The organism is Chloroflexota bacterium (assembly GCA_026710945.1).
Lineage (GTDB): Bacteria > Chloroflexota > UBA11872 > VXOZ01 > VXOZ01 > VXOZ01.
This window is the reverse complement of record JAPOQA010000040.1, coordinates 1-91,670: the sequence shown is the minus strand read 5'-3', so window position 1 is coordinate 91,670 and position 91,670 is coordinate 1. Positions and strand designations below refer to the sequence as shown.

The following is a 91,670-nucleotide window of genomic DNA, read 5'->3' as shown; positions in this document are numbered from 1 at the left end:
TGGCACAGTGCCAGGCGCTTCCTGCTCAGAGGCCGCAGCCACGTGGCGTCCGAATGGCACCTGCTGGCCACCGCGTTCAATCTCAAGAGCCTCCACGCCCTGTGGCGGTCTGGGTCTAGTCCAGCGTCGCCCCGGGGACGGGTCTCTCACTGGCACCGTCTTGTTCATCCCACCCGCCATCTGTCTGTCCTTCTCACCCCATTCACCGTGCCCCGCACCAGAATATTGAGACAGCCTCCCCAGGAGAGGGAGTGCTCTCGCTTCCGCTTTGGTTTCGCAAAGGTCTCCTACAAGAGAGACAGACTGGTAAGCCGTCTATTCCTATAGCAAGGTTGAACGGGTTTCCAGTGACAGCCAAGAATTGGTTGATTGAGATTCAACTCACTTTGGATGAGTCTGCTACTGCCGTTGTGCCCATGATACAAGCACAGCCTGCGCCTCAGTGCGACTAATCCGTGTCTGAATGTCCAGCCGCTTCCGCGCGTCCAGTCGCTTGAACATGAGAGCAGACGTGGCAAAGGCGGACTCACCATCTTGCTGGGTAACGGCCTCACCCATTGCGTCAACCGGATTGAGGATACTGGCGGCACGGGGAGCCAGCGTACCTATCAAGCTCGGCAAGTCGTAGTGGAGGAGCACACCGGGCAGGAAGCTACTCGCCGGAACCGTATATTGGCCTGCCCGTGTAATGTGGCGATAGGAGGCGAGCGTCTCATATGTCGCAACCGCTTGAATACGCTCATCTAGCGCGGCGGCATGCAGCGCCACGAGACCTCCGCCGCGTTGGCCGAGCATCGCGATTCTCTCACTAACGACATCTTCTCTCTCAGCGATCTGATCGACGCAACGAATGGCATCGGCAACGCGCTGCGTCAGCGGCCATTCACCCAGGAAGTACCCCATGAATGCAAGTCGGGAGTCCGTGCCGAGCAAAGCGACGTCGCTGGCAGTATAGGACACCTGCGCATTCCACCGAGTCTCTCCCCACCCACGCAGATCCATGGCAAAGACCATGCTGCCGGCCCGCGCCAGCGTGGCGGGAATGCCGAATTCATGCGCTTCGGCATCTTTGCCAAGGTCATGTGCATAGACAATCGCAGGATGCGGACCTTCTCCAGGTGGATGAAAGACCAGGCCGGGTATGGGAAGGTCGACCTCACTCTCGAAGTACACCTCTTCGACATGAAGTCCGCCGACATTGCGGGAGCCTACCGTCTGCATGGCGCCCGCGGCAGGCTGCTCTCGATAGTCGAGGATCGCACGTGCCGCTGTGCGAATGGTGTCCTGGAATCGTTCAGCATGCTTCTGCTTATTCAACTCAGGAATTGCAGGCGCGAGATCTTGCACGCGCTGCTCGTTCAGTGTAACGACCGTCTCGTTCCGGTCGGTTAGAAGCACCTGACCCGAAGGCGTGCACCAGAGAGTTTCAGGTGTTTCAACCGTGAATGGGTCTTCCGTTACCGGCCCCGGTTCGTCCTTCAGCCAGCGATTGAACCACGTGTACATGGCCTCGCGCATTGGCTGGTTATAGTCGTGATGGGCCGGCGCTTCTACCATGTTTGCCCGCTCGGTAACTCCCAGCGCGGTATAGCAGTCGAGGACGTCGGCGTATACATCTCGCGCGCCGATGAGGGGGAAGAAATCGTAGATGGTCGACGTGATCTGCATCGGCAGCGGCGCGCGGCACATCAGCAAGTCCGCCATGTCCATGTCGTTTGGATAGCTGCCGACCGGGTCTTGGCACGGATCGCCGATTTGCCCTTTTGAGTGCATCCGCTCGTACGAGGCGGTCGAGCACACGGGTACCGCCGCCTTGATACGGTCGTCGAACGCCGTGAGGAACATGGTGTACGTACCGCCGCCGGACGCGCCGGTACAGCCGATGCGGCTAGAGTCCACATCCGTGCGCATCTCCAAGTAATCAAGCATCCGCACACCGTCCCAAACCATGTGCGTGATCACCGATTGGCCGACTAGCCAGCAAGGGAGGCAAGCTCCCGCATGTTGTTCCGTACTGCTCTCCATTGGGTTGGTATTCGTGGCCGTATCCCAGTGCTGGCTGCGCTCGCCCTGTCCGATTGGATCGTAGACGAGTGCTACGTAGCCGTGCCGGGCGAGTCCGATTCCTCTCGCCTGCACAACATTCTCACCTTTGCCGTCGGCCCAGTGTCCCAGAGGATTGAGCACAGCCGGCAGTGGCTCGGTGATCTCCGGCGGCCGGTAGAGGTTAACCGTAACCGGAAAGCCGGGCTGGCTCTCAATTAGCAGTTTTTCCACCACGTAGCCGTCACGCTCGAGGACGCCTACCAGTTGTGGATTCAGCGGTGTGCGCTCGGGAAACTCACCTAACGAAAGACGGAAATTCTCGCGAACGGAGCGCATGTGCCCTTGCCAATCCTCTGCCGTCTTGAAGGAGCGCAGCTTGCGCTTGCGCCGCCAGTAGTGTTCGCGCGCTTGCCGCAAGAGATAGCCGAAATAGGCCTCATCGGCCCCACTGACGCGTCCACTCAATACTGTCATCAGATTACTCCTTCGAAGTCCTGCGACCGGGACTTCCACTAACGAGTGCAGCGCTACTCCGGCCAACCGGGTACGCACAATGATAGAGACACGCGATCTCCACACCATGTCGTGCACTGAGAATACAACGGCTTGGTCACACAGAGCAATGTGTGATAGTATTCGTCCCGTCATGACGAGACCACTCCCCGCCGACATACGCGCCTTTCTTGAGCAAGAGTCCACCGCAATTGCGGACTGGCTCTTTTCCCTCTGTGCCCTTGAGAGCAAACTCGGCAACGAAGCTGCAACGCGCGCCGAGGTGATGAAGGCCTTTCAAGGCCTAGGTCTGACCATTGAGGAAGTGGCTTATCCGCAGGATATTACCGCGAATCCCCATCATGTCCCGGTGCCGGAACTCGATCAGTTCCCGGACCACGTGCGCGCTAACATACTCGCCACGCGAGCCGGCAGCGGCGGCGGGCGCAGCCTCATTCTGCAGACCCATCTCGACGTCGTACCGGAAAGCGAAGGCCAGCGTTACGAGCGCATCCTAGACCCGGAGCGCGGAGAGATAATCTACGCCCGTGGCAGCAACGACGCCAAAGGACAAGCAGCAGCATTGTTGCTTGTCATGCGCGCTCTAGCGCACTTCGATGTCCCGCTTGCCGGCGATCTGGCTCTGCAATTGGTCACAGAGGAAGAAGTAGGCGGCAACGGCGCGCTGGCCTTCATTCATGCGGGACACCGCGCTGATGGCGTGGTAGTCATGGAACCTTCTCTTGCGCAAATCCATCCCGCGAATCGCGGTGCGCTCTGGTTCCAAATTGGGATAGAGGGCGTCAGCATGCACATGGGGCGCATGCACGAAGGAGTCAGTGCCATTGATAAGGGCATCGCTCTTATCGCCAGCTTCAAAGAGTACGAAAAAGAGTTGGTTGCAATGAGTAAAGGGTATCGTGGATTCGAGCGCTACGATCACCCTGTGCAATTGAATGTCGGCATGTTCCAAGGCGGTCATTGGCCCAGTGCAGTCGCTGGTGAAGCCTTGATCGAAGGCGGCGTGGGGTTCTTGCCAAATAAGGCCATGGATGACGTGCGGGCAGACTTGGAGCGCATAGTTGCCACACATCCTGATGAATGGATCCGGAATCACACATCCATATCGTTTGACAAACTGCGCAATGATTCATTTGAGATTGCCTACGATCATCCCTTACCCACCACGCTTCACGCCTCGACGCGGCAAGCCGGGATGGAAAGTGAAGTCTTTGGCTGGAACGTCTCCTGCGATGCGCGGCTCTACGCTCGGGTCGGAGGCCTTCCCGTAGTCGTATTCGGCCCTGGCGACCTGGCAACCGCCCACGGTCCCCACGAACACTTCGCCGTAGCGGACATGGTTGATGCCGCCTGCGCTCTCACGCAATTCGTGCAAGAGTGGTGCGGCGTGCGCTAGGGAGCGCTCTTCCCAGCCGGTGATGCTGAGTTTCTTCCAGTGAGAGAGTGATGTCCGCCATGCAGCAAAGTAGCGATGACAGCCGCAGGATCTGGGAGGCCCTGGCCTTCATCCTCCATCGTGTGTACGAACCGCTGGAAGACGAAGCGGCGGATTGGGCCATTATTGGCAGCGCAGCCTCGGCACTGCAGGATGTCGCGGTCAGTCCGGGCGAATTGCGCATACTCACCGAGCCCAATGCACTCGAGATCTGGTCGGGTCACCTATGGGATTGGCTGGACGATGAACCGGATAACGAAGGCCCAGGCCATGCCAAGCTCACCCTCACAGTTGAGCAGGCGCCAGTGACCGTCTTCGTGCGTGAGCCTCGCGAAAACGAACAAGGTATACTGCTAGAGGGCGTGGGCGGAGCAATATGGGGCGTGGTGGGCCGAGTACGCTTTCAAAATTGGCTCGTGCCGGTCGCGCCGCTTGAAGTGCAGTTTGCCACAGCGGTTGGTCGGATGTTACGTAACCCTTCTCAGCCCTCGTGGCAGCAACTGGCCGGCAAGATGGCGCAGGTGCTCTATGCCAATGGGTACTACCGCGAACTCATTGAAGAAGCGCTCAGCCCCTTTGGCCCGCAGGCGGGCAACGTAGCAATCGACCTGATCCGGGCGCATGCGGCGCCGCGTTCCAGCAAGACTATTCACTGAGGACGAGGCTGCAGGAGTATTGGACACAACGCTCGCAGTGAAGTCTTGCTGAGCAGTAGAACCCTGCAGCGCACGAGCGCAATGTAATCTATTGACAGTTTTCGGGCCGTTAAGGAGTAGGAGGAAGCAATCTCATGGCAGATGCTATTCGCATTGGCGTTATTGGCACCGGTGTTTTCGGAATCAGTCACCTGCGAGTCTTCAAGCAGGCGCAAAACGAGGGCCGCACTGTGCTGGTGGCGGCCTGCTCGTCCGGGCGGGATCCGGCGCGGGACCAGGAGCGCAAAGATGAATTCGGCATCCCCATCTACACCGACTGGCGAGAGATGCTCGACAAGGAATCTCTCGACGCCGTTACCATCGTCACGCCGGACCACCTCCACCGCGAAATGACCATCGAAGCAGCCAATCGAGGGCTGCACGTCCTGGTTGAGAAACCGCTGGACGTGACCAGCGCCGGCTGCCAAGCAATTGTGGATGCCTGCAAAGACAACAATGTCTTCCTCCAGGTTGACTTCCATAAACGCTACGATCCCTATCATTTAGCGCTTGAGCGGCAGTGCAACGACGGTACACTGGGCGAGGTACTCTACGGCTACGTGCATATGGAAGACAAGATCGTCGTGCCGCGCGATTGGTTTCCCCATTGGGCCGGCTCAACCAGTCCCGCGTGGTTTCTCGGCGTGCACTTTTACGACCTTGTGCGCTGGTGCATCAAGAAGGAAGCAACAAGAGTCTATGCAACCGGCCAGAAGAGGAAACTCGCGGCAGCCAACATCGATACCTACGATGCTATTCAGGCAAAGGTTGAATTCGAGGGCGGCACAAGTGTTTTCTTCGATAACGGGTGGGTGCTCCCTGACACATTTGAAGCCATTGTAAATCAGTCCATCCGCCTGGTTGGCACGGAAGGCTTTGCCGAAGTCGACAGCCAGAACCGCGGCATGGAAGCCGCAAGCTACAAGGACGGCATGCGCACGTACAACGAGGCGTTCATGCGCGAAGAGGAAGATAAGCACGGGCAGATCATATACCGTGGCTATGGGTATGAGAGCATTCTGGACTTCGTCGACAATCTCGATTTCTTGCGAGAAGGCGGCACGATCGACCAGTTGGAAGGACGCTATCCAAGTGGCGAGGATGCACTCGAAGTCACGCGGATCGCCGAGGCAGTCCACCAGAGCATCGATAGCGGATCGATCGTCACGCTGAGGTGAGAGTAGCGGACTATGGAGCAGCTCTTCCCCGGCTTCTACTGTTGGCAGACGCAGTATCGTCCCGGTCGGGAGGCCTACAGTGCTTGGGTGGAAGGCGAGAACGAAAACGTGCTCATTGACCCTTTCACGCCGGAAGAGGGTCTCAGCCGGTTCAGTCATCCGAGCAAAGCTATAATTGTGCTGCTGACGACCGCCAACCACGAGCGCGACGCCTACTCAATCAAACTCGGCCTGCGTGCTGAGATATGGGCGCCGGAAGCGGCACTGAACGAGATGGACATGGTGCCCGATCGGGTCTACAGCGGCGACGAGGATCTCCCATGCGGCATCCAGGCGTACCGGCTCGAGGGCTCCCATTCGGAAGGCGAAACTGCCCTGCTCGTCCCAAACGGCCCGGGCGTACTCGTGATCGGAGATGGGTTAGTTGCGCACCCCAATGACGCATGGCGCGCATTCGTGCCCCACGAGCGCGCCGCCCTGCAGCCACTCAAGGACCTGGCGTTCGATGCAATCGTCACGTCCCATGGCGCGCCGGTGCTGTCCGGCGCGAAAGCGGGCTTGTGCACATTCTTGGAGGCGTAGCACGAATGGCGGAGCTGCGTTTGGGTAGGAACGCGTTACTAGACCTAGCTAAACTAGGTTAACTTCGCTAATTTTGCTATAATTCGATGACAAAGCTCTTGACACCATGACGCCACAGACGAATGGTTACCCAAGCGGAGCGTTGCCGGCTTTGCTTGCGAACAGCAGACGAAACCGTAAACCGGAGGAGAATGATGAAGACTAGCACCCGTCTACGCGGCCCGGTGATCAACACGGAGCTACCCGGCCCGCGGTCGCGCGCAATCAAGGAAATTTCCGAACAATATGAGCCCAACGCGTCCAGCGAGCAGGTGCCAATTGTTTGGAAAAACGCTGAGGGCGTCTGGGCCACAGACATGGACGACAACACGTTTCTGGACTTTACCAGCGGCGTACTTGTCGCGAATGCAGGGCACAGCCACCCGCGCCTCGTGCGAGCGATGCAAGAACAGGCGGAGAAGGCCGTAAACACGTACGACTTTCTTAACGAGTGGCGCCCACAACTTGCCAAGAAACTGGTAGAGATCACGCCACCAAACCTCTCTCGCGCGATTGTGCTCTCCACGGGTGCCGAAACCATCGAGACAGCCATGAAAATCGCGCGCCTCTACACCGGCAAGCACGAGATCGTGGCGTTCCATGGCGCGTTCCACGGACGTACTTATGGCGCGATGTCGGTAAACGGCAAGCGCTCCAGCCCCGGTATCAAGGGGTTTGGACCCTTCTTGCCCGGCGTCGTCTTTGCGCCGTTCCCCTATCCCTACCGCAGCATTCTCTGCCGCGGCCATGAAGACGAGTGCAGCGAACGCTGCTTCGAGTACTTCAAGTGGATCATCGAGACGGAGTCCGAGAAAGACATCGCGGCGGTGCTGGTCGAGACCTACCAGGGCGCAGCCGGCTCGATCATCGCTCCCAAAGACTGGCTGCAGATGATCGCGCAGTGGTGCAAAGAGAACGGCGCGGTGCTCATCATCGATGAGGTGCAAGCCTCATTCGGACGAACCGGCAGGCTCTTTGGGTTCGAGCACTACGACATCGAACCGAATCTCCTTTGCCTCGGCAAAGGCATCTCGTCCACCGTGCCGGTGTCGGCTGTGGTGGGCGAAGAAGACATCATGAGCGTTCTGACACCCGGATCCGTTTCCAGCACCCACGGCGGCAACGCCTTTTCGAGCCGCGTCGCCCTGGAAAACATCAACATAATCTTGGAAGAGAATCTCTCCGAGAATGCGGCCCGCATTGGCGAAATTCTCGATGCCCGTTTCCGCGACATGCAGGCCAAGTACCCCGCCATCGGTGACGTGCGCGGGCTCGGGTTGGTATTTGGCATTGAGTTTGTCAAGGACCGCGAGACCCGAGAACCAGCCCCCGAAGTCACGCAGGCCATCATTGACGAAGCCTTCAAACGCGGTCTTGTAATGATCGCGCCGATTGGATTTTACGGCAATGCAATCCGCGTCGCGCCTCCGCTCGTCATTACGGAGGATGAGGCGCTGCTCGGCGCGGATATACTTGAAGAAGCGATTGCGGCCGTAGTTGGCTGATAGTCTCAGAAAGTTGTCTCGTAACAAAACGCCTCTGCGGCAGAATTGGACGATCAACCACAAGGAGGAGTTGACGATATGTCCGACCTATTTGTTACCGAATTGAATTACCTGGCAATCCTGGTAGCAGGTATCTCCAACATGGTGATCGGGTTCTTGTGGTACGGACCGATCTTTGGCAAAGCGTGGATGGCGTTGCGTGGCATTAGTCTAGAGGATACGAACCCAAATCCTCTCATCTACGTTGTTTCGTTCTTGCTCTCGCTGCTCATGGCCCTTGTCCTTTCAGTATTCATCCACCACGTAGACGCCAGTATCCAGTCAATGAGCCTTGTACTCGGCCTATTGGTGGCCCTCTTGGTTTGGGTCGGCTTCATCGGACCGGCGACCTTTCAAAACAACATGTATTCAGGTATCTCGAAGAAGCTTTTTGTTATTGACTATGGGTACGTGTTGGTCGCCTTGTTGATTCAAGGCGCAATCATTGGCGTGTGGCGTTGAAGCAGATTTGGTTCGTAGTTCTACCACTTTTGCCAAGAAGCACGTGTGCTAACTCATAGGAGCTCTAAAGCGAACAACGACGGCAGCAGCCGACGCCTCGTCGCTTCACTTACGTGGATTGCCGAGCGGACTTGCTCATTTGGGAACGCACAAGGAACGGGGATCCAAGGCGATGACTTAGTGCCGGCTCATTTGTAGATTGCAATTCTGGGGATCTGATAGAGCCGGATAGGAAGGTCAAACCATGGCCAGGATGAGCGGAGGCGAAGCCCTCGTCAAGTCACTTGTCCAAGAGGGTGTCGATGTAATATTCGGGATTCCCGGCATACACATGTCAGGGATCATCGCCGCCATGCGAGACGAGCCGTCCATCCGCATGATCACCACGCGCCACGAAGCCGGCGCAGCCCACATGGCCGACGGTTATGCCCGTGCATCGGGAAGACCGGGGGTAGCCCTGGTGGTTCCCGGCGCGGGACTTTACAACGCTGCCTCCGGCCTCGCCACGGCATACGCCCGTTCTTCGCCTGTCCTTGCCATTGCCGGCCAGATTCCGCGCGGCCAGATTGGCAAAGACCTTGAGGTCTATCATGAAGTCTCAGACCAGGCCTCTGTAGTCCGCCCTGTCACCAAGTGGCAGCGGCAGGCGTTGACACCGCGGGAAATCCCGGACGCCGTGTGCGAAGCGTTCAGACAGATGCGTACCGGCCGTCCCCGCCCCGTCCTCCTTGAGATTCCTCCCGAGGCCGGGGTGGAGCGCGATGTCATCCAATTGCGGAACCCGGCAAAGTTTTCGCGCATTGTGCCAAGCCAGGAAAACCTGCGGGAGGCCGCCCAACTCATCGCCCAATCTCGTCTGCCTCTGATTGTTGCCGGCGGTGGAGTGGCGATTTCAGGTGCGGAAGAGTCTCTCACTGCCTTGGTCGAGGCCACGAACATACCTGTGATCACCTCCAGTGGCGGCAAGGGCGCCATTCCCGACCGCCATCCGCTGTGCTACGGCGCGTGTCTCAGTCCCGCCGGGGAGAGACCCGAGATGAATCAACTCTTTGAGGTGATGCAGTCTGCGGACGTGGTTATCGGCATTGGCACACGCTTTTCGCTGGGCAATCCGGCCGGCGAGGCGTCCACGTTGGTCAACATCAACATTGACGACTCCGAGCTCACGAAAGTCCAATCCAATACTATTCCCTTGCATGGCGATGCCAAGGCAACCGTGGAAGCGCTGCTCCCGCTCCTCATCGAGGCCGGAGCGGGAAATCGCTCTTCACCCGCCGAAGCGGTAAGCGCGGCACGCCGCCTGATCGCCTATCACGACATCAGACAAAAGGAGCCGCAGTATCCAATTCTGGATACAATGCGAAACAGCATCCCGGAAGACACTTTTGTCGTTTGGGACAGCACAAAATTTGGCTATTACGCCCGCACTCATTATCCGGTGAACCAGCCTAAGACTTTCATCGATTCCGGCTACTCATTCAACGTCGGTTTTGCCTTTCCGGCGGCGCTGGGCGTAAAAGTAGCTGCACCCGGCCGTCCCGTGGTGAGTGTCATTGGAGACGGCGGGTTCATGTTCAACTCCCCTGAACTTTCCACGGCGGTTAGCTATGGGATCAACACCATTACCATCGTCTTTCGAGACGACTCTTACGGCAACGTTGCCTATGACCTGGACGAATTCTTTGCTGGAACATACGAAACCGACCTGCTAAACCCGGACCTCGTCACATTCGCCGAGTCATTCGGCGCAATTGGCATGCGGGCGGAGGACCCAATGGAACTCGAAACGCTGCTACCAGAAGCACTAGCGCGCCGAGCGCCGGTAGTCATTGACGTGCCGGTCGGCGACATGCCGTTGCCCCGTGCCAAGCTGCAAGCCCATCTCCCCTCCGTGCCCTGGGTCGTACCCCAGGAGGGGTTAATACAGCCGTGAGGGGTTGCCCACAGTCATGGCTGAAGCACTCTTTTGATTAAGATTGTAGGGTGGCATTGACCGGTAAGGGAGCGCGGCTTGGGTATCGATTGATTTGCCGCTCGAACACAGGTGTTGGGGCCGTCGCACAGCGTAGTAGCTCACCCGCTCGAGGCCTGTTCCGACTTGGTGAATTGCGTCAGCGGTATGCCGGCACAGAAGTGAGGTCCGTGGCTGGCGGTTTGGTGCTATTCACGGAGACTCTTCGTCACGAGTGGAATCTCGTCGAGCAAGTCTGAGGCGAGCAGCCCACTATCACCTAAGCGAGACCGCACCCTTGCGCCAGCCTCACCGTGGATGAAAGCGCCCGCCACCGCAGAGTCCCGCGGCGCAGCGCCCTGTGCCAGCAGGCCGACCGTGATCCCTGCCAACACATCGCCCGTACCAGCGGTTGCAAGGGCCGGATTGCGGTGAGGATTGATATAGGTTGTGCCATCCGGTGCGGCTGAAATGCTCGGAGCGCCCTTGGCCATCACGACAACGCCCCAGTCGGCAGCACACTGCTGCGCCAGTTGCAGCCGATTCCCATCTATTTCTGCGGCCGACTGGCCAAGTAATCGACCAAACTCCCCAGCGTGAGGAGTAAGGATTGTCTGCGGCGGCAAGAAACTGTCCAGTCTCTGGCCGACAATCGCATTGATGCCGTCAGCGTCGAGCACCAAGGGCGGGGCGTCCGCAGAATTGCGGAGCTCGTGCACAAGCGCCCGCACGAAAGCATACGTCTCCGGGTCGCTTCCCAGTCCGCAGCCTACAAGCAGCGAACGGTATTGTGGCAGTAACTCCATGATTGTGCCCAAGTCATCGGAGGTGACGTGACCGGCTTGATTGGAAAGCGGCAGGAACGTGCATTCAGATACTCTTGCCGCCACTGCGGTGTGAATAGAGGCAGGCAGAGCCACAGTTACTAAGCCGGCGCCCGCGCGCGCGGCTGCGGCGGCACTCAAAGACGCTGCCCCAATGTACCGCGAAGAGCCTGCGACTATGAGCGAGCGGCCAAACGTGCCCTTGTGCGCCCCGGCGGTACGTTTCGGTAAGAAGCCTTGCACCAGGGAAGCACTTGTGCGCTGAAGCGTCAGAGGGTCTGCCCACTCTTCCGGTAGGCCTATGTCAGCAATGGAGACTTCACCAGCACAATCGGCCCCCTTGCCCACAAAGCAGCCCGGCTTAGCAAAGCCCGTGGCCAATGTAAAGTGGGCTTGAAACGCCTGCGGATCTGCTTCGCCGCTGTCCGCAATGATGCCGCTGGGGATATCCACTGCCACACATAGCGTCTCTGCGCGCATGTTCTCGTGCAGCGCCCTCAGTATCTCCAGAACGCTGCCCCGCAGAGGTGGTGTCGCGCCGGTGCCAAGTAAAGCGTCCAACACACAGTCCGCACTTGCCAACCACTCATCGAGCCGCCCCGCACTGTCGCCCTCTCCGTGGATAGCCACTGGAATCCCAACGGACTGCACCCGCTTGAGGTTGGCGTCATCAGTGCGGCCGCGAGTCAGGTAGACGTAAGGCTCTACTCCAAAGCGGTATAGGTGGTAAGCGGCCACCAACCCGTCACCGCCGTTATTGCCCACACCTGCGAGAATGAGCACCCGCTTACCGGACGTGAGCTGCCCTTTCGTCCTGAGAAGAGTCGCGATATTGTAGCCCGCCAACTCCATGAGGGTGCGCTCATCCATTCCTATGGCTACGGCATCAGACTCGAGTTGGCGCATTTCCTCAGTCCGCGCTATTTTCACCCTCACAGCTCCTCGCGACTACCACTCGGAATAGTAATCTCATTTTCAGATTTGCGTGACTACGATGAGCATCAAGTTCGCTCAAAAGCCGTAGAATTCTCCATTAGCATCGATGGGAGTTCTCTCCTGGCGTGCGGAGAACTTGCCAAGCAGCTTCGTGTCACTTTCGCTCAGTCTTCAATGCCACCTGCAGCGGAAAAGGCTCCACCTACCGTCCAGTTGCTCTATTCAGACATTCTGGCCCCGCCATTTCCTGCCGCTCGGGACTTAGCATGCCCTATACTAAGTCGCTACAACTACTGCCATCGCGAATTCACGGCTATGGCTTAGACTGACAGCGAAGTGCCGTAGATTGAGGACCCGCGCCCGTGCAGCAGCCGCCCCATGAAGATAGACCAGCGGCTTGCCGCGCATGTCGGGCAAGACCTCCATTTCCCGCCAGCGAATGCCCCAAATGCCTGTGCCCAGCGCTTTTGAAGTAGCCTCTTTGGCCGCAAACCGCGCTGCGAGTTCCGGTACTCTGCCACGATACAGCGCCTGCTCCGCTTCGGTATAGACCCGGTGGAGAAAGCGCTCACCGTAGCGCTCGACAACTCGCGCAATCCGCGGAATCTCAATTATGTCCACTCCGGTACTTGGTCCTCCTGCGGCAGGCAAGATGCTGTCGACTCCCGTCCCTGCAGGCGCGGGACGAATCAGACCCCTTCCCTGGGCGACACATGCAAGGATTTCTCTAGCCATGGTTGCAGAGTCTACACCGTCGGTATCGATGAGCCTTGCACGCCGGAAGACACCCTGAAGTCGCGTGGGCTTGCGCAAAAGAAAGAGAAAGAGCGGGCTCGTGTTTTGATCGAATGCGCCCAAGAGTGAGGACACGCTCTCCAAGTGAGGGAGAACGAGAACGCACGTCCCGCCGTGGGCGGTAATCCTCTCCGCACTCGCCGCCAGAGTCCCGGCAAGCCACGGTACGCTAGGTGTGGGCTGACCTTGCCCTGTGGCAACGGATGTTTGGTTCTCAACGGGGACAAAGTAGCCCTGCTCTAACACGGTAGTCTGCACCAAATGGCCTGCAAGCGCATGACCGACCTGCACTCCCACCGAGGCATTTCCAGCGAAGACGATGATCATTCTCCAACCAGGCTAACGTACTGGATCACACCTTCGTAGGAGTGGCCGGAAGCCACAACTTCGACATCCCGGATAAAGATAGGACGTTGCGCGAGTTGAAGAATGTTTCGCTCATACGTAAACCACGTATCTTGAGAGACTTGTGTTGCATTCTCAGTCAAAAAGCCCTCCTCACTCGGTACGTGGTAATAGAACCCATGAAACCACACACTCTCTTCTCCATTTATGTCCCGGTAGCGAATGCGTACTATGACAGGGTATTCGGATCCTCTCCAGCCGCCTCCGGGCAGGCTCTGGTGGACCGCCTTAATCCGCGCCCTTAGATACAGCTCTTCGAAGTCCCATACGTCGCGGTCGATCTGCTGTACGAGAACGGTCTGACCGTGTCCTTCTCCATCACGCTTTAGGTGCACACCGCCTAGTTGAAAGGTAGCTGAGCCGGAAGGTGCTGCTATGGAGCGGTCCTCTTCGGTCCAGTATGCGCGCAAGTCCTGTTCGGGCAGTGTGAAGTCGCCCAGTTGCACAAGGTCCTGCACGGCCGGCAACGGCGCGAGCGGCAACTGACCCTCTTCTGTGGTCACTCGTTCCCCGGCGGCAATTTTCAAAACTGCTGGGCCATTGGACACGATCGCGCCGCCTATCCGCACGGCGAGCGAGCTGCGATGCTCATCAATGACTTCCACAGCATAGCTTCCCTCCTGCAAGGAAGCTGTAAACGTTGGCACGCGCACACGAAAGTCACGCTCTTCCGGAGACCTGGCCACCGCCACCCCTATGCGGCTCTTGCCTTTGACTTTCTCAATGACGACTTGCATCTTTTCAGGTTGATACCGTACAAGGTTGGATGCAATCAGCGTAACGCCGCTGTTCGGGTACAAGATGACAGTACTGCCATCCGGCAGCGCCAAGAACGCGCGAGAATTCTCATTGGTCGTAATGCTGTCACCGGGATTCAGCAGTGTACTTTCAAATCGTACGACCCAACTTGGCGAACCCGCCGTAAGCACGTACACTTCTTGGCCGCTAATCACGCGCACCGGTACCGATACATCCCGGCGGATACTCTCGATGACCCAACTCAATGCATGCGGAAGGGAAAAGACAATACCCAAGAAAATGAGAAAGCCAACAACAAGAGTTGCCCATGCCAGACGCTGCAAGCCGGCATACGTGCGGCTTGGTGTCACTGGAGGGGCCGTGTATTGTTGCATGTCATTGCCTGATCTGAAACTCGGTATAAGCTCCAGAAAGCGGTTCCCAGGTAGTCTCGACGAGCTCCACACGGCTCAACAGGGGCCCGCTCTTGAGCCGCGCCAAGAGCGTACCTAGTTCGTCAACCGGACCTTCAGCGAGAACTTCCACACTGCCATCGCTGTCTACGTTGCGCACGAAACCCGCCAGCCCAAGACGCGTCGCGGTCCGTTGTATGAAATCACGGTATCCAACGCCTTGCACTCGTCCGTACACGCGTACACGTAGCTGTCGCAGACCAGGGGGCTTTCGCATGATTCTCTCCAGCGAACGTCCCGCAGCTCCGTTAGCCCTGTGCGTTCTCCAGCCCAAGCTCCTGGCGAACTTCGCCCACTGCTTCCACGATAACGGCAAGTTTGGCTTGCGCCTCGTCTACCGAGCGGGTCTTCAGGCCGCAATCCGGGTCGATATAGAGTCGGTCGGCGGGCACTACATCTAGCCCCTTGTAGATGCCTGCCTTCACCTGCTCTTTATTCTCGACAATGTGGCTGTGCACATCCACGACGCCCATTGCCAGATTTTTGGTAAAGGGTGCGCGCGAACTGAAGAGATCGAGGAGGCTAAAGTCGCTATTTGCCATTTCCAAGTCAATGACGTCTACCGGAATATCGAGCATCTTGGGATAAATGGCTTCAAAGTCGCCGTAGCAGATGTGTGTGCCTGTAGTTGCCTCAATTCCATCGACAACCACTGCCATCGCGCGTATTGCCAGCGGGAGGTCTTCCGGCCGCGTGGACACTGCCGGCTCGTCAATCTGTATGTACTTTGCGCCAGCTTTCTCTAAGTCCACTACTTCCTCGTGCAGCACCTCAGCCATCGCCAGCACGAATTCTTCCTGAGTGTCGTAGTAGTTGTTGTACGACCACTCTGCCATCGTGTAGGGCCCGGTGATCATGCCCTTAACGGGCTTATTCGTCAGGCTCTGGGCATAGTGCCACCAGTCAAGTGTGAACGACTTGACCCGCTTCAGCGGACCGACAGCAATTGGCTTCCGGTAGTACCGGTTACCGTACGACCGCACGAGGCCGCTAATTTCCATACCTTCCATCATCTCAGCGAAGTACGTTGCCATATCGCCGCGGTACATTTCGGAGTCTACGACGATGTCGAGCCCGAGTTCATTCTGGAAATCCATCCAGAACTTCGTATATTCTCGTTCCATCGCCTCCAAGTCTTCTTGGGGCAACTTGCCACGCGCAAACTCAGTTCGCGCTTTGGCGAGCGCCGGTGGCTTTGGCAAACTTCCAACTTGCGTAGTCCATAGACCTTCCATCGTTATGCGACAGCCTCCTGAGCTTTCTTGACAGCATGAACCATGTTCTGCAGCTTGTCGTACGCGGTTTCTCTGGGCAAGAACTCCAAGCCGGTGTTTGGGCTGATGGCTAAGCGCTCTCTACATACGTGCTCTGTTGCGTACCGCACACTCTCTAGCACCGCTTCTTCGGTCTCCATGCGCACATTGCGCGCGTCGATAATCCCAAGCATGAGATCTCTATCGTCAGGAAACTCAGGTACAAGCGCAAGGTTGCCCTTGCCATGCACCATGTCAAGTCCAAATCCCTGAAACGGCAGCGCGAAGAAGTCAGGCAACCCTACGGCATCACCAAAGTCGGTTCGCAATAGCGTCGTGGCACCCACGCCATCCATGAGCACGTCCATCGCCTCCTTGAAGATGGCCCAGTCACCCTTATAGCGGTGCCAGACAATCGCAGGCTCATCTACTTGGATCAGCGGGGGATCAGTCGCCGCCAGCGCTTTCATCTCCTGGTTCAGAGCCCGTGCCGTATCCAATACAAGGGTCTGCAGGTCAACGACTTCATCAGAGACGGCGTAAGACCCAAGCAGTGAGAGTTTTGCGATGGTATAGGGTCCGGTGACCACAGGCTTTACAGGCCCGGAAGCATGGTCACGGGCAAACTCATAGTCGTGTACGAGAATTGGCCCTTGCCACGCGATGCGCCCGGTTGCCTCCGGCTGGCGGTAGAAGGTGTTGGTGTCAAAGTAGCGGATGAGACCGCCTATCTCGTAGCCATCGAGTTTGCCCGCGATATACGTCACCGGATCTTGCCAGCGAATCTGGCCGTCAGCAATCACGTCGATGCCGGCACGCTCCTGCTCGCCGATCACTTCGATCGTCACTTCATCCGCCGCGGCGGCGAGCTCGTCTGCTGATATGCGCCCCCTATCAAAGGAGGCGATGGCGCGGCGCAACGTCTGACCACCGCGTCTATTGGCAATTTTCGGATAGTTCCCTGGGACCGTACTGATCATATATAACTCCTGTTATGTGGCCCTGCTACTTCCACACACTATGGTATGGCAGACAGTACCAAATTTCAAAACGGGAGAAGACGTAGGTCATTTTCTCTGGACTCAAGAATTGAGCGGAGAGGTGACAGCGCTCTTTTGAGGGACTGTTGAATCTTCTTCAATCAATTCAAGACCAACGCCAAGCAGGCACAGCCGGCAGTCTCTCATACGCAGAAAACATCCAACCGCAGGATCGCCGATTCCCTCATTGTGTGACAGTAGCTGCTCCCTCGGCTATGCTAGATACACACTGATTCTGCCAGGTTCCGAGGTCTTGCCGCAGCAGGTACTTGATTAGCTACCATTTGGCACAAAGACTGAATCACACCCGTCCTGCGGGATATCGGCCGGACCCGCCCTCTGCAAGTCGCTGGGCTCCAAAGCATCAAGCTAGCGAAAGGATGTTACACCGTGCGGATAAGCGATGTTGAGACGCACGTCTTAGGTGACAATTGGCGCAACATTGTCTTCGTGCGTGTGCTCACGGACGAAGGGCTTTACGGAATTGGCGAAGCAACCATCCAGAATCGTGATGAAGCTGTCGTGGCATACATTCAGGCCGCCAAGAACCGCCACATTGTCGGCAGCGACCCCTTTAACATTGAAGACCTCTGGATGCGCATGTATCGCGACGATTTCTGGCGAGGAGGTCCCGTCGCCAATACTGCCCTCAGTGCTGTTGAGATTGCCTGCTGGGACATAGTGGGCAAAGCGCTCGATACGCCGGTTTATCGACTGCTCGGGGGCCAATGCCACGAGCGGCTGAAAGCGTACGCCAACGGCTGGTACACCGGCGACCGCACACCTGAAGACTTTGCCAGGCGAGCGAAGACAGTGGTTGCAAAAGGCTACCGCGCCCTGAAGGTGGACCCCTTCGGGGCAGGCACCTACGAGATGGAGGCGGAGGAGAAGCGCAAGTCGATTGCGCTGGTCGAAGCCATCCGCGACGCCGTCGGCCCCGATGTCGAAATCTTCATCGAAATGCACGGGAGATTCAGTCCGGCAACCGCAATCGAGATCGCCCGCGAACTTGAACCCTTCAATCCCGGCTGGGTTGAGGAGCCGGTTCCCCCGGAAGACCAAGATGCATTGGAGCGCGCGGCGCGCGACATTCACGTCCCCGTGGCCACGGGTGAGAGAATCTTCACGCGCTATGAATACGCCCGTTTCTTCGCCCGCAACGTCGTGGACATCGTCCAACCGGACATCATTCATGCCGGCGGTATCATGGAGCTCAAGAAAATCGCAGCTATGGCCGACGCCCACTACGTCATGGTGGCGCCACACTGTTCCAATGGCCCTGTTTGCACGGCTGCCAGCGTACACTTCGATTTCTGCACGACCAACGTAAAGGTCCAAGAGTGCTTCGACGACTTTGCGCCGGACTTCGTGCGCGAAGCAGTTATCGGCTTTCCCAGAGTAAAGGATGGGTATTTCTCCCCGCCTGAGGCGCCCGGCTTGGGCATTGACCTCAATCTGGACGTAATCAAGGAACACCCCTACCGATTCGGCCACTTTAACCTCTTTGCGGACGATTGGCAGCGCCGCGCGTATTAGAATCTACCCCAATACTTGGTGGGTTTTCCCAATTAGTGCTCAGCACTTCTCCTAAGCGCTGAAGTACGAGAGTTACTTGCGGTTGAGACGGATTGGTTTGCAAGTAGGTTGAGCCATGCCTAAAGTGCGGGACGCCATTCGACTGGTGGAGGGTGACGGCTGGAAACACGTGCGGACTCGAGGCAGCCATCGCCACTACCGTCACTCCACTAAGACTGTAATAGTTACTATAGCGGGTAAGCTGAGCAAGGAACTTGCACCCAAAACATGGAACAGCATCCTGAAGCAGGCTGGCATTCACGAAGGGGGTCAATCGTGAAATACACCATCGTCATTGAAAGAACTGGTAACGGTTACTCGGCATATGTACCCGACCTACCGGGATGTGTCGCAGCCGCGGACACGCAGGAAGAAGCTGGCACTCTGATTCGAGAGGCCGTCACTCACCATGTTGCAATGCTCCGTGAAATCGGCGAACCGGTGCCGGAACCTCAAGCCACCACTGGCTTGGTCGAGGTGTAGGCACATCCTACCAGCCAAGTTATCCATGCGCTCGCCAGTTGGCGCGTCGAGAGGGGAGAGAGCATGAACATCAACACGGACTTCCTCGCTCGCTGTATCCAGACCTTGGAGAGTGCGTCTGCGCAGTTGCAGCAGCATGAAGCGGACAGCATTGCCTACGACATCATGCGCGCCGCGTGCGTTAAGGAGTTCGAATTGGTCTTGGAGCAGAGCGGCAATCTACTAGGGAAGCGGCTCAGGCCCTACTTCGTCAGCAATCTGCAGGCCGATCGGCTTACCTTCAAGGATCGCTTTCGCCATGCCGCGAAGCACGGGTTGATCTCCGTCGAGAGTTGCGAACGCTGGCTCGCGTACCGGGATGCCCGCAACGATACGACGCACCGTTACGGCGCGGGCTTTGCAGAGACAACGCTTAAGCTGCTGCCCACCTTCATAAGCGACGCCAAGGTACTGGCGCGCGTCATTACGGAGGGCTCCGATGACTGAACGGCTGGACCTGCCCGGCCGCTACCGCCGGCAAATCGAAGCGCTGCTGCGCGCGTGCTTGCCCGGGGTAGAGGCGTGGGCCTACGGCAGCCGCGTCAACGGGAGAAGTCACCCGGGCAGCGATCTCGACCTGGCGCTGCGCACGCCCACCCTGGAACCGATACCGGACGCCTTGCTCCGGGAGTTTACCGCGGCGTTGGAGCGGTCGAATGTCCCCATCCTGGTCCAAGCTCACGACTGGGCGCGCTTGCCGGAGAGCTTCCATCGCGAAATCGAACGCAACCACGTGGTCCTCGACGTAGAGCACAGTGTCTCTGGCGGTTGAACTGGCAGCGACCTTGACGAAATCAGAAGCTGCAGAAAGTCCCAAAGTTGTCCCTATCGTCCAAGACCCGCCACGAACAGGGGTGTCCCGGCGCGGTCGTTTCATGCCTAAGAGTTGGGCATGCTATCAAGCTGATAGAATGGCACGCAGTGGTGTTGCCCTAGAGCATTTAGAGTTCTGTTAGAGAAGACCCTTCCGTTGGAGAAGACCCAAATGAAATACGACCTAATCCTGCGAAACGGCGATATCATCGATCCCGGAGAGGGCAGGCGCTTCACCGGCGACATTGGCATCGCTGACGGCAATTTCGCTGCCATTACGGAGGGCACACTCGTGGGCTCTGGCGGACAAGAGATTGACGTCGCCGGGCAGCTTGTTACCCCCGGGCTGGTGGACTTGCACGGGCACTGCTACTGGGGCGTGGGCGGCACCGGCCTCGATCCGGACTTGGTCGGCGCTCGGCATGGCGTAACCACCTGGATAGATCCCGGCAGCAGCGGCGCCGCGACGTTCCCCGCATTCAAGCGTTTCATCATCGAACCGTCGCAGGTTCGGGTTATTCCCTTGCTCAATCTCAGCGCCAAGGGCCTCGTGCATTGCCAGGAGGTCGGCGAACTAAACAACATGACGTATGTCGATACGGAACTTAACGCAGCCACCCTGGAGATGCACCGCGGCCTCATCGCCGGTATTAAGATTCGTGCCGGTCGCTCCAGCACCGGGCACACCGGAATGATGGCTTTGTGGGCGGGGCGCGAGCTCTGCGACCAGTATTCAGTGCCGCTCATGGTGCATATTTCCATGCCGACGCCAACATTGCAGGAGTTGCTTCCCATGCTGCGCGCGGGCGATATCGTTACGCACTGCTTTCATGGCAAGCCCGGCGGCATCTTGATGCGTGGCCGCGTCCGAGATGAGGCCTGGGCAGCCCGCGAGCGCGGCGTGCTCTTCGACGTGGGTCACGGCAATAGCAGCTTTTCGTTTCCCATTACCGCCGCTGCCATGGAACAAGGATTTCCACCCGATTCCATCAGCACCGACTTGCATCAGAGGAGCATTCGCACCTCGGCAAAGAGCTTTCCCTACGTGATGTCAAAGTTCCTTGCCCTCGGCATGGACATGGAGACCGTTGTCCGGCTCAGCACGCTGACTCCCGCGCAGTCAGTAGGGTACGACCACGTTTGCGGCCGGCTTAGCGTCGGCGCGCCGGCGGACATTGCTGTTTTCCGCGTCGACGAAGGCAATTTCACCTTCTTGGATCCGCAGGGCGAGGAGCGAGACGGCAGGCAGCAGTTAGAAAATACCCACACCATTGCGAACGGTGTGCCGCTGGATCGGAGCCGCGATCCGCTCGCTGACGATCCGTTTCCGCTGTCGACAATTTGATGCGTCGCGCGCACCTTCGCGGGCAGGACTTTTGCCGCCCCGCAATGGGATAGATGCTATGCAGTTCAAGTTTCTCCACACTGCAGACATTCATCTCGGCTACCAGCAATATGGCCTGCACGAGCGTTACGACGATTTTGTCGATGCATTCCAGTGGGTCATCGACACTGCGTTAGAAGAGCGCGTTGACTTTCTCTTGATTGCCGGTGACCTCTTTGAGAAACGCACTCTCGACCCGCGCACACTCCTCATCGCCGTCACGGAGTTTGAACGACTGAAAGAAGCGGGAATCCCTGTAGTTGCCATCGAGGGAAATCACGAGCGTTCCTACGGCGATAGTCTTTCCTGGATGGAGTACCTCAATCAGAGGGGCCTTCTCTGTCTGTTAAATTGTGCGCGCCACGACCAGGGCTGGACGCCGCAGCCCTGGGACGAAGAGGAGCGCACCGGCGGCTACGTGGACCTGGCGGGAGCACGCATCTACGGCCTCAGATACCAAGGCGCTCAGACCGGCGCGGCGCTAAGTGAAATTGGGACCGCCATAGGTGCTGCTGCGTACTCTGACGCTGAATTCTCTATCTTTCTCTCGCACACTTCTGTCGAGGGATACTACGACCAAGGTCATCCGTTTGCACGCCAACAAGACCTGGGCACTCTCAGACACTGTGTGAACTATTTCGCCTTAGGCCACATTCACGCCCCATATCGTGGAACACTTGACGGGAAGGAATGGCTTTTCAATCCCGGGTGTCCGGAAACCTGGAGCAGTGAAGAGTGGCAATATCGTGAAAAGGGCGCAATCCTCGTGGCGGTAGACACAGACCAGACACCGTCCTTTCATGCAACCACGTGCAACTACCCAATGCGCCGCTCTTTCATGCATATCCGGCAAGAGCTGGATGCCTGCCCGACTCCAAGCGCACTGCTACAACTCCTCGAGGAGAAGATAGAGCGTGAACCGGCACCACGCGGGGACGTAGAGCCATTGCTGCAGGGTGAAGTAGCGCATACCGTTCACGGCCGGACCTCCCAAGCGCAAAAGTCCCCAGTGGTTGAAATCTTGCTTACGGGCGTCGCCCGGTTCTCGCGCACGGAAATCGATACTGAAGCCATCGAGCACCTGGCGAATAAACATATTGATCCCCTGATCGTGCGTGTACGATCATCGCTGCAGGAGGCTCCCACGAGCCTGGTAGACGGCAATGACACGCTTGACCGTAACGAGCTGGAGCGCATGGTTTTTGAAAACCTCGTGCGGGCCGACGATCGCTTTGCGGCGACTGCGGCTGAGGTGGGCCAGATCGCAGTCATACTAAAGCAGATGGTCCTCGACGGGGTCACGGCCACAGAGATCGCAGAGGAGGTGGGGCGCCGCCTGCGCGAGCAGACGCAGGTCACACGGGACAAGGCGACTGCACTTGTACCGACAGGCAACCAGAGCGAAGATGCCGCTGATGAGGAGTGGCGTGATGAAGATGCTCCCTCGTCACAGAGCGGTGAGGATCCAGGGGAAAGCGGTCGCCTATCGCGCTACGTTCAGCAAGACAATCTTTTCGGTTCGATTCCGCCGGGCGACGGACCGGCTCAGTACTCAGACTGACTCCTGATGCGCATTACCGAAGTGTATCTGAAGAACGTCAAGAGCTACCAGGAAGCTACCATCCGGTTTCCGGTAGGCACCATTGCCATCTTCGGGCCAAATGGTGCTGGCAAGACCACAATCTTGGAAGCTATCGGCTTTGCGCTTTTCGACTTCCTGCCGTACCGCAACCAGCGGGAATTCATGCGGCACAACGCGTTAGAGACGGACGTGCGTGTGACGTTTCTTTCACGTCTCGATGAGTGTGAATACCAAGCTGTACGCACGCTGAAGCGTTCCGCCGGCAGTGCAGATTCGGTGACGTCCACTTATTACGTTTACAGCTTCGATACGGAAGGGCGTGTCGCCCAACAGAAACAGGACGTGCAGGCGTTTCTTCGCCAACACATTGGTCTGGATGAGTATGAAGACCTGGCACGAGTATTCGCCGACGTGCTTGGCGTGCCGCAGGGGCGGCTAACAGCCGACTTCTTGCTCACTCCCTCCCAGCGCAGGGACACCTTCGATCCTTTGCTGCGCGTTGATGCGTACCGTCAGGTGTACGAAAGGCTCCGCGATGTCCTGGATGCACTCCGAGGCAACGTCTCGGACCAAGAGCGGCGCGTCTCTGCCTTGGAACCGGAAGCCGAGCGCTTGCCCAACGAAGTAGCGGCGCTCGCCGTATTCGTGAAACAGCATGCAGAGACTACAAATGAGACTCGCATCTTGGCCGCGGACCAAGCACGCCTGCACGCAGAACAGCAGCGTCTGGAAACCCAGCGCCAGACACTGGAGCAGCAACGTGAACTGGTGAGGCGCCTCACACAACAGCAGCAAGATATTCAGAATCGTCTTGAGGCGGAGCAAGCCCAGGCCGCTGCAGCCGCGCTCGCGGAAGCTCGTACCAATGAGGCCGCGGCGGGGTACGCCGCCTACCGCAAGGCACAAGGTGAACTAACTGCACTGGAAGAGGATCGCAAGTCTGCCGATGAGCTTCGCCAGAACGGATTTTCAGTGGAAAGAAAGCTCGTGGCCTTGCGGACGAGACAGACCGCGCTTGCAAAGGGCGTGCAGGAGTCAAGCGAAGCAACAGCAAAGCGCACGGCCTTGGAGCCCCAGGTTGCGCGGCAGGAGCGCCTGGAAGGGCAATTGCTGCAATTCGGCCGCGATCTCGACTACGCTCGCCAACATGGCGAGCAGGTGACGCAAGTCCTGCGGCGGGCTGCTGCCGGCCGGAGCAACGGTCTGAGAGAACAGGTGTCTGCAGACTTGCCCGCGGCGCCAAGCGAGGCTGCTGGGTACGCGCGCTCCCGCCTTAGCGAACAGCACGAAGACCTGCGGGAGATCGGGTTGTGGCTTGAACGGCGAGACGATCTGCGTAAACGATACATTCAGACCCTACCCAAGCGCGATGAAACGGCAAGAGCCATTGCGCATTGTGAGTCATTCGTCGCGATCGCGGCGCAGCTTGAAGACCTTGAACGACAGTTGCAAACGGTAAGAGACCAGCTTAGCGCCTACGAAGCACAAAGACGCTTCAATCAAGACTCCCAAGAAATGGCCGCCGATGGCCTCTGTCCCTTTTACAAGGATTTCTGTCCAAAGGTGGAAGAGGGCCAAAGCCTAATTCCGATTATTGCCGGCCTCGTGCGCGACCAAGTGGACCAGGCCGACAAACTGCAGGCAGAGAGAGTAAGGATCGAGCAGGAAGTGGGCAGGGCAAGGGCAGCTCAGAAAGAGGTTGATCGTCTGGGTGACCTGGCGCCGCGCTTACAACATCTCGAGAGCGATCTCCACGACTTTGACCAGCAGCAGCAAGACCTGACACGGCGCATCGATGATCGCCTGCAAGGAGCATGGCCGGCACCGGTCATCGCCAAGCTACTCAGAGAGCTTGAAGAAAAAGAGGAGACCCTCCGGCAAGAGTTAAAAAGCTTAGGAAATCCGCGTCAGATTGCGGAACGACTGTACGACGCCTCCAGCGAGTATGAGCAGCGCGCTGAATCCCTTGCCGCGGTCACACGCGAACTCCGAACGTTTGAAGAGAAGTTGGCGAGAGTAACCGAGCAACTTAAGCCTTACGCCGACCTCGACCGCCGTGTAGCCCAGCAGCGCCGAATTGCAGATGCTCACCGTAATGACTTTGAAGTTTACCTGCAGCATGAGCAAATAGCAGCCGACCTACCACGCAGAAAAGAGCTAGTGGCGGCTCTCGCCGGCGACAAGGAAAAGAACGCGCAAGCCGTCACGGAGTCGCAGCAACTACTCACAGCGTGCGAGGAGTCCTGGAATCCGGCCGCACTCAGTGAGATTCAAAATAACCTGAATGAGGCCCAGGGCCTGTTAGGCGCCGCGAACGAACGGTCCCGCTATTTGAGTAAGCAGATTATTCTCACGAAGCAAGAGATCGCCGCCCTCGAGGAGTCTGCACGGGAATTGGAAGACGCCAAACAGGCGCTGGCGGCTGCGCAAGAGGTGTTTACGGTAACCGGCTTCTTGCGCAACGTCATTCGCGATGCAGGTCCCCACATCGCCCGCCACCTCATTCAACAGATTTCGGCGGAAGCCAATACACTTTTTAGCGAGATTATGGGAGATGCTTCCGCAGAACTCTCACTCACTGAAGACTACGACATACTTCTTGAGCAACACGGACACCGGCGCGCGTTCCTGCAACTGTCCGGCGGCGAGCAGATGAGCGCTGCCGTGGCCGTGCGCTTAGGACTCTTGCGCCAACTCTCCGACATCAATATTGCCTTCTTTGACGAACCGACCCAGAATATGGATGCGGAGCGTCGCCACAACCTGGCCGAACAGCTTGAACGAGTAACGGGCTTCCAACAGCTTTTCGTCATAAGCCACGACGATACCTTCGAACCAATGGTCTCTTCGGTAGTTCGCGTGCGCAAAGAGAATGGCGTAAGTTCTGTGGAAGTGGAATAGCGCAGGTTCTTAAACTCTGATGAATCCGTCAGGTTGTCACGCAGCACCACAATGAGCAATGCCATAGACGCACGGTCTCGCGGCAAACGTGGGACTGCCCCCTTCCGCGGGCAAGTGCGGAGGACTTCATGTTCTACCGAGATAAAATAATCAAGGCGCTCGACGACAAACGCGAGGCGCTGACACAGCTCGATCAAGAGCAACGGTTACGACTGCAGGGGCTATTTGCGGCATGTGATTCTCTCTCGGGGATGAGCGCCGCTGAACTCCGCGAGCGGCTCGCCCCGGAAGCTGCGCCGGGCGCACTACCTACCGACGAATTTGACAGAGCCCCGGGAATTCACATGCCGTTTTCGGAGGCTTGGGACAATGTCGCCGCGATGCGCCACTGGGCGGCAGAGATTCTCGCGGATGTATCCGTATGCGCGGTCGACGGCAGCCAGTTGCCGGCCACCAAGGACTTTCCCTTGCCGGTAGCCGCCGTACAGATTGCCTGGTTCATCAACCCGCACTCGTCCCGAGACTCGTATGTGAAGGATGCGCACGTGGAAGTGCTGACGCCCCGCGATCTTGGGGACGACGAGAGCGATGCGAACACTTGGATCTCCCTGCGCCGCTACGAGCTTGAGGTTGCTCGCATCAACACCTTCATGCGTGAGCACCGCGGGCACGGAGAACGGGCTGTAGCCCTCTTCGACGGCTCACTCACGGTCTCATTCGCCGGCCCCAAACCTGAGGTGCGCGACCGCTACCGGGCCGCGGCTGTGAGTATGCTGCGAACTTCGGAAGAGTGCCGGGTGCCGCTGATCGCCTACATTGATCGGTCGCGCGCCCGCGACTTTGCGCGGATGCTGTGTTATGTCCAAGGCAGCAGCCTCTTGAGCGCTTCACTTATCAGCGATGCGGCGCTCTTGGATGGACCGAGGAGTGACGACCGGCCATGGCGGCTGCCCGCGTTCTTTTGCCAGCGACAGGATGTCGTGCAGGAAGGCAACTACGCGGACCCTGAGACCGGCCGGAGCTACAGCAACGAAATTTGCTTTACGTACCTCAAGATTAATAGCGGACCACCGGCGCGGCTCGAATTTCCCGCCTGGCTGCTTCGCGCCGGTATGCTCGACTGCGTGATAGACTGGGTGCGAGCGGAGGCAATTGGCGGCGGCGGCTATCCCTATGCGATCCAAGCCGCTGACGCAGCCGCAGTAATTACGTTTGCAGACCGGCAACGGTACTTGCGTGCGCTTGAAGAATTCGGACGCCACCATGACATTCGCACGATGCTCGCGTCCGCAAAACAGGCGAGCAAAGAGCGGCGAAGGGCATAAGGGGTTTCAGCCATGCCAGTGATTGGACGTATCGTTAAGTCCAACTCCCATACCGACTACGTCTGCCAGGTCTTCGCCCCCCACGAAACGGATTACGATCCCGTACCTGAGGCCTTCGCTTTCGGTCGATTTGTGGTAACGCCAATTGATCCTGCGGGCGAACGAACGGCAGTGGGAATTGTGTACGACACCATTCTCCTCAATCCTGACTACGGCAGTGTCGGCCCCCGCCTGAATCCTCCCTCAGACCAAGTAATGCTTGCCCCCGATTACTTGGTGGAAAAGGCCACCGCCGTCGGCATCATCATCGTAGGCTATCGGGACGAAGAGGCTAACGAACACGGCGTCATTCCGTACTCATTGCCCGTGGATGCAGAAGTTGCCAGCATGAGTGATGAAGACACAAGGCGATTCCACAGAGTAGACGGACACCTTTCCCTCGGCTACCTTCCTCATCTCATCTCGCACCAGAGTCCTCTCGTCACAGAACTCGGCCTTGCCGTCATTCGCCAATTGCTCTCGCTTTTCCCCGAACCCGGCGACCAGCGCCTGCTGCGCACACTTGCCGCCCACTTCTCCTGGCAGGCAAGAGTTACACCGCTCGGGTAGCAGCATCTTGACGGATACCGACACTACCCTGAAAACAGGCCATTTAACTCCGGTAGCGCAGATTTAGAATCTGCGGCTCCGGTAGCGAATGTTTCAAACCTGCGGCCACCGCCGCTATGCCAGCGCAAAGCCTGTCCGGGGACATTGAAATAGGGGAAGCGGGGGCGCTGGACAAGCCCCGGCGCACGCTTGCGGGAGTGATGACTTTGCCGGCAGTCCCTATGCATAGAGGGCGTATCGAGCAGGAATGCCTGGGACGGTTCATACATTCCTTTTGCAGTACGCTAGCTCTGGTACACTTAGGTAGAATTTTTGTTCCCTTCCTTCAGAGAACATAAGGTGATTGGCGCATGCGCGAAAACCCGGTCAAGCAGCTTCTTAGCGCGGGGAAACCCGCAATCGGCACCTGGCTCACCCTAGGCGACCCGCTGGCGACGGAATCTCTGGCGCACATGGCATTTGACTGGCTCAACGTCGATATGGAGCACGGTTCCATTGACGTGCGTGAAACCCGCGCCCTGTTTCAGGTCATCAATACAACTGATGTCGTGCCAACCGCTCGCGTGCCCTGGAACGACCACGTGTGGATTAAGCGTGTGCTCGATGCCGGCGCATACGGCGTCGTAGTGCCGATGGTGCGCACGCGCGATGAGGCTGAGCGAGCCGTTGCGGCATGCCACTATCCTCCTGCCGGCATGCGCAGCATCGGCAGCGGGCGCAATCACTATGCCTTCCGCACAACACAAGCCGCGTATCTGGAACATGCCAACGATCAGTTGCTCGTAGTCATTCAGATCGAGCATGCCGATGCCATACGGCGGCTCGACGAAATCCTCAGCGTCCCCGGCATCGACGCCGCTTTCATCGGGCCGAACGATCTCTGTGCCTCTTTGGGCCTGCCGCCCAGCACCGATAGCCATCATCCGGACTTCGAAGCTGCCATTGGCCAGGTCGTATCGGTAGCTCAAAAGTACGGCGTGGCTCCCGGTATTCATACCAGCTCCGGCCAAGCGCTGAACATGCGGCTCGAGCAAGGCTTCCGCTACATGGGCCTCGCCAACGACCAGCGGCTTCTCATCAAGGGCGCAACCGATGAACTGGACATTATCCGGCGGGAGCAATAGGCGACAAGGCACTTTAGTAGCTGCCGCTACGGCCAACCCTGGAATGGGTCAGGGAGCGTCACAACCAAGAGCGCAGACCGATGATTATTGGCATTGCCAAGGGACCCGGCGAAACACCGAACGAGTATACATTCGTCACCCCCGATACCGAGCGGCGGGGAAAGACGAGCGAGGTCGTCTATTACGAAGCCGAGGTTGACGGCACGCAGCGTCAAATACTCGGACGTGTGATACGGCGCGTTCCGCTGCGGCTCTATCCGGATTCCTTCCTCGCCCATCCGGAAGTTGACCCGGCGCAAATGGCAGCGCTCGTCGGCTACCACAGTTCTTCCGAGCTGTCCCCGAATGGCACGGCTGGACCCGATACTGCCTCTGACGAACTATTCGAAATCCACGTCAGCATCATGGGCTACCACGATGCGCAGTTGAGCGCCTTCGTCAATCCACGCATCCCGCCGCGCATAGGCTGGAAAATCTACCTGGCCCCGGACGACGCGCTCGCAGCGGTGTTGAATCGAGTCGCGTTTGACCGAAATATTGGCGAAGCAGAGCGAGGCGGTGCATTTGTCGGGTCTTTACTCTCCCGTCCCGCCTTTAACCCCAAAGCAGATTTCACCGAGGGAGTCCCGGTGGTATTGGATGTCCGTTCCATTACGGCAACGCACATGGCAATTATCGCCGGTACCGGCGCAGGCAAAAGTTATCTTGCCTCCGTCTTGATCGAAGAGATGATGAAGTCCATCAACCGCGCCAGTATTCTCGTTGTAGACCCTCATGGGGAGTACGATACGCTGGAGGAAATTCGAAATGCCGCCGACTTCAGTGCCGACGACGGTTACAAGGCAGAGGTAAGGACCGTCCCCCAGGACCAGGTGAAGATTCGTGTGTCTGACCTTACGTTCTACGACATGCGCTTCCTTCTCGGCGCGCAATTCGGCCTCTCCGGACCCATGGAATACGCACTGCGATTGGCGTTGGATCGCGTGGAGGGCGATCGCAAAGACAAGACCCCATGGACAACGGGTGACCTCATTGGAACCTTGGAACACATGCAGAGCGGAGAGGAAGAGCAGGCTGCGGCACAGTCTCGTCATTCCCGCGAAAGTGGGAATCAATCTTCAGACGACGGCAACCTTGACTGGCTTGACGACGCTGGCGGAATGGAACAGCAAAGCAGTCGCGCCAAGCCGGATCTGCAAATGCGCGGCAGTGCACGAGCGTTGCATTGGCGCCTCAAAAGCCTCTTTGCCGAGTCACCGAACTTCGACAACATTGAAACCATTGATCTGCACCAGCTCTTCCGTCCCGGCCTCTGTTCCGTGCTGCAGCTCAACGAAATTGATCGCCGTCAGCAGCAAGTAATCGTGGCCGTGCTCTTGCGCATGATTTGGAAAGCCCGCATGAATGCGGCTAAGGGAATCGGCGGCCCGAAGGACCGACTTGATTATCCAGTCTTCGTTCTGCTCGAAGAGGCCCATCACTTTGCCCCGGCAAATGAAGACGTGGTCACCACGAATATCCTCAAGACCGTCCTGGCCGAGGGGCGCAAGTTTGGGGTAGGCGTGGGCCTCATCAGCCAACGCCCCGGCAAGCTTGATTCCGACGTGCTCTCGCAGTGTATGACGCAATTCCTGCTGCGCATCGTCAACGAGTATGACCAGAGCAGCGTGGCCGCGGCCGTCGAGAGCGCGAGCCATGACCTATTGGCGGAATTGCCGGCGCTCTCCAAGGGGCAGGCGATTGTGGCCGGAGCCGCCGTCAATACGCCGCTTTCCATTCGAGTCAGGCAGCGGATCACGCGCCACGGGGGCATAGAACCCGATGCGCCCGCCGAGTGGGCCAAGTACTTCTCGGACGAGACGCGCCGCCGACGCGAAGTGGACGCCTCCGGGCTGCCGGAAGGACCGCCGCGCGGGCGCAGCAACATTCTGCGCAAGAGCAGCGACCGTCGCTAATGAGACCCGAGCCGGCTACCTATGTGCGCTGGGCAGTAAGACCGGTCACGTTCACATGCAGTCATTCTTTGCCCATATAGAGGACTATCCAGATGCCCTTCAACTATGAGTACGATCGGCGCATACGCGCAGGATTCATCGGTTGCGGCAAGCATGCCTTTCAGAGTATTCTGCCCAGCTTGCAGTATGCTCCGGTGGAGTTGGTGGCGGTCTGCGATCTCATTGAGGAACGCGCCCGGTTTAGTGCACGGCAGTTTGGCGCCTTGCGCTGGTACACCGACTATGCCGAAATGCTTGATCAGGAGGAGCTTGACGCAGTCTTTGTAGTGCTCAATCACGACATACAAGGGCGACCGCAGTACGCGCCGGTGGCGATTGATGTGCTGCGGGCGGGAGTCCACGTTTGGATCGAGAAGCCGCCGGCATCGACGCTGGCCGAAATCGAGGAGATGCAAGCGGCGCGTGACCAAGCGCAGCGCTTCGTTCAGGTCGGTTTTAAGAAACCCTTCTATCCAGCCATCCAGCACGCCAAGGAATTAATGTCCCAACCGGAATTCGGCGCACCAACGTCGGCGTATGTCCACTACGCCGTAGACTTGCCGCCGGTCGAGGGGCGACCCCACAGTCCCGAGATGATGCGCTTCCTCCAGATCGGCTGTCATCCACTCTCGATTCTGCAATTCTTGCTCGGCTCGGCAAGGACACTTTACTTTGCCGACGAAACGCGTAGCGGCAGTTCGCTGGGCGTATTCGCGTTTACCAACGGCAGCATCGGCTGCCTGCACCAAGCCGCAGGCAAAGGGGAAAACGCGCCATGGGACCGTGTGGAGGTGAATGGCGAAGGTGCTTCCATAGTGGTTGAGAATGGCGTTGACCTTACGTACTATCCGCCGGGACAGCCGCGCTCCAGGGAGTCATTCGTCAGCGATGATGCCGCCGCTCCCCGCCGCTGGCTGCCAGACTTCTCCCACGGACGTCTTGCCAACAAGGGGCTCTTCCTCCTGGGCTACGCCCCCGAAATCATCGCCTTTGCCGAGAGCGTGCTCGAGAATACGCCGCCACAGACGGCAACGCTCGAGGACGCCCATGATGTCATTCGCATGTATCTTGGTTACACCCAAGCTGCGGGACAGGTCATTGCGCTGTAAGTCTCAGCTTTGTACTAGCTGAGCTTACATGAGCTGTAGCGCGGGGGCTTGCCCCCCCCCCCTCTTCCTTCTCTTCCTCAGGCACGCCAGCGCCGAGGCCAATCATGATCAGAATACCTGCGTAGCCTCAACTGCTTAGAGCTTAGTGATTAGTGCTTAGAGCTCAAACCGGCGGCGGTATCGGCGGCAAGTCAAAATCGCACTTCCAAGGCCAATGCTCCGTTCGTGCTGAGCTTGTCGAAGCATGGACGGAGCAAAGCGCTAGAATACTCAGGCCAACGAGACTGCCTTGCGACGCCCTGCAAGACTCATCAATATTTCCTCACACCAGCGGCAGTATCGGCGGCAAGTCGTAATCGCGCGCCTCCAAGGCCAATGCTCCGTTCGTGCTGAGCTTGTCGAAGCATGGACTGAGCAAAGCGCGAGAATTCTCAATCCAACGAGACCGACTAATGAAGCTTTGAAAAGCTCATCGCTTTTTCCTCACACCGGCGGCGATATCGGCGGCAAGTCGTAATCGCGCACTGCCAAGGCCAATGCTCCGTTCGTGCTGAGCTTGTCGAAGCATGGACGGAGCAAAGCGCTAGAATTCTCAGGCCAACGAGACTGCCTTGCGACGCCCTGCAAGACTCATCAATATTTCCTCACACCAGCGACGGTATCGGCGGCAAGTCAAAATCGCGCCTCCAAGGCCATTGCTCCGTTCGTGCTGAGCTTGTCGAAGCATGGACGGAGCGAAGCGCTAGAATACCCAATCCAACGAGACCGACTAATGAAGCTTCGAAAAGCTCGTCGCTTTTTCCTCACACCGGCGGCGGAATAGGCGGCAGATCGTAGTCGCGCGCCTCCAGATCCAAGACCTGTGCCATTTCCTCAGTTGTAACCGTCTTGCCACCCGAGGCCCGTACGTTGTCCTCGACTTCGGCAACCGTCATCGCCCCGGGAATCACGCCATGCACGCCCGGTGTGGCAAGCACGAACTGCAGCGCGGCCTGCGTCATCGTGCGCCCGTTCGTGAGAAAGTCCAGCTTCTCTACGCGCGCCAGCACGGCATCGATGAAGTCCGCCCTGAATTTGCGCCGGTCGTCATAATCGTCGAAGACCGTCTTGCGCGTAATGGCGCCGGTGAGGAACCCAAAGTAGAAGTTTTCTCGCGCGATTACACCTACGTTTCTTGCCTCAGCCATTGGGAAGAGCTCCGTGGCGGGCAAGGTGTATAAGAGACGATATGCCTGCTGGATGACATCCACCTGTCCCTGGTCGATGAGACGCATCGCCAGTGGAATACCCTCATCTACCGACATGACGGAGAAGCCTGTGGCTCTGATTTTGCCCTGCTCCTTCAGGCGGACGAGCGCTTCCAGGCCATCGTCACGAAAGAGATCCTCATCCGGGCTATGGAGATAGAAGATGTCCAGGTAGTCCGTACGCAGGCGGCGCAGGCTCTGCTCGACTTCGCGCATAACCCTTGGACCTGAGTAGTCAAAGTTCTGCCGCCCGCCGGGAAACATGCCCACCTTGCTGGCCAGCACCACCTCGTGACGTCGCCCCGCAATGGCATCGCCGATCACCTCTTCACTGCGGCCGTTGCCATATATGGGAGCGGTATCGATGTGATTAATGCCAAGCTCCAAGGCGCGCAAGATCGCGCCCCGCGACTCCGCGTCGTCCGCCCGCCCATAACGATCGCCGCCCATCCCCCACGTCCCCAACCCCACCTCCGAGATGCGTATGCCGGTTCTTCCCAACGTACGTAATTGCATTCTCCAGTCTCCTTAACAAGGTATTGCTACTAAAGCTGGCCCTAAATTCCTTAGACAGACTCCAAGCATCTACTAGCATTGCAATGCGAATCAAGTCCGCAGTCAACCCACGCAAGTTTACAAAGTATAATGATAGGTGTAGAGACTCAGGTGTGGCTACCGCATGCATTGGTGACTTCACAGATGAGAATTGCAGACATAGATTTCCCCCGGGAAGTAATGGATGCCTTACGCGACAACACGCTTGCTGTCTTCGCTGGAGCAGGTGTTTCTAAGGGGGAACCGGCTCGTCTACCAGATTTCAAACAGTTGGCTTGCGAGATCGCAAGTGGGACTGGCGTTGAATCGCAGAAGGGCGAAACCGAAGATCGCTTTCTGGGCCGACTCCAGCAAGAGAATAGGACAGATGTCCATGCCCTTGCCGCCAAAGCCCTTACGCGGGATGGCCTGAAGCCAAACGCTCTACATTTCAATCTCCTGCGGCTCTTTACAAGAGATCAGAGCGTTCGCCTCGTAACGACCAACTTCGACGAACTGTTCGAGCAGGCGGCCGAAATTGAAGATATGTTTGATACTAAACCCGAGCAGTTCCGAGCGCCCGCCTTGCCCTTGGGCGATGACTTCAGCGGCATCGTCCACGTTCACGGCGCGGTAAGCTGCCCCCACAATATGGTGCTTACTGACAAAGACTTTGGCAAGGCGTATCTGACCGAGGGCTGGGCGCGTCGCTTTCTTGTATCCCTCTTCCGCGAATACACGGTCCTCTTTGTAGGCTATAGCCACAGAGACACTGACATGCACTACTTGGCGCGTGCATTGCCAGTGAACGAAGCAAAGCGCTACGCTCTAATTGGCGACGAAGTGGGGAATGAAAGTGAGAAATTTCAGCGCTGGAAAACCCTTGGTATTGAACCAATTCTCTATCCAATACCAACCAAGAACGATCACGGCGCACTCGACTTAGGAATCGAACGCCTGGCGAATCATGTTCGCCTCGGCATATTGGGTTGGCAGCGCCTTATCAAGGACATTGCGCAGCAACCACCACCGCGCGGCAGGGAAGAGGCTGACGTCATCGAGGAAGCGCTTAGAGATGAGGTCAAGACCAGGTTCTTTGCCGAGCACGCCACGTCACCTGAATGGATTGAGTGGCTGGACGAGCGCAGTTACCTAGATTCACTGTTTGAATTCGGGGAACTTAACGGGATAGAGGGCATCCTCTCTTGGTGGCTTAGTAGCCAATTCGCGTGCCAACACCCCGATAGGCTCTTTCTCCTGATAGGGAGACACAACCTGCGCCTGCACCCGAATCTTTGGTGGAAGACAGGCCACCATGTCTCGAAGAGTGAGGCCGAGATAAATGAAACGGCCTTGTCACGCTGGATATCTGTATTGATCGCGGATATTCCGCAGGATACGAATTCTCACCATATCTTGTCCTCACTGGCTAGGCTGTGCGCGCAACAAGGACTGTTGAAGAGCTTGATTCAGTTGTTTGATGCGATGACGGCAAGCCGTCTAACCCTGAAGCAAGGGTACGACCTTGAAAACGATGAAAAGACGCCAATCAGAGCGGGATTAAGATTTACTGGCGCAACTTATGCACTCAGAGGTTTGTGGGAGGACAGCCTCAGACCTACAATCGACCAGGTCGTAGAATCTGTGATTAGCATTGCCACTAAGCGCTTGGAAGAAAGGGACAGCGTCCTTCGCATCTGGGGAACGAGCGAAAACTGGGAACGTCCTGCCATTGAGGAGCACGAACAGAATAGGTCAACCGGATTGTCGACTATCTTAGTTAATATAGCGCGGGATTCACTTGAATGGCTAGCGGAGAATCGGGCGAGTGCAGCAACGAGGTGGCGGAATTGTTTAGCTACTTCGGACGCTCCCATCTTACGTCGCCTTGCTTTGAACACTATTTGCGCTCAAAGAGAGCCTGCTTCGCATGAGAAGATCGAATGGCTACTGACAAACGTCAATATTCATGATCACGAAATCCACCACGAAGTATTCCGCTTAGCGGCACATGCTTATCCGAATGCCAACAAAAGGACCAAGAGAGCACTAGTCTCGGCAATTCTAGAGTTCCGCTGGGAGGGAAAGCAAGACACAACCTTGACACCTAGGCAGATTGAAGCACGGCACAAACTCGACTGGTTTCATTGGCTCATTTCAAATGATTTGGATTGCCCAATAGCGAAGCAAGCCCGTGATGAGACTTCAAGACTCCTTCCAGAATTCAGACCGCGAGAACATCCAGACTTCCTCATTTACTCAGAACTTTCGTTAGGTCCGCGAAGCCCTTGGACTGTTGAAGAGTTATTGGATAGACCAGCAGCCACTTGGCGAGAGGAGCTACTTGCATTCGATCCGAGTGAACACTACATGCTAAACCGCAATGGGTTGTTGAGTGTCTTAACCGAAGCGGCAAAGCAGAGTTTTGACTGGGGGTTCGAACTTGCTGAATCATTGGCACAGAGTGGAAATCTGGAAACTGACCTTTGGACCTCTTTGCTGAATGCCTGGATGGCTATGGACTTAGACGAGGAACAGTACCGTAGCGTGATTTCATGCCTAGCTAACAGTGGCATAGATGCCAAGTATGCCTATGAAATTGCCAATGTACTGTTCTCATTGGTGCAAAACAGGGGCAAACCCTATGCGCTAAAGCTACTCTCGGTCGCCAATAGCATCGCTTCCGCTCTTTGGCAAGACCTTAAATGGGAAGAGACAGATCAACACCTAGACGACTGGTTTGAAAGAGCCCACGAGCACACGGCAGGAAGGCTGACTGAGTTTTGGCTGCATGGACTTTCAGTCTGGCACAATGCCCAAGAGTCCACGCCCGAGTTTATGATCGATGAATATCGCGTACTTCTGTCAACAGTTGTCAACGACTCCACACTGCCCGGCAAATTGAGCATTTCCGTCCTTGCCAGCGAATTCGCGTTTCTATTGACAGTCGATAGAGCGTGGACGTTAGAGAACTTGCTCCCATCATTCGATCCCGACAGCAAAAACTGGGAAGTGGCACGGGAGGCTTTAGCTCGGATAATTCCCAATCCTAGTGTGGCGGAACTCTTGGAAGAGGCGTTCCTTGAAGCTGTCCAATGGTTTAGCACAAAGGGCGAATACCTACGCGACCAGTTCATTGAACGCTATATCTACATGATCGCCTACTTTGTCGAGGATCCTTTGAACACGTGGATACCCAAGCTATTCAATGATGGAGGTGCAGACATTGGGGAGGTCTTCACCTCCAATCTCAATGAGAATTACCTGTGGGAGATGGACGAAGCCACACAACGGGAGTGGTGGCATCGTTGGTTGAAGGACTACTGGGAAAACCGTCTTGAGGGAGTACCGTACGCTCTCACGCCCAAAGAAGTCGCACAGATGCTTCATTGGCCTGCGCAACTAACAGCCGTATTTCCCGAGGCCGTCGCGCTTGCAATGAGGATGGGAGAGAACACATCGGAGTTTGGCAACCTTCTATACAGTCTTCAGAAAGGCAATCTCCCCCAGCGATTTCCAAATGAACTCGCGCGCTTCTTGCTTCATTTGGACAAAATCGGTGTGCAGGACCACTGGTGGGGAGCAAAAGATCTTCTTAAGAATCTTCTAGAATCGAGCATCTCCAACGACACAAAGCACAATCTTAGGGAGCTTATGGCCAGGCAGGGACTCGAAGAGTGACCGTGCCAATGCGAGCGCATCCATTTCTGCCATTGAAGATGGAATCCCGCTGATTAGCTGGTGCAGCTAAGAATCTCCCTTTCCCCTTCTCCTGGACTCCGGCATGCGCCGGAGTGACAGCCAACTGGGCAGTCCACAGTTTTTTCCTGGAATCGGCAGTAATTCTCATTCGACACGTGGCTAGGAATTCCGGTATTCTGTTGCTGACATTCCTCAAAACCGGCAAAGGTTTAGTTTTCAATTCATGAAGATTCACGAATTTCAAGCGAAAGACATTCTGGCGCAGTACGGGTTGCCGATTCCGCCCGGGCATGTGGCGACCACGCCGGAAGAGGCGCGGGAGGCGGCGGCCGAGATTGGCGGTACTGTGGTCGTTAAAGCTCAGGTGCTTGTCGGTGGACGAGGAAAAGCGGGCGGCGTAAAGCTAGCCGCCACACCGGATGAGGCCGCGGAGAAGGCAGCGGACATCCTGGGCATGGACATCAAGGGCATCACCGTACAGCGGGTCTTGGTAGCGCAGGCCGTAGACATCGCTACCGAGATATATCTCGGGGTGATCCTCGACCGCACGACGAAGGCCATTACTATCATGGCAAGCGCGGAGGGCGGCGTGGAGATCGAGGAGGTCGCGCGGGAGACGCCGGAAAAAATTCATCGCGTGCACGTGCACCCCCTCGCCGGATTCGCCGACTACCAAGGCCGCCAACTGGCGTTCGACATTGGCATTCCGTCCGACCTGAGCAGGGATTTTGCACGCATCGTCAAGACTCTCGTGCAGGCGCTCACCGAGAACGACGGCGAGCTGGTTGAAATCAACCCGCTGGTCATCACCGCAGAAGGTACCATTCAGTGCATCGATGCCAAGATCAACCTGGACGACAACGCCCTCTTCCGCCACAAGTCTCTCGCGGACCTGCGCGACCACGATGAGGAAGAGCCCGCGGAACGCGCGGCCCGCGAAGCAGGACTGTCATTCGTCAAGTTGGACGGCACCATCGGCTGCGTTGTCAACGGCGCCGGACTCGCCATGGCGACCATGGACACGATCAAGCTAAGCGGCGGGAGCCCGGCCAATTTCCTCGATATCGGCGGCGGCGCCCGTGCCGAAAGCGTCGCCAATGCCCTGCGCATCATCCTCGATGACGAAAACGTAAACGCCATCCTCTTCAACATCTTTGGCGGCATTACCCGGTGCGACGAGGTAGCGCGGGGGATTGTAAGCGCCCTGCCGTCGCTATCCCGTCAGGTGCCGATGGTGGTGCGCCTGGTGGGCACCAACCAGGCAGAGGGTCGCGCAATCTTGCAAGAGGCCGGGCTCGTGGCTGCCGAAACCATGCATGCCGCTGCGCAGGAAGTAGTGAGAGTGGCGGCTTTGCCACAGGCGACTGCGCCGAAGGCGACGGGCGCATGAGCATACTAGTCGATGAGCAAACCCGCCTGCTCGTACAGGGCATCACCGGTCGTGAGGGCACGTTCCATACGGAGCAGATGGTGCAGTACGGTACGCAGGTTGTGGCTGGTGTTACTCCGGGCCGCGGGGGCCAGGAGGCATGCGGCGTGCCGGTCTACAATACGGTTTCCCAGGCGGTCCGCGAGACGGGCGCAAACGTCTCGATAATTTTTGTGCCCGGTCCTTTTGCGCCGGACGCCATCTTAGAAGCGGTGGATGCCGGTGTATCCTTCGTGGTCTGCATCAGCGAGCACATTCCCGTCCAAGACATGCTGCGCGTCTATCATTATGTAAATCTCAAGGGCGCACGCTTACAAGGGCCAAACTGCCCTGGCCTCATATCACCGGGTAAGGCCAAAGTGGGCATTATGGCAGGTGACATCCACATGCCCGGTCCCGTGGGCGTCGTCAGCCGCTCCGGCACCCTTACATATGAGGTGGTCTCTCATCTCACTGGCGAGAACGTCGGGCAGTCCACCGTCGTCGGCATTGGCGGCGATCCGGTGATTGGCACCGGCTTCATCGACGTCCTGCGCATGTTTGAAGGTGATCCGGAAACTGAAGCGGTGGTCATGATCGGCGAGATCGGCGGCACCGATGAGGAGGAGGCAGCCGCTTACATCGAGGCACACATGACCAAGCCCGTCGTTGGCTTTATTGCCGGTCGCACCGCCCCACCGGAGAAACGCATGGGACACGCCGGCGCAATCGTCTCGGGCGGCATTGGCACGGCGGAATCAAAAATCAACGCGCTCCAGGCCGCAGGCGTGGATGTGGCAGATTTCCCCCGCGATGCGGCGCTGCTGGCAGCCGATCGAATCAAGGGATAACTGCTGGAAAAGCTTTCATCTATGGGGAGGGCAGGGAACCTATGGCACTCTTACTTGGCGCCGCACAACGCAACATTTCGCCCCCATTGGGCACGCACATGGCGGGGTATTACCACGTACGGCCAGCCAGCGCCGTGCATGATGATCTCTTTGCCAGGGCGCTCGTCATCGACGACGGCGACACAGCAATTGCGCTGGTAACTTGCGATCTAGTCTCTATTCGTGAAGAAAGCGTTGTCAACGCTAGGCAGCAGATCGCAGCAGCCACCGACATTCCCGGCGGCAACGTGCTTATCTGCTGCACTCATACGCACACCGGCCCCATTACGCGCGGCGACCGTAGCTCAGCCACTTTTGGCAGCATGAGCGAATCGTACATGGCGAACCTGGAAGCGCAGATCGCCGGGGCCGTGCAGGAAGCATGGGTTTCTCGAACGCAAGGCACATTGCGCATCGGCAAGTCGCAAGAGACCCGCATTGCTTTCAACCGCCGCTTCCACATGCGTGACGGCAGTGTCAAAACAAACCCAGGCAAGAACAATCCCGATGTCATTGAGCCGGTCGGTCCTATCGATCCCGACGTTTACGTGCTGCTCGCGGAAACCAGCCGAGGCGATCCTATTGGTGTGCTCGTTAATTACTCGCTCCACGCCGACACAACCGGCGGCGACCAGATTTCGGCCGACTATTCCGGATGGATGGAGAAGCACTTCAAGAATATGTCGCCGGAGTTAGATGATGCCGTCCTGCTCTACGCCAACGGCTATTGCGGCGACATTAACCACGTCAACGTGAACGATCCAGACCAACTCAAGGGGTTTGCAGAGTCCGAGCGCATCGGCCGCTCGCTCGCTGAGAGTGCCACCCAGGCGTTATCTCACTTGGAACCACTACAGGGCGGAATCGTCCATGCGGCCCAGCGCATCGAAGCGCTGCCCGCGGTTGTTCCAACCGCGGAAGACATTGCCTGGGCGCGGGAAGCGGTGGCTACCTCACCGATGGGCGGCGGCCCGGGACGAGACGACCTGGTGAAGGCACATCGCAATCTGGCACTTCAGGAGTTGAACAAGCAGCACTTCGACACGGAAGTCCAGGTATTGGCCGTTGGCAACGTCGCGATTACGGCCCTCCCCGGTGAGATGTTCGTCGAACTTGGACTCGCCATCAAGGAGCACTCGCCATTCGAGCACAACCTGCTGGCAGAGCTGGCAAACGGCAACCTTGGGTACATCTGTACGGAAGCGGCATATCCGCAAGGGGCATATGAGCCGACATCCAGCCGCGTACTGCCGGGCTCCGGCGAGCAACTCGTCCGCGCGGCCCTCGACCTGCAGCGTACGATGGCTGGGACATAACACAGATGGAGACCGTTGCCGCCGCTGCTTGCGCCCTCTTGCCGGCGTAATGTTTGCACGAGCGCACCCTCGCCGCAGCACGCTGCTGTAATGATAGGCTCCGCTGGTTTATAATTGAAGAGGAATACACTATACTTGCTTTGCGCTATTGAATTGCGTTTGAGGAAGCATATCCTTTGACGGGGCAAGCGCAAGAGCACTAACAGTCGACTATTGCAGGAAGTAAAGTACACGGATAATGACGAGAAACGACCTAGTCATCCGCGTCGCTGGTGAGGCTGGCGAAGGGATAGTTTCAACCGGCCAACTGCTCACCCAAGCGGCACTGCGGGGCGGATTCCACGTTCTCACCTACTCACAGCCGCCGTCCGAGATCAAGGGCGGGCATGCGTTCTATCAAATCAGGCTCAATGCGTACCGCTCCTATAGTAAAGGCGATTCCGTAGATATTCTTCTCGCCTTCAATCAGGAAGCATACGACCGCAACGCAGCCGAAACGAAAGATGACGGCTTATTGGTCTATGACCCTTCAGAGGTGACGCCGTCAGCAGATAGTCACTTCGTACAAGTAGAATTCCCGCTCAACGATATCGCCAAGAATCAGCTCAAATTTCCCATCGCCAAGAATGTTGTGGCGGTTGGCGCGCTGGCGGAGCTCTTTGGCTTGCCGACAAAGCACCTTGATTCCCTCATCGAAGAACGATGGTTGCGGAAAGGCGAAGCGGTAGTCCAGAAGAATTTGGACGCACTGCGCGCGGGAATTGACTATGTCATTGCAAACGTCCCGCAGCGAGAGAACTTTGCCCTCTACCCTGAGAAATCTCATGCCGGTGAAATCATGGTGAGCGGCAGTGAAGCAATCGGCCTTGGTGCAATTGCCGCCGGATGCGGCTTTATGGCGGGCTATCCAATTACACCTGCCAGCGACATCAAAGAATTCCTAGAGGTACACTTGCCAAAAACTGGCGGCCACGCGCTGCAAGCGGAAGACGAACTTGCCGCCATCGGCATGGTGCTCGGGGCATCGTTCGCGGGATCAAAAGCGATGACGGCGACCTCCGGCCCCGGTTTTAGCTTGATGATCGAGATGCTTGGACTTGCAGCGATGGCGGAACTCCCCTGCGTCATCGTGGACGCGCAGCGGGCCGGGCCTTCAACCGGCATGCCGACCCGCCATGAGCAGGGCGATCTCTACCAGGCCGCCTTTGCGGGACATGGCGAGTGCCCCCGCATAGTGTTGGCGCCCACATCGGTAAGAGACTGTTTCTACCAAACGGTTAATGCTTTCAATCTCGCTGAGAAATATCAGACTCCCGTCATCCTGCTTGGCGATACGCTGCTAAATGTACGCTCAGAGAGCATTCCCCGTCCTGACTTGAACGAAGTCGCAGTAATAGACCGTCTGTTGTTCTCTGAGAACGGCAACGGCGTCGGCGTCGTTGACGAGGGCGGTAGCATGAACGGTGAGTATCATCGCTACGTGCTCACGGAGAACGGAGTCTCACCCATGGCCGTCCCAGGTCAAGCAGGCGGGCAGTATATTGCCACCGGCCTTGAGCATAACGAAGAAGGCCTCCATCGCTATGACGAGGCAACGCATACAATCATGACCCAGAAACGCTTTCGCAAACTCGAGCGCGCAGCTCTTGAGGCGCCTGAGGCAGACCGGTTCGGCGACCCGAGCGCTGAAATCGGCATTCTCACGTGGGGCTCTACTGTGGGCTCCGTCATCGAGGTAATTCGCCAAGCTGAGGAAGAAGGCCTAAAGCTCGATATGTTGGCGCCAAGAATGCTCATGCCGCTTCCGGACCATGAGTTGCGGCCCTTCATCGAAAGCAAGCGCGTGATCATAGTCCCGGAAGTAAATTACGTCGGTCAATTCGCCAACATGGTCACGAGCCAGTACCCGCGCGATTACGTGCGGATCAACATTTTCGGCGGCATGCCGTTCCGCGTCGACTGGCTCCTGGAACAGATAAGAGAGGAAGTGGCACAGCATGTCTAGTGTTATAACCGCAGAGAAGCGGAAGGTAGCCGATTACAAGGGCGATGAACGCCCGACGTGGTGCCCCGGTTGTGGTGACTTTGGCGTCCTCAACGCTGTCTTCAAGGCGTTAAGCGAGCACAACTTCGATCCCAAAGATGTGATCATCGTTTCCGGTATCGGTTGCTCTAGCCGCCTGCCCTTCTTTACTGATGCCTATGGTTTTCACACGGTTCACGGGCGTGCGATGCCGGTTGCCGCCGGGATTCGCGCGGTACGGCCGGAAATGCCGGTCTTGGCCATGGGTGGTGACGGCGATGCCTTCGCCATAGGTGTGGGACATCTCATTCACGCCATCCGACGCAACCTGAACATTTGCTACGTGGTGATGGATAACGCGGTGTACGGCCTTACCAAAGGGCAGACTTCTCCCACCGCCGAGCGCGGCCTGGCGACCAAAGCAACGCCGCAAGGCGCCAGCGACCCGGCCGTAAATCCGCTTCTCCTTGCTCTCGCCACCGGTTGCACGTATGTCGCTCGCGGCTTTTCCAGCAAGCCCAAGGAACTGGCCGACCTCATCGCCCGCGGCATCGCGCATCAGGGGTTTGCCTTCATAGATACGTACAGCCCCTGCCCGACGTTCAATACGGTCAACACCTTCAAATACTATCGGGATGCCACAGAAGATCTTCCCGTCGACTTCGATCCTACGAATTTCAACACCGCCTTGCAATTTGCCGCCAGTGAAGACCCGCTCTATTTGGGTCTCTTTTACCAAGATGAACAGCCTACCTTCGAGGATCGCATCCTAAGCAACCGGCCGGAAGAAACAAGCAGTCCCATGACCGTGGTGGAGAATCTGTTCGAACAGATGAGCTAGTAGTTGGTCATTGCTACTCTCTAGAGAAGTCTCGCAAGCGGACTCCATAAAGCTGGAGTTCGCTTTTATGCGCCTGCTTGCGAGCCTCGGAGCTTTGCTTAACATTCATGCCGCCAGGACTGTATACTAGTGGCTGAGGGCTGGAAATTCGCCACGTCTGAAGCGTGTACTTCGCTGTAGGTGGCGAGACAATTATCCAGCCTATTTTGCAGTAATAGTAGATACGTTTTCGGTGCCAATGCACCGACTTTGATATTCATTTTCGTGGGAGTACCGTACCGTGCTGGAGCATGACGTCGTAGTGGTAGGCGCCGGTCTTGCCGGCATGCAAGCTGCGCTGCACGCGGCACGCCAGGGCGTAAGCGTTGCCATTCTCACGAAGGTACACCCCGTGCGCAGCCATTCAAACGCCGCGCAGGGCGGCATCAATGCTGCTATGGAAGAGGACGATCCCTGGGAAGACCACGCCTACGATACGGTTAAAGGCAGCGACTACCTGGGAGACCAAGACGCCATCGAGGTGTTGTGCAGTGAAGCTCCGGAAACGATCATCGAGCTTGAGCACATGGGGGTCATCTTCAACCGAGGCTCTCGCGGCCAGATAGACCTGCGCGCCTTCGGCGGCCAGGCACGCAAGCGCACCTGCTACGTGTCCGACATTACCGGCCAGGTCTTACTCCACGTCATTTACGAGCAACTGATGAAGGCCGGAACCACGGTCTATGAAGAGTGGTTTGTGACATCGCTCGTCCGTCAGAATGACGCGGTCTGCGGTGTAATTGCCATGGATCTGTGTACGGGTGAACTCCAACTCATCAAAGCGAAAGCCGTAATCCTTTGCACCGGCGGCTCCGGGCGCGTGTACGAACCCAGCAGCAACGCCCTCATCTGCACCGGCGACGGCTACGCACAGGCCTATCGCGTGGGCGCGCCCCTTATGGACATGGAAATGGTGCAGTACCACCCCACGACACTGCCAGGCAACGGCGCGCTCATGACCGAAGGGGCACGCGGCGAGGGGGCGTATCTCATCAATGCAGACGGTGAGCGTTTCATGAAGCGCTACGCGCCAAACATGATGGAACTGGCCTCGCGAGACGTGGTTTCGCGGGCGGAGCAGACTGAGATCAATGAAGGTCGGGACATTAATGGCTGTGTTCTCCTCGATGTTCGGCACCTTGATCGCAACACGATTCTGCAGAAGCTCAGCCAGATTCGCGAGCTTGGTCTCGAATATGAAGGTGTCGACATTATTGAAGAGCCCTGTCCCGTACGGCCCGGCATGCATTACATGATGGGCGGCATCAAGACGGACATCGAAGGAGCCACGTTCGTCAAGGGTCTCTACGCCGCCGGAGAATCGGCGTGCGTCTCCGTACATGGCGGCAATCGCCTGGGTGCCAACTCGCTTCTCGATACACTTGTGTTTGGCAAACGGGCGGGCACGTCCGCCGTCCTCTATGCAGATAGCATTGACTCTCCGGACATCCCGGACTCGCGCTTGCAGGAAGACCAGGAGCACATTAACGGCATTCTCGCTCAAGACAGAGACAGCGGGGAACGCGCCGCAGCGCTGCGGCTAACCATGGGTGAGACCATGCATCGGCATGTCGGCGTCTTCCGCACCCACAATGGCCTGGTTGAAGCGCAAGCCATTGTAGCTAACCTGAAGGAACGTTTTCGAAACGTTCGTGTCGATGACAGGGGCAAGATATTCAACACCGATCTGCTCTTTGCGTTGGAAGTCGGCCTGATGCTCGATGTCGCGGAAGCCATCGTGGCAGGCGCGCTGTTTCGCACCGAAAGTAGAGGCGCCCACTACCGTACCGACTACCCGGAGCGCAATGATGATGACTGGCTGAAGCATACCTTGGTGTTTCACGGTGACAGCGGCCCGCGCTTAGAAACGCTGCCCGTCACGATTACCCAGTGGCAACCAGCGAGGAGAACGTACTAAATGCAATTCAGGCTCACCGTTAGACGCTTTGATCCTGAGGCAGAGAATCCCGCTCCATACTGGCGTGAGTACGACGTGGATGTGCCTGAGAATGCTACGGTTCTCGACTGTCTTATCCACATTCGGGAGTACGTCGACGGTACGCTAGCCGTGCGCTGCTCGTGCCGGTCGGCCATCTGCGGATCGTGCATGATGCGCGTCAACGGCCAGGCGCGCCTGGCTTGCGCCACTAAAGCGAAAGACATGCAGGCCAGCGGCGATGCGATCACGGTTGAGCCGGGCGGCAACATGCCGGTGCTCAAGGATTTGATCGTGGACATGGATGTGTTTTGGAACAAGATCCGCCAGGTCAAACCTTGGCTGGAGCCGGTTCAGCCGGTTCCTGAGCGCGAATACCTGGTGCCCAATGAGACCATCCTCGATCTCACCGTGGCCATGAACTGCATCATGTGCGGTGCCTGCGTTTCCGACTGTACCTCCCTGGAAGTCGATAAGAATTTCCTCGGGCCGGCGGCCCTGGCGAAGGCGTACCGGTTCGTTGACGACCCCCGCGACGATACCAGGCAAGAGCGGCTGGTAGAACTCAGCGACTCCGGCGGCGTGTACGACTGCACGCATTGCTTCTTCTGTGTAGAAGTCTGTCCGAAAGGTGTCGCGCCGCTGGAGCGCATCGTGGAGATACGCGAGCGTGCCCAATCCGCGGGTGTCACGAATAATGCCGGTACCCGCCATGCAAAAGCCTTTGAAGGAATCATCCGAGACAGCGGCATCCTGGATGAGCCGATGCTCTTACTGCGCTCGATCGGCATGAATCCGGTGGAGCAAATGAAAAACGTGCCCGGCGGCGTGCGCCTCTTGCGCGCAGGTAAACTGCCGTTGGCTTCAGGCCCGTTTCATCACAAGATTCCGGGCCATGGCAATGTACAACGCCTCTTTGAAAAAGTGGAGTCTTCCCAGTGAAGTACGCCTTCTTTCCCGGTTGTGTCTCTCGGGGCGCATGCCCGGAGCTCATGCAATCTCTCACGGCAGTGGCGGCACACATCGGCATGGAACTGGAACTCATGGAGACCGCTTCGTGCACCGGCGCCGGCGTCATCAGCGAGCGCAATCAGAAACTGGCCGACGCCTTGAATGCCCGCAACTTTGCCTTGGCGGAACAGACCGGTTTGCCGCTCATGAACATTTGCAGCACGTGCCAGGGCGTGATGAGTAGTGTCAATGAGCGACTCAAGGCCCGACCGGAGTACCTGGCAGAGATCAATGAGATGCTCGCGGAAGAGGGCTTGTCGTATTCCGGCAGAGCTGAACCACGCAACTTCATGTGGGTGCTGGTGGAAGACTTCGGCCTGGATAATCTGCGCAAGCTCGTGAAGCGACCTCTATCGGAACTGAATGTCGCTCCCTTCTATGGCTGCTACATTTCACGCCCGACCGACATCCTGGGTTACCATGACTTTCCTCAGCGCGGAGTTTACCTTGAGATGATCATCGAGGCATGCGGCGCGACGCCGGTGGACTACTCCGGCAAGAAGAAGTGCTGTGGTTTCCCCATTATCACTATGAACCGCACGAATTCGCTCAAGATGGCGGGCAATCACGTCGGTGAAGCATCGGAAAAGGGCGCCGACTTCATGGTCACGCCCTGCCCGCTGTGTCACTTGAACCTGGACGCACAGCAGCCTGACGCCGCCAGAGTTGTACAAACACCCCTCAACTTACCGATATTGCACCTTTCACAACTCATCGGCATGGCACTGGGCCTCGACGATGCGGACCTTGGCCTCAATCGCCACGTCGTCTCCACCAATCCGGTGCGCGAGCGGCTCCATGCGCTGCCGCTAGCCTAGCAACTCAACACGTTTGTATTGATGAGTGAGAGTAACGGCAGCACAGGGCGCAGAGGCGGGGGACAAGCCCCCGCGCTACGGTTTGACTGGCGGTGTGCCGGCACGTGACGAGGACACAGATGCCGCCCTTCATCGGGTAGCGTAGGTTTGTAACCTGCGCCGTTTTCATGCGCCCTGCTTACAATCATCAAAGCAATGCACCGGCCATTCGGCCTGGGCAAGAAAGAATGAACTTGGAGGCTTTCCATAGATGCGTAAGAAAGTGACGATCGTTGGCGCCGGTCAAGTGGGCGGCTCTTGCGCTCGGCGGCTTGCCGAGCGCGACTATGCGGACATCGTACTCATTGACATCGTAGAAGGGTTGCCACAAGGCAAAGCCCTCGACATCCTGCAGGCAGCGCCCATCGTCAACTATGACTCGAAGGTTGTCGGAACCAATGACTACGCCGACACCGCAGGATCAGATGTTGTTGTCATTACAAGCGGCAGCCCGCGCAAACCCGGTATGAGCCGCGACGACCTGCTGGCCGTCAATCAAAAAGTGATCACTGCCGTCACAGGGGAGATCGTCAAGCACTCGCCCGGCTGCACCATCATCGTCGTGACCAATCCGGTTGACGCCATGACTCACCTCGCGTGGAAAGTTAGCGGCTTTCCCACAAACCGCGTCGTAGGGCAGGGCGGCGTGCTCGACTCGGCACGGTATCGCACGTTTCTCGCTCAGGAACTCGGCGTATCTATGCGCGACATCACCGGCTACGTGCTCGGCGGCCACGGCGACCAAATGGTCCCATTGCCGCGCTACACGAGTGTCTCCGGCAAGCCGGTTTCAGACTTCATCGCACCCGATAGACTGGAAGAAATAATCCAACGCACGCGCGACGGCGGCGCCGAAATTGTAAACCTCCTCAAGATTGGCAGCGCCTATGAAGCGCCGGGGGCCGCGCTGGTGGAGATGATCGACGCCATTCTGCTCGACCAAAAGCGGGTATTGCCGTGCGCGGCGTACCTCGAGGGGGAGTACGGCATTAGCGGCGTCTACGTCGGCGTTCTCATACAACTTGGCGCCGGTGGCGTAGAGAGCATCGTGGAGCTCGATCTCACCGCAGACGAATGCGCCATGCTCAACCAATCCGCGGACGCTGTACGCGAGTTAGTGGACGTAATGGGCATTTAAGCGGCTACTTTCGCACCAACTCTCGCATGGAGATCACAGCTCTTCGTACCCTCCACAGTCTCCGGTAGCGCAGGTTTGCAACCTGCGCATACCTGGCACAAGTCGGCACGTGCGTGCCGTCCCTCTACTGCGACCGAACGAGGCAAGCAGACCAAATCCGGACCGGATTGGTGTCGCGGGCCTAGGCAGACTAAGGCGATGCCGACCGAGCAACTTGCGGCGCTTCTTCAGCAAGCGAGGCGATACGCTCACGCAAGTCCGCCTGTATGCCAACCAGATCCGGTTCGAGGACAAACATCCCATTCACGTACTGGGCGGTTACCAGTCCGGACGCCTCATCGATCGCGTAGGTGTCTATACTGTCGGCATCCACGTTCCTGGCAAACCTGGCCAGGAGCACTAACGTCTGTAGCGAGATGTTGGTGTTCACCGCGTGGCGGAAGTCATTGTAGAGCGCGGGTAAACGCAGCAAGGTACGCGGCGTCAGCGCCTGTGCCTTGAGCGCGTACATTACCTGCTGCTGCCGGTACATACGCCCGAAGTCGCCGGTAGGACTGGACTTACGCGTCCGCGCATACTTCAATGCAGTTTCACCATCGAGGTGCTGCACACCGGCCTTGAGCACGAACGGTTCGTAGTTGATGCCGTCCGCCGCCGGAAACTGCATGTCAGCAATGTCGGCTGGCACATCAATGGAGACACCGCCGAGCGTATCGACGATGCGCGCAAAACCGGAAAAGTTCACCACCGCATAGTAGGGAATGTTCACACCGAGGACGTGCTCAAGTTTGGCGCGTGCAAGTTCGGCGCCGCCATGCGCGTAGGCAGCGTTGATGCGCTGCGGCTGCGGAAGCCCCTCCAGGCTCACGCGCAGATCCCGCGGCACAGACGTCAGCAGCACGCGCTTGTGGTCCACGTCGATGCTGAGCATGGCAATGGCATCGCTGCGCCCCGACAGCGCGTCCCACGAATCTACGCCAAGGAGAAGGATGTTTACAACCTGAGGGCTCACCTCAGCACGCTCATCAATTGGCTCCACCGCTTGATCGGATTTGGATACGCTGGCTACTATCGAGCACCCCGCCAGCATGCCGGCGAATAAGCAGAGGCTAAGCACTTTCAACCAGCGTGCCGTCCGCGTTCGCTTCATCCGCTGACTACCTCCTACGCTCTCTGCCGGTGATACGAGTCACTTTCTCTATCATGACCCAAGAAAGTGAAGGCTGTATGAGTATTCAGCAATCCGCGCCCGCATCTTCACCAACGAGTAAATGCGGGATAGCGCCCGCCCGAACACAAGCCCGCGCAGACTGCCCCGATGTGACGTATCGATGGCGCTTGGCAAGCCTAGCACACATGTATCATGTGCACCAATTGGCCTTTCTCCACTTCGGAGCGTGCAAAGATGAAACTGCACGTGGCTCGGAGTATGATTATGCAAGTAAAAGGTTACCAGGATCTCCAGAGTGACTATTTCCATACAGCACATCGACCTCAACGTCCTCAACATGAAGACGCGTATGCCGTTTCGCTACGGTATAGCTTCTTTAGAGTCTGTCCCTCACCTCTTCCTGCGCGTGACGGCAGAAATTGACGGTGCAACGGCTATGGGTGTCTCAGCGGAAGGCCTGCCGCCGAAATGGTTTACCAAGAACCCCGATACGACCTTCGCGGAAGACCTCGACGAGATGCTGACGGTGATCCGGCAAGCGGTGAAGTTTGCGCTGGATTCACCAGCGACGAGTAGCCCATTCGACCTGTGGCAAGGGATTTACCAGCACCAATCGACCTGGGCAGCCGACACGAGCTATCCACCCCTCCTATGGGGGTTTGGCGTAAGCATGGTAGAGCGGGCATTGATCGACGCCTTCTGCCGCGCTACCGGGAGAACTCTTGCGCGGGCCATGCGAGACAACTCACTCGGGGTCCGCCTCGACGCCCTTCATGGAGAACTCAGCGGTTACGAACCTGCTGACCTACTGCCAAAACATGCCAATCGCACGATGATTATTCGGCATACAGTCGGCTTGGCCGATCCGCTAACCGACAGCGAGGTCCCGCAAGATGAGCGCCTGACCGACGGCTTGCCGCAATCGTTAGAGGCAAGCGTGCAGTTCTACGGTCTTACCCATCTCAAGATCAAGCTATCGGGCAACACCGATGTTGATGTCGAGCGCTTGCAGCGCATTGCCCGGATTATGGAAACCCACGCGTCCGCAGGCTTTGCCCATACTTTGGACGGCAACGAGTTTTATACGGAAGTGGGTCCGTTTCAACGATTCTGGGAGACGATTCAGTCCGAGTCTACGCTCCGCTCCTTCCTAGATCGTGCGCTCTTCGTGGAGCAGCCGTTCCATCGAGACGTAGCTCTAAGTGATTGTGTACGTTTGGATCTCCAGCGGTGGCACGGTCGGCCCCCATTGATCATCGATGAGTCAGATGGAGAGTTGAACAGTATCGCCGCTGCGCTGGTTTGCGGCTATGCCGGCGGCAGTCACAAGAATTGCAAGGGTGTTTTTCGCGGGATCGCGAATGCCTGCCTGCTCGAGCACAACCGGCAGCACAATCCCAAGCAGGCCTACATCTTAAGCAGCGAGGACCTTTGCAGTGTGGGTCCGGTTGCCATGATCCAAGACCTCACTGTGGCAGCGAACCTGGGAATCGACCACGCGGAACGCAACGGACATCACTATTTTGCGGGGCTCAGCATGTATCCGCAGCGCGTCCAGGCGCAGGTGCTGGCAAACCACGGCACGATTTATCGCCGTCACGACGAGGGGTTTCCGGCGCTCGACGTGCGCGACGGTCGGGTGGACGTATCGAGTATCGTGGACGCGCCGTTCGGGTACGGCTTTGACCTCGATACGACACAGTTCACACCTCTGGACGAATGGAACGTAGATTCCTTGGAAGACTGAGCCGGCGTTGAGAATTGTCGGTATCCGGCCGCTAGCCCCCTTCTTGAGCAAAGAGCAGGATGTGCCCGTTGCAGTCTTCGACTTCGAATTCGCGCAGCCCCCATGGCTTCTTGACCGGACCGTCCTCGTACTCCGGTCTGATCGTGACTCCTCTCCGCCAGTACTCTGCGAACAGTTCATCGATCAGCACACAGTGAATGTATGTGTATCCAGCCGTAGTCGGTTCAGTGCCGTGGCGGCGGCGGTAGCCGGTGAAACGCATACGTTGCACGCTCTTGCCTCCCCCGCCGCCTATTGAGACTCGAGCATGACCCCCACGCGCCATATCCACAAAATCGAGCGTAAAGCCTAGAATCTCGCAGTACCACGACGCGGTTGCTTCAACATCTGCAACTTCTAGCACTGGCTGGATGCCATAGAAGTGATATCTCTCTGCATCGATGGGAGATTTCATTGGATTTCCTTGGAGTTCTTGGCTGGATCGACACGCCCAGCTCTATGGTACCCGCTACGGTTGGAACGGCTTCCCCAGCCGGATGACGCGTTCCGCTCGTGCGTACCAGCCTTGGGGAGCAAAGTCGGACGTGTGTAGGTAGCACTGCACGCGCACTTCATCACTGCCCGCGGTAAAGGTGAGAAGCCGGCTCATCGGCAGCGTTGTACGTCCGGCATGGTGGCGGGCAAGTGCGGCGCAGTTGATGAAGTTCACGTCCCATTTCCGTTCAATGTGCGACCGTCCGCCATGCCGGTCGTCAGGATGGGTGTGCGTATGGCCGCCGAGCCAAAGGTCGATCGCCCCCGGCCGCTCTGCCAGGTATCGCTCGAATGCCTGGGAGTCCGGGTGTTCATCCAAGAAGTACAAGTACGAAGCCCCTGCCGGCCCGCCATCGGCAAAGTAGCCGTGGTAGTGCCCGCGCCATGCGCCGCTCTCATCCTTGCGGTAACCTTCCCAGGGCCCTGAAGCCACCGTAGTTTCCTTGAGCATGTGGTGATGTGCGGAAGCTATGATGCAATCTGGATTTGACTCTACAATTTCACGCCACCAGGCGGAAGTCTCGCCAGTCACCGCACCCGATGGGTAGCCGCCGCCGCTTGGATTGCGTCCCACCGGTGGCGGCAAATCGTTGCGGTCGCCCATCATGAGAATGAACATGTTGCCGACACGAATTGCATACCGCTCCCACGATCCCTCGATGGGATACGGTCGCTGCGCCGCATTCACCCCGGAGAACTGACGACTTTCACCCGTGGGGTCAACCCATTTGCGGAACCACCATTGAGTCGGTTCCGTATGGAACGTAGCATCATGGTTGCCCACCAGGTTGTAAAAGTGCTCGCGTCGGTGGTGTTGCGCCGCGCCGAACTGGCGCACAACTTCCTCACCTTCCGCATCGTCAGGCGAGCCCTGATTGCCGGAGAGGTCGCCGAGATGAAGCATGATGTCCCACTGAAACGTCGGCCCTCCTTCAGCTCCGCCAAACTCCGACTGCCGAATCGCTTCGGCCAAGCTCTCGCGGCCAAACCTCTTGTCTGTGCCTACATGCGCGCAGCCGGTAGCCCAAACTGAAAATGTCTCCACTGGCATGTGCTTTCCTTCATTTTCCGTAAGCAAGAGAATCTGAAACTTTGCACCTATTCAGGCCATTATGTAAATGTGACTGCGCCGGGCCGGTGCGACGGGGGCGTGCCTGCACTGCGAACTCTTCCACCTTCCAGCGCTCGAGCGCGCTGCACACCAGCATCTCAATGGTAAACACTACCCAGCGAGGCCGCAAAGACATCCCATCTGAGAATCGCTATCATAAAGGTCAGCAACTTGGCTACAAGATGCACAGCTGGACACAAGGGTAATTTCCCTCACCCTCGCAGATCGGGTGCGGCATGAGTTCAGAATCTTCGATCGGGCATTCCGCCCGAGTACATAGCGACACGCAGGGAGGATGGATGGGAGGCAAGTTTCTCTCAATCGATCAGGCGGTATGGCTCATCCAGGATGGCGCTGCCATTGGCGTGGGCGGATTCGTCGGTATCGGACATCCGGAGGCGCTTTCCGCGGCAGTAGAGCGGCGCTTCTTGCAGACCGGAGAACCACGAAATTTGACGCTCATGTATGGCGCCGGGCAGGGTGACCGCGAGACGCGCGGCCTCAATCACTTTGGCCATGAGGGGCTTGTCAAGCGTATTATCGGCGGTCACTGGGGTCTGGCGCCGAAGTTGTGCCAGCTCGTCCTCGACGGCAAGATCGAAGGCTACAATTTTCCCCAGGGTGTCATCATTCATCTCTTTCGCGACACCGCCGCGGGCAAGCCCGGCACGATCACACACGTTGGCCTTCACACGTTCGTAGACCCGCGTCTGGAAGGGGGTCGGGTCAACCCGGCCTCCACACCCGACCAATTGGTGCAACTCATAGAATTGAACGGAAAAGAGCACCTCTTCTATCCGCGCATTCAACTTGACGTCGGTTTCATACGGGGCACCACTGCCGATCCCGACGGCAACATCAGCATGGAACGCGAAGCCGTGTACGGCGAGATGCTCAGTGTGGCTCAGGCTGTGCATAACTGTGGCGGCACCGTGATCGCACAAGTTGAAAGGACGATTTCCACTCCATTACCCACACGGCAGATTAAGATTCCCGGCATTCTGGTAGATGTCGTAGCGGTGGCCGACCCCGCTGAGCACTGGCAGACGTTTAGTGAAGACTTCAATCCAGCGTACGTCTCAGAGACTCGCGGTGAGGCGCCGGACTTCCCGCCGCATGTCCTCGATGAACGCAAGATTATCGCCCGCCGCGCCGCATTGGAGCTGCAAAAGGGAGACATTGTAAACCTTGGCATTGGCTTGCCGGAGAGTGTGGCAGCGGTCGCGGCGGAAGAGAGCATCATCGCTGACCTGGTGATGACCGTAGAAAGCGGCGCCATTGGCGGCATCCCGGCCGGCGGTCTCTCTTTTGGAGCTTCGTTTATGCCCACGGCGCTGATCGACACGCCATACATGTTCGACTTCTATGACGGCGGGGGGCTGGATATCGCCTGCTTAGGCGCAGCGCAGATCGATGCCGCCGGCAACGTAAACGTCAGCCGTTTTGGGGGCGTCATCCCAGGCGCAGGCGGCTTTGTGAACATAAGCCACAATGCCAAACGCATCGTATTCTGCGGCACGTTCACGGCTGGCGGTCTGGAGGTCATGATTCAAGACGACGAACTGCAAATCGCCCGCGAAGGCAAACACCCAAAGCTGGTGCAAGCGGTCGAGCAAGTCACCTTCAACGGTGCCTACGCACGCTCGCTGGGGCGCGTCATTACGTACGTTACCGAGCGTGCAGTCTTTACTCTCACAGATCAGGGACTTACACTCACGGAGATTGCACCCGGCGTGGATCTGGAAAGAGACCTGCTTGCACACATGGCTTTTCGGCCTCATATCGCTCCCGATCTGTGCCCTATGGATTTGCGCCTCTTCCGCGTAGAGCCCATGGGCCTGGCCGAGAAGTTCAGATAGCCTGCAGTCGTCTTGTTGCAGTCATGGGGAATCTCTTGGGTCTCGAGGCCGATAAAGCTCTTCTACAGGGAAAGCACATCAAGGCGCTCTTGCTCGACCTGGACGGTACGCTCTACTTCAAAGGTGTGCAGATTCCGCGCGCCGACCAGGCTCTCGTTGCGCTGAGAGAGATGGGAATTCGGGTGTGTTTCCTTACCAATACCGACTCCAAAACCGCGAGTACCGTCCATCGCGAGTTAGCTGCAATGGGCTTGACAATTGAGGAGGAGACGGTATTCAGTGCCGCCAGCGCTGGAGTGCGCTTCCTGATGCAGCACCCTGGAAAACGCAGCTATTGTCTGGTCTCAAACGAATTGGCCGCCGAGTTTGCACCTTTTCTTGCCGATGAGGGTGCCGTAGACTATGTTGTTGTCGGAGACTTTCGAGATTCCGTAAGTTACGAAGTCCTCAACACGGCCTTCCGCTATGTCATGGAAGGCGCTGAGATCATAGCTCTACAAAAGGGTAGGTACTTCGTGAACACTGAAGGTAACAACCTGGATACGGGAGCCTTTGTGCAGCTCTTGGAGTATGGCTCCGGCAAAACTGCCAGAGTCCTTGGGAAACCATCGCCGGACTTCTTCAGAATGGCAGCAGCGCAGGTTAGATGCTCTCCCGAGGAAATCGTGGTTGTGGGAGATGACGTGACTACTGACATCGTTGGAGCACGTGCGCTAGGCGCGCTGAGTGTGCTGGTCCGCACGGGAAAGTATTCTGATGAGACTCTGGCGTGCTCCGCCGTCAAGCCCGATCTGATTGTAGATTCCATCGCCGACGTGCCACCGCTTCTTGCTGAGATTGCACGATGAAGAGTGCGCAAGCGCGCACCGCCGCAAGCACATGGCCTCCTTTCAACAGGAATCCTTGCAAGCAGACCATGGATCCCAGAGAGGCAACAAGCAAACAACTCAGAACTAGCAGACCCTGACTTGATAGAATCGTAAGGCTACATTTTGTGTTATGCCGAGCGCAGCGACGAACAGAGTTTGCGGAATCTCGAAGTCCTCGCACCCTAGATTCTTCGTCGCTGCGCTCCTCAGAATGACAGCTTGTCGTACTGCGTCGGGCGTGCACCTGTGCGGCGTTTCGCAAGTTCGCACGGTGTAAGTCAAGTTCTACTTACTTGAAAACTGATCCTTTGCATAGAGGGTGTCTTGAATATCGCATACATGGGGCACACACTTAGGATTAATGTTCTCACTCCCCGGGGAGACCATGCGTGATTCCGACCAGAGGCAAGATTCATACTCACTCTCCCTGGGAAGTCCTCCGCAATACCCAAACCTGTTGGCGAGGAAACCCCCTCTCCCTGGGGAGAGGGTTGGGGTGAGGGGATGTCTTTAGATATTTACCCAGGGACGCACACTATGGCAAGACTATCGTCGAAATGATGATGGAATGCGAAGGAAGCCAATTTCGGGCCATGCTCTCGACACATGCAAAAGAGCGTCAAAAGTAGTCCAACCAGCCCATCGCTTTCACCAACCCTCGGAGGAAAGAAGGGAATATGAACAGTCAACAGCCGGTAATCCTGGCCGCTGCCCGCACGCCGATTGGGAAATTCGGCGGCGCGCTGAGTGAACTCGCGGCTCCTGAATTAGGTGTAGTTGCCTCACAGGCGGCATTGGCGCGGGCAGAGATCGCGCCCGATGAAGTACAGGTTTCGATTTTCGGTCAAGTTTACCAGGGCGGCAGCGGCATGAATCCGGCGCGACAGGTAGGCATTCGCGCCGGCGTGCCTGAAGGGTCGCCGGCCATGACCATAAACCAGGTCTGCGCATCGGGACTGCAAGCCGTTGGGCTTGCCGCCCAGTACATTCGCCTGGGGGAAATCGACGTGGCCTTAGCCGGCGGCATGGAAAGTATGAGCCGAGCCCCCTATGTGTTACCCGATGCACGGTGGGGCAGCAAGCTGGGACATGCCAAAGTCGTGGATACACTCCTTGGCGACGGCCTCTGGGATGCCTTTGCCGACTGCCACATGGCGACCACCGCAGATACTCTCGCGCAGGAATATGGCATTTCGCGGGAAGCGCAAGACGAGTATGCGCTGGAGAGCCAGCAACGCTACGCTGCCGCGCGGCGGGCCTGCTTCCTTTCTGCCGAGATTGTTCCTGTTTCAGTGCCCCAGCGCCGCGGTGCACCAAGAGTCATAGACGATGATGAATACCCCCGGCCGGATACAGACCGAGACGCGTTGGCCTCGCTCCGTCCGGCTTTCAAAGACGTTACGACCATCACCGCCGGCAACGCCTCCGGCATTAACGACGGCGCTGCCGCCATCGTGGTGGCATCCGCAGAGTGGGCGCAAGCGCACAATCGGCAGCCGCTTGCCACCCTCAGCGCGGTCACGACCACCGGTGTTGCGCCGGTACGCATGGGTATCGGGCCGGCCAAAGCAACCCGTCTCCTCCTTGAAAAGACCGGTCTTAGCCTCGACGACATTGACCTTCTCGAGATCAACGAAGCCTTCGCCGCGCAAGTGCTCTCAGTCGAAGCCGAGCTCAATTGGGACCGCTCACGCGTGAACGTAAACGGTGGTGCCATTGCCGTCGGTCACCCGGTCGGCGCCAGCGGCGCCCGCATTTTGGGCACGCTCATCTTCGAAATGGAGCGACGCAACGTGCGGCGGGGCATTGCCGCGCTGTGCGCTGGCGGCGGCATGGGCATCGCCGCCTTGGTGGAACGAGAGGTGCACTAGCTTCATGAGACTAGAAGGAAAGCACGCGCTCATCACCGGCGCCTCCCAGGGTATCGGGCGCACCACAGCTCTCATGCTCGCCCGCGAAGGCGCCGACGTAGCAATTAATCACTACCCCGACGCGGAAGGTGTGCACCGGCAAAATGCAGAGGCAGTGGCAGCGGAAGTGGTGAACATGGGACGCCGTGCCCTCGTGGTCGGCGCAGACGTGGCACAAGAACAACCAAGTACTGCGATGGTCGAGCAGACCATTCAGGAGTTTGGCTGCCTCGACATACTGGTGAACAACGCCGGCATCCTGCGCGACGCCACTCTGCGCAACTTAAGCCGCGAGCATTGGGACGAGGTGCTCGACGTAAATCTCGGCAGCATGTTCAATTGCTCCAAGCCCGCAGCCATCCATATGCGCGAGCGCGAGACAGGCAGCATCGTGAACGTGGCATCAGTTATCGCTCTCATGGGCAATATCGGCCAGACCAACTATGCGGCAGCCAAAGCCGGCGCCATTGGCTTTACGAAGTCACTGGCCAGAGAATTGGCGCGGTATCACGTGCGGGTCAATGCCGTAGCGCCTGGATTCATGGATACCGATATGACGCGCGCCATCGACGACGAGATTAGGGAGCAGGTCCGCCAGCAGATCCCACTTGGGCACTTTGGCAGGGCGGAGGACGTGGCCGCCGCCATCCTCTTCCTGGCCTCCGAAGATGCTCGCTACATCACCGGTGAGGTGCTAAGCGTCAATGGCGGCTGGTATATGTGAGAATAAATCATGGGGTCTGGCTCCGACGTAGCGCGGGGGCTTGTCCCCCGCTCTGTTCGAGAACACAAACTCTAGGCTCGAGCGGATGACATCGCCGCCGCGATTCTCTTCCTTGTTTCGGATGAGGCCCGCTACATCACCGGCGAGGTGCTGAGCGTGAACGGCGGCTGGTATATGTAATATCCAGTTTTCCGATTCCTCTCCGACGTAGCGCGGGGGCTTGTCCCCCGCGCTGTTCGAGAACACAAACTCTAGGCTCGAAAGGAAACGTCCGATGCTCATCGACACCGCACAATTCAAGACCAAACACCTCGCCGACGACGCCGTGCTTCCACCCGAGCAGACCGCGCTCATCATCGTGGACATGATGCGGCGCTTCTGCGATCCGACCTGGCTGGGAAGCGGCAGCAAAGAGAGCGAGCAGTGGTTTACGGCGGAATTGCAGACTGTGATCCCCAACCTGCGCTCGATCCTGGATGCCTTTCGCGCCTCCGGCGGCCTCGTGGTCCACGTGGTCAATGCCAAATGGACTGCGGAAGCGCGCGAGGCCGTGCCTTACCAGCGCGGCCGCGACTACGACTACTTCGATTCCCACGCCATGTCCGTAACCGACGAACTCGCACCTCAAAGAGATGAAATCGTTGTCAGGAAATTGACAAGCTCTGCTTTCACCGGCACGGGTCTTGACTACATGCTCAACAACGCGGGCATTAAGAATGTGGTCCTCACCGGACAGTATGGTGGTGCCTGTGTGTTTTACAGCCTCATCCAGAGCCGAGAATACGGCTTCACCAACTACTGGCCCAGTGACGCCATTCTCCACGCCTCGGCCCTTGATCAAGACATGATTACACCGCTGGTGGGCACACGCTGGGCGACGTTAGCTACCTCCGCGCAGGTCGCGCAGGCAGTCACCGGTCAACGCACTTCGGCGTGAAGGTCCGCTCCACGTTACTTTCTATAGGTGCCGACCAGGAATCGATAGAACGATCTGACTTGCCCGTCACTCCAGTGAAAACGGGAATCCATCTCTTCCGCGCATAGAGAGTCTCCCCTACCAGTCTGTATGCATGTAAGAGTCTCGGTCTGAACCATCGTTGCCCTGCACACTCAATTGAGCCGGCACTCCCATCCCGTCGCGCCGCCAAGCAACGCGCTTTGGCACAGTACTTCGCTTCAAGCCTGCTTGACACTCGGCAAATGCGCTGCTAATCTGCAACCATCCGGTTGGTTGGAGCATCCACAAAGGAGCTTTCAAATGACACGACGTAAAATGCTACTCGGACTTGGTTCCGGCGCAAGTTTGGCGCTCTTGGCGGCCTGCGGTACAGCCACCACGATGACCGATGAGGCGCCGGCAGCCGCAGAAGAGACGGAGGCTAAAGCGGAAGAGCAGCCTGCCGCTCCTGAGACCTACGAAATCCGGGTCTTTACAACGGCTACATGGGACCTCAGCCAGGGCATTGGGCTAGAGGTTGTGCAGGAATTGGAAGAAGCGAACCCCGGCATCACCGTAAACGCCACGGCAGAGTCCGGCAACCGCATGGACAAGATGGTGACGGCCGTCGCCGCCGGTTTTGGCCTCGATGTCGGCCAAGCGGGTTCGTGGCAGTCCCAGACATTGGCCGTGCTCAAGGTACCGCATGGCCTCGACTCTTACATGGCGGCCTCAGACGTCATCAAGAAAGAGGAGATTTGGGAATCGCTCCGCGGCGACCTGGAGTGGAAAGGTGTTGTGCATGGCATGCCCTTCGGCCCCGACATCCGCTTCCTCTACGTCGGTAATAAAGCCTACCTCGACGCGGGATTAGACCCCGAGAATCCACCAGCATCGTGGACTGATCTTGAAGACGCAATCTCGACGCTCTACACCGTGAGCGGTGACAAGATTGAGAAACTGGGGTTCGACCCCTTGCGCGGCACCGGCGGCAACCACCTTTGGATGGTTCCCATGTGGCAATTGGGCGGTGATACTACTTCCCCCGAGGGACTCGTGACTCTTGACACGCCCGAGGCCGAAGAGGCCCTGAACTGGCAGAAGCGCAATATCTACGATGCCCAGGGCGGCTACAACCAGGTGTTGGATTTTTGGGGAGAAGCAGCCCGCTATCCGGCTTACTTCCAACCGTTCTTCCAGGGCGTGGTCGGCAATATGCACCTGACCAATTCTGAGCGAGCCACCCAGATTTGGCCGAACAGTCCTGACTTTGAATTCAGCTTTGGCCCGTATCCTGTCCCTGAAGGCGGTCGCCAGGCCGGCTACGGCGGTTGCCATACCTGGTTCCTGACCGTTGACTCGCCGGATCCGGAAAAGGGTTGGAAGTTCCTCGAGCACTTTGGCAGTGCGGGTGTAAATGTCCGGTGGGCGCAGCACTTCGATCGTTTGCCGATTCGCGCTGACGTGGCCAATGACGAGGAATATCATCAGGGCGACGAATTCGTGCTCTTCGCGGCTAACATGATGCAGCACCGCAAATTTGTCATACCCTTGCCGGGCGCGCCCCAGGTTCTCTCGTTTGTCAACGGTTTCGTGCCTGACGTTATGGCGGGTAACCGCACAATTCCCGAAGCCCTCAAGGAAGCCGAAGAGCAGGTCCAGACAATCCTCGACGACTTCCTGGCTGAACACGGCGAAACGCGGTAGGTCCTGCCCATCAACTCGTAGCGTCAACGGGGAAGGAGGAGGTCACGCGGCCTCCTCCTTCCGCACTTCAACGAAAGGTGTCTCGTGATTGGCGAGGATCCTAGACTCACCGGAGCCGACGTAGACCCGCTGCGGCAGCGACTCTTTGAGGCGTATGACAACTGGCTCATGCGCCAATGCCGCGAACATTACGACGCGCGCGGCGAAAACTGGCAGCGGGACTACTCAAATCAGAATGCGTATCTGAAGTCAATTGAACCAAATCGCGAGCGCCTGCTCGCCATGATCGGCGGCTGGCCGTGGGAGCGCGGACCACTGGAGCCGCGCATCGAGGAAATCGCCGCTACCGATACCTACACGGCCTCACGCGTTTGGTATACGTCATTTGACGACGTGCGCGTGGATGCCATTCTCATTCGCCCTCATGGCCCGGGGCCGTTTCCGGCGGTGCTCGCCCAGCACGGCGTCAATCACACGCCGGAGCAGATTTGCGGGTTCTGCGACCCGGAACACAGTGCCGCCTATCACGAGATTGGTGTGCGCCTCGCCAAGCATGGCTACGTGGTCATAGCGCCACGCATGATTGGCGGCTACGGCGAAGACCGCTTCAACGTGCCCAACATTCCCTCGCTGCGCAAGCACGAGCAGGGCCGCGCGCAGAACCAGATTCACCGCAAGGCCATCCTCATCGGCCAAACCATCCAGGCGCTGGAGTACTTCACGCTCTCCCGTGCCGTGGACTATCTGGAGACGCTGCCGGAAGTTGACAATAGCAGAATCGGCCTCTACGGCCTTTCGCGCGGCGGCCGTGCCGCCCTTTGGCTGGGTGCCCTGGAGCAACGATTGCAGGCGGTGGTCTCATCGGCCTGGTTCAACGAGCGGTTCAGCAAGATGCTGCAGCCGGAAATCATCAAAGTCGGTTCCTTCATTGAGACTTCATCCGAATTCCAATTCATCCCAGGTCTCTTCCATGAGTTTGGCGACGCCGACATTGCCTCTCTCATCTGCCCGCGCGCCTTCTTCGTGGAGGACGGCAAGCACGACGGCGCCGTGTGGTGGCCGAATGCCGTTCAGGAATTCAAGCTGGTTGAAGAGATATATAGGAATCTCGGCATACCGGAGAAGTGCGGCATTCGCATTCACGAACAAGGCCATGAAACGGAGCCGGAAGCGGAGATCACGGATATCCAAGCCGTGGCGTTTCTCGACCGCTGGCTGAAGGCTGTGTGAGGAGTTTCCGCCTTGCGCGCCGCACTGGAAATCAATCGAAAGCAATGTCCTTTCAGACTCAATTAGACAGCAGTGCTGCCGTTCGCCCTGAGCTTGTCGAAGGGCATTCCGACAATTATGTGCCTTGGAAGTGGCGTCTTTAGTAATGCTGCGTAGCCACCTCACCACAAGCGATATCCCGGCAGACCCTGCAGTCGCCTAAAATTAAGGATGAGTCACGATGCCACGACTCTTAAATCTCTTCATCGATCCCTACGTCGTGCTCCGACGGGATGAAACCACGGGCGACGACTTCGGTAGCGCAGGTCTGCAACCTGCACCAACACGCGAGCTTGAAGTCCACGTCGCCGGTCTCGCCTGCACGAGCATATGAGCGCGGCGTACACAGGAGGGCCTTGAGTCACTCCCGGGCGTCCAAGAGACTAGTTTCAACCCTAAAAACGATACCTTTTCTGTCCGCTATCATGGGAACGAGCTAGATCTTGCTAGTGTCAACGCAGCAGTGCGCGGGAAGGTGTTCGCCAAGCCGGTGCGCAGTCTGCTTGCTTGGATCAGCCGCCCGTTTCGCCGTGCCCCGAAAGCATGATCCCATTGGGCACGCTGAATTCCAATCACTTAGTTGAATATCGGAAAAAGAGGGTGGACGCGAATTCCCCCTCTGCCGTCCACACTTCGACAAGCTCAGTGCGAACGGCAGGGCTTACCGCGAATTACCTGTGCTTGGCGATGCGATATTTCTTCGACACACCTCAACTCAACGCATGCAGCTTCGCATCGCTCTCGCTTGTATCTCCTCCCAAGAGCGTTTAAAGTGAGGCTAATGTTTGCGTAGTCACTCCAGACTTTGAGTACACTTGACGCGAAATCCCATTGACCGTCAGTGCCATTAGGACACACACTCGTGCCTGTACCCTCATCTGACCCAGCACCCAACACCGCAGGGGATCACAAAGAACCCCCAATCCTGACCACCGTGGTGGGGAGTTATCCCGCGCCTGCCTGGCTGCTGGCGATGCCCAGCAGGCCCGCGCTGCGCGACGCCATGCTCGCAGTGTTCAAGACTCAGGAGCTTGCCGGCATCGATGTGGTGACGGATGGCGAACTCTCTCGATTCGACGTCAACCATCCGGAAACCCAGGGCATGATCGAATACTTTGTCTCTCCCTTAGGCGGGATAGACACGACTTTCAGTCGAGCTGAAGTTGCCGCCTTTCGCCAGCAATCCGGTATGCAGTTTCGCAAGCAGCCTGCGGGAGTCGTGCGAGATGCCATAGGTGAGGGAACGCTCGACCTGCCGTCCGCCGCGACCGGTGGCTCGCTCACCACACGCCCCTATAAATTTACGCTCACGAGCCCTTATATGCTTGCCAAGTCCCTGCTGGACCTCCACTATCGCGATATTCGCTCACTTGCTTTCGCCATTGCCGATGTCTTTTGCAAACAGGCGGCTGACCTTAACGCGGCAGCCTTGCAAATCGATGAGGCAAATCTGGTCGGTTCGCCGTCTGACGGCGAGTGGGCGGCTGACGTTCTCAACCACGTGTTTGCCGGGTTCAACGGGCAGAAGGGCGTGCATCTCTGCTTTGGCAATTACGGCGGGCAGACCGTCCAGCAAGGGTTGTTTAAGGATCTCCTTCCTTTCTTCAACCGGTTGGAGTGCGATCACCTTCTGCTGGAGTTTTCGCGTCCGGGCGACGCGGAACTGCCAGTGTTTCAGGATCTCAGACCTGATGTAGCCTTGGGAATCGGCGTCGTTGATATCAAGGACAACGCCGTGGAGACACCGGACCTCATCGCCCGCCGCATTGAACGCGTTGTAACGGTATTGGGCGCAGATCGCATCAAATGGGTGCATCCCGACTGCGGCTTCTGGATGCTCTCCCGCATAGTCGCCGATCAGAAGATGGCTGCGCTGGTCAAAGGCCGCGATCTCTTTCTCGGACAAAACAGCACAAAGGAGTGACCAATGGGCGAGCTCGCACAGGTTGCCGTCATCACGTCTCCCACGGGCACAATGCATGTCAGCGGCTTCTTGGAAATCCTTGCAGCGCTTCCCGAAGTGGCGGAGGTGGCGTTGGTGACGGACGGCGCCGACGACATTGAGGCGCATGCGCAGGCGCACCTTGGCGCGCGGCTTGTCGGCACGTTCGCAGATACGGATTCACTGTATGCCGCCTTCCAACCGGACCTCGCCATTGTTAGTTTGGAACCACGCACCGCGCCTCCTGTCATTGCTGCCTGTGTCCGCCAGGGCAGCCACGTGCTTGCCGAGAAACCCGCCTGTCTGCAGTGGGAAGAGTTTGGGGAACTCGCTGCTCTGGCTGATGCGCAGCAACGCAATATCGGCCTCGCCTTTGCCGCGCGGGGTTTTCCCTTCTTACAAGATGCGCGACGCCAGGTTTCGAACGGCCGGCTCGGCAAGCTCTACGGCGTCGACACATATTTCATCGCCGACCAGACACGCGTGCAGCAAGCTGAATGGCAAGCATCCTGGTTTTCGCAGAAAGCCTACGCCGGCGGCGGGCACCTCATGTGGCTGGGTATTCATTATGTCGATCTGCTGCACCACCTTACCGGGCAACGCATTGTCGAAGTCGCCGGGCTCACCGCTGTCGTCGGCGGCGCGCCTATCGATACTGAGGACGCTGCCGTCGCGGTGCTGCGTTTCGAGGACGGCATGGTCGGTACGCTGACCTCGGCCTACTACGTGGACCGCAACAAGCAGTCGCATCTCCATCTCTGGGGTTCCGATGGCTGGCTGCGGGGAAGGCCCAACGATTGGGAGAGCCTGGAGTGGTATAGCACACATTCCGCCGAACGCTCCGCGCCCTACCGCACCATCCGGTACGATGCCCCGACAGACGACGCCGCGCCCACGTACTACGGATTGGTGCGGGCGGCGGTGCGCGGCGCCTTGGGACTGGAAGCACATCCGGTCGCCACGGCGGAGGCCCTGCACGTACTCAAGGTCGTCCACGCCATTTACCGCGCTGCGGAAACCGGCCAGACCCAGCGGATTGAGTGAGAAACCCCGTAAGAGATTGCAGGTAGCTTCCCAACAGAAAGGCACGGACCCATTCTCGTTTCGATGCGGGGCGGGGGCATGATACTAGAAAATCTACGCCGGCATCCGCACACTGTCGGCCACGTCTGGATTCCGGCTTTCGCCGGAATGACGGAGTAATTCGATTTTCTCTCTAAAGAAAGAAAGGGACTATGGGGTCGAAACGATACCGGGCGGCACTGATCGGCTGCGGGGGGATGAGCAAGTCGCACCTTCCCGCGCTTCACGAAGTTGCTGAGATAGACGTCGTTGCCGTCTGCGACATAGACGAGGGCCGTCTGCATGCAGTTGGCGACGCGTTCAACGTGGCAAACCGCTACACCGACTACCACGCCATGTTCGCAGCGGAGAAGCTGGACATTGTCGCCATTGCTACGCAAGGACCCCAACACTGCGCCGCTACGGTAGCGGCGGCAGAGCATGGCGTACACGTGCTTTGTGAAAAGCCCATGGCCCTCGACCTTGTTGAGGCCGATCAGATGGTGGAGGCATGCGACCAGGCCGGCGTGAAGCTTGCCATTAACCATCAAGCCACGGTGCGTCCGTCACTGCAACGCATGCGGTCCATGATCGAAAATGGGGACATTGGTGACGTAATCTTGGTGCGCGGTAACAACAAGAGCGGGCGCAAGGCCGGTAACGAACTCATGGAGATGGGCACGCACGTCTTCGACCGCATGCAGTTCTTAGGCGGCGCGCCGACCTGGTGCCTAGCCCACCTTACCTGGGAGGGAAGAGCCGCCACAATTGATGACGCCATGGATTCTCAGGAAATGAGTCCTAGAGACCGCGCCTCCGGCTTGGTGCTCGGCGAGCGGGCGTACGCTCTCTTCGGCATGTCGCGCGCACCGGTGGGTGAATGCCAATTTCTGGGCTATGAGAAGACTGACAGTAGACTCTACAGCGTGGATGTGCTCGGTACCAAGGGCCAACTGTCGCTGCGTGGCACCGGCACCCGGCGGGGCAACAGCGATCTCTTCCACCTGCCCGTGCCGGCGTTCTATCCTGCTGACCTGCAGGATGCGCCGCAATGGCAGCACATAGCGGTGCCGGAAGAGCTCGACCCGCGACTTGGCGAGCACAGCATTACCCCAATCCTGCAAGAGCTAATCAAGTCCATCGAGACTGGCAGTGAACACCCCTGCAGCGGCGAGGCGGGCCGCTATAACCTGGAGATGGTGATGGCTATGTATACCTCGCACCTGAGCGGACAACGTGTCAGCATTCCCCTCGCCGAGCGGACGCATCCATTGTCCGCAGGGTCGTCTAGCGTAGCACACTCATAACCAGGGCAATCGGGAAATCGCATAGCCCCGGGCAGCCAGATTCGCTCCCCGGGGCTATGCATTTTTCTCTATTGCAATAGTGCCGGCTACGTGGCGGCGTTCGTCAACGAATCAGCCGATCACCAAACGCGTGCTATTAGCATGGTCAATTACCACCGAGATTCCAACGAAGTCGCCATCACTGTTACGGCCACTGAATGTAATAGGGAGTGCTCTCATCTTCAGTACCATCCGGCTTTATAACCTTTATGGTGAAGATTAGATGGTTGCTGCCCTCTGCCCGGTTCAATTTAGTATAGCTGAAATTACCCCCTGCGGTCGTACTGCCGGAAGCAGCTTGCTCTCTATCTAAGACGTAACCGTCCGCACGCACAATCTCGAAACTCGTCACATTGGTAACCGAAACACCAAGCTTTACGGCGCCGTCCGCAGTCCGCGCCTGGTAAGATCCTGGTGAGCCTGGGATGGCTGTGTTGTCTTGTACAATAATCGTAAACTCAACCTCCCCAGTTGCAGTGGGCGCGCCGGGTGTGACCGTTGCTTGGAAGAAGCCTGGTTGCGGGGTCGCTGCAGGCCCGGGAGTGGCCGCAGGTTCCCGCGGGGCCGGTTGTTTCGGTACGCGCAGTGACTGCCCTTCAAATATCTTATTCGGATCAGCGAGGCAGTTCGCCGCCTGGACAATTGCCTGTGTGGAATCACTGCGCTGGGCGATGCTATAGAGCGTGTCACCCGATTGTACGGTGTAGGTCGGCCAATCGGTACGTGGTGTGCAAGATGGCGGGGCGGTCGCGGCCTGCGGAGCCCGAGTCGGCAATGGCACTAATGTTGGCACCGGCGAGGCAGCAGGCGCCTCGGAGGTTGCTTGCGTCGGGCGAATGACCGTTGGGATGACTTCAGGAGTGGGCGTCTCTTCATCGGGGCCGTTCCCCACAAATGGGACGCAAGCGGTTGCTATAACCGCAAGTCCCAGCAACAAAAGCATGACCCGGAGAAACTTAATGGGCACTTTCACTGGCGACACTCCTCTTCTCGCAAGCTACCTACACCACGGCCCGAAAGGTGCAAAGTGAGAACATCCCTCCGGACTGACTTTGTGAGAATCATCCACCAACCTAAGCCACGCTGAGACCAGGGCAGGTGGTGGATACAAAACTACTAAACAGACGCTCTGTGGGACTGACGAATCAGAGAGCTATATATATGATGCCTGGAATGGCTGCACATTACAAGCCAACCGCAGAATCCGGCGCAAGACGGCCCTACAGCAAGGACCGGGCTTTTGCCACAATGTGTTGAGCGGTCAAGCCATACTTCTGCAGGAGCGCAGACGCATCTCCGGACTCAGCGTAGGTGTTCTCAACTCCGACGAATGCCATTGCGCAGGGGGCATGCTCGACAACCGCCATTGCCACCACGCTACCGAGACCGCACTGCACCAGATGTTCCTCAGCAACTACGATCTTGCCTGTTTCGCGCGCCGCTTTCGTCACGGCTGCCACGTCCAGCGGTCGCACCGTGTGCATGTCGAGCACACGAGCCTGGACACCCTCCGCGGCTAATGTCTGTGCTGCCTCCAACGCGGCAGCAACCATGATGCCGTTACTAATGAGCGTAATGTCCCCGCCGCTGCGCAATTCGTTTGCCTTTCCCAGCGTGAAATCAGGATTGTCCCCGTAAATGACGGGCACGTCCGGCCGGCCCACGCGCATGTAAGCGGGACCCTCTGCGCTCAACATCGCCGCAACCGCCTTATGGGTGGAGGGCTCATCGGCGGGTACGATCACGGTAAACGTCGGCAAACCCAACGCCAGAGCGACATCTTCGATAGCCATCTGCGACGGGCCGTCTTCACCGATGCTAATTCCCGCATGGCTGCCGACGACTTTTACATTGAGATTCGGGAAAGCAATCGACATGCGCAACTGGTCGTACCCGTTGCACATGATAAAGCAGGCGAAGCTGGCAATCACCGGCAGTTTTCCACACGCTGCCAATCCGGCGCCGATACCTACCAGGTTCGATTCCGCGATGCCGACATTGATGAAGCGTTCGGGAAACTCCTGCGCGAACCACTCGGTACGCGTGGAATTATTGACGTCGCCGTCCACGACGACAATATCGGGATTAGTCCTGCCGGCCTCCCGCAACGCGGCGCCAAACGCATCGCGAGTCGCCTTGCCCATCTTGAGATTAACTTTTGGTTCTACTGCCATCCGAGTTCCTCCAAGGCACGCTGCTCTTCTTCCTTGGTAAGTGATTTGCCATGATATGAATAGTCTGCCTCAACGAAAGAGACGCCTTTGCCCTTGACCGTATGGGCGACAATGCATGATGGGCGTCCCTCGGTGGACTTGGCTCGCTGCAACGCTTGCACCACGGCGGATGTGTCGTGACCGTCAATTTCCTGAACATCCCATTGAAAGGCCCGCCACTTTTCCGTCAGCGGCGAGTAGTCGAGCACGTCTCTCACCCAGCCGGTCTGCTGGGCTTTGTTGTGGTCCACAATGGCGGTCACATTGTCGAGCTTGTAGTGAGCCGCAGTCATGGCAGCTTCCCAAATCTGCCCTTCGTCCTGTTCCCCATCACCCAATATGACGAATACGTGGAAATCTCTATTCTCGATGCGGGCTGCGAAGGCATGTCCCAAGCCAAGCGAGAGTCCCTGACCCAGAGATCCGGTACTGGCTTCTACACCGGGCAGGCGGGTCATGTTGGGATGCCCCTCGAGCGGGCTGCCAATCTGCCTAAGGGTTGCCAGCAGGTCCGTTGAGAAATACCCGGCCTGTGCCAAGACAACATAGAGCAACGGGCTCGCGTGGCCTTTACTCATAATCAAGCGATCACGATCATGCCATTGCGGCTTTGCGGGATCATATTGCATGATGCCGCCGAAATACAATGCAGCCATGATCTCTACGCCGGAGAGCGAGCTTGACGGGTGCCCTGACCCTGCTATTGTCGTGCAGGTGATGATGTCGCGGCGGATTAGTCGTGCTTGTTCTTCTAGATCTTCGATTGACATCTTCATCGATACGCCCACTGCCTTGAAAATCCTTCTGCTACCTTCACTCTGACGTCGTGTTCCCGGCGTAGAACCATCCGCGTCCAATGCGCGTTGGTATACTTCCGGGTCAGGAGGCTTATTCTTCTTGAGAAAAAGCACACACACTCACACTATTGTAGCGTTTACGCGCCGGGGGCGCGAGTGCTTCCGGCCAGTCTCCTATTTCAATCCCTTCCCAGTCGCCCTGCCACTGAACGTGCCCCCCTCGCCTCCCTTGCGGTTACACTTCAAGCCGCACAGACGATTCGACACTTGAGTGTAGAAGGCACTGTGGATAAATCGCAGCGTGCATCCCCCTTGCGGCCTGGACGTGTACGCCAGTGCTATACTTGAGCCGACGAGAGTGCTAAGAAACGATTCTCAAAAACTGTGCCAAAGACTGCTTGTTTGTCTGGTAGGTGTAGCAGGCAAGAACTGGATTCAAGGTTTACGGCCTGGCTCTCCGCTTGCACGATCTGAATCGAGAGGACCCCCATCCCTTGGCTACGTCTGAGCCAACCCCCGAGACCAACCAACCTAAGACTCGCGCCTTTCCCAACGTCTTGCAGGCCCTGGTTTTACTCGGCCTGCTTTTGATTCTGCAGTTGGGCGTGACTGTGGTTGTAGGCTTCTATCTTTCCCTTCAGTCGATTCCGATGCAGGAGTTGTCCACGGTGCTTGCAATGGTGAACCTTTCCACCTTTGGCGCCGTCGTAATTTTAGGTACGGCATGGTCTCGCGTTTCGGCCCGCCAACTCTTCTATCTGCGGGGATTCTCCCCCATGCTGATCCTGCCGATGTTCGTGATGATGCTTGGCCTCATCATTGTCGTATCGGAACTCGATAACGTCCTCCAACGCTTCCTACCGATACCGGACTGGCTCATAGAGATGCTTGGCGAGCTTGGTCTTGGCGAGGGCTTCATGCTTGGCACCTTCATTGTGCTGGTTGTTGTCGCGCCAATCACCGAAGAACCACTGTTCCGCGGCATCCTGCTCCATGGCTTCACGCGCAACTACGGTGCGTGGTGGGCGGTGATAGTTACCGCTTTCCTATTTGGTGCTATTCACATGAATCCCTGGCAATTCGTAGGCGCTTTTTTCCTGGGGCTTGCGTTTGGGTGGTGGACGCTGGAGACGCGGTCTATTCTGCCGGCGATCCTCGGCCACGCTATGAACAACGGCATGGTCGTCATTACGGTCGACGTGTTAAGTGTGGAGATTCAAGGTTTCAATGCCTGGGAAGAAGGGGTGCAGACTCACCAGCCGTGGTGGTTCACACTCGCAGGCGTTGTTTTGCTCGTAGTCGGAGCGGGGATTCTGTACAAGCTATGGGTGCAGGATCGCCAGACCTGATAGCGCCCTCACCCGGCGCTAGCCCTTCTCGTTGTGAAACTCGCGTTTCGTACGCTCGTGCATGAAGAATTGCAGACGCCAGCCAGTACGAAATTACTCTCTCGTTCAGCGGGCCAGTAGCAGGGCTTGACTAACGTGAGCGCCACAGCCAGAGAACGTTGATGAAGAAGACCATTCCCAAGACGGCATAGAAGCCGTTTGCGCCAGCCACGATCGCGCCGACGATCACCAGCGGCACGCCAAAGCCCAACACGGGCATCGCCACTTTGAGAAAGGCCTCCGCGTCCGACTTTGCCTGCGTGCGTGCCTGGATCATAGCAACCTCGATGCGCTCGTTGATGTGGGAATCAATGCGCTCCATGAGCGCCGCCACGATGTGATCGTCATAGTGCTCGCCCAGCTCGCGGCGGGTCGCCACTGTAGACCTCAGCTCATCTTTCAGCCGGGCTGTTTCCGCGGGATCCTGCGGCCGAAACTTACTTGCCATCGGCTGGCTTCCTTTGTACTCCGCGCCGCCATGCCTCCTCCGGCAAACCACGACCCCATCATAACGCAATTGACGGAACTCGAGTTGAGAAGCCTCAAGGTTTTGTCTTGATCACAGCAATGCTCCCTCGTCATGCAACCGCCACGCAGCATCAACGAGCGCCCAGAGGCCGCCGCTTACCGCCGCATTGCCGCCCAGCACCACAGGATAGCCTGCGTCCCACGCTGCGCCGGCAAATTCTTGTGTCGATTCATCCTCAATCTCGCTAACCAGTCCCATGTCGGCAGCAAACCTATCATGTCCGTTGACCTGCCCTCCGCCGTGCGCAAACAGCACCCGCGAGTCTAGAAAGAGGGCGTCTCCCATTTGTGAGAACGCGTCAAAGAAAGCCCTAGGCCCTACTTCCTCTAAGTAAAACCCAAGCAATGAGCGTACCGGCCGTGTGCTTGTGCTCATGCCCCGTTCTTCGGAAAAGACGCGGATGCGGCACGCCATGTCCCGCCTGAGCAACGGCCAAAGCCGGGCACTGACGCGCCCGGCCAAGACTACCTCTTCATGCGGCCGCACGAAGGTGGGCATTGCATCCCGCAAACGCGAGCTTAAGGAGAGCAATGGCCGGCTAACAGCTTGCTGTGAAACATAGGCACGTGCCGCTTGACCGCAAAGAGGATGAAGCCCGAGCATGGCAAGATCAGTAGGGGTGTCGATATCGAACATTGCGGCAATTGCGGGTTCCAGCGGTTCATGGCGCAGACTTGCTTCCTGGACCAGTTGCCGCGCCAGGCCGTTATCACGCGTGCGCGGCAGATCGACAGCAGTAAGGGCATTCGCAGGATGAAATCCGATGAAGTCTGCCGAAAAGAAGTTGTTCGCAATCAGACCATGGTCCAGGAGCGCAACCGCGTCGCGTAGGGCTGCCAATTCGCCAACGGAAAGCAGGGGACCGCTGCCTCCGCCGATGTAGAGGACGCGCGATATGCAGTGTCGCGCGACGATTCCCGCGAGGGTATTGCCAAAGTGAAAGCACTGCGCCTCCGCGGTTGGCTCGATGATGACCTCCGGCGCAATGCCCCTGCACGCCTCCGCCCGCGAAGTTGCAAGGATGATTGGCGCAAATCCCCCGGCCGTCAGAGCCTTGGCAATTATGTCTTGAGCAATGGCAAGATGGCTATCAAAGACCAATTGCTCCAGCGCGGTGGCGCCTTCCTTGCCGGCAAAGAGTACGAGACCGACGTCGTCAGCCATACGCAAATCACTTCCGCTGCGTTGTGTTGGCGGCTGCCACAGGATGGCTGGGCATTATTGCAGATCGCACGCCGAATTACGAGCAGTGGCCGAACTCTTCACCTGCCACACCGAGATTGTGACGCGAGTCTCGTGCCGCAATTTGTGCCGCTTTGGCATACAACTCTCATGCAATCGCGAACTACGCCAAACGCGGACAACCCATCGTGAGGATTGTCCAACCCTTGCGGTAGCGCAGGTTTGCAACCTGGGCTCATGCAGCAGCGTGACTCTCGCCGGATCGCAGACCTACTCTTGGCAAGAGTCCGGCCCTACTCACGTAAAGTCCCGCCACCTGTGCGCGTGTGCCACACACAAACAGCCGCCAGATGAATTACCAAAGTACTCATCCAGCGGCAATCGAGAATCGCATCGCCAATGTATCTTCACGCAAAGGCAATGACCCTACATGTACCCATACTCCATGCGGATCTCTTCGGACATCATTTCCGGCGACCACGCCGGGTCCCAGACGATTTCCACGTCCACTTCCTCTACGCCTTCAAGGTCTTCGACAACTTGATTGACCTGGGCAATGATATACGGTCCCGCCGGACAACCGGGGAATGTGAGTGTCATCTTGATCTCAACGTTGTTGTCATCGTCAGTGGTGTTGATCTCGTAGATTAACCCCAAATCAACAATGTTGACGCCCAGTTCAGGATCGATGACTTCCTTTAGGCCTTCTCGAATTACGTCTTCAGCAACAATAGCCATGAATTTTTTCTCCTGGCTCCGATCTTTGTCGTGCCTCTATGGACCATAGTAACAACCGCAAGCGCGACCCGGCAATGTTGGGCTAGTCTACCTCCCGCGCGTAGAGTTCCAGAATGCTGCCCGCGAAGCCGGTGGCCTCCGGTGAAGCAAGAAACACCAAGGCGTTGGCAAATTCGTCGAGGCTCACGGCGTTGCGCATGTCTTCTTCATCGAGGTATTGTTCCGCCTCCACGGTTGCGATCGTGCCCGCCACAAGGCACGTGGGTACAATGCCGCGCTGCTTGTAGTCGCGCGCCACACCTTTGGTGAACGTGACCACCGCGGCCTTGCTCGCGCCGAATAGCGCGCGTCCCGGGGCCGGATCAAAGGCGCTGCCCCCGGCAATCGTGATGATATGCCCATGCCCCTGCGCCAGCATCGCCGGCAGAACCGCGCGCACAAGATTGTAGCTCGTGTAGAGGTTCGCCTCGATCTGATGTTGCAAGTCCGCCAAGGTCGTCTCTGTTACCTCGCGTTGATCGAAGCTGCCGGAGAGGAGCGTCGCCGCATCCAAGTGCCCAAACGCGGCGCAGGTCTGCTCTACTGCGGAAATGGCTTGATCCGCCTCTGCGAGATCCGCCTCTATTCCCAGCACCGTATCCCCATGTGGAATCCGGCTCAGCGCAGCCTGCAGGCGGTCACGATTGCGTGCCGTCGTGGCCACCTGGTAACCGGCATCGAGAAATGCCGAGATTACGGCTTCACCTGTCCGGGCAGTTGCACTCCCGATAAGAATTGTTCGAGCTTCCATAGGGCACCTTTCTTCCAAGCCCGCGCAATACTCTCCCCTCACAAGAGATCGCAAGCTGTGTGCGCAGTCACACTCGCACGTGAACGTTCACCGATTTCACCCTCGCACGTTTTCCGGTTGAGGATTCCCGTAAGGACGCTAGACGCTCTTGACTATTAGCAGAGATGTCGCCCAAGCAACTTGCCGCGAATTAGGCTTACCTTGCCGCAAGAGCATAGCAGGCATCCACCAGCACCATAGCGCGATGCATGTCTTCAAGACTAGCCAGAGGTGCATGTCCTTCACGGTACGCCTGCAGCGTACTCTTCACAAAATCCTGGTAAAGTCCAGGTACAGAGTGGCCGCCGTGCTCCTCAATACCTTTGTCTGTAACGATGCTGGTAGCGCCGTCGCGATAGGTAACGTAAGTTGATCCGTCGCTCACGTTCCACACCACGTCTGCGGCATCCGCCGGGTACGTATATGCTACCTCAACCACTGCAAAAGCATTGTCATCGCCGCAGAATGTGACGTTGGCGTACTCTTCAACCGGGACCCCCGGCGTAATGCGCTGCAGTTGGACGGACCCAATGCGTACCTCACGGCTGCCGGTGAACCAAGAGAAAAGATCAGCGTAGTGCACGCCGAGATTGCGCAAGGCCCCGCCGCCGGATTCTTCCGCCTTTAGCATCCAAGGACACCCCGAATCCACGTACCGTTGTACCGGTCCGCCGGCATAGCGAAAATGCGCATGCTGAATCTGCCCCATGCGCCCATTGTCGCGCAACTCCTTCACGGCTTGAGAAAAAGGCGCCGCGCGATTCGTGAGCGGAATAGCGACAAAGACATCATTTTGCTTAGCAAGTGCGATCAACCGTTCGAATTGGCTGGCGTCGGTGCCGAGCGGCTTTTCAATTACGAATGGAATGTGCCGCTCGATCAGTTGGGTGGCGATCTCCGGTTGCAACCGGTAGCGCCCAAACGAAAAGACGAAGTCGGGCTTCTCTCTCTCCAGGAGTTCCACATAGTCCGTATACGGCGTACAGCCTGCGTACTGCCTTGAGAACCGCTCAGCATAGCCGGGCTGCTCGTCAGATACCGCCACCGGCGAAATGCCTAGCGCGTCAAATGCAGGTAAGTAGAGCGGTACGTGCCAGTGGCTGATCTCCAGGATCGCAATTCGCATGTCTTGTTCTAGCTCCCTAGGAAGATTCTAATCACCAGACCTTGCGGCCCTCGCGGGATCAACACTTTAGCGCACGGGCCGACACCGCTTTACCAATGGAAAATAGGGCATTTGCAAAGTCGATCAATTTCTTTATGTCAAGGCGGATTCAGCCAAGACCCTGTCGAACAATGAACTGCCCCATGGCAGGTTCAGGGCGCAAATGATTCCTGCGACTACCCACTTAGCTTCTATTCTTCCTCAGCGGATCGGCTGCCCGCCAGCAGATTTCGCAAGACATACTGCAACACCCCGCCGTGAAGATAGTAGTCCACTTCGATGGGAGTGTTGATGCATGCGGTCGCCGAGAATTCTTTTTCATTTCCACCTGCGTCACGTGCACGCACTTTCAAAGTTTTGCGCGGCGACAATCCTGCTGCGATGCCTTCGATAGCATAGGTCTCCTTGCCGTTGAGGCCTAGAGACTCTGCATCTTCACCTTCCGCATACTGTAATGGTAGAACGCCCATGCCGATGAGATTGCTGCGATGGATGCGCTCGTAACTCTCGGCGATAACGGCGCGCACACCGAGGAGCAACGGACCCTTGGCGGCCCAGTCCCGGCTGGAACCCATGCCATAGTCCTTACCCGCAAGGAGGACAAGGGGCACCTCGTCACGCTCGTACTGCTTGGCAGCATCGTAGATGGTCATTTCTTCTTCGCTTGGCAGGTGAAGCGTCCAGCCGCCCTCTCGTGAAACGAGCTGATTGCGCAGCCGCACATTGGCAAACGTGCCCCGCATCATGACCTCATGATTGCCGCGGCGCGAACCGTAGGAATTGAACTCCTTGGGTTGCACGCCTTGGTCGATGAGGTACTTGCCGGCGGGGCTGTCTTTAGCGATGGAGCCCGCGGGCGAAATGTGATCGGTGGTCACCGAGTCGCCAACCACCGCCAGCACACGCGCGCCCGCAATGTCGATCGGAGAGCCGGGCTCGGCCGCCATATCTGCAAAGAACGGCGGCTGGCGCACGTAGGTAGACGTTGGTTCCCACTCGAAAAGCCTACCTTCCGGCACTGCCAGGGTCTCCCACTCAGACATGCCCTCGAAGACTTTGTCATATTGCGAGCGGAACATCTCCGCATCCACCACACGCGTCATTGCGTCGGCAATTTCGCGCTGGCTCGGCCAAATGTTGCGCAGGTAGACGGGCTGTCCTGCGCCATCGTGTCCGATGGGGTCGTTCGTCAAATCCGTATTGACCGTTCCGGCCAACGCGTACGCAACCACGAGAGGAGGCGAGGCGAGATACGAGGCTCGCACCAACGGATGAATTCGTCCTTCGAAATTTCGGTTGCCGCTGAGCACCGCAGCCACTGCCATTTCGTGATCGCTGATCGTCTCCTCAAGTGGAGGAGCCAGCGGGCCGCTGTTGCCAATGCAGGTAGTGCAACCGTAGCCTACGAGGTGAAAGCCAAGCGCTTCCAAATGCGGCACCAGGTCGAGCTTCTCTAAGTAGTCCATTACTACGCGCGAGCCGGGGGCCAGGCTCGTCTTCACCCACGGCTTGCGTCCAATGCCGGCGGCGACGGCATTCTTCGCCAAGAGACCCGCGCCAATCATGACGGCGGGATTGGAGGTATTCGTGCAGCTTGTAATGGCCGCGATCACCACTGCACCTTCGCCAATCCTGGCAGGCACGCCATCCAACGAGACACTTACACTTGCGGTTGGATCCGCGACCGCAACCGAGCCGCCGGGTTGCGCAACTGTTGCCGCGCCGCCGATTCCTCCCCCACCAGCCCCGTTGCCATTGGTCTGCGCAAACTTGTTCGGATACGCCTCATGAAAGCTCTGCCGCACGCCGTGCAACGGCACACGGTCTTGGGGGCGTTTGGGTCCGGCCAGACATGGCTCAATCGACGATAAGTCAAGTTCCAAGATGTCGGTAAACACCGGCTCCGCATCGGAGGGCCGATAGAACATCCCTTGTTCCTTGCAGTACGCCTCGACGAGTTTGACCAGGTCTCTATCGCGCCCGGTAAGGCGCAGGTAGCGGAGCGTCTCGTCGTCTACCGGGAACATACCCACGGTCGCGCCGTACTCCGGCGCCATATTCGAAATCGTCGCGCGGTCCGGCAAGCTCAACGATGCCATGCCCGGGCCGCAAAACTCCACGAACTTGCCTACAACCCCATGCTGCCGCAGCATCTGTGTCACGGTGAGTACGAGGTCGGTAGCGGTAGCGCCCTCCGGTAGCCGGCCGTTGAGCCGAAAACCGACCACGTCCGGGACTAAGAGAGAGATGGGCTGGCCGAGCATCACCGCTTCGGCCTCAATGCCGCCCACGCCCCAGCCCAGCACACCGAGACCGTTGATCATTGTCGTGTGTGAGTCTGTGCCCACGAGCGAATCCGGGTACGCCGTGAGTTCGCCGTTTCGCGCATCAGCAAAGACGACTTTTCCGAGATATTCCAGGTTAACCTGGTGAACGATTCCTGTGTCCGGCGGCACGATGCTGAAGTTGTCAAAAGCCTTCTGTCCCCAGCGCAGAAACGCGTAGCGTTCCTGATTGCGGGCAAACTCACGCTCGGCATTGATGGCAAAAGCCTCAGGCATACCGTACACGTCCACCTGCACCGAATGATCGATAATGAGATCGGCCGGTTGCAAAGGATTGATGCGATTGGGATCTCCTCCTAAATCGCTGATTGCTTCCCGCATCGCCGCCAGGTCTACCACCGAAGGCACGCCGGTAAAGTCCTGGAGGATCACGCGCGCCGGAGTGAAGTTGATCTCCCGCGCCTCGGCTTGATTTGGCTCCCAATTTGCAAGGGCAACCACGTCGTCGCGCAGCACCGAATGTCCGTCTTCGGTGCGCAGCAAGCTCTCGAGCAACACCTTGATAGAAAAAGGAAGCTGCGCCACGTTCGCAATTCCCAGGTCTTCAAGCACAGCGAGACGGTAGATTGTGTGTGCATTCCCACCAATAGAGATCGTCGACTTGCTGTCAAAACTATTCACAGTGCTCATCCATTCCCTCGGATCACGTACCAAAGAATTCCAATACAAGTCTGAGGCTCACTCAGAGTTCTGAGTAGAGGATACTATACTCCGCTCATTTCAACACGTGATACGGGCTAAAGGACCTTGTTGCCTCCCCACGGTGCTTCTTGTAGCAGGCGAGTTTGCGGAGTATAGTGAGCTCAATTGGGCGCCAGACCACCGAGACATGGTAGAAATGCACAGTGAAACTCTCCCTGTCAGGTAGAATCGCCGAAGCCGAGGACATAAAGGACTTCTCTTCTCTCGACTTTGGCAGCTTGGTGCAGCTTGCCGCCCGTGTCGGCTTCAACGCCGTTTGCGTGCGGCCCACACATCTAACAAGTGAAACTCCGCTTGAACGCGTGCGCGAAATGCGTGCCATTCTCGAGTGTCACGGACTAGCGGCCTCGATGGTCACCGCGGACTCTCTTGTGCCACGGGAAGGTAGCGTTCCTGACTCAGGCGCCCCGCTGCGAGATCTCGCACCAATCCTAGAGCGCGCCAACGCTCTCGGGGCAGACCTCATCCGCGTGGGAGTAAAGACGGAGGACGACATAGTGTGGGCGCAGCGGGCGGCGGATCAAGCCCGCGAGTATGGCATTCGGCTCGCCCAACAGACTCACACCGGCACACCGTTTGAAACCGCCGCAGGCTGCAAGGAGATTATCGCACGCATCAACCGAGCCAACTTCGGTCTCATCCTCGAACCTGCAAACTTCGCGCTCTGTGGAGAGGACTATGGCGCGGCAGCCTTGGCTCCGGTAGGTCCGTCCGTCTTCAACGTCTATGTGCAGAACTTGCGGGTCACAGACCGCGGCGATTCCTCCGTCGAGACCAATCGCGGCACGGTACGCTATGAACGGCTGATAATTGGCGACCCGGCGGGAATTGACTTGCCGCGCTTCTTTGACGGGCTTTCCGCTATTGCATATCAGGGCTATGTGACCTCGCACCAACCCGCAATCCCGGGATTATCCGAGCGCAGCCTGTGCGATCAGGTGTATGCTTCGCTTGCCCGCTTCATAGGACCTTAGTGCCAGACCCAAGCCTTTACAGTTCGTCTCTCCTACCATACTGAGAAACGCCGATAGCTACCCCTGCGTGTATCCGGTACTTTGGGAATCTGAGTATTCTACGACTAATGTGGTTAAAGGACGTGTTTCCGTTGCACAAATCTCGCGATCTGGATGCAGCCGGCACTAGGTGACGCTATACTAACGACAATAGTCATTCCGCGTAGCACCGAAGCTCAAATTAGCAATTCTCACTTTGGGAGGAAAAGGCCATGGCATCGACTCTGGTTCACGTAGGAGTGCGCGCCAGTGACATTGACAAGACTATTCACTTTTGGCGTGACGCGCTCGGTCTTGAAGTAGTCAACGAACTGCACCACGGCTTTGATCTCAGTGACGGCTTTCACAACTTTCGGGTCTTTCAACACGAGGGGCCGGACCGTCCGGCGCACGTGTCCGGTATGCTGGACTATCTTCATATTGGTGTGAAAGTTTCGGATTTGGCAGAGGCTGCCACACGGCTCGCCGACATGGGGTACGAGATCTTCTGGGAAGGCGTAAGTGAAGGCCAAGAGTACTCGTACGATCCGTCCAAACCGCCTTCCGGCTCATTCAAAGTGGAAGACCCCGACGGTATCGTGGTGGACGTCACTGCGAGCAGCGATCAGTGGCCGGGGGTGGACCTGTGAGCAAGCAGTATCGGGTTGCCATCATCGGAACCGGCCGCATGGGCGGCCTTATCGAGGATGAGCAAGACATCCGGGGGTTCATGACGCCTTACGGCCATTATCCCGGCTATGATTCCATGCCGGAGACGACGGTCGTCGCCGTTGCCAATCGCGGCAAGGAGCGGCTGGAACGGTTTTGCAAGCGTTTTGACTTTGCCAACGGCTATCTCGACTACAGAGAGATGATTGCAAAGGAAAAGCCGGACATCGTCAGTGTTACCACGCCGTCATTTGCGCGCGCCGAACCGATCATTTTTTGCGCTGAGAACGGGGTGCGGGGCATCTTTTCCGAAAAAGGGCTGTGCGCCTCGCTGGCAGAAGCGGACCGCATCCACGAGGCGGTGACGCGCAACAACGTCGCCTTCAATTGGGGCACGCAGCGGCGTCATCACGATGCCTACAAGCGCCTGCGCGCCGCCATTCTGGATGGAGCCATCGGCAAACCGCTGCACGCGTTTGTGTATTTTTCCACGGACATCATCAAGCACCACCCCCATACCATAGACGCTGCCAACATGATGCTAGGTGACCCGAAGCCGACATGGGTCGAGGGACGCTTGGTCGATCCCAGCGATCCCCGCGTTAGGAACAACGAACGGGCGTCCGCGCCCTATGACGCTGAGAAACACGCTTTTGTGCCAAAGCAGGGCCAGGAAATCGCCGATCCCTTGGTGGATTTCTTCCGCATCGGCTACGAGACCGGCCAGGAGAGCTACTTCATTCCCACGCCGGGACCGTTTGACGTGGAAGTACGTGGCACGGAGGGGCGGGCGCTTGCCTTGGACAACGGCATCAACACGCGCATACAGCGGCCGCTGCGACGCGGCGATGAATTGGAAGAGACGATCATCCATGCCATTGGCGATGGGCCGACGGTGACGAACATCCGCAATCTCATCCGCGAGATTGAGACCGGCGAGCGGACCGACGGCAACATCGACCGTGTCATGCAGACCGTCGAAGCGCAGTTTGGGGTCGCGCATTCCTCGTTGCAAGGAGGCGCGCGCGTGTCGCTGCCAGTTGCTGATAGGAGTCTTTATATTCCTGGCGGCTAGAGTCCGGCGCATTAACTCGCAACAATTTCAGCCGATTGGAAACCTCCGCACTGGAGAAATCAAGGCAAACGGTTTGGCGCGATTGTAGATTGCCTGTCATTCCGGCCGATGGTTTATCACTCAGGCTTTGGCCGGGGTCCAGAGTCAAGGAGAAGATAGATTCCCGCTATTGCGGGAATGACAGTTAGAGGCGGCATCCGGTAACTAAATTCAGCTACAAATTGTGTAGATGTCGTCGGAAGTTTCGGTCAGAAGAGCAGTCTAGACTAAGTGGCATTAGGTGGCCCGTAAGCATGAGGAGTAGATAGGATGGCAAAGACTTACCGCGCAGCGCTTATCGGCTGTAGCCGCATGGGAGCTTTCATAGACAACGAAGTGAGATCAAGCCGCTCAATAACGCTTCCCTACTCTCACGCTGCGGGCTATGAGGCATGTGAGCGCACCGATTTGATTGCCGGCGCTGATTTGCGGCAGGACGTGTTGGAGCAGTTTGGCAGCCGCTACAATGTGAGTTCCGACCACTGGTATACGAACTACCGCGACTTGATTGCCAATGAGCAGCCGGACATTCTCAGCATTGCCACGCAACCGGAGCAACGCTGTGAAATCATCCTTCATGCAATTGAGCAAGGCGTCCGCGCGCTCTATGTGGAAAAACCGCTCTGCGCCTCGGTAGCGGAGGCCGAAGCCATCCGCGACGCTGTCCGTGCCAACAACGTAGCCTTGAACATGGGCACCAATCGCCGCTGGCACAACGGCTTTGAGGCGATGCGCGCCAAGATCGACTCGGGTGACTTTGGCGATCTCCGCACGCTTACCATATTCTCTACGGGGAACTTCTTCAATACGGCAAGTCACTTCTTCGATCTCCTGCTGTATCTCAATAGCGATGTCACGCCCAAATGGGTGCAGGCCTACGTCTTTCGTTTTGACGAGCTCGTCGTGGGCACGGAAGTGCGCGACGATCCCGCGGGCACGGGCATCATGATGTTTGAGAACGAAGTCTTGGGCTATGCACTAGACGGTTCAAGACGCACCGAGTTCGAGGCAGTGTGCGGCAGTGGGGTAATAACGGCGTTGAACAACGGCGCGGATATCCGCACACGCACGCAGGCGCCGGACTCGTCGGCAGACGGGCCAAACTTAGATTTTGATGAGGCAAGCAGCACGCTGAACCTCGTCAACGATCTTGTGCACGCGCTGGACACGGGTGAGCCGGTTCGTGGAGGGGCTGACGTGGCCTATTGGAACACCCAGATCATTTTCGGGTTCATCGAGTCGCATCGGCGTGGAGGCGCGCGAGTCGAGCTCCCGTTGACTAACCATGACTTGCGATTCGTCCGGCACGACCACGTGGCACGCCAGCCGAAGTACGCACCCGGCTAGAGCGATGCAACCGGCCTCAGTCATTACCCGCGACAGTGGGGATCTTGGCTGGACGAACTAGAGGCCGCTGGATCCTAAATGGTGGCGTGGATGAAAGGCGATTTTCAGGTGGGCCCGCTAGATCTAGCTTACGGGTGCTAATCTATGGTACAAGCTCAACCTGGCATAGCGATAAAGATGGGTTTCCGCCCTCGTGGTAACAACGGACTCAGGCTTCTTCTGTCCTTCAACAGCGAAGATACAATGGCCAAGAGTCCAGTGCCGTGACATCCATAACTGCTGCCACTGCGCAACGTTTCATCTGAGGGGTTTCAACTATGGCAAAGACATACCGCGCTGCGCTTGTCGGCTGTAGCCGCATGGGAGCATTCATCGACAATGAACACCAAGGCATACCCTCGATTCCGCTGCCGTATTCCCACGCCGCCGGCTATGAGGCCTGTCCACGCACCGATCTCGTGGCGGGCGCCGACCTTCGTTCGGAAGTGCTGGCGAAGTTTGGCGAACGCTACAACGTGGGATCAGATCATTGGTACACCAATTACCGCGAGTTAATTGCTAACGAACAGCCCGACATCCTCAGTATCACCACGCAGCCGGAGCAGCGTTGCGAGATAATTCTGCATGCCATCGAGGCGGGAATCCGTGCGCTTTATGTTGAGAAACCGCTCTGTGCCTCGGTTGCGGAGGCTGAAGCCATCCGTGATGCTGTGCGCGCCAACAACGTCGCCTTTAACATGGGCACCAACCGACGCTGGCACTATGGGTTCGCGGCAATGCATGCCAAGATTCACTCCGGGGACTTTGGCGACTTACGCACTTTGGTCAACTACTCAACTGGTCAATTCTTCAATGGATTTAGTCACTTCATCGACCTATTCATGTTTCTCAACAACGACGTGACGCCGCGATGGGTGCAGGCCTTTGTCTTTCAATTTGATGAGCTCGTAGTGGGCACCGAGATACTGCAGGACCCGGCGGGCACAGGCACCATAATGTTCGAAAACGGCGTCCTCGGCTATGGGCTGGACAGTTCCAGACGTGCCGAGGTCGAGGCGGTATGCGAAAGAGGTATGATTGCGGCGTTGAATAACGGCGTGGAATTTCGTACGCGCAGCAAGGACATGGACTCGTCGGAGGACGGGCCAAATCTCGACTTTGAACAGAAGAGTGCGACCCTGATCCTTGTTGAGGACATCGTATCTGCGCTTGACACGGGCGAGCCGACCCGCGGCGGCGCGGAGGTGGCGTACTGGAACACCCAGATCATCTTCGGTATGATCGAGTCGCACCGCCGGGGCGGCGCGCGGGTCGAGTTGCCCTTGACCAACCACGATCTGCGCTTCATCCGCCACGGCCACGTCGCAAGCCAACCAAAGTACGCGCCCGGCTAGGTTCTACCGGCAATGCAGGTAATTCCGATTGGAAGTGAGGAGTCTAGAGCCGCTAAGGTACTGACACTCGCACTTGCACTTAAGCATGGCACGAACATCAACGGATAGCGAGCGACTATAGATTGGAAGTGTCGCCTCTCCGCGCAATCGCACAATCAATCATCAATTCAAGACTGATTCTCGCTTGCGTAGGACTGACGGCAAAACAGTTGTTTGGTGCCGTTGTCTTGGTCCCCTTAAGCGATGTGTGCGAACAATTGGAGAGTCCGATATTTTCATGTGGAGAAAGGCGTAGAGCAAAATGGCTGAAATGATGTGGCGAGTCGCCAAGCATGAGGGTTTAGGCAACATTGTGATGGAGCATGTGCCCATACCCGACCTCGGGCCCCATGAGGTGCTCGTGCGCGTCCACGCCAGCTTGATTAGCCGCGGCTCGGAACTTTGGCGGCGCTACGTCATGCCCGGTCCGGTCGACCCTGGCGCAATGGGGTATTCCACGGCAGGCACAATCGTGCAAGTTGGCAGCGATGTCACCGGATACGCGCCCGGCGACCGCGTCGCATGCACGGCGCCCCACGCTGAGTTTGCGATAGGTGACGTGAGTTCCACCGCTCGTAAACGCGTGACGCCGCTGCCCGACGACCTTCCCTTCGAGAGCGGCACGTTCCAGCCTCTAACGACCAGCGCCTTTGGCTGGACCGCGACCGCAGGGATTTTGCCGCAACACACTGTTATAATCCTCGGCCTTGGGTTGGTAGGAAACCTGGTGATGCAGGCCGCCACCCGCTTTCTGCCTGCACAGCTTTGCGGAATTGACATGCTGCCTTTACGGCTTCAGCTAGCTGGGCAATTGGACATTGGCGAGATCATTGACGGCACTGCTCACGACCCGGTGCGAGCCGTCCTGGAACGGACTAAGGGCAATGGAGCCGACATCGTTATCGATTGCGTAGGCGGGCGCGCCGGCTTAGAGTCGTTTCGGCAAGCGCAAGACATGCTCGTCGCGGGCGGCCTACTGCAACTCATCGGCCTCTACCACGACGATCCCTTGCCGCTCGATGCGGGGAAAATACAGCGCAAGCGTCTTATTGGCGGGTACCTGCCGGACACGGATGTGGGGGCCATGGCCCATGCGGCGGTGCGGTCGCTAGCCAGCGGCCTCATTCAATCCACGCCGCTGATCACCCACCGCTTCCCCGGCAATCAAGCAAAAGAAGCCTTTGACCTACTCTATGAACGACCTGATGACGCCATGGGTGTAATTCTGGAGTGGACGTAACCGCAAGTAAATCCCGCCGCCTCCGCTCCGGTAGCGCAGGTTTGCTACCTGCGTCCGCACGAACGTACCCGCACTGCGGCTCTGCCTCCGACCCCATTCCGGTAGCGCAGGTTTGCTACCTGCGCCAGTGAAGCCTCAACTAGCGGCTTGTGCGCCGCGGAAATTCGTCTACATCGCTGGTAAACGCCATCTGTGGGCAGATTCTCACGAGGAGGTCTGCTCACTCCCCCGCCAACGCACCCACCCCAGGCATGGCTGCCTCAATTCGCTCCGCCGCCGCCATGAGATTCTCCAGCGAGTTGGCAAAAGAAAATCTCACGTAGCCTTCGCCGGCGGCGCCAAACCCCGTCCCGGAGAGCGAAGCTACCCCCGCTTCCTCCAGCCAATACCGTTCCAAACGCGCGGATCCCACGCCAAGCTCCTTCACGTTGCAGAAGGCGTAGAACGCCCCTTGCGGCACTAAACACGAGAGGCCGTCTATGGCATTGAGCGCGCCGATGAAGGCATCGCGTCGGCGGCGAAACTCCGCCACCATAGCAACTACCGAATCTTGCGGGCCCTCAAGTGCCTCGATGCCTGCCATCTGGGTAAAGCTCGCCGTGCACGACGTGGCGTTATTCAAGATCAGTCCGATCTTCTCTGCCAGAGGGACCGGCATCACGCCGTACCCCAGGCGCCAGCCCGTCATGGCATAGGTCTTCGAATGGCCGTCCAGTAGAATAGTCTGCTCCTGCATCCCAGGGTGTGCCAAAATGGAAGCGTGGCTGCCATCGTAGACTATGCGGCTGTAGATTTCATCGCTCAGCACCCAAATCGGCTTGCCCCGTACCATATCGGCGATTTCCCCGAGCTCCTCCGCCGTGAACACGCCGCCGGTGGGGTTGTGGGGTGCGTTTAAGATAATGAGCCGCGTCTTGTCAGTAATGCTGTCGCGCAATTCATCCAGGTCCCAGCGGAACTGCCGCTCCTCGTAGAGGGTTAGCGGCACCCTGGCGGCACCGGCAAAGCGCAGCATAGAATCATATGTGGGAAATCCCGGATCAGGGTAGATCGCCTCATCTCCAGGATTAACCGTGGCCAAGATTCCGGCAAAGACGATTGGCTTCGCTCCCGGCGTTACCACCACATTTTCGGCTGAGGCATCGACACCCCACCCTTGCTGCACGTATCGCGCGATGGCCTCACGGCAAGGCAATAGACCGGGAGTAGGGCCATAATGCGTATGTCCGTCCTGCAACGCCTGAACGCCGGCCTCCACGATGTTTTCCGGAGTAGGAAAGTCCGGCTCGCCGATCTCCAGGTGGATGATGTCTTTCCCGGCACTTTCCAGTTTCCGGGCGCGCGCAAGAACCGCGAACGCCGATTCGCCTTTCAATAGGTCGGTACGCGCGGCTATGTTCGGGACAGCCATCAGTCCACTCCTTTCCCAGAGGCATTACTAATTCAATTGTACTGGTTCCAAGAATCTCCGCCAACACTATGCTACACTCGTCATACCAAACGAGGGACAATCCGAAAGTTGGGAACCGCTCATGGCACTTGCGACACTCGCCCAAGATCCAAGAATTTACCGCATTACGGCCATTTGGAATTGGGACAGCATCGTTGAACTCTACTTTATCAACGGCCCCACGCGGGCGCTCATAGACACGGGAGCATCTGACACGCCGCGAGAGTACATTGAGCCTGCGCTGCGGTCACTCGATCTGACGCTCGACGACATCGACGTCATTCTCAATACCCACGGGCACCAAGACCACATGGGTGGCAATCACGCGCTGCTCAGCGAGATTGAGGCACAGGTGTACATGCATCAAGATGATGCATTCCTCGTTGAAGACCTTGAAGCGCATATGGATTACATCTGGCACGCAGACAAGCACGTTCTCGGCTACGACCTCTCGGCGCGGCGGGCGCAGTTTCTGCATACGGTAGGCGGCCCTTCACCAGTGCATCGCAGGCTGGAAGACGGCGAAATTGTCGACCTCGGTGATGACATCCAGCTCCGGGTGGTGCACCTTCCCGGCCACTCACCGGGCAGCATTGCGTACCACTGGGAAGCCAAGGGCATCGCGTTCGTGGGAGACGCCGTGCAAGGACTTGGCAGCAAGCCGGGCACGTTCCCTCTCTATTACACGGCGAGAGGCTACGAGCAATCCATGCTGCGGCTGGCTGCTCTCAACATCGAGACACTCGCACTCGCCCATCGATACCTATGGTCACAGGAACCCCGTGGCCCAATTCGCACCGGCAAAGACGCGGAACAAACGGTGCAAGACAGCATCAACGTTGTCCGATTGATTGATCAAACTGTGCGGCACGCGCTCGAATCCCATGCAGGCGCCGGCTTTCTGCCAGTCGCGCTCGCCGCGACACAGGCGCTGGCTGCCGAGATACCCTTCACCGTCGATCCTCGCACGGGCTTGCCCACCGGCCTACCCGCAACCTTCTTTGCCCACTTCACGGAACTAAATGGTGGCTAGGGGCGCCCCCCAATGCGCTGGCTGCTGCCGCGTATTGGTTGCCCGTCCCCACGTCCCGTGATAGAATCCCGCTGGGGACTAGTATCGCCGAAGTGGCGGAATTGGAAGACGCGCTACGTTCAGGGCGTAGTGGGCCTTGCGCTCGTGAGGGTTCGAGTCCCTCCTTCGGCACCTCATAGGCCTGGTGGCTCGTGCGACCAACCATCAGAGAAAGGTTTGGAAAGACCATGAGCACACAGGAAACTAATCAGTTGGGCCCTCTGTTTACGCAGTACTTGCAAACAGTGGGCGTGGCAAACCTGAAGGGTGAAGAGGCCCGGCACCTCCGCAGATTTGTTAGTTGGTGCGGGCCGGACTCCCGAATAACCTCGATCTATCCCCACCAACTGCAGACCTATCTCGATCAAGTAACAGCGACCGCTGCCGATCCAAAGCCCTGTGCAAGCGCCTTGCGCACGTTCTTTTCCCATGCGCTGAAGTCCGACTGGGTAGAGAACAACCCCGCCACCGGTTTGCGAATCACCAAGCGAGCCACTAAGAGCAATCCCCGTGCCGCCGATGCTCAGGCCGGAGGCACTTTCATCAGCCGCAAGCGCTACGATGAATTAGGTGCTGAATTGAAGATCCACAAAAGTGAAGGACGCGAGCGCATCAGCAAGCATCTGCATGCGGCCATCAAGGATGGCGATCTGCGTGAGAATGCGGCCTATGATGAGGCAAAGTATCAGCAAGGCATGCTGGAAGCGCGCATTCGCGAACTGGAGCAAACGCTCCGTACAAGCACGATTACCGAAGAGGATGCGCATCAGGCAGACGGCGGTAGTGACGCCGCCGACGAGGGCGTCAAGATTGGTATGCGCGTTGAACTGGAATTGACTGACGGCAGTGAGACCATTGCTTATCAATTGGTTGGACCTTCCGAGGTCGACCCCCTTGAAGGCCGGATTTCGTACCTCTCTCCCGTTGGAGCAAGCCTCCTTGCCAAACGCGCCGGCGACACCGTTGCCGTGGAAACGCCTGCCGGAAGTGAGACCTATCGGGTTCTTAGCTACTCGTTCTAACCACTCGCAGCAACCGCCAATCGGAAACTGAACCGCGAAAGTCCGTCTGCTGGCTTGTTTCGCCGCGGCCCAATTCCACCCGCCGGAACCTGCATGTAGCAACTGCTACATGCTACGCCTGTGTAGAAGACTCTAGTGCGCCGCCCCCCACGTCGAATCCGCTTGTGAACGCTCCTAGTGCCACCTCCAAATGGCTGGTACAATACGAGTGTACCAGCCAAATTTTGTCCACCAGAGGTTGTCTTGATGGAGACCATTGCTGCTGTTCTCAACTATGTCCTTGCGTTTCTTATCGCCTACTTTCTCGCGTTGTGGGTAGCCCTTGCCATCTGGGCATTCTATGACATTCGCACTCGCACCACTGACATATTGGTGCAGCTCTTCTCGATTCTTCTCGTGCTGGCCTTCAATGTTTTCGGCCTCATTCTTTACTTGTTCCTCCGTCCCAAAGAGACGCTGGCAGAGGCAAACGTACTGGCGTTAGAAGAGGAGAGCTTCTTGGCCGAAAGCGAATCCTTGTCACGATGCCCCAATTGCCACTATCGATTGCAAAACGACTACCAGCTTTGTCCAATGTGCCAGCTTGAAATCAGAAAGCGCTGTACCGGCTGCCGGAATCTCACCGACTTGCAGTGGAGTGCTTGCGCTTACTGCGGGACGCCGGTCAACTAAGCTCGCTAAGGCTAGTCTTAGTGAGTTCAGGCCGATACTCTTCACCAACTCTTTGCTTTCCCTCTCTGCAACTCACCTCCACGCCTAAGGATTGCCGTGCCACTCGCAGCCAGCCAAGACACTAAAAGCCGCACGTTGGCGGAGACCTCCGATGTGCCTGACGACTCCCGGCTTTCGGTCCGCGAATGGCCGGCGGCGGAGAGACCACGTGAGCGCTTGCGCGACCTTGGTCCTGCTCACCTATCGACTGCTGAGCTTCTCGCCATAATTCTGCGTACGGGCACGCGCGAGAATTCCGTTGTAGCCGTCGCCCAAGGGTTACTTGATAAGTATGGTGGGGCCAGCGGCTTGGCCCAAGCGAGCTTTCGGCAGATTACCCAGTATCCCGGCGTTGGCGAAGCAAAGGTAGCCCAGTTGAAGGCGGCGCTGGAGCTTGGCCGCAGAGCCAGCGCAAGCTCCCAGCCCGTACAACCCGTAATCCGTTCGGCCACCGACGCGAAGAATTTCCTGTTGTCCGACTTTGTCGACGAGGAGCAAGAAAAGTTCCTCGTAGTATTGCTGGACACCAAACACCATGTGGTGGGCAAAGAAACTTTGTATCGCGGCACGCTGAACCAGACGGCAGTTCGTCCCGCTGAGGTCTTCCGCGAGGCCGTGCGGGCCAACTGCGCGGCCGTGCTGGTTGCGCACAACCACCCGAGTGGCGACCCTACCCCTTCCGCCGATGACGTTGCCACCACGGCCCGCTTGGAGAGTGTCGGTGATCTCTTGGAGATTGAGCTTGTCGACCACATCATCATGACACGCGACGGCGCACTCTCACTACGGGAAAGAGGACTTGGCTTTACCCGTAAGCGCCCGCAACGGACATGACAAGGACCCACATAGGTACACCCATTTTGAGCTGCGATTGAGACGCGGCGTGTGATCGGGCAAGTTGCCAAGAAGCTCCAGGATAGTAACTTCCTGCAGGTTCCAGCACGAGACATTGCAGCATGTATACAATGTTATGCTATAGGAAGAATGCCGACCTTAGGCTGGGAGGAGATCGCCACGAAATCATTCGCTAAGGAAGTTCTGCAAACGCTTCTACTCACCGCCATCATCTTCTTTGGCACACGTCTCGCGGTACAAAACTATCGCGTCGAAGGCAGTAGCATGTATGGCACACTCCACCACAGTGAGTTCGTCTTGGTAAACAAGCTTGCCTACGTCCGCTCGGAGCCGCAGCATGGCGATATAATCGTCTTTAACTATCCCATTGATCCTTCAGAGCAGTTTGTCAAGCGTATCATTGCCATTCCCGGCGACACGATTGAGATTCGCCAGGGCGTAGTTTATGTAAACGGAGAGAGTGTGACTGAACCATACGTCAGTCAGGGGTCTCAACTCGCTGGATTTGCCAACCGGGACGAACTCTCGAGCCGTACAATTCCTGCGGATGCCTACTTTGTGATGGGTGACAATCGGCGCGGCAGCAGGGATTCTCGAGAGTGGGGATTCTTGCCGCGCAAGTTCATCGTGGGCAAAGTATGGGTAGCCTATTGGCCTTTGGAGGACTTCGGCGTTATCGAACACTTCGAGCTCATCGTGCCGGATCCCATTGACCGCAAGGAGGCTGTTGTCTTCGACGAAGTCGTCGTCTTCGACGAGGTTGCCGCATTTGACGAAGTCGTCGTCTTTGACGAAGTCGTCGTCTTTGACGAAGTCGTCGTCTTTGACGAAGTCGTCGTCTTTGACGAAGTCGTCGTCTTTGACGAAGTCGTCGTCTTTGACGAAGTCGTCGTCTTTGAC

At 57.8% G+C, this 91,670-nt stretch carries 75 protein-coding genes, 1 tRNA gene and 1 pseudogene; 56 read left to right on the top strand and 21 right to left on the bottom strand.

The window, feature by feature from the left end:
* Nucleotides 1-399: 399 nt before the first annotated feature.
* Nucleotides 400-2,520: an acetylxylan esterase gene (locus tag OXE05_08320; GenBank protein MCY4437319.1), complete on the bottom strand. Its 2,121-nt coding sequence runs from the start codon at nt 2,518-2,520 to the stop codon at nt 400-402.
* 172 nt (nt 2,521-2,692) lie between these two features.
* Between OXE05_08320 and OXE05_08315 the strand changes: the two genes are divergently transcribed.
* The 7 genes from OXE05_08315 (at nt 2,693) to OXE05_08285 (ending at nt 10,427) form a co-directional block, all read left to right on the top strand.
* Nucleotides 2,693-3,955 carry a M20/M25/M40 family metallo-hydrolase gene (locus OXE05_08315; GenBank protein MCY4437318.1) on the top strand — a complete coding sequence of 421 codons (1,263 nt, stop codon included), beginning with the start codon at nt 2,693-2,695 and terminating at the stop codon, nt 3,953-3,955.
* A gap of 59 nt (nt 3,956-4,014) precedes the next feature.
* Complete coding sequence (locus tag OXE05_08310) at nt 4,015-4,650, top strand: hypothetical protein (GenBank protein ID MCY4437317.1); 636 nt, start codon at nt 4,015-4,017, stop codon at nt 4,648-4,650.
* A gap of 134 nt (nt 4,651-4,784) precedes the next feature.
* Entirely contained in the window at nt 4,785-5,867 is a 1,083-nt protein-coding gene (locus tag OXE05_08305; GenBank protein ID MCY4437316.1) for a Gfo/Idh/MocA family oxidoreductase, read from the top strand.
* A gap of 12 nt (nt 5,868-5,879) precedes the next feature.
* Nucleotides 5,880-6,449 carry a hypothetical protein gene (locus OXE05_08300; GenBank protein ID MCY4437315.1) on the top strand — a complete coding sequence of 190 codons (570 nt, stop codon included), beginning with the start codon at nt 5,880-5,882 and terminating at the stop codon, nt 6,447-6,449.
* Between the two features lie 194 nt (nt 6,450-6,643).
* Complete coding sequence (locus OXE05_08295; protein MCY4437314.1) at nt 6,644-7,993, top strand: aspartate aminotransferase family protein; 1,350 nt, start codon at nt 6,644-6,646, stop codon at nt 7,991-7,993.
* A gap of 78 nt (nt 7,994-8,071) precedes the next feature.
* Nucleotides 8,072-8,494, top strand: a complete 423-nt coding sequence (locus OXE05_08290; protein ID MCY4437313.1) for a DUF1761 domain-containing protein — start codon at nt 8,072-8,074, stop codon at nt 8,492-8,494.
* A gap of 244 nt (nt 8,495-8,738) precedes the next feature.
* Nucleotides 8,739-10,427 carry a thiamine pyrophosphate-binding protein gene (locus OXE05_08285; protein ID MCY4437312.1) on the top strand — a complete coding sequence of 563 codons (1,689 nt, stop codon included), beginning with the start codon at nt 8,739-8,741 and terminating at the stop codon, nt 10,425-10,427.
* 227 nt (nt 10,428-10,654) lie between these two features.
* On the opposite strand, the gene OXE05_08280 is transcribed toward OXE05_08285, so the two are convergent.
* The 6 genes from OXE05_08280 to OXE05_08255 all read right to left on the bottom strand — a co-directional run bounded on the left by OXE05_08280 (nt 10,655) and on the right by OXE05_08255 (nt 16,849).
* A complete protein-coding gene (locus OXE05_08280; protein MCY4437311.1) occupies nt 10,655-12,199 on the bottom strand; it encodes an NAD(P)H-hydrate dehydratase in 1,545 nt (514 codons plus the stop codon).
* A 282-nt stretch (nt 12,200-12,481) separates the two neighbouring features.
* A complete protein-coding gene (gene acpS / locus OXE05_08275; GenBank protein ID MCY4437310.1) occupies nt 12,482-12,856 on the bottom strand; it encodes a holo-ACP synthase in 375 nt (124 codons plus the stop codon).
* A gap of 467 nt (nt 12,857-13,323) precedes the next feature.
* A complete protein-coding gene (locus OXE05_08270; GenBank protein ID MCY4437309.1) occupies nt 13,324-14,538 on the bottom strand; it encodes a FecR domain-containing protein in 1,215 nt (404 codons plus the stop codon).
* Between the two features lies 1 nt (nt 14,539).
* Nucleotides 14,540-14,833 carry an acylphosphatase gene (locus OXE05_08265; GenBank protein ID MCY4437308.1) on the bottom strand — a complete coding sequence of 98 codons (294 nt, stop codon included), beginning with the start codon at nt 14,831-14,833 and terminating at the stop codon, nt 14,540-14,542.
* Between the two features lie 31 nt (nt 14,834-14,864).
* Entirely contained in the window at nt 14,865-15,851 is a 987-nt protein-coding gene (locus OXE05_08260) for a methionine synthase (GenBank protein MCY4437307.1), read from the bottom strand.
* 2 nt (nt 15,852-15,853) lie between these two features.
* Nucleotides 15,854-16,849 carry a methylcobamide--CoM methyltransferase gene (locus OXE05_08255; protein MCY4437306.1) on the bottom strand — a complete coding sequence of 332 codons (996 nt, stop codon included), beginning with the start codon at nt 16,847-16,849 and terminating at the stop codon, nt 15,854-15,856.
* A gap of 450 nt (nt 16,850-17,299) precedes the next feature.
* Between OXE05_08255 and dgoD the strand changes: the two genes are divergently transcribed.
* The 13 genes from dgoD to OXE05_08190 all read left to right on the top strand — a co-directional run bounded on the left by dgoD (nt 17,300) and on the right by OXE05_08190 (nt 31,847).
* A complete protein-coding gene (gene dgoD, locus OXE05_08250; protein ID MCY4437305.1) occupies nt 17,300-18,445 on the top strand; it encodes a galactonate dehydratase in 1,146 nt (381 codons plus the stop codon).
* A gap of 115 nt (nt 18,446-18,560) precedes the next feature.
* Nucleotides 18,561-18,764 carry a type II toxin-antitoxin system HicA family toxin gene (locus OXE05_08245; GenBank protein ID MCY4437304.1) on the top strand — a complete coding sequence of 68 codons (204 nt, stop codon included), beginning with the start codon at nt 18,561-18,563 and terminating at the stop codon, nt 18,762-18,764.
* Entirely contained in the window at nt 18,761-18,967 is a 207-nt protein-coding gene (locus OXE05_08240; protein ID MCY4437303.1) for a type II toxin-antitoxin system HicB family antitoxin, read from the top strand. Before OXE05_08245 ends, OXE05_08240 begins: the two co-directional genes overlap by 4 nt.
* Before the next feature lie 63 nt (nt 18,968-19,030).
* Nucleotides 19,031-19,453, top strand: a complete 423-nt coding sequence (locus OXE05_08235; protein ID MCY4437302.1) for a nucleotidyltransferase substrate binding protein — start codon at nt 19,031-19,033, stop codon at nt 19,451-19,453.
* The gene (locus OXE05_08230) at nt 19,446-19,778 is read left to right on the top strand and encodes a nucleotidyltransferase domain-containing protein (GenBank protein ID MCY4437301.1); all 333 of its coding nucleotides are present in this window, start codon (nt 19,446-19,448) and stop codon (nt 19,776-19,778) included. Before OXE05_08235 ends, OXE05_08230 begins: the two co-directional genes overlap by 8 nt.
* 213 nt (nt 19,779-19,991) lie before the next feature.
* Nucleotides 19,992-21,164, top strand: a complete 1,173-nt coding sequence (locus OXE05_08225) for an amidohydrolase/deacetylase family metallohydrolase (GenBank protein ID MCY4437300.1) — start codon at nt 19,992-19,994, stop codon at nt 21,162-21,164.
* Nucleotides 21,165-21,222: 58 nt separating this feature from the next.
* Nucleotides 21,223-22,764: an exonuclease SbcCD subunit D gene (locus OXE05_08220; GenBank protein ID MCY4437299.1), complete on the top strand. Its 1,542-nt coding sequence runs from the start codon at nt 21,223-21,225 to the stop codon at nt 22,762-22,764.
* A gap of 6 nt (nt 22,765-22,770) precedes the next feature.
* Entirely contained in the window at nt 22,771-25,686 is a 2,916-nt protein-coding gene (locus tag OXE05_08215; GenBank protein ID MCY4437298.1) for an SMC family ATPase, read from the top strand.
* A 128-nt stretch (nt 25,687-25,814) separates the two neighbouring features.
* Nucleotides 25,815-27,011, top strand: a complete 1,197-nt coding sequence (locus OXE05_08210) for a DNA double-strand break repair nuclease NurA (GenBank protein MCY4437297.1) — start codon at nt 25,815-25,817, stop codon at nt 27,009-27,011.
* 12 nt (nt 27,012-27,023) lie between these two features.
* Nucleotides 27,024-27,620 carry a hypothetical protein gene (locus OXE05_08205; protein MCY4437296.1) on the top strand — a complete coding sequence of 199 codons (597 nt, stop codon included), beginning with the start codon at nt 27,024-27,026 and terminating at the stop codon, nt 27,618-27,620.
* A 350-nt stretch (nt 27,621-27,970) separates the two neighbouring features.
* Nucleotides 27,971-28,744 (top strand): aldolase/citrate lyase family protein, encoded by a 774-nt coding sequence (locus tag OXE05_08200; protein ID MCY4437295.1) that lies wholly within the window; start codon nt 27,971-27,973, stop codon nt 28,742-28,744.
* A gap of 80 nt (nt 28,745-28,824) precedes the next feature.
* The gene (locus OXE05_08195; GenBank protein ID MCY4437294.1) at nt 28,825-30,699 is read left to right on the top strand and encodes an ATP-binding protein; all 1,875 of its coding nucleotides are present in this window, start codon (nt 28,825-28,827) and stop codon (nt 30,697-30,699) included.
* A 92-nt stretch (nt 30,700-30,791) separates the two neighbouring features.
* Nucleotides 30,792-31,847: a Gfo/Idh/MocA family oxidoreductase gene (locus OXE05_08190; protein MCY4437293.1), complete on the top strand. Its 1,056-nt coding sequence runs from the start codon at nt 30,792-30,794 to the stop codon at nt 31,845-31,847.
* A gap of 803 nt (nt 31,848-32,650) precedes the next feature.
* On the opposite strand, the gene OXE05_08185 is transcribed toward OXE05_08190, so the two are convergent.
* Entirely contained in the window at nt 32,651-33,610 is a 960-nt protein-coding gene (locus OXE05_08185) for an aldo/keto reductase (protein MCY4437292.1), read from the bottom strand.
* 183 nt (nt 33,611-33,793) lie between these two features.
* On the opposite strand from OXE05_08185, the gene OXE05_08180 reads away from it, so the two are divergent.
* The 10 genes from OXE05_08180 to mdh all read left to right on the top strand — a co-directional run bounded on the left by OXE05_08180 (nt 33,794) and on the right by mdh (nt 48,789).
* Nucleotides 33,794-37,309, top strand: a complete 3,516-nt coding sequence (locus OXE05_08180) for a DUF4020 domain-containing protein (GenBank protein MCY4437291.1) — start codon at nt 33,794-33,796, stop codon at nt 37,307-37,309.
* A gap of 244 nt (nt 37,310-37,553) precedes the next feature.
* Nucleotides 37,554-38,720, top strand: coding sequence for an ADP-forming succinate--CoA ligase subunit beta (gene sucC / locus OXE05_08175; GenBank protein MCY4437290.1), 1,167 nt, complete (start codon nt 37,554-37,556; stop codon nt 38,718-38,720).
* Nucleotides 38,717-39,589, top strand: a complete 873-nt coding sequence (sucD, locus tag OXE05_08170) for a succinate--CoA ligase subunit alpha (protein ID MCY4437289.1) — start codon at nt 38,717-38,719, stop codon at nt 39,587-39,589. Before sucC ends, sucD begins: the two co-directional genes overlap by 4 nt.
* Nucleotides 39,590-39,630: 41 nt before the next feature.
* Nucleotides 39,631-40,944, top strand: coding sequence for a neutral/alkaline non-lysosomal ceramidase N-terminal domain-containing protein (locus OXE05_08165; GenBank protein ID MCY4437288.1), 1,314 nt, complete (start codon nt 39,631-39,633; stop codon nt 40,942-40,944).
* A gap of 238 nt (nt 40,945-41,182) precedes the next feature.
* A complete protein-coding gene (locus tag OXE05_08160) occupies nt 41,183-42,949 on the top strand; it encodes a 2-oxoacid:acceptor oxidoreductase subunit alpha (protein ID MCY4437287.1) in 1,767 nt (588 codons plus the stop codon).
* A complete protein-coding gene (locus tag OXE05_08155) occupies nt 42,942-43,808 on the top strand; it encodes a 2-oxoacid:ferredoxin oxidoreductase subunit beta (protein MCY4437286.1) in 867 nt (288 codons plus the stop codon). The genes OXE05_08160 and OXE05_08155 overlap by 8 nt, the downstream gene beginning before the upstream one ends.
* Nucleotides 43,809-44,088: 280 nt before the next feature.
* A complete protein-coding gene (locus tag OXE05_08150; protein ID MCY4437285.1) occupies nt 44,089-45,765 on the top strand; it encodes an FAD-dependent oxidoreductase in 1,677 nt (558 codons plus the stop codon).
* Nucleotides 45,766-46,725: a succinate dehydrogenase iron-sulfur subunit gene (gene sdhB, locus OXE05_08145; protein ID MCY4437284.1), complete on the top strand. Its 960-nt coding sequence runs from the start codon at nt 45,766-45,768 to the stop codon at nt 46,723-46,725.
* On the top strand, nt 46,722-47,612 hold the full coding sequence (locus OXE05_08140) for a CoB--CoM heterodisulfide reductase iron-sulfur subunit B family protein (GenBank protein MCY4437283.1): 891 nt from the start codon (nt 46,722-46,724) through the stop codon (nt 47,610-47,612). The genes sdhB and OXE05_08140 overlap by 4 nt, the downstream gene beginning before the upstream one ends.
* A 250-nt stretch (nt 47,613-47,862) precedes the next feature.
* The gene (mdh, locus tag OXE05_08135; protein ID MCY4437282.1) at nt 47,863-48,789 is read left to right on the top strand and encodes a malate dehydrogenase; all 927 of its coding nucleotides are present in this window, start codon (nt 47,863-47,865) and stop codon (nt 48,787-48,789) included.
* Between the two features lie 190 nt (nt 48,790-48,979).
* Here the strand turns inward: mdh and OXE05_08130 are convergent, their stop codons facing one another.
* A complete protein-coding gene (locus tag OXE05_08130) occupies nt 48,980-49,939 on the bottom strand; it encodes an LCP family protein (GenBank protein MCY4437281.1) in 960 nt (319 codons plus the stop codon).
* 316 nt (nt 49,940-50,255) lie between these two features.
* Here OXE05_08130 and OXE05_08125 point away from each other — a divergent pair, with 316 nt between their 5' ends.
* On the top strand, nt 50,256-51,707 hold the full coding sequence (locus OXE05_08125) for a hypothetical protein (protein ID MCY4437280.1): 1,452 nt from the start codon (nt 50,256-50,258) through the stop codon (nt 51,705-51,707).
* Between the two features lie 31 nt (nt 51,708-51,738).
* Here OXE05_08125 and OXE05_08120 read toward each other — a convergent pair whose 3' ends face one another.
* Together OXE05_08120 and OXE05_08115 are read right to left on the bottom strand one after the other, a co-directional pair.
* Nucleotides 51,739-52,161: a hypothetical protein gene (locus OXE05_08120; protein MCY4437279.1), complete on the bottom strand. Its 423-nt coding sequence runs from the start codon at nt 52,159-52,161 to the stop codon at nt 51,739-51,741.
* A gap of 54 nt (nt 52,162-52,215) precedes the next feature.
* Nucleotides 52,216-53,292, bottom strand: a complete 1,077-nt coding sequence (locus OXE05_08115; protein ID MCY4437278.1) for a hypothetical protein — start codon at nt 53,290-53,292, stop codon at nt 52,216-52,218.
* Between the two features lie 359 nt (nt 53,293-53,651).
* Here OXE05_08115 and OXE05_08110 point away from each other — a divergent pair, with 359 nt between their 5' ends.
* The 12 genes and pseudogenes from OXE05_08110 to OXE05_08055 all read left to right on the top strand — a co-directional run bounded on the left by OXE05_08110 (nt 53,652) and on the right by OXE05_08055 (nt 66,938).
* A complete protein-coding gene (locus OXE05_08110; GenBank protein ID MCY4437277.1) occupies nt 53,652-55,211 on the top strand; it encodes an acyl CoA:acetate/3-ketoacid CoA transferase in 1,560 nt (519 codons plus the stop codon).
* Nucleotides 55,212-55,246: 35 nt separating this feature from the next.
* Nucleotides 55,247-56,059: a TIGR01458 family HAD-type hydrolase gene (locus OXE05_08105; GenBank protein ID MCY4437276.1), complete on the top strand. Its 813-nt coding sequence runs from the start codon at nt 55,247-55,249 to the stop codon at nt 56,057-56,059.
* Between the two features lie 662 nt (nt 56,060-56,721).
* Complete coding sequence (locus tag OXE05_08100; GenBank protein ID MCY4437275.1) at nt 56,722-57,951, top strand: acetyl-CoA C-acetyltransferase; 1,230 nt, start codon at nt 56,722-56,724, stop codon at nt 57,949-57,951.
* A 4-nt stretch (nt 57,952-57,955) separates the two neighbouring features.
* A complete protein-coding gene (locus tag OXE05_08095; protein MCY4437274.1) occupies nt 57,956-58,714 on the top strand; it encodes a beta-ketoacyl-ACP reductase in 759 nt (252 codons plus the stop codon).
* Nucleotides 58,715-58,795: 81 nt separating this feature from the next.
* Nucleotides 58,796-58,894 (top strand): annotated as a pseudogene (locus OXE05_08090) (SDR family oxidoreductase).
* 94 nt (nt 58,895-58,988) lie between these two features.
* Entirely contained in the window at nt 58,989-59,651 is a 663-nt protein-coding gene (locus OXE05_08085; protein ID MCY4437273.1) for a cysteine hydrolase, read from the top strand.
* A 321-nt stretch (nt 59,652-59,972) separates the two neighbouring features.
* On the top strand, nt 59,973-61,358 hold the full coding sequence (locus OXE05_08080; protein MCY4437272.1) for an extracellular solute-binding protein: 1,386 nt from the start codon (nt 59,973-59,975) through the stop codon (nt 61,356-61,358).
* Nucleotides 61,359-61,442: 84 nt separating this feature from the next.
* Nucleotides 61,443-62,588 carry an acetylxylan esterase gene (locus OXE05_08075; GenBank protein ID MCY4437271.1) on the top strand — a complete coding sequence of 382 codons (1,146 nt, stop codon included), beginning with the start codon at nt 61,443-61,445 and terminating at the stop codon, nt 62,586-62,588.
* Between the two features lie 220 nt (nt 62,589-62,808).
* The gene (locus tag OXE05_08070) at nt 62,809-62,961 is read left to right on the top strand and encodes a hypothetical protein (protein ID MCY4437270.1); all 153 of its coding nucleotides are present in this window, start codon (nt 62,809-62,811) and stop codon (nt 62,959-62,961) included.
* A gap of 528 nt (nt 62,962-63,489) precedes the next feature.
* The gene (locus OXE05_08065) at nt 63,490-64,551 is read left to right on the top strand and encodes a cobalamin-independent methionine synthase II family protein (GenBank protein MCY4437269.1); all 1,062 of its coding nucleotides are present in this window, start codon (nt 63,490-63,492) and stop codon (nt 64,549-64,551) included.
* A 3-nt stretch (nt 64,552-64,554) separates the two neighbouring features.
* Nucleotides 64,555-65,613 (top strand): Gfo/Idh/MocA family oxidoreductase, encoded by a 1,059-nt coding sequence (locus tag OXE05_08060; GenBank protein ID MCY4437268.1) that lies wholly within the window; start codon nt 64,555-64,557, stop codon nt 65,611-65,613.
* Between the two features lie 191 nt (nt 65,614-65,804).
* Nucleotides 65,805-66,938: a Gfo/Idh/MocA family oxidoreductase gene (locus tag OXE05_08055; GenBank protein MCY4437267.1), complete on the top strand. Its 1,134-nt coding sequence runs from the start codon at nt 65,805-65,807 to the stop codon at nt 66,936-66,938.
* Nucleotides 66,939-67,122: 184 nt separating this feature from the next.
* On the opposite strand, the gene OXE05_08050 is transcribed toward OXE05_08055, so the two are convergent.
* The 3 genes from OXE05_08050 to OXE05_08040 all read right to left on the bottom strand — a co-directional run bounded on the left by OXE05_08050 (nt 67,123) and on the right by OXE05_08040 (nt 69,966).
* Nucleotides 67,123-67,950 (bottom strand): LysM peptidoglycan-binding domain-containing protein, encoded by an 828-nt coding sequence (locus tag OXE05_08050; protein MCY4437266.1) that lies wholly within the window; start codon nt 67,948-67,950, stop codon nt 67,123-67,125.
* Nucleotides 67,951-68,197: 247 nt separating this feature from the next.
* A complete protein-coding gene (locus OXE05_08045) occupies nt 68,198-69,151 on the bottom strand; it encodes a transketolase family protein (GenBank protein MCY4437265.1) in 954 nt (317 codons plus the stop codon).
* Complete coding sequence (locus OXE05_08040; GenBank protein MCY4437264.1) at nt 69,142-69,966, bottom strand: transketolase; 825 nt, start codon at nt 69,964-69,966, stop codon at nt 69,142-69,144. Before OXE05_08040 ends, OXE05_08045 begins: the two co-directional genes overlap by 10 nt.
* Nucleotides 69,967-70,481: 515 nt before the next feature.
* Here OXE05_08040 and OXE05_08035 point away from each other — a divergent pair.
* Nucleotides 70,482-71,336, top strand: coding sequence for a type II CAAX endopeptidase family protein (locus OXE05_08035; protein ID MCY4437263.1), 855 nt, complete (start codon nt 70,482-70,484; stop codon nt 71,334-71,336).
* A gap of 130 nt (nt 71,337-71,466) precedes the next feature.
* Here OXE05_08035 and OXE05_08030 read toward each other — a convergent pair whose 3' ends face one another.
* The 6 genes from OXE05_08030 to acnA all read right to left on the bottom strand — a co-directional run bounded on the left by OXE05_08030 (nt 71,467) and on the right by acnA (nt 78,793).
* Nucleotides 71,467-71,823, bottom strand: coding sequence for a hypothetical protein (locus tag OXE05_08030; GenBank protein ID MCY4437262.1), 357 nt, complete (start codon nt 71,821-71,823; stop codon nt 71,467-71,469).
* A 111-nt stretch (nt 71,824-71,934) separates the two neighbouring features.
* Nucleotides 71,935-73,068 carry a hypothetical protein gene (locus OXE05_08025; GenBank protein MCY4437261.1) on the bottom strand — a complete coding sequence of 378 codons (1,134 nt, stop codon included), beginning with the start codon at nt 73,066-73,068 and terminating at the stop codon, nt 71,935-71,937.
* A 444-nt stretch (nt 73,069-73,512) separates the two neighbouring features.
* Nucleotides 73,513-73,824, bottom strand: a complete 312-nt coding sequence (locus OXE05_08020; GenBank protein MCY4437260.1) for a metal-sulfur cluster assembly factor — start codon at nt 73,822-73,824, stop codon at nt 73,513-73,515.
* An 82-nt stretch (nt 73,825-73,906) separates the two neighbouring features.
* A complete protein-coding gene (locus tag OXE05_08015) occupies nt 73,907-74,614 on the bottom strand; it encodes an SDR family NAD(P)-dependent oxidoreductase (GenBank protein ID MCY4437259.1) in 708 nt (235 codons plus the stop codon).
* Between the two features lie 196 nt (nt 74,615-74,810).
* The gene (locus OXE05_08010; GenBank protein ID MCY4437258.1) at nt 74,811-75,779 is read right to left on the bottom strand and encodes a Gfo/Idh/MocA family oxidoreductase; all 969 of its coding nucleotides are present in this window, start codon (nt 75,777-75,779) and stop codon (nt 74,811-74,813) included.
* 230 nt (nt 75,780-76,009) lie between these two features.
* A complete protein-coding gene (gene acnA / locus OXE05_08005) occupies nt 76,010-78,793 on the bottom strand; it encodes an aconitate hydratase AcnA (protein ID MCY4437257.1) in 2,784 nt (927 codons plus the stop codon).
* 215 nt (nt 78,794-79,008) lie between these two features.
* Here acnA and OXE05_08000 point away from each other — a divergent pair, with 215 nt between their 5' ends.
* The 6 genes from OXE05_08000 (at nt 79,009) to OXE05_07975 (ending at nt 85,660) form a co-directional block, all read left to right on the top strand.
* Nucleotides 79,009-79,839, top strand: coding sequence for a TIM barrel protein (locus OXE05_08000; protein ID MCY4437256.1), 831 nt, complete (start codon nt 79,009-79,011; stop codon nt 79,837-79,839).
* 251 nt (nt 79,840-80,090) lie between these two features.
* Complete coding sequence (locus OXE05_07995; GenBank protein ID MCY4437255.1) at nt 80,091-80,507, top strand: VOC family protein; 417 nt, start codon at nt 80,091-80,093, stop codon at nt 80,505-80,507.
* A complete protein-coding gene (locus OXE05_07990; protein MCY4437254.1) occupies nt 80,504-81,601 on the top strand; it encodes a Gfo/Idh/MocA family oxidoreductase in 1,098 nt (365 codons plus the stop codon). Before OXE05_07995 ends, OXE05_07990 begins: the two co-directional genes overlap by 4 nt.
* A gap of 309 nt (nt 81,602-81,910) precedes the next feature.
* A complete protein-coding gene (locus tag OXE05_07985; GenBank protein ID MCY4437253.1) occupies nt 81,911-82,987 on the top strand; it encodes a Gfo/Idh/MocA family oxidoreductase in 1,077 nt (358 codons plus the stop codon).
* A gap of 317 nt (nt 82,988-83,304) precedes the next feature.
* Complete coding sequence (locus OXE05_07980) at nt 83,305-84,381, top strand: Gfo/Idh/MocA family oxidoreductase (GenBank protein ID MCY4437252.1); 1,077 nt, start codon at nt 83,305-83,307, stop codon at nt 84,379-84,381.
* Nucleotides 84,382-84,682: 301 nt separating this feature from the next.
* Nucleotides 84,683-85,660, top strand: coding sequence for a zinc-binding dehydrogenase (locus OXE05_07975; protein MCY4437251.1), 978 nt, complete (start codon nt 84,683-84,685; stop codon nt 85,658-85,660).
* Between the two features lie 220 nt (nt 85,661-85,880).
* On the opposite strand, the gene OXE05_07970 is transcribed toward OXE05_07975, so the two are convergent.
* Nucleotides 85,881-87,071, bottom strand: a complete 1,191-nt coding sequence (locus OXE05_07970; protein ID MCY4437250.1) for a pyridoxal phosphate-dependent aminotransferase — start codon at nt 87,069-87,071, stop codon at nt 85,881-85,883.
* Between the two features lie 121 nt (nt 87,072-87,192).
* Here OXE05_07970 and OXE05_07965 point away from each other — a divergent pair, with 121 nt between their 5' ends.
* The 6 genes from OXE05_07965 to lepB form a co-directional block, all read left to right on the top strand.
* Complete coding sequence (locus OXE05_07965) at nt 87,193-88,143, top strand: MBL fold metallo-hydrolase (GenBank protein ID MCY4437249.1); 951 nt, start codon at nt 87,193-87,195, stop codon at nt 88,141-88,143.
* Nucleotides 88,144-88,229: 86 nt separating this feature from the next.
* Nucleotides 88,230-88,314 (top strand) — tRNA-Leu (locus OXE05_07960).
* A gap of 56 nt (nt 88,315-88,370) precedes the next feature.
* Nucleotides 88,371-89,204 (top strand): GreA/GreB family elongation factor, encoded by an 834-nt coding sequence (locus tag OXE05_07955; protein ID MCY4437248.1) that lies wholly within the window; start codon nt 88,371-88,373, stop codon nt 89,202-89,204.
* A gap of 246 nt (nt 89,205-89,450) precedes the next feature.
* Nucleotides 89,451-89,876: a zinc ribbon domain-containing protein gene (locus OXE05_07950; protein ID MCY4437247.1), complete on the top strand. Its 426-nt coding sequence runs from the start codon at nt 89,451-89,453 to the stop codon at nt 89,874-89,876.
* Between the two features lie 96 nt (nt 89,877-89,972).
* Entirely contained in the window at nt 89,973-90,749 is a 777-nt protein-coding gene (gene radC, locus OXE05_07945; protein ID MCY4437246.1) for a DNA repair protein RadC, read from the top strand.
* Nucleotides 90,750-90,899: 150 nt separating this feature from the next.
* Nucleotides 90,900-91,670 (top strand): signal peptidase I (gene lepB / locus OXE05_07940; GenBank protein ID MCY4437245.1); only part of this gene is annotated, 771 nt, incomplete at its 3' end.

What these genes read in the sequence shown, in the direction of transcription:
- OXE05_07970 (MCY4437250.1), bottom strand. Translation starts at nt 87,071, where the DNA reads ATGGCTGTCCCGAACATAGCCGCGCGTACCGACCTATTGAAAGGCGAA.
- OXE05_08310 (MCY4437317.1), top strand. Translation starts at nt 4,015, where the DNA reads ATGCAGCAAAGTAGCGATGACAGCCGCAGGATCTGGGAGGCCCTGGCC.
- OXE05_08055 (MCY4437267.1), top strand. Translation starts at nt 65,805, where the DNA reads ATGGGGTCGAAACGATACCGGGCGGCACTGATCGGCTGCGGGGGGATG.
- OXE05_08110 (MCY4437277.1), top strand. Translation starts at nt 53,652, where the DNA reads ATGGGAGGCAAGTTTCTCTCAATCGATCAGGCGGTATGGCTCATCCAG.
- OXE05_08160 (MCY4437287.1), top strand. Translation starts at nt 41,183, where the DNA reads ATGACGAGAAACGACCTAGTCATCCGCGTCGCTGGTGAGGCTGGCGAA.
- OXE05_08220 (MCY4437299.1), top strand. Translation starts at nt 21,223, where the DNA reads ATGCAGTTCAAGTTTCTCCACACTGCAGACATTCATCTCGGCTACCAG.
- OXE05_08060 (MCY4437268.1), top strand. Translation starts at nt 64,555, where the DNA reads ATGGGCGAGCTCGCACAGGTTGCCGTCATCACGTCTCCCACGGGCACA.
- OXE05_08115 (MCY4437278.1), bottom strand. Translation starts at nt 53,292, where the DNA reads ATGCCAGTGGAGACATTTTCAGTTTGGGCTACCGGCTGCGCGCATGTA.
- OXE05_07965 (MCY4437249.1), top strand. Translation starts at nt 87,193, where the DNA reads ATGGCACTTGCGACACTCGCCCAAGATCCAAGAATTTACCGCATTACG.
- OXE05_08285 (MCY4437312.1), top strand. Translation starts at nt 8,739, where the DNA reads ATGGCCAGGATGAGCGGAGGCGAAGCCCTCGTCAAGTCACTTGTCCAA.
- OXE05_08215 (MCY4437298.1), top strand. Translation starts at nt 22,771, where the DNA reads ATGCGCATTACCGAAGTGTATCTGAAGAACGTCAAGAGCTACCAGGAA.
- OXE05_08230 (MCY4437301.1), top strand. Translation starts at nt 19,446, where the DNA reads ATGACTGAACGGCTGGACCTGCCCGGCCGCTACCGCCGGCAAATCGAA.
- OXE05_08130 (MCY4437281.1), bottom strand. Translation starts at nt 49,939, where the DNA reads ATGAAGCGAACGCGGACGGCACGCTGGTTGAAAGTGCTTAGCCTCTGC.
- acnA (MCY4437257.1), bottom strand. Translation starts at nt 78,793, where the DNA reads ATGAGCACTGTGAATAGTTTTGACAGCAAGTCGACGATCTCTATTGGT.
- OXE05_08040 (MCY4437264.1), bottom strand. Translation starts at nt 69,966, where the DNA reads ATGAAGATGTCAATCGAAGATCTAGAAGAACAAGCACGACTAATCCGC.
- OXE05_08085 (MCY4437273.1), top strand. Translation starts at nt 58,989, where the DNA reads ATGCTCATCGACACCGCACAATTCAAGACCAAACACCTCGCCGACGAC.
- OXE05_08245 (MCY4437304.1), top strand. Translation starts at nt 18,561, where the DNA reads ATGCCTAAAGTGCGGGACGCCATTCGACTGGTGGAGGGTGACGGCTGG.
- OXE05_07975 (MCY4437251.1), top strand. Translation starts at nt 84,683, where the DNA reads ATGGCTGAAATGATGTGGCGAGTCGCCAAGCATGAGGGTTTAGGCAAC.
- OXE05_08185 (MCY4437292.1), bottom strand. Translation starts at nt 33,610, where the DNA reads ATGCAATTACGTACGTTGGGAAGAACCGGCATACGCATCTCGGAGGTG.
- OXE05_08010 (MCY4437258.1), bottom strand. Translation starts at nt 75,779, where the DNA reads ATGCGAATTGCGATCCTGGAGATCAGCCACTGGCACGTACCGCTCTAC.
- OXE05_08265 (MCY4437308.1), bottom strand. Translation starts at nt 14,833, where the DNA reads ATGCGAAAGCCCCCTGGTCTGCGACAGCTACGTGTACGCGTGTACGGA.
- OXE05_08320 (MCY4437319.1), bottom strand. Translation starts at nt 2,520, where the DNA reads ATGACAGTATTGAGTGGACGCGTCAGTGGGGCCGATGAGGCCTATTTC.
- OXE05_08070 (MCY4437270.1), top strand. Translation starts at nt 62,809, where the DNA reads ATGCCACGACTCTTAAATCTCTTCATCGATCCCTACGTCGTGCTCCGA.
- OXE05_08155 (MCY4437286.1), top strand. Translation starts at nt 42,942, where the DNA reads ATGTCTAGTGTTATAACCGCAGAGAAGCGGAAGGTAGCCGATTACAAG.
- OXE05_08200 (MCY4437295.1), top strand. Translation starts at nt 27,971, where the DNA reads ATGCGCGAAAACCCGGTCAAGCAGCTTCTTAGCGCGGGGAAACCCGCA.
- OXE05_07955 (MCY4437248.1), top strand. Translation starts at nt 88,371, where the DNA reads ATGAGCACACAGGAAACTAATCAGTTGGGCCCTCTGTTTACGCAGTAC.
- OXE05_08165 (MCY4437288.1), top strand. Translation starts at nt 39,631, where the DNA reads ATGGCACTCTTACTTGGCGCCGCACAACGCAACATTTCGCCCCCATTG.
- OXE05_08290 (MCY4437313.1), top strand. Translation starts at nt 8,072, where the DNA reads ATGTCCGACCTATTTGTTACCGAATTGAATTACCTGGCAATCCTGGTA.
- OXE05_08015 (MCY4437259.1), bottom strand. Translation starts at nt 74,614, where the DNA reads ATGGAAGCTCGAACAATTCTTATCGGGAGTGCAACTGCCCGGACAGGT.
- OXE05_08025 (MCY4437261.1), bottom strand. Translation starts at nt 73,068, where the DNA reads ATGGCTGACGACGTCGGTCTCGTACTCTTTGCCGGCAAGGAAGGCGCC.
- OXE05_07950 (MCY4437247.1), top strand. Translation starts at nt 89,451, where the DNA reads ATGGAGACCATTGCTGCTGTTCTCAACTATGTCCTTGCGTTTCTTATC.
- OXE05_08300 (MCY4437315.1), top strand. Translation starts at nt 5,880, where the DNA reads ATGGAGCAGCTCTTCCCCGGCTTCTACTGTTGGCAGACGCAGTATCGT.
- OXE05_08270 (MCY4437309.1), bottom strand. Translation starts at nt 14,538, where the DNA reads ATGCAACAATACACGGCCCCTCCAGTGACACCAAGCCGCACGTATGCC.
- OXE05_08030 (MCY4437262.1), bottom strand. Translation starts at nt 71,823, where the DNA reads ATGGCAAGTAAGTTTCGGCCGCAGGATCCCGCGGAAACAGCCCGGCTG.
- OXE05_08120 (MCY4437279.1), bottom strand. Translation starts at nt 52,161, where the DNA reads ATGAAATCTCCCATCGATGCAGAGAGATATCACTTCTATGGCATCCAG.
- OXE05_08195 (MCY4437294.1), top strand. Translation starts at nt 28,825, where the DNA reads ATGATTATTGGCATTGCCAAGGGACCCGGCGAAACACCGAACGAGTAT.
- OXE05_07980 (MCY4437252.1), top strand. Translation starts at nt 83,305, where the DNA reads ATGGCAAAGACATACCGCGCTGCGCTTGTCGGCTGTAGCCGCATGGGA.
- OXE05_08080 (MCY4437272.1), top strand. Translation starts at nt 59,973, where the DNA reads ATGACACGACGTAAAATGCTACTCGGACTTGGTTCCGGCGCAAGTTTG.
- OXE05_08095 (MCY4437274.1), top strand. Translation starts at nt 57,956, where the DNA reads ATGAGACTAGAAGGAAAGCACGCGCTCATCACCGGCGCCTCCCAGGGT.
- OXE05_07985 (MCY4437253.1), top strand. Translation starts at nt 81,911, where the DNA reads ATGGCAAAGACTTACCGCGCAGCGCTTATCGGCTGTAGCCGCATGGGA.
- OXE05_08305 (MCY4437316.1), top strand. Translation starts at nt 4,785, where the DNA reads ATGGCAGATGCTATTCGCATTGGCGTTATTGGCACCGGTGTTTTCGGA.
- sdhB (MCY4437284.1), top strand. Translation starts at nt 45,766, where the DNA reads ATGCAATTCAGGCTCACCGTTAGACGCTTTGATCCTGAGGCAGAGAAT.
- OXE05_08180 (MCY4437291.1), top strand. Translation starts at nt 33,794, where the DNA reads ATGAGAATTGCAGACATAGATTTCCCCCGGGAAGTAATGGATGCCTTA.
- sucC (MCY4437290.1), top strand. Translation starts at nt 37,554, where the DNA reads ATGAAGATTCACGAATTTCAAGCGAAAGACATTCTGGCGCAGTACGGG.
- OXE05_08020 (MCY4437260.1), bottom strand. Translation starts at nt 73,824, where the DNA reads ATGGCTATTGTTGCTGAAGACGTAATTCGAGAAGGCCTAAAGGAAGTC.
- OXE05_08255 (MCY4437306.1), bottom strand. Translation starts at nt 16,849, where the DNA reads ATGATCAGTACGGTCCCAGGGAACTATCCGAAAATTGCCAATAGACGC.
- OXE05_08225 (MCY4437300.1), top strand. Translation starts at nt 19,992, where the DNA reads ATGAAATACGACCTAATCCTGCGAAACGGCGATATCATCGATCCCGGA.
- OXE05_08210 (MCY4437297.1), top strand. Translation starts at nt 25,815, where the DNA reads ATGTTCTACCGAGATAAAATAATCAAGGCGCTCGACGACAAACGCGAG.
- OXE05_08260 (MCY4437307.1), bottom strand. Translation starts at nt 15,851, where the DNA reads ATGGAAGGTCTATGGACTACGCAAGTTGGAAGTTTGCCAAAGCCACCG.
- OXE05_08045 (MCY4437265.1), bottom strand. Translation starts at nt 69,151, where the DNA reads ATGGCAGTAGAACCAAAAGTTAATCTCAAGATGGGCAAGGCGACTCGC.
- OXE05_08190 (MCY4437293.1), top strand. Translation starts at nt 30,792, where the DNA reads ATGCCCTTCAACTATGAGTACGATCGGCGCATACGCGCAGGATTCATC.
- OXE05_08295 (MCY4437314.1), top strand. Translation starts at nt 6,644, where the DNA reads ATGAAGACTAGCACCCGTCTACGCGGCCCGGTGATCAACACGGAGCTA.
- OXE05_08315 (MCY4437318.1), top strand. Translation starts at nt 2,693, where the DNA reads ATGACGAGACCACTCCCCGCCGACATACGCGCCTTTCTTGAGCAAGAG.
- OXE05_08205 (MCY4437296.1), top strand. Translation starts at nt 27,024, where the DNA reads ATGCCAGTGATTGGACGTATCGTTAAGTCCAACTCCCATACCGACTAC.
- OXE05_08235 (MCY4437302.1), top strand. Translation starts at nt 19,031, where the DNA reads ATGAACATCAACACGGACTTCCTCGCTCGCTGTATCCAGACCTTGGAG.
- OXE05_07995 (MCY4437255.1), top strand. Translation starts at nt 80,091, where the DNA reads ATGGCATCGACTCTGGTTCACGTAGGAGTGCGCGCCAGTGACATTGAC.
- mdh (MCY4437282.1), top strand. Translation starts at nt 47,863, where the DNA reads ATGCGTAAGAAAGTGACGATCGTTGGCGCCGGTCAAGTGGGCGGCTCT.
- sucD (MCY4437289.1), top strand. Translation starts at nt 38,717, where the DNA reads ATGAGCATACTAGTCGATGAGCAAACCCGCCTGCTCGTACAGGGCATC.